Origin of the sequence: Sphingomonas sp. Root710 (assembly GCF_001429065.1) — a bacterium.
GTDB lineage: Bacteria > Pseudomonadota > Alphaproteobacteria > Sphingomonadales > Sphingomonadaceae > Rhizorhabdus.
The window spans coordinates 1-101599 of the sequence record NZ_LMIB01000019.1 but is presented as its reverse complement, the minus strand read 5'-3'; the positions used below and the strand labels follow the sequence as shown (position 1 = coordinate 101599).

The window sequence follows — 101599 nt, the reverse complement described above, 5'->3', positions numbered from 1 at the left end:
TCGGACATTATGACGCTTTTCACAACCATGTAGGCCTCACCTCAAGATTTGTTCGCCAGACAACGCTAAGCTGGAAATACTGAGAACATCCTAGGCGACGAGCCGAAGTCTGCCGTTCGGGTCGTGGAGTGCTCGGTACCCGCGGTTGCCGCTGAAAGATGCATCTTCCCAAAGGTAGTCACCTGTGAGGCCGATATGCGACCAACCCAGAGGTGAGACGTGCGCTAGCAGTGTTTCGTCGATCTCAATTCCCGAGTACCGCAGGTGATCGGCGGCCCGGCCGAGATAGAGGGCATTCCAGTATGCAATGGCGGCGATGAGCAAGTTGAGCCCAGATGCGCGGTATTGCTGGTTCTCAAGAGTTCGATCGGTGAACCGGCCCTGGCGGTTGGTGTAGACGGCGTCTACCAGAGCGTGCCGGGCCTCTCCCTTGTTCAATCCGGCTTGGCAGGCGCGGCGCAAATCCGGCTGTTCCAGCCAGTCGAGCGTGAACAACGTCCGCTCGATGCGGCCAAGTTCGCGAAGGGCAAGGTCAAGCTTGTTCTGCCGGCGATAGGCGGAAAGCTTGCGCAGGATGATAGATGGAGCAACAGTTCCTTCCCGAATTGAGGCGGCCATTCGGACGAGATCATCCCACTCTGCCTCAATGGTGCCGACCTTGATCGCCTGGCCGAACAGACATTCGATGCCTTTGTAGTTTGCACCGGATACGATGGTTCCGAGCCGCCGGTCTGCAAGATCACGCATTCGAGGGACGAAACGGAACCCGAGCAGGTGGCACAGGCCAAAGACGTGATCCGACGCACCGCCGGTATCGGTATACAGCTCCTTCAGTGGCAATTCGCGGGCCCCTAGCATCAGGCCGTCGAGCACGTATGGGGCTTCGTTTGCGGTGGCAGACATGACGCGCGAACTGAACGAGGCAAAATGGTCGGAAAGGTGCGAGTAAATTTTGATACCTGGCTCGTGACCGTATTTTGCGTTGATCTCGGCTGCGCCCGATCGGATCCGGCCGGTGCGGAAGAACTGGCCGTCGGATGATGCACTGACACCTTCGCCCCAGTTTCGCGCGAACGGGAGGCGGTGATGTTCGCGCACAATCTGGGCCAGAGCAGCCTCGTAGTTCTCGGGCGAGATATACCAGTTCTGGGTCCAGGCGAGCTGCGCATATGTGACGCCCTGGCTGGCGTTGGCCATGCGTTCGACGCCGAGATTCGTACCATCCGCCAGAATGGCGGCGAGCACGGCAGCGGGCTTATCGTGCTCCTTGCCCGAGCGGACATCCCGAAATGCAGAGAGAAATCCGGTACGTTCAGCGACTTCGAGCAGGAGTTCGGTAATTCGGACGCGCGGGAGTAGGGCATCGAGTTTGCGGTCAAGAGCTTCCGCTTCTGGTGGAGTCGCCGCTTGCAGCGGAACGACTTTCAGCTTTTCGCGAACGAGCGTCACGCCAGGCAAGCGGCCGGTCCGCAGCTGATGCGCGAAGTGACGCAATCGCCGATCAAGTTCGGCGCTCTTATGAGCCAGATATTCTCCGGAATTCACGTTGATCGGCAGTTCGGAGATTGCCGATTGTGCGGCCTTGCGGGGGAGCAGATAGGCGTCGAAACGCTGGTAAGCCCGCGTTCCTTCGACCCAGACATCGCCCGCTCGCAGTTTATCTCGAAGTGTCGCCAGCACGGCCGTCTCGTAGCGCGGACGGCTGACCTTTCCTCCCTCCATTATCAATTTGGACCAATGCCGATTGGAAAAGGGCATCGGCGGGTTTGCTGGCAACTGCGTACCCCAACTGCCGTTGGCCTGCTTGAGGAGATCGAGAGCGGAGAGCAGGTTGGTCCCGCTGCCCGAGGCCTTGAACGTGAATGTGTCGAGGAAGTTGCGGGAGAACCGGCGCAGTGTAGCGTATCGCTCGGTTGCAAGAACCAGAGTGTCCTCCTGAGCGAGATCCGCCAAGGCATCGACGTGCGGACGGGCTGCCATCAGGCGATGCCAGCCCACCATCTCATCGACCAGGACCAGCGGATCGCCGCCAGTTTCCTCTGCCATATCCAGCGCCGCGATCGTTGCACCAAACAGTCGCATGAGCTTGCCGACCGAAGGTGCTGTGTCCTGATAGCGGCGTTCCTGGCCACGCTTGGCTCGGGTGAACAGCCCGCCAATGAGGCGCTCGAACATCAGGATTGCGGCATCTGCAAGCTTGACCTCGAGATTGACGACCGCGGCTGCCAGCGTCGCTCTGCGGCGATTGTGGGAATAGTCGGCCAACAGAAACGGCGGAGCGACGCTGCCCTCGCGCACGAATTGGCCAAAGCGGAAGCCCGTGGTTGCTAGGCTGATTGCCGGTTCAATCCCGAGATCACGTATGAACCGCAGCCGCTTGAGAAGCGCATTCATGTTCTTGGTTGACGGAGATCCGGGCATATCCCGCAACCAAGCCAGCGGCGTCATACCAAGGGCTGGGTCATTGATCAGGAGTGCGTCGAGCAACTCCAATGTACTGCCGCCCAGTTCGGCGACGATTTCCGATGCTGCGCGCTTACGAGCGCGTGCTCTCCCGGCAAGCCCGGCCCGCTCGAGGGTGTCGGGCAGGGGCAGAATAAAGCGCTCCGCCTTCAGGTTATCCATCAAGGATCTGGCAATTGTTTCTCCGCGGTCACTGCGCATGGCTGCACGGGCTGCAAGTTCAATAGCGTGGGCAACATCCGCGCGTGTGAACGGCCTAAGACCGAGGTAATCAGCGGCAATTGAGCTGTGGTCGGTTCGCGTTTGCGGACGTTGGCCATAGGCACCGTATGTGCCCGGAGCGACGCCAAGCTGCGCAGACAGGTAGTTGAGTATAGCATCGGGGATGTCCGAGTTCGTGCGCAGCCCAAACCCAGGATGCCGCAGTAAGGCAAGGTGAGCAGCAATACCGAGCCGATTAACGGGGCCTCGTCGCTTTCCGATGATATCCAGGTCTTCGACCGTCAGCGTGTAGTTCCTGATGATCGAGAAGTGGTCGGTTCTTGGTAGGAATAGCCGCTCGCGCTCTTCCCGCGTCAGTAAATTGCGCCGCGCCATGTTGTACCCCGCCTGAGTCGGAATGACCCCCCAATCGGTCAGGCTAGACCCGCGCAATGGGGCAGGCATGCAAAAAGGTTATTGCAGAGTTTCAGAGACATCTCCGGCTTAGCGTTGTCTGGCGAACGAACCTTGAGGTGCCCCCTAGCCGCGCAATGGGGCAGGCATGCAAAAAGGTTATTGCAGAGTTTCAGAGACATCTCCGGCTTAGCGTTGTCTGGCGAACGAACCTTGAGGTGCCCCCTATAATGTATGGGCTATGAGGCCGCGCAGGTCATGCGGGGGCGAGTGCGTGCGAAAAACGGTCTTCTGGTCCTGGCAGAGCGATCTCGACGGCCGCGTTACGCGCGACGTGATCCGCACTGCGCTCGATGAAGCGATCACGATCCTTGCGGCCGAACTCGAGGAGGCCGATCGGCCGAGCCTGACGTCTGACACGCAAGGGGTTGCGGGCACGCCCGACATCGTGGCGACGATCCTCGCCAAGATCGACGAAGCGGCGGTGTTCGTCGGCGACGTGACGCCGATCGCGCTCTCCGACAGCGGCAAGGCGTGCGCCAATCCCAATGTGCTGCTCGAGATGGGCTATGCCAACAAGGCACTGACCTCGCACCGCGTGATCCAGGTTTGGAACACCGCCTTTGAAGGCGCGATCGTCGAGAAGCTCCCGTTCGACCTGCGTGGGCGGCGGGGGCCCCTGAGCTTTGACCTGCCGATCGGCGCCGACACCACGACCCTGCGTGCGGCCCGCACCAAGCTCGCCAAGGAGCTTGCTGGTGCGCTCAAGCTCGCGTTCGACACGCTTCCGCCTCCGTCGCCTGAGGCCGTACATTGGCAGCCGCCATTCTCGGGTGACACCGATATATGGTTTGACCCTGGCGCGGAGCAGACGGTCACCCACCCCACCCATGGTTCAAGCAAGATTCGCTGGAAACCCGGAGCCCATGGCTATGCCCGTCTTATTCCGTCGAAATGGGCGGCAAAGCCGGGCGCAAAAAGGTCTATTGCCGAACATCCGGGGCATCCAGCTCTGATCGGCAATGCGGGCTCGCTTGGCTACGGCGTCAGCCGCGGGGGCGCGATGATCTATCGACCCGATGCGGCGGAGGAAGGGGTCTATCCCACGGGCGCGCTCACCCAGTGGTTCGAGAAAACCGGCGAGTTCTGGGGGATTGCGAACGAATTTCTGTTCACGCCGAAGAGCGGCCGGCTCACGGTCGCCACGGGATACATCTTCAAGCAGTGGATGTCGTTCCTCGAACGCAACTGCGCCCTTGCGCTCGCCCATGGCGGTTCGCTGCCGATCCATGTGCGGCTTGGGATCACCGGCCTCGACGGCACCTGGTGGCCGGCGGGGCGGTACGATTTCGGGGATGAAGGCTTTGCGGCCGTCGAGCCGTCGTTCGAATATGATGCAACGCTGACCTCGGACGGCAAGGACAGCCTCCGCAACGTCGCTGTGGCGGCGTTCAATGCACTTGCCGAGATCTACGGCGTCGCGGCGCATACGCTTGATGAGATCGAGGCGCTGGGTCGGTAGGATGGCCGAGGTCATCCTGCCTGCCGTGATCGGGCCCCGCGCCACGGCTGAGGGGAAGGATCTCGCCTGGGAGATCACCAAGCTCCAGGCGGGTGCGACCATCACCGTCAACAGCGAGCTTGTTGCCGCCTACCAGGCCGCCTCCTCGCCCCACAGCATCCGTGCGCTCTCCAGCGATATCGAGGCGTTCGATCTCTGGTGCCGAAGGGCGGGCCGTACCACCCTGCCCGCCACGGCCGAAACGGTCGGGGACTATCTTGACGCCCGCGCGGAGAACGGGAGCAAACCGGCCTCGCTCGCGCGCTATAAGGCGTCGATCGGCAAGGTCCATCAGCTGCTCGAACTCAAGGATCCGACCCAGGCGCAGCTCGTGAAGCTCCGCCTTGCCGCCATCCGACGTCGCGTGGGCACCGCGCAGAAACAGGCGCGGCCGCTACGCTTCAAGGGGCCGGTCAAGGACGTCGAGCGCGACCAGGCCCGTGGCCTCAATATCCGGGCACTGCTGGAAAGCTGCGCCGACGATCTCCCCGGCCTGCGTGATCGGGCATTGCTATCGACGGCCTATGACACGGGTCTGCGTGCGTCCGAGCTCGTCGCGATCGGGATCGAGCACATCATCGAAGCGATCGATCCCGAGGCACGGTTGCTCGAAATTCCGCGGAGCAAGGGCGACCCGGACGGCGAGGGGGCTACCGCCTATCTGAGCCCGCGCAGCGTGCGCGCGATCCGCGCATGGTGTAAGGCCGCTCACATCGAACGAGGGCCGCTATTCCGGCGCGTACAGGTGCGGCGGTACAAGGCTCGACCGGCGGTGAAGGGCAGGCGGATCGAGACGATTTCAGGGCGCGAGACCTGGGATCTGCGCAAGACGCTGCCGAAACCGGCGGTGCCAGCTCGCGTTGAATACGATGTGGGCGAGGGCGCGCTCCATCCGGCCTCCATCGGGCCGATCTACCGCGTTATCATCCGGCGCGCTTATGATCGCGGTGCTCTGCCGGATCTGACCGCCGACGATCTTGCCCGGTTGCTAAAAGGCGTGAGCGCGCATTCGACGCGGGTCGGGCTCAACCAGGACCTGTTCGCCGCCGGCGAGGATTTGGCAGGCATCATGGATGCGCTGCGCTGGAAAAGTCCGCGCATGCCGCTCGCGTACAACCGCAACCTCGCCGCCGAGTCCGGCGCGGTTGGCCGGCTAGCAGCCAAGCTCAAGTGAGGCGTACTACGAGGGGGTGCCGCCGGCGAGCGGCACCCCTCTTCGTTATTGACGCGCGGCTTCAGCAGCCAGTGCGTCCTTCGCCGACGGTGTCGGCGTCTCTCGGCGTCCAAACCTGGCATAGAGCGTCGGTAACACGAACAGTGTGAGAAGCGTTGCGGAAAGCAGTCCGCCGATCACCACCGTGGCGAGCGGCTTCTGCACCTCCGCGCCAGGCCCTGTCGCGAGCGCCATAGGCACAAAACCCAGCGATGCGACGAGCGCGGTCATCACCACGGGCCGGAGGCGGGCGAGCGCCCCTTCGTGCGCGGCTCGCGCCCGAGCCATACCGCGCGCCATCAGATCCTGAATCGATGTCACCATCACCAGGCCGTTCAGCACCGCGATGCCGGAAAGAGCGATGAAGCCGACGGCAGCCGAGATGGAGAAGGGCATGCCGCGCAGCGCGAGCGCCAATACCCCGCCCACCAGTGCAAGTGGTACGCCGGTAAAGACGATCGCCGCCTCTCTAACGCTGCCAAGCGCGCCATAGAGCAGTAGCAGGATCAGCGCGAAACAGGCAGGGATCACGAGCAGAAGCCGATCGCGCGCTGAGGCCAAATTTTCGAACTGACCGCCCCATTCGAGATAGGTGCCTGCCGGCAGTCGAACATCGCTTGCGATTTTCTCCTGCGCGTCGGTCACCACGCTCGCAACATCCCGGCCGCGCACATTCGCTTGGACCACAATGCGTCGCTTGCCATTGTCGCGGCTGATCTGATTGGGACCATCAACAACCGCGATGGTCGCAACGCTGCCGAGCGGAACAAAGGCTCCCGTCGGCGTCGGCACCGGCACTTGGCCCAAGGTCTCGAGATTGGCGCGTGCCTCTTCTCCCAATCGGATCGTCACGGCAAAACGCCGGTCGCCCTCAAAGATCATACCTGCGTCGCGCCCACCAACGGCCGCTGCGAGCGTGTCTTGAAGCGCTCGCGCGGTGATGCCGAACCGCGCCATCGCGTCGCGATTGGGCGTGACGTCTAGCATGGGAAGCCCCTCGGTTTGTTCGACGCGGACATCGGTCGCTCCCTCGACTTTCCGCAGCACGGCGGCGATGCGGTTGGCCGTTTCTCCCATCTGTTCGAAGTCGTCACCGAACACTTTCACCGCAAGGTCACTGCGGACGCCTGCGATCAGCTCGTTGAACCGCATCTGGATCGGCTGAGTGATCTCGTAGGCATTGCCGGGAAGCTGCGAGAGCCGCTGCTCAAGACGTTCAACCAATTCGGACTTCGCAAGGTGCGGATCGGGCCAGTCGCTGCGGGGCTTCAGGATCACGAACGTGTCCGAAACGTTCGTTGGCATCGGGTCCGAGGCAAGTTCGGCAGTACCGGTCCTTGAAAATACGAACCGCACCTCCGGCTCGCGGGCTATTGCTCTCTCGATCTCGAGCTGCATTGCTTGGCTCTGGTCAACCGAAGTACCGGGCACGCGAAAGGCTTGGATCAGCACGTCGCCTTCGTCGAGTTGTGGCAGGAATTCCTGTCCAAGCGTCGCGAAGCTGCCGATCGCCACGACAAACGCCGCGATGCCGATTCCCAGCGTGCGACTGGGCCGCCGCATGGCTGCGTTAAGACCCGGCTCGTAGCGGGTCTTGAGCCAGCTCATGACACGCCCTTCCTTTTCCTCGACAGGCTTTGAAAGCCAGATACCGAGCATGGCAGGCACGAACGTGAGCGAGAGGATGAAGGCGAAGACGAGGGCTAGGATCACAGTCAGCGCCATCGGCGTGAAGGTTTTTCCCTCGACCCCGCTCAGCGTCAGCAGCGGCACATAGACCAGGATGATGATCGCCTGGCCATAGACCGAAGGCCGGATCATTTCTCGAGCAGAGGCGGCGACCGTCGAGAGCCGTTCCTCAATATCAAGGGTGCGCCCCTTGTGATGTTGGCGTTCAGCGATCCGTCGAAGGGTGTTTTCGACGATGATCACCGCGCCATCGACGATGAGGCCGAAGTCGAGCGCTCCGAGGCTCATGAGGTTGGCCGAAACACCGCCTCGCAGCATCCCGAAGCTGGTGAGCAGCATCGTGATGGGAATGACGAGTGCCGCGATCAATGCCGCACGAAAGTTTCCAAGCAGGACGAAGAGGACGACAATGACGAGGAGTGCACCCTCTGTGAGGTTTTTCACGACCGTCTTGATCGTTGAATTCACCAAGGCCGTTCGATCGAGAACCGGCTGTACGACGACGTCGTTCGGCAAGGAGGCATTGATCTCCTGAAGCCGGGCGTTGACGCTTGAGGCCACCGTCCGGCTGTTTTCACCGATGCGCATGACGGCGGTGCCGACCACCACTTCCCTGCCATTTTCGGACGCGGAACCCATCCGCAGAGCCTGCCCGGAACGAACGGTCGCGACCTGATTCAGGAGGATCGGTATCCCTTCCTTGGTGGCGATGACGGTTCGGCCGAGTTCGTCGGCATTGAGCAGACGGCCGTCGGAACGAACGGCCAGTCCCTCGCCGTTGCGGTTGATCACACCTGCGCCGACCGAGCTGTTATTCTCTTCGAGCGCAGTCGCGAGGTCGCTGAGGCTGAGGTCCAAGGCTGCCAAGCGCTGTAGGTCTGGGACAACCTGGTACTGTTTCACATAGCCGCCGATTGAGTCGATCCCGGCCAATCCTGGCGTGTTCTTCAGGAGCGGTGAGACGATCCAGTCCTGGACGGTCCGCAGATAGGTTGCCTGATCGGCCTGGCTGACAAGCCGCTCGCCCTCGGGCGTTATGTAGCTGCCGTCGGGTTGGATGCCGGGCTCACCGGGCGCGTGGCGATCCTCCTTGCGATGTGCGAGATGGACCGTCCACATCAGCACGTCACCGAGACCCGTGGCGATCGGCCCCATTTCCGGCGTGACCCCCTCGGGGAGGCTCTCCTCGGCGCTGCGCAGCCGTTCTGCCACCTGGGCCCGTGCGAAATATATGTCCGTGGAATCGGAAAAGACCGCCGTCACTTGTGCGAAACCGTTTCGACTCAGCGATCTCGTGTATTCAAGGCCGGGCACGCCGGCGAGCGCTGTCTCGATCGGGAACGCCACCTGTTTTTCGACGAGCTCGGGCGAGAGGGCAGGTGCCCGGACATTCACCTGCACCTGGTTGTTGGTGATATCGGGGACGGCATCGATCGGCAGGCGGGAGAGTGCCCAACCCCCGATGATCACGCCGATGAAGGTCACGAGCAGCACAAACCAGCGCCGCTCGACCGAAAAGGTCACAATGCGCTCGATCATGGCTTAATCCTCGTCGACCGCTTCGCTCTTTCCGAGCTCGGCCTTGAGAGTGAAGCTGTTGGCGACGGCGATCTGCTCGCGGCCCGAAAGACCTGACAGGATCGTCACGGCGTTGCCGCTGGGTTGCCCGAGGGCTACTGGAATTGCCTTGAAGCCCTGCGGAACACGAACAAAAACCGATGGTTTTCCTTCGACCGTCTGCACGGCGCCGGCGGGCACCATAATGCCCGAGGAGCTGCTTGCCACCGAGATTGCCGCCGTCACCGGCTCGCCGATCCGCCACTGGCCCGCCCGGTTGTCGATGAGGGCTATGACAGGCACGAGGCGGGTGCCTTCGTCGAGGATTGGCGAGACAAAGCTCACACGCGCAGTCGTTCGGCGCCCAGGCGCCGTGATCTCGACGGTTGAACCCGGTCGCACACGGCCGGCATCGGCCGGCGACAGCGACAGGTTGACCGAGACTTGGGAGAGATTGGCGACCCGATAAAGTTCGGCATCGGCTGCCACGGTCTGCCCCAGGGTCACGCTTCGTGCGATGACTTGGCCGCTAATGGGTGATCCGATGCCGAGACGGTTGAGACCGCCGCCGCCACCCCCCGCTGCAGAGACCTGCTGCTGGGCCAAGCGCAGAGCGATGTTGGCCTCCGTTGCTGCCGTACGTGCGGCGATCAGATCCTGTTCGGGCGACACGCGTTCGGCAAACAGGCGTTGCTCGCGTCTCAAGTTGGATTGTGCGAGCGCCAGACGGGCACGCGCAGCTTCCACCTCGGCCTTGAGCGAGGCGGCCTCACGGCTTTCGACGATGGCGAGCGTTTCGCCGCGTCGCACGTCTTGTCCGAGATTCCGGGTCAGCGCGACGACTTTCCCGCCGATGGCAGCGGAAACGACTTGCATACCCTGGGGATCGCCTTCGACGGTTGCAGGCAGCGTGATCGCGCCCGTGCCGCCGCGGGAGGGAAGCGCGACCTCAATTCGCGCCGCGGCGACCTGCTGGGGCGTGAGTCGGATCAGACCCTCTTCGCCCGCGTGGCCTTCTTCCTTTTCCGCCTTCTCCTGCTCGGCGGGCTGGCTACCGCATCCGGCCACGACCAGTGCGAGCACGAGGGGCGCGATGGCCCGCTGCGTGAAGTTCATCGATTGTCTCCCTGATCGGGCGCGCGGGCGGTCAGCCGCTCCAGCTGCGCTTGTGCGTTGTGATAGGCGAGCAGCGCATCGATGGCGGTTGCGCGCGTCTCGGATAGGACGCGCTCCGCATCGAGCAGATCGAGCTGGCTGAACTTCCCCTCCCTATAGCCAATCCGGGCGATGCGCGCTGCCTCCTCGGCAGCCTCAAGGGCAGGCCCGGTCGCGGTCGCGGCGCTCGTTGCAGCGTTAGCGGCATCCGCCTGTGCCTCGGCGATTGCTTGCGCAACGTCCTGTGCCGTCACCCGCTTTTGTGCTTCGGCGCGCAGTTGCTCTGCACCCGCTTGCTCGAGCGCTGCCTTGCCGCTGTTGAAGAAAGGAAGCGGCACCGACAGGCTGAAGACCGCTGCGGTGTCATTCGTCTCCTCGAGACGGCGAGCGCCTGCACCCAGCGTGAGATCTGGGACGCGCTGCGCGCGTGCAAGGCGCATTTGGGCGGTTGCCGTGGCAAGGTCGGCATTGGCCGCAGCCAGCGAGAGTGTACCGGCAGCATCAGGGGGCCGCAGCGGTCCATATCGGCTGTCGACGCTATTGAACCAGGAGCCGTCGAGTGGCGCCAGGATGGTTTGGCCTATCCGCTGGCTGAGCGTGAAGCGGGCGACCTCGGCAGACCGTTCCGAGCGCTCCAGGGCGGCCGCGGCATTGATCCGCGTGACATCGGCGCGCTGAACTTCAAGCGGTGACGCGCGTCCGGCGCGGACACGGACATCGGCGGCACGAAGACCCTCGTTCGCAATCCTGAACTGCTCGCGGGCGTTGACGAGGCGACGTTCCGAGGCAGCGGCCTCTGCATAGGCGCGCGTTACCGCGAATCGGAGATCCGCCTGAGCAATAGCGCGCTCAATTCCCGCACGATCGCGCTGGGCATCTGCGACTGCTACGCGCGCGGATCGTTTGCCGCCGAGTTCGATTGGCAGTTGGAGAGAGGTCGTTGCCTCCATGCTCTGGGTCCCCGAATAGGGCCCAGTCCCCGCGACATTCTCCGCCTCGATATTGATCGTGGGGTTTGGCCTGAGGCCGGCGATGGTTCGAGCCGCTTCAGCCGCTCGAAGGCCCGCCGATGCTGCCTCAAGCGCTGGCGCTGACGCGCCTGCAAGGTCGAGTGCGCGCGACAACGTCAAGGGCGGTTGTGTTTCTGCGGAAGGCGGCGTCTGCGCCTGGGCGCTGAAAGCGTACGGCGCTGCGACCACAAGGGCCGCTAACAGTCGATTCATGTCTTGGAACTCCTGTGATGGCTGAGGGGCGCGATAATCGGTGGCGCCCCAGCGGCTATCATCAGGCTTTCGGGGGTCTCAGCTCTGCGCTGCGTGGCGCAGCCGTGAGTGCCTTCGCCGTATGAATGAACATGTCTGGCGGGCTGGCCCGAGCGATTGGGAGATCGCGGGTCGCAGGAAGGGCGGCAAGATGGTGCCCATGACAGCCACAATGGTTGTGGTGGCAGGCCTTCTTTGGATCTGCCGGCAGCGATCTTCCCTCTTCGGCACCATCTTCAGCCGCGATGGTTGGAGAAGTCGCGGAGCAGTCGATCGACGCCACGGCGTGGGCAACGGATCCGGTCCCGAGGGACAGAATGAAGGCCAAGCAGGCGAGGACGATGAGCAGCCGGACCATTCTCGCCTTCACCCCTTGCTGGCCGCACGCGCAGTAAGGAGTTCGGTCCGGCTTGGCCCCTTTGAAACCCTTAACTCGGTGATGGACTGCTGCAAGATCTGCGCACCACCCCACAGCCCGAGCGCCGCCATAATTCCAGCCACGATTATATCGGGCAGCGCCGAGCCGGTGCCGAACACGCCCAAAGCGGCCAGCATCACCGCAATGTTGCCGATCGCGTCGTTTCGCGAGCAAATCCATACCGAGCGCATGTTCGCGTCGCCCTCACCGAAGCGATACAAGATGAGCGCGACACCGCCATTGGCGAGCAGAGCGACAAAACCGACCGCGCCCATCACCTCGGCATGGGGAACGGTGCCATGTGAGAGTGCCCAGATCGCGTTTAGCAGCACATAGAGGCCGAATGCGAAGATAGTCGCGCCCTTGACGAAAGCTGCGCGAGCGCGCCAGGCAAGAGCAAGGCCCGCTACGCCAAGGCTGATCGCATAGTTGGCGGCATCACCAAGAAAATCGAGGGCATCGGCTTGGAGTACTCTCGATCCTCCCATGATGCCGGCGGCCAGTTCGGCGGCAAACATGAGCCCATTGACGGCCAGCGCGATCCACAACGCGCGCCGCCAGGCGGGGCTGTTTGTGGGGCCGCCTTTGTCGGCGGCACAGCTGGAACATGCCATTGGTCGGGCTCTCGTATTCTTAGAACGGCTCGCTATATGCACCCTGTAGCAACTATAGGGTCAAGAGGATTTCTGATGCAGATAGGTGAGCTGGCCCGAACGACCTCGACGAAGGTCGAGACTATCCGCTTCTATGAAAAAATCGGCCTGCTTCCAGAGCCGGGCCGAACCTCGGCGAATTATCGCGACTATGGTGCCGCTCACCTGGCGCGGCTTTCCTTTATTCGCAGGGCACGCGATCTCGGTTTCACCCTCGACCAGGTGCGCGAGCTGCTCACCTTGTCTGACGATCGTAACCGGTCATGCGCCGCCGTCGATACCGTCGCCCGCGCCCATCTCGCGCACATCGACCAGAAGATCGCCGATCTTCGCGCGCTACGCCGGGAGCTCGACGAGTTGATCGGCCAGTGCAGCCAGGGTGCGATATCCGAATGCCGGATTATCGAGGCCCTCGGTCCGTCCGCTCAGCGCGGGCATTGACCCTGTAGCTACTAGAGGGTGCAGAATTCCGCTGCGACTCGCTGCGGAGACAATCGATGAGCGACTGTGGATGCGAAACGGACACCGCCCGCGCCGGAACAGATCCCGGCTACAAGCGTGCCTTGTGGATCGTCGTAATCCTCAATCTGGGATTTGGAATCTGCGAGCTTGTGGGCGGCTTTGTCGCAGGCTCCCAAGCTCTCAAGGCGGATTCGCTGGACTTCATCGGCGACGGATCCATCACCTTGGTGGGCCTTGTCGCGCTTGGCTGGTCTGCCGTGGCCAGGAGCCGGACCGCACTCATTCAGGGCCTGTTCCTCGCCACTCTTGGGCTCGGCGTGATCGCATCGGCGCTTTGGCGCATATTCAACGCCGTGCCGCCCGAGGCCGATCTGATGGGCGCGCTTGGCATTATTGCGCTCACCGTCAATGTGTCTGCCGCGCTGGTCCTCGCCCGTTTCCGCGATCAGGGCGATGCCACCTCGCGGGCAATCTGGCTGTTCTCGCGCAATGATGCACTGGCCAATGTCGCGGTCATCGCGGCGGCGGCGTTGGTGGCGTGGACCGGGCAGGCATGGCCCGATCTGCTCGTCGCGGGAGTTATCGCGCTGCTCTTCTTGCACTCCGCCTATGACATCATTCGCGATGCCCGCAAGGAGCTGACGGAGCATGGCAGGCGGGTCGTGCAGTGAACGCGCGTGCTTACACCCCGCCGCTCGGAAAGGGCAGCACTGCGGACTACGACCGCGCGATCCGGCTTTGGACGCGCGAGACGCTCTGGCGCCGGGCAATGCTCGAGGAATTGGCAGCCCGGCCGGGCGAGACAATTCTCGACGTCGGCTGCGGCACTGGCAGCTTCGCTGTCATGCTCAAGGCTTCCCAGCCCGCTGTGCGCGTGATCGGTATCGATCCCGATGAAGAGGCGCTGACCATTGCGCGCGCAAAGGCGGATGTTGCGGTCCTGAACGTTGAGTGGGAGCAGGGCTTCGCCCGCGATCTCGGCGTCAGAGGGGCCGATGCGATCGTGTCGAGCCTGATGTTCCACCAAGTCCCGATGACGGAGAAGCGGGCCGGCCTGAGCGCAATGTTTGCGGCAGTGCGACCCGGCGGACGGATCGTTATTGCCGATTATGGCCGGCAAAAAGGGTTGATGCGGGTGCTGTTCCGCCTGACTATTCAGCGGCTCGACGGTGTCGCCGATACCCAGCCCAATGCGGATGGGATCCTGCCCGAATTGGTCAAAGCTGCGGGCTTTCGCAAGGTGCGCGACGTCGCACGCTTCGACACGGTTACCGGCACCATCGGCCTTATCGTGGCGAGTCGGCCTGACTGAGGCGAGAACGATGGATTTGGCGGAAGAACAGCGGCAAATCCGGAAACGGTCGGCGCTGGCGCTCCTGCCTTGCGCGGCGGTTTCGACCGGGAGCGTGCTGCTTCTTCCAGAGGTTATGTCCTTTCCGGAAGCGCTTGCCGAGCGTCTCGCCTTCGCAATCCAAACCAGCAGCATCCATTTCCTGCTCGTGCTGGTGGCGGTGCGGCTTGTTTCGAGCGGACGCTATCGTTCGGAGGCCGATATTGGCGGGGCCGCCAAGAGCGCGCCCAGCCCGGCGCTCGCGATCAAGGTCGCATTCCTGCAAAATACGCTCGAGCAGTCATTCTTGGGCGTCGGTGCCCATTTGCTCCTTGGTTCGATCGCGGAGGGCCGATGGCTGGGACTGTTGATTGCCTCGCCTGTGCTTTTCGCCATCGGCCGCGTGAGTTTCTATCGCTGTTATTCCAGGGGCGCTGGCGCCCGCGCCTTCGGGATGGCGACGACCGCGCTGGCTACGCTCACCTGCTATTCGGTCGCCGCTGTGTTGATCGCCGCTCGGCTATTTGGCGGGTGATGCTTGCGATGCGGCCGCCGCCGAACTGCGACCGCTGAACCAGAAGCCGGCGGCAAGCACTACGATGGCGGTGACCTGCGCGAGCACGCTCTCCCTGGTCGGAAAGAGACCCAGAATCTCGATACGTGGCACGTCCACCAGCGGCCTCACGCCGAGGATACCGGCCTCCTGCAAACCGGCGATACCCTTGCCGGCGAGCACGACGGCCAGGATCGCGATCAGGACCGAGCTCCAGGAGAAGAACTGGGTGATCGGCAGGCGAGCGCTGTAACGCAACATTATCCACGCGACGAGCGCAAGCAGACCCGCTGCGGCGCCTGCGCCCGCGAGCATCGCTGCGCCATTTCCTTCGGCCCAGAGAGCCGCATAGAACAGGATCGTTTCGAAGACTTCCCGGTAGACGACGACGAACGATAGCAGGAACAAGAACCAGCCCGAGCGGCGGGAAAGGGCGGCGCTGACCTTCGCCTTCACATAGCGTTGCCATGCCTCGGCATTGCTCTTACCATGCATCCAGATACCGACGCTGAGCAGGATTATTGCAGCGAAGAGGGAACCGAAGCCCTCGGTAAGTTCCCGCGATGCGCCGCTCACGGTGATGAAGTAGGTTGCCGCGAACCAGGTCGCGACACCGGCTGCGAGGGCTACCGCCCATCCGCCGTGAACATAGCCGAGGACGTCCGGTCGATCAGTTTTCTTCAGAAAGGCGATCATCGCAACCACGATCAGAAGCGCTTCGAGCCCCTCGCGCAACAATACGCCGAACGCCCCCAGGAAGCTGGATGCTCCACTTGCCCGTTCCGGCGCCAGCGCGGCCTCGGCCTCAGCAAACAGGTTGGCCAGTGAACGGTTCGCCGCTTCCACCTCGGCCGTAGGGCGCCCTTGCCCGATGGCCGCACGAAGCTGCGCCATCCCTGTCTCGATCCGCGCCATGAGCGCAGCGTCGCGTGCGGACAACACCGGCTCAACCGGCTCGAAGCCGTCGAGATAGGCCGAAAGAGCCAATTCGGCTGCGGCTTTGCGATCGCCGGCCCGATAGGCGGTCAAGCTTTCGGCCAGGCGTTCACGCGTAAGCGCAAGCGAGCCGTCGGGACGAGCGGTGACGGCATCCGGATGTCGGCGCAGAAAGGCCGTGAGCATCGCAGCGTTTTTGGGGCCGAGGTCGCGGGCCAAGGCGGCCGGCGTCGTCCCGACCAGAGCCGCCAGATTGGGATACTTTGAACGCATATCGGCGCGCTCCCGCCAAAGACGCTCGCCTTCGCTGGCGGCAGCGTCAGGATAGGCGAAATGGCCGGCATAGAATGCCAGGGCCCAGCGGTCCGCTTCCGGTAGCGCCTCGAAGCTCTGCATGGCGGTGCCGTCCAGACCCTGGCTGATGACCTGGTAGAGACCGAAGAGGCTGCGCTGGTCGGCACGTTCCTTGTCGGTGAAGGCGATGGGTGGCGGGTCGAGCTTGGCCGCATCGCGCCCGCGCCCGTCGCCGTTCATGCCATGACAGCTCGCGCAATTTTCGGCGTACAGCTTAGCGGCCCGGTTTAGATCGGGGGGAGTGCCCGGTGCGAGCGGCACCGGATAGGCCGCCAGGAGTGCCGAGGCGAGAAGATGCGATTGCTCGGCGACGACCGCGGGTGCTGATTTCGCGGCGATCGCGCTTCGCAGTGTGGCCGATCGGCGGAGAAGGTCTTCCTTCGCCGGCTTTTCTGGCAGGGCCTTGAGTCGTGTCTCGACCTGTGCCGCGAACTCGGTCATCTCGCCATATTCGGCCGAGCTTGTCACTTTCCCGTCCGCGACAGCCCCGGCGTAATCCACCCCGATATAATCGAGCAGCCGCCAGCTGGTCTGAACGTCCGCATCGCTCGCCAAGGCTCGTCCTGGGAGCGAGATCATCATTAGGGTTGCGAACGCCAGCGCAATGAGATGCGCTGTCCGGCGCCATCTGAGGGGAAGAACGACGGAAATGGCGGCAGGCGAGCGAGGATACATTTGCGAGTCTCTGATAAGAATTGTTCGCAACTTGCACCCTGTAGTAGCTAGAGGGTCAAGTGGTATCAACGGGCGCGGCAGCGCGCCCAACACCCCGGCATGCTTGGTCGTTCATGAGCGTGATCCGACGGCGCGCGCAACGAAGCTCGAGGTTCCATCGGGGCAGCCAGCAAGGGCAACAAAGCTGGAATTGGTAAGGGGTAGCTGCGTCGCGCATGATCTTGGCTCTGTATGACGTGAGCTTACGTCGTTGGCTGAGTCTCGGCCCAATTATGGTCTTGGGAAACTTGACTCAATTCAGCATCAGGCAGAGAATGCGGACATGAGACGAGCGCACAAATTTGCGCTGATCTTAGGCGTCCTTCTCGGCCTGTTTGGACAGATAGCCACAGTTGCCGCAGATCCCGCTGTGGCAACCGCCATAAGCGCGAACGCGGCAGCAACGATGCCCATGGACTGTGTCGGGATGACGCAGGACGATGGCGAGAAACCACTCCCCTGTCAGCGGATGACGCTCGCTTGCCTGGCAGGCATGGGGTGTCTCCCTTTATATGCGCTCGAGAGCCGGGGACCCCTAGCGGCTGAAATAGTGAGCGCGGATGTTCTTGTCGTCTTTCCATCTTATCCGGCGCTACACGGACGGTCGGCTCCGCCGGAACAGCATCCACCCGACACCTTGGCCTGACAACTCGCCAGGCGAACCCTCCCAAGCGCTGGACGGCCATAGGCTGCCCAGCCCCTCGGAGCCAGTTTGCCCACGGCACCTTCAGTCCGAGGAGAGAAATCATGAAGACCTTGATATTCACCGCCGCCGCGGCCGCATTCACAGTGCTCGTCGCCGCCCCGGTTCCGGCATTGGCACAGGCTGATGTCGAGAAACCGGCCACCGTCAAATGCGAGTGGCAACCCCAAGCTCCTGGTCCGCGTGCACCGTTGAGTGCGAGGGTCTGCAAGAAGGTTGGCGACCAACGCGACCGGTGGACTGGCAAAGGCGGACCGGAATGCGATCCGGCCTATACCGGCAAGACCGGTCGCTACGTGTGGCGGATGCGGCCGCAATATGGTCCGCGCGCGCCGTTGCAGGGACCGGTCCGCGTTTGGGTCGACGGGAGCGATGTCTGCTGAGGCCGTGAAGTGATGGCGAGGGGCTAACTTGCCCTCGCCATCGATCATGGATCTGACGAAACATTTGCCTGTCCCAACTGTCGGACCTCTTCGGGAGGCGCTTCCACAGTGCCTCCCGAAGCCCTCATCGAATTACTTGTTGCTGATGCTGGTGACCTCGCCGGCATTGCCGTCGAGCTTCAGCTCGAAATTCACCTGATCGCCGACTTTCAGGCTGTCGATCATGGTCGCAGCGATGCCGCTCATGACCTCCACGCGGGGGCCGGAACCGAAGAGTATGGAGTTCGGCGTACAGAAGGCGTCGCCCAGGCGGAATTTAGCGAGCCGCAGACAATGTATTGATCAGTGGGCACCCGACATGATCGCCGGAACTGCAGGCCCGCACGGTGTCGGCAAGGACCCGCTCCATGCGCTTCAGATCCGCGATCCGCGCGCGAACCTGCGTCAGATGCAAGGTCGCGATTTCGCGGGCATCGTCACATGAGATGTCATTGGCGGTCGCAATGCCGAGCAGCGTGCGAACCTCGTCCAGCGTGAAGCCCAGTTCCCGCGCGCGCCGAACGAAATGCAGCCGCGCCACGTCCGCGGGGCCGAAGCTCCGATACCGGCCCCGCCGCGCCGCCTCGGGCAGGAGCCCGATCCGCTCATAATAGCGGATCGTCTCAATGTTGCAGCGTGTGCGCCGCGACAGTTCCCCGATTGCGATAATCTCCGATGTCGTCATCTTCTGCTCAAAATTGGGGGTTGAGTCTGTAGCGGCTACAGACGGTAGGATGCGATTCCGTTGATCACAAGGAGTCGCCCATCATGTCCGAACCGCCTGAACTGCGCCGTTCTTTGGGAGCGGAGGGCGCTGCTGTTCTCACGGTCGGCGGAATCGCGGCCGCCTTCGCCGTGGCATCCTGCTGCGCGCTGCCCATATTGCTCACCACCGCCGGCTTGGGTGCCGGATGGCTCGGCGGCATTGCCTTGGCGGCCAGCCCGTATCGGATGCTCCTGCTGTGCTTGAGCGCGCTCTTCCTGATCGGCGGCGCGATCATGCTCTGGCGGCAGCAGCGCGTGGCGATGACCTGCGCATCCGAGGGCGTCTGCACACCGCCTGCTGTGCGCGCGGTCCTTTTCATCGGCTTGCTGCTGGGCGTGACGTTGTTCTGGCTTGGCTATTCCTATGTCTGAGCGCGTTTTCGTTCCTCAATCGGTCCTCACCTGTCCGCTGTGCGGCACGACGAAGACGGAGACGATGCCGACGAACGCCTGCCAGTTTTTCTATGATTGCACCGGTTGCGGAGCGGTCTTGCGGCCGAAGACCGGCGATTGCTGCGTATTCTGTTCCTACGGGACCGTGCCGTGCCCACCGATTCAACTCGCCGGGCCGGACGCCTCCTGCTGCACCTGACGATCGTAGGCCATGGTGGGCCGCCCATATTCCGGCGGCCCGCCCGGAGCAGATATGGAATCGACTACTGCTTTGTGATCGCGGTTACCTCGCCGGCATTGCCATCGAGCTTCAACTCGAAATTCACCTCATCGCCCACTTTCACGCTGTCGATGAGCGCCGGCGCGGCCTTGAACGCCATCGTCATAGCCGGCCAGTTGGCCTCGGCGATCGGGCCATGGTCGAGCGTGATCGTTCCGGCGGCCTTGTCGACGGCCGTCACCTTGCCGGTGCCCTTGGCCATCTTGGCGGTGGGGGACATCGCCATATTGTCCATGTCGCCAGCCATCGCGTTGGTTTCGGTAGCCGCCGGTGCCGCCGTATTCGTCGCTGCCGCCTCATTGGTCTCGGTCTTCGAGCCACAGGCAGCAAGGGCAGCGGTCAGGGCCAGGATGGACAGAGCGTGAACTTTCATTGCAGGTTCCTTTCGTGGTGCTTCATTGGGATAGAGGGTTGAGAAGACCGCCGCCTCAGAAGCAGATAGGCGGCGGGGATGACGAACATGGAGAGAAGCGGCGCGGTCAGCATGCCGCCGACCATGGGTGCGGCAATCCGGCTCATGACTTCCGAGCCGGCGCCGGAGCCGACGAGGATCGGCAAAAGCCCCGCGATAATGACGGCGACGGTCATCGCCTTGGGCCGGACCCTGAGCAGCGCGCCTTCGCGCACCGCTTCTGCAATATCTTCGTGCGACGGCCTCTCGCCCCGCGCCTCGAGGGCATCCCTGAGATAGATCAGCATCACGACGCCGAACTCCGCGGCCACGCCGGCAAGCGCAATGAACCCGACGCCAGTCGCGACCGACTGGTGATAGCCGAGCAGGTAGAGGATCCAGAAACCGCCGGTGAGCGCGAAGGGGAGCGTGCCCATGATGAGCACTGCCTCGTCGAGCCGCCGGAAGATGAGGTACAGCAGCAAGAAGATGATCGCGAGCGTCGCCGGCACGACGATCTTCAGCCGGTCGATCGCGCGCGCGAGATATTCGAACTGGCCCGAATAGGCGAGGCTGACACCCGACGAGAGCTTGACCTCGCGGGCCACCGCAGTCTGCAGATCATCGACCACCGAGGCGAGATCGCGTCCCCGGACGTCGACATAGACCCAGGTCGATGGCCGTCCGTTCTCGGTCTTCAGCATCGGCGGTCCGTCGCTGATCGCGATCTGCGCGACGCTGCCCAGCGTGATCTGCTGGCCCGATGGCGTGAGCACCGGAAGAGCGCGCAGTGCGTCCGGACTGTCGCGCAACTCGCGCGGGTAGCGGACATTGATGGGATAGCGCGCCAGCCCCTCGACGGTTTGGCCGACATTCTCACCGCCGATCGCGCCCGCGACGATCGCCTGGACATCGGAGATGTTGAGGCCATATCGCGCGGCGGCGATCCGATCGATCTGCACATCGACATAACGCCCGCCTGTCAGCCGCTCGGCGAGTGCGGAGCTCACTCCGGGCACTCCCTTCGCGACCCGTTCCACCTCGCGCGCGATATGGTCGATGGCGGCAAGATCCGACCCAGAGACCTTGACCCCGATCGGGCTCTTGATGCCGGTCGCCAGCATGTCGATCCGGTTGCGGATGGGCGGCACCCAGATGTTGGCGAGGCCGGGTACTTTCACGGTGCGGTCGAGCTCCTCGACCAGCTTCTCCGGAGTCATGCCGGGCCGCCATTGCTCGCGCGGCTTGAAGCGGATCGTCGTCTCGAACATCTCGAGCGGGGCGGGGTCGGTCGCGCTCTCCGCACGCCCCGCTTTCCCGAACACGCTCTGGACCTCAGGCACCGACTTGATCATGCGATCGGTCTGCTGGAGCAGCTCCGAGGCCTTGGCGGCAGAGAGCCCCGGCAGCGCCGAGGGCATGTAGAGAAGATCGCCCTCGTTCATCGCCGGCAGGAATTCGCCGCCGAGCCGGGACAGCGGCCAAGCGGTCGTCAGGAAGACCAGCCCCGCGAGGACGAGGGTCGCCTTGGGTTTCTTCAACACCCAGTCGATGGCGGGACGATAGGCCCGCGTCAGCGCGCGGTTGACCGGATTGGCCTGCTCGGAAGGAATCTTGCCCCGGATGAGCCAGCCCATCAGCACCGGAACCAGCGTCACGGACAGGATCGCCGCGGCCGCCATGGTGTAGGTCTTGGTGAACGCGAGCGGCGCGAAGAGACGCCCTTCCTGTGCTTCCAAAGTGAAGACGGGCACGAAGGACAGGGTGATGATGAGGAGCGAGAAGAAGAGCGCGGGACCCACCTCGCGCGCCGCGTCGGTGATCACCGTCCAGCGCGCCGCCCCGGCCAGCTCTTCACCGGGATGATCATGCTCCCATTGCTCGATCCGCTTGTGGGCGTTCTCGATCATCACGATCGCGGCGTCGACCATGGCGCCGATCGCGATCGCGATCCCGCCCAAGGACATGATGTTGGCGTTGACGCCCTGGAAATGCATCACGATGAAGGCGGCGAGGACGCCAAGCGGCAGCGTGACGATCGCGACAAGCGCCGAGCGCACGTGCCAGAGGAACAGCGCGCAGACGATCGCCACAACCACGAACTCTTCGGCAAGTTTGTGTGTGAGGTTCTCAATCGCGGCATCGATGAGGTGCGAGCGGTCATAGGTCGGCACGATCGCGACGCCGCGCGGCAGGCTCTTCTTTAAGAGCTCGAGCTTGTCCTGCACCGCCTGGATAGTGGCACGTGCGTCTGATCCCGAACGCAGGATGACGACTCCGCCCGCCACTTCGCCGTCGCCGTCGAGCTCGGCGATACCGCGGCGCATTTCGGGGCCAAGCTGGATGGTCGCGACGTCGCCGAGCGTTACCGGCACGCCGCCGGCCGCAGTGCGCAGCGGTATGGCGCGGAAGTCGTCGAGCGTCTGAAGATAGCCCGAAGCGCGCACCATATATTCGGCCTCGCCCAGCTCGAGGACCGAGCCTCCGGTTTCCTGGTTGGCCTGCCCGATCGCCGCGACGGCCTGCGCGTGGGTGATGCCGTAACCGGCAAGCTTCACCGGATCGAGCACGACCTGATATTGCTTGACCATGCCGCCGATGCTGGCGACTTCGGCCACCCCAGGCAGGCTCTTGAGCTCGTAGCGGAGGAACCAGTCCTGGAGCGACCGCAGCTGCGCGAGGTCGTGTCCGCCGGTCCGATCGACCAGCGCATATTGATAGACCCACCCCACCCCGGTGGCGTCGGGGCCGATCGCGCTGCGTGCGGTGTCAGGCAAGCGGCCCTGGACCTGGTTGAGATATTCAAGGACGCGCGAGCGCGCCCAATAGAGGTCGGTCCCATCGGCGAAAATGACATAGACGAAGCTGTCGCCGAAGAAGGAATAGCCGCGCACGGTCTTCGCCCCGGGCACCGACAGCATCGTCGTCGCGAGCGGGTAGGTGATCTGATTTTCGACGATCTGGGGGGCTTGGCCCGGATAGCTCGTGCGGATGATGACCTGGGTGTCGCTGAGGTCGGGCAGCGCGTCGATCGGCGTGCTGCGCAAGGCAAGGAGTCCGCCGAGGACGAGCGCCAGGGCGCCGAGCACTACGAACAGGCGGTTGTTAGCCGACCAGTCGATGAGACGGCCGATCATCGCGCCGCCTCGCGGCTCAGCGTGCGAACAACTGGACCTTCCGCCGCTTGGTCGAAGCCGAAGACGACGCGGTCGCCCTTCTTGAGCCCGCGCGCGAGCGCCGGGCTCCCCAGCTTGAACGTCATCGTCATGGCGGGCCATTTGAGCGCGGGGACAGGGGCGTGACTGAGGGTAATCCGGTCGCCCGCGATGCTTTCGATCCGGCCGCTCGCGCGATAGGCGCCGTTGGATGTCGTTTCCGGTCGCGGAGTTGGGGCTGCCCCGCCGATCGGGCGCGCCTCGATTCCCGAGAGGCTGGCCTCGGAGTCGATCAGGAACTGGCCGGAAGCGACGATCTTCTCCCCCTCGGCGAGGCCGGCAAGGATTTCGGTCTGGCCTCCTGACTCGGCGCCGGTCTGCACCTCGGCGGGCCGATAGCGCCCTTGCGCCAGCGCCAGCATGACGAGCGAACGCTTGCCGGTCCGAATGACCGCCTCCGAGGGGACGAGCAGTGCCGGCCGCGCAGCGTCGCCGAGATCGACCGAGGCGAACATGCCAGGGCGCAGGCGCCCGGCTCGGTTGGAAAGTTCGATCCGCACGGTGAGCGTCCGGCTTTCGGCGGCGACGCTTGGGAGGATCGCGGCGATGCGGCCGGTAAAGCGCTCGCCCGGATAGGCGGCGAGGGTCGCGGTCGCGCTCTGGCCCGGGCGAAGCCTGCCGGCCATCGCCTCCGGCACCGCGGCATTGAGCCACACCGTACCGAGCCCATTCACCTCGGCGAGTGTCTGACCGCTCGCGACCGTCATCCCGGCCCGGACGCCGAGCGTCTTGATCGTGCCGCCGGTCGGCGCCGAGATCGTCACCACATTATGCGGTCGCCCGCTCCGCTCGACTGCGGCGACCGTTCCGGTGGGCATGCCCAGCAAGAGCAGGCGCTGACGGGCCGCGCGAGCGAGGCCCACATCACCGATCCGCCGGACGGCCAGATATTCCGCCTGTGCGCCCGCCCATTCCGGCACCAGTATGTCGGCGAGCGGGGCGCCTGCCCCGATCACATCGCCCGGCGCGCGCGCATAGACCCGTTGGACGAAGCCGCCAGTTCGCGCCTGGACGATGGCGATGTCGCGCTCGTTGAACTCGATCGTACCGGTCGCCGCGAGGCTCGATCCCAGCGTGCCCGTTCGCGCCTCCGCGATGCGCAGGCCAAGCGATTGCGTGCGGCTTGGGTCGATCGCCACGCCGGTCTCGCCGCTCGCCGCTTCGTCGGCATATTTGGGGACAAGCTCCATATCCATGAAAGGCGATTTGCCCGGCTTGTCGAAATGCTGGCTCGGGACCATCGGATCGTACCAGTAGAGGATCTTGCGTCCGCTTTGCGCTGTTGCTCCAGGCGGAGACTCATGGCGCCAATTCGCGAGGCCATAGCCGAGGCCACCCGCCGCGAGTGCGAGCGCCGCGGCGGCCATGCCCAGCTGCGCGCGCGAGCTTGTGTCGAATTTCATTGGCTGTTCCCCCCAAAGGTGAAGACGAGCCGCACAGCATCGCGCGCGACTTCGGCCTCCCTGTCGAGCAATTGCAGTTCGATGTCGGCAAGCATGGTCTGGGCCTCGATCACGTCGAGCAGCCCGGCGCGACCCGCCGCATAGCTGGCCGTCTCGAGCTCAGCGCGATTGCGCGCGAGCGGCAGCAGCGTGTCGCGTGCGCGCATCCATTGCTCATGGTGCATGTCATGGTCGGCAAGGCCGGCTTCGAGATCGGCGAGCAGCGACCGGCGCATGTCCTCCTGCTCAGCCATCGCCGCGGCGGCGTTCGCGGTACTGGCGGCGATCATCGGGTCCTGCCGCCGTTTGGCAAAAAGGGGCAGGCTGACGGTGACGCCGGCCGAGACCATGTCGCCGTAGCGGTCGGCCCGGCGCTGGTAGGCGACATCGAAACCCCAGTCGGGACGCTTGTCGGCCCGGGCGACGGCGACGTCTGCCTCGGCCTGGGCGACACGGGCACTGGCGGCGCCGAGATCGGGATGCGTTGCTAAGGCGGCTCGCAAGGTCGTTGCATCGACCGTGAGCGCTGGGGCGTCGCCAACGGTTTCAGGCGCCGGCTCGCCGGTCCAGCGCGAAAGGAGCGCGCGCTGACGTCCCACTTCGGCGGCGAGCTCGCTCCGGCGGTCTTCCAGCACCGCGAGCGACTGCCGAACCTGCAGCGTCTGTGCGGGGCGGGCCGCGCCTGAGGCAACACCCGACTTTGCCGCGGAGGGAAGGGGGGCGAGCCGGGAAACTATGCCGTCGAGGGCGGCAAGACGACGCTCCGCATAGGCGAGATCGATCCAGGCCAGCGCCGTCGCCACCTTGACCCGCCTGCTCTCGGACAGAAAGGTTGCTTCCGCCGCCTGGACATCAGTCCGCGCTCTGCTTGAGCGCGCATGTCGCTTGGCGGCGTTGGGGACCTCCTGCGAGATCCCGACCCGCGCCATCGTCATGCTGTCTTCGACGAAGCTGCCCGCTGGCGGACCCGACACCGGGAAATTGTCGATTCCGAGTCCAAGCTTGGGATCAGGAAGCTGCCCTGCGGCGGGCAGCGCAGAACGACGCGCATCAGCCTCCAGCGCCTTGGCGCGAAGCGAGGGAGCCTGTGCCTCGGCTCGGGCGAGCGCTTCCTCAAAGCGAAGCTGCCCGGCGAGCGCGGGATTCGTGGTCAGAGCGAGCACAGGGACGGCTAAGAAGAAGGTACGCATGGAGGACTCCCATTGCAGAGGATCCCGGGCCGTGAAGGACAAATTATGAGTGCCAACGCGCGCCGACGCGGTATCTTCCGCGCCGGCGCGACGCGCCTGGCCTCATTGTTCTATCTTATCGGCCGGGATCCGTGGTTCAGCCGGCCGAAGACGACATGTGACCACCATGCATGGATTTCATGCAATCGGCCGCGCTCGTCTTCATCATGTCGCAGGCGCAGTTCGCCATCTGCGCGCTGTCGGGCACCCACACGCGCTTCTGCGCCGGGCCGGTTGCTCGCGGCCCATATTGCGGCACCGACTTCCATTCCCAGTGCCCTTGCGGCGCCCTGTTCTGGTCGGCAGCCCATGCGGGCGCGGCGAGGCTGAAGACCGCCAGCAGGGCGGCCAAAATCGACTTCTTGATCATCACGAATATCCTTGACTGTATGGAGAGGCATCGCGGGCGTCTGGACGCGACAAAAAGCCGCGCGCCTGACGGGCGCGATTGTTCAATCAGCCAAGGAGGGTGGGGGGCTCCGGCTCGGGTGCGTACTCGTGCCCCTGCAGGACGCTGACGGTGGTCCAGAAAATAGCCTGGTTGTGAATCCATGGCGATGCGGGCGCGGGCACTGCATTACCCAGCACGATTGGCACAACGCATCCCATCGCCCCGATACAATCGAGCGTAAGCCCCTTACACGGTGTTCCTTTTGGGGCGGGCTGCTGCTTGGCCATCATTGCCATGCAATCGGCGTCCATCGCCATCGCTGTGGGCGCACGCACCGCGACAGGCACGCCGTGCGCATAGGCCAGCTGCGCCCCGAAGAGGCCAAAGAGCGCTCCGACAAGGAGCAGAGAGGCGAGCAGGCGTTTCAAGACGTTTCTATCTATCGCAGGCGAATCTTTCCGACAATCACCATCTATCCTTGATGGCGCGCAAATATTCGTGTGCCTGACGGACCGAATGCGACGACGACATAGGGATCGCCGCGACGACCCGGCACCTCCATGCCCGGCGATCCCACCGGCATGCCGGCCACGGCAAGGCCAGTGACGCCCTTCGGGCGCTGGGCGAGCACCCGCTTCATGTCTGCGATGGGAACGTGACCTTCGAAGACCAGGCCGTCGATGACTGCGGTATGGCAGGAGGACAGCGAGGCCGGAACGCCGCGCGTGCCTTGGAAAGTGGCGCGAGACTGATCGTCTACCATCCTGATCTGCCGCCCGAACTGTGCGCGGACTTGTGCGGCCCATTGCTCGCAGCACCTACATCCCGGGTCGCGGTGAACCACGACCGGGCCCGCCGCATTTGCGGCGGTTGCCAAAAGCATCAATGCGGCTCCAAGCAGGTGGCGCTTCAGCATGTTCGGTCCTCTTTCCTTCATCTGCCTATACGCGGTCGGGAGAAGAACCCCTCGAAATATGTCGAGCGTCAATTGAGGCGCGCAAGGATGACCTTCATCTGTTCGATCTCGCGGCGCTGAGAGTTTCGGATTTCGCCGCACAGGCGCTTGACCTCTGCATCCCGGAGATTCGCTTCGCGGCACATCAGGATGGCGCCTGAATGATGTGGGATCATCGAACGCAGGAAGGCGACGTCGTCGATTGTCGTTTGGGATCGGATCAGCGCGAATGACCCAAAGAAAACGGCCACCGATACGACGATGATCGCAAGATTGGCGGAGCGCGACGCAAACATGTGCTTCATCGCCAGAATCATCAGCACCACCATGGGTGCTACCATCATCAGCGTCATGTAGAGCATGTTGAGATTGTTGTAGAAGCTGTCGAGGCTGTCGATCATGACGAACATCACGAGGTACATGATGACGGCGCCGATCAAGGTCTGCACGGCAAGACTCAAATAGCCATTCATCTTGCTGCCTGCGTTCTGCGAATGGTCCATCTCACTCTCCTATCGGTCCCGCCCGGATATCAGTCCGCCTCACGTCCTCGGTGAGCGCTCAGAACCAGATTCGGACGCCAGCGACAAAACTCGTCGTTGTCGGATCTTCCCCGTCGTCGCGCGCGTAACGGGCGGTCTGGCCGCTTTTCGCGTCGTAGGACACACCCACATAGGGCGCGAGCTTGCGCGTGATTTCATAGCGCAGCCGCAAGCCCAGCTCGGCATTGGAAAGACCGGCCCCGATGCGATTTTCCGGTACGTCTTGCGCAGCGAAGTTCAGTTCGACCCTAGGCTGCAAGACCAGGCGCTGGGTTAGGCGCTGATCATAATAGCCCTCGACGCGCCCGAGCAGGTCGCCCTTGTCCGAGAGGAAGACAGCGCCCTCGACCTCAAACCAATAAGGGGCAAGCCCTTCGAAGCCAAGCACGGCATAGGCGCGTGAGGGATTGGGCTTGAAATCGTAGCGCACACCTGCCTGGAGATTGAAATAGGGTCCTATCGCGCGGCTGTAGAGCGCCTGGATCTCTGCGGCTTCTACGCCGTCGCGGAAAGCGCCTTCTCCTTCGGTTTTAAGCGTCAGCCGGTTGATGTCGCCGCCGAACCAAGCCTCGCCGTCCCACCGATAGCCGTCACGGCCTTTGCGGGCCTGATATTCGGCAAGGTTGAACATCACCTGCGACAGCGTCTGGCCGCCTTCTTCTGCCATCATTTTCCGGCGCGCCAGCGCCATTTCGGCCGGGGGAAACTGGCGATCGGCATAATGGTCCATTGGTGGCCTTGGAGCCGGCACGCTGCCGGCAGGCAGTGCCGTACCGGTCGGCTGCATGGTCGGCATCGCGCTCATGTCGTGGCCGGCATGCTCGTTTTGCATGTCCATGCCCGGCATGGCGTCATCACCCATGGTCTTTGAGGGGTCTTCGGACATGCCCGGCATGTTGGAGTGATCCATGCCCTGCATATCATGACCCTGATGCGCCGCCGGTAGCTGGGCAGGCTTGGGAGGCTCGCGCCTCACCGGGCGCGCCGCAGGCGCTGGTCGACGGGGTGCCGGTTTTCGCACCTTGGGCTTGGGCTTTGCAGCCTGTGGCTGTGCCGTCGGCATCGACATCCCCGGCATGTTGTGCATCGAATGATCCTGCGCCAACGCGGGTGCTGTGAGGACCATGGCGGACGATGCGGCGAGGAGAGCAGCGAGCCGCGTCATGCTGCCTCTCCTTTGGGACGGACGCTGACGATCCGCATCATGCCGGCATGCATGTGATAAAGTAGGTGGCAGTGGAAGGCCCAGTCGCCGACGGCGTCTGCAGTGAAATCCCAGGTCACCTTCCCGCCCGGCTGAACGATCACAGTATGCTTGCGCGGCCCATGATCGCCATGGCCGGTCACCAGCTCGAAGAAATGGCCATGAATATGGATAGGATGTCCCATCATGCTATCGTTGATCAGGTTCACCCGCACACGCTCGCCCTCGATGAACGGAATGGGCTCATGCACGTCGGACATCTTCTCGCCATCGAAGGACCACATAAAGCGCTCCATGTTGCCGGTGAGATGGATGTCGATACTGCGAGACGGCGCGCGCACGTCGGGATTGCGGTCGAGCGCCATCAGGTCCTTGTAGACGAGGACCTTGTGACCGACGTCCTCGAGACCCTGGCCGGGTTCGCCAGTCCGATCCATTGGCATCGGTGAGATCGTCTGGACACCCGGGCCGCGCTTGACCTGAGGTGCGTTGGAGAAGTCGCGCATGTTCATCGCGCCCATATCCGTCGATCCCATGTCATGGCCCGCCATGGGCTGACTGCCGGCCATCGCACCATGGCCCATCGCCGCGTGATCCATGCCCGCCATCTGCGGCTTGGTGCTTTGGATGGCCGCTCCGGCAGCGACGCCCGAAGCAAGTCGCCCCGACGCATTTTTCTCCGCTGTCGGATCGACCCCGCGAGACGAGTTCATGCCACCCGACATGTCCATGCCTTCCATGCCCTGCATGCCGGACATATCCATCCCCATGTCCTTCATCGTCGTGATGGGACGCTTTCGAAGAGGTGGAACCGGCGCGGTCATGCCGGCCCGAGGTGCTAGGGTTGCCCGCGCCATACCGGAGCGGTCGATCGCCTCGCCGACGAGCGTGAAGGCCTTGTCTTCGGACGGCGTGACGATTGCATCATAGGTCTCTGCAACGCCGATCTGGAACTCGTCGACCTCGATCGGCATGACATTTTGGCCGTCAGCCTGGACGATGGTGAGGCGTAGCCCCGGAATGCGGACGTTGAACGTCGTCATCGCGGAGGCATTGATAAACCGCAGACGGACCCGCTGGCCTGGCGTGAAAAGCGCAGTCCAGTTGTCAAACGGCCCATGGCCATTGACGAGATAGGTATAAGCGGCGCCTGTGGCGTCGGAGACGTCGGTCGGATCCATCCGCATCGCTCCCCAATCGACCCTATCCTTGAGCCGTTGGTCTTTGCCTGCGAGCAGACCGGCAAGTGTCTGCCGCTGGAAATTGAAATGGCCTGGATCAACCTTCATGCGCCGAAAGATCGCCTCTGGCGAAAGCTGGCTATGGTCGGACAGAACGATGACATGCTCGCGGTCGGACTGGACGGGGTCGGCGCCTGCAGGATCGATCACGATCGGGCCGTAATGTCCAAGCTGCTCCTGGAGGCCGGAATGGCTGTGGTACCAATAGGTGCCGTTCTGACGGACGGGAAACTCGTAGAGATAGCTCGATCGCGGCTTAATTCCCGGAAACGACACGCCAGGAACGCCGTCATGTTGGGGTGGCACGAGAAGGCCATGCCAGTGAATCGAGCTGTCTTCGTCGAGATCGTTGATCACGTTGAGCCGCACTGTCTGGCCTTCACGAAGGCGGATCAGCGGGGCCGGCACGGTGCCGTTGATGCCGATCGCGGCTGACCGGCGCCCATCGATCGTCATCGTTTGTCGTGCGATCTTCAGCGTTATATCGGTGCCCGATACGGTTGGAATCGGCACGGTGAGCCCCTCGGAAACCGGTTGGGCCCATGCCGGCAGCCACGCCGCCAGCGCGGCCGTCCCGCCTGCAAACCCGGCGCCTCGCAAAAAGCTCCGCCGGTCGAGGGTTGAAAGGTCCATTGCGCTTGATCCCTGTCCTGAACTCTCAGGGGTTACGCAGGGTCGGCATCAAACCCTCAAAATTTCTGCCAGTTTTGCACGGGCGCGATAGAGCCTGGTTTCCACCGCCTTCTCGCTGATTTCGAGTACGCCCGCACTTTCGACTTGGCTCATGCCTTCGATCGTTCGCAGGACGAGCACATCCCTGAGGCTTGCAGGCAGCATAGCAATCGCGGCCATTGCTCGTTCAAGTTCGCGACGATCGTCGAACCGGACGTCGGCCGAGATCCCGGGATCGGCGACGTCGATCGCTTCCTCGAGGGGCCGTGCAAAGGTAAAGAGACGGCGGACGGCGCGGCGGCGAGCCCAGTCGCGCGCTTTGTTGATTGCGATCCGCGAGATCCAGAGCCGAAACGGCCGTTCGCCGTCATAGCTGCGCAGCGCGGCGAAGGCCGCGATGAAGCTCTGCTGGGTAAGGTCTAGAGCGGCATCCGCGTCTCCGGTATGACCGCGCAGCAGGCGAAAGATGCTCTCCCGGTGGCGCCGCATCAACTCGCTATAGGCCGGCTGTCGCCCACCCAGCGCAAGCGCAGCGAGCTCGCCGTCCGAGCAGGCGGCGAGATCAAGGCTCACGGTTCCTTGGCCGTGAGCGCCTTTACGACGGCCGCATCAAATTTGGCGGCTTGGTCGGGTTTCAGGACCGCTCGCATGGCGAAGATGTGCTCGAGCGTTTCCTTCTGAAGCTGACCCATCGCCTGATGCGACCGATCGACTGCTGCGCCCACCGCGGGACCATAGCCATGTTCGGCCTGGATGGCGTCGGCGAGCCGCGCATTGTCCGCCCGCAGTTCGAGCTCCAGCGCCTGTTTGCGGACTGCGAAACGGCGTTCGATTTCGTCCATGCGCGCTTGTTGCGCACTATCGAGGTCGAGCTCGTGGTGGAGCAGTGCATGCAGTTCAGTTTCGACCGGGGTTGGCGGCACGATGAACGCCCGACCAAGGAAGGCGCCGACAATCGCGGCCAGGAAGGCGATCACAGCAATCAGCAGGAGGCGACGGCGATCGGTCATTCGCTCGTCCCGAGCAGCGTCGAGGGCGCCAGGGCCGGCGGCGCGCCGAAAGGCGCGATCGATGCCACCCGAGTCTCGCGCGCCGGTATGACGGAGCCCAGAAGTCCGACGGAAAGGGCCACACCGGCGGCGATCCCGAAGACGGCTCCCGACAAAGGCGCGCCATGCCGGCGCTGGTAGGCAAGCGCGTCGATCACAGCGCCGTCGATTGTCTCCAAACGCGGATCGACCGGAAGCTCTCTTAAGCAGCTCAGTGCTGTATCAACGTCCATCATCTCGCTACTCCCACCCCTGCGACTGGATTTACGCATCGTAGCGAAAAATCCCTCATCGCCAATCGAGCGGGCATCGATGAGGGGTCGGCACCTGATCTGCGTAATGCTCATCGAACGCGAAGGAGATGTTCGATGAAGACCAAGACCCTACTCGCCGCCGCGCTCGCGGCCCTTTCACTCGGTGTGTCGGCGCCGGCACTGGCGCATCCCAAGCTCGTGAGCTCATCGCCTGCCGCGACCGCGACCGTGGCCGCGACAAACCGGCTCACCTTGACGTTCAGCGAGCGTTTGATGCCGCAATTGTCCGGCATCGACCTTGCGATGACTGGCATGCCCGGAATGGCCAATCATGCCCCGATGAAGATTGGCGGTGTGCAGACCACCGTTGGGGAAGATGGCAAGACGCTGATCGCAGCTTTGCCGCGTCCGCTCGCCGCCGGCACTTACAAGCTGGATTGGCACGTCGTCTCGGTCGACACCCACCGCATCGCGGGTAGCCTGACCTTCACGGTTCGTTAAATGGCGGACTGGCCGCTCATTGCGATCCGTTGGGCGCTCTATGCGGATCTCGGGCTGCTGTTCGGATTGCTCCTCTTCACGCTCTACGCCCTGGCTGGCGACGAGCGTGAGAGGTTGCTGCGCCTCCGCGGGTGGACGATGGCGCTGGCGGTGCTGGGCGTGCTGCTGAGCGCTTATGGTTTCCTGCAGTCCGCTGCTGCCATGCTTGGGACGGGTATCGAGGGTGTCGATCGTGTCAGCGCGCTGATGCTGCTCACGGAGACAAATGTTGGATGGGCGCTGCTCGCGCGCCTAGTGGTCCTGACCATCTTAGGCATTGCTGCCTTGACCCCTGTGTTGCGCCGGATGGCTGGGCTCGTGCTCCTGACCTTTCTTGCCGCCATAGCTGTCGCGAGCCTCGTCTGGTCAGGCCACGGCGCTGCCACCGAGGGACCAGCGGGAATGGTCCATTTGGTCAGCGACATTATTCATCTGCTGGCTGCTGCGGCCTGGATCGGCGCCTTGGGCGCCTTCGTCCTTATCGTATCGCGGCGGCCTCAAACACCCGAGACCCTCAACGCGGCGCATCGCGCGCTCGCCAGCTTTGCGACAGTCGGAGCGATCATTGTGGGCTTGATCGTAGCGACCGGGCTGGTGAACAGCTATCTTCTGGTCGGCCCACGAAATGTGTTGAGGCTTGCAGAGAGCGACTACGGCCGCCTCCTCCTCATCAAGCTCACCTTGTTTGCCATTATGCTGGGGTTGGCGGCGGGCAATCGGTTTCGGCTAACACCGGCGCTTGGCAAAGCGATTGGTAGAGATAGCACCGCGGCGAGCGTTGCGCGCTTGAAACGCAGTCTGTGGATCGAAACCTGCGCCGGCATCCTGATCCTCGGACTGGTTGCCTGGCTAGGAACGCTGCCGCCGCCAGCTTCAGGAGGATCGTAGAAACGGGTCTTGACCCTGACATAATGTCAGACCCTATATCGGCATGCGTCGGAAAGGAGACGGTTTATGACCGATTTGAAGAACGCGGCGCATGGAGGTCATGGTTGTTGTGGAGGCCATGCGCGTCACGCGCACGGCGAAGGCATGAAGACAGAGGTCAAGGATCCGGTCTGCGGGATGACCGTTGATCCGGCAAAGACGCCGCACCACGCTGTCCACCAACACCACGATTATCATTTCTGTAGTGCCGGTTGCCTCGCAAAATTCGAGGCGGATCCGGCGCACTATCTCGCTGCCGAACCGCCCGCGCCAGTCGAGGCCGCCCCGGGAACGATCTGGACCTGCCCGATGCATCCGGAGATCCGGCAGGATCATCCGGGCGCCTGTCCGATCTGCGGCATGGCGCTCGAGCCGGAGATCGCCACCGCCGAGGCCGGGCCGAGTGCCGAACTTGTCGATATGACGCGCCGCTTCTGGATCGGCTTGGCGCTTACGATCCCGGTGCTCGTGCTCGAGATGGGCGGCCATCTCTTTCCGGCCCTCCATCACGTCGTCTCCGAACGCGCCTCCACGTGGATTCAGCTCCTTTTGGCGACGCCCGTCGTGCTGTGGGGCGGTTGGCCCTTCTTCGAGCGCGGCTGGATGTCGCTCAAGACGCGCCATCTCAACATGTTCACCTTGATCGCGATGGGAACGGGCGTCGCCTGGGCCTACAGCCTGGTGGCGACCCTCGCGCCCGGCATTTTCCCGGCCGCCTTCCGCGAGAACGGCACGGTCGCGGTCTACTTTGAGGCCGCCGCCGTCATCACGGTGCTGGTACTGCTCGGCCAGGTCCTCGAACTCAGGGCGCGTGAGCGCACCTCCGGCGCCATCAAGGCGCTGCTCAATCTCGCGCCCAAGACCGCTCGGCGGCTCGCAGCGGACGGGCATGAGGAAGAAGTTTCCCTTGACCTGATTGCCGTCGGTGACCGGCTGCGCGTGCGGCCGGGCGAGAAGGTCCCGGTCGACGGCGTGATCGAGGAGGGTCGTTCGGCCATCGACGAGTCCATGGTGACGGGTGAATCCATGCCCGTCGCCAAGGAGGTGGACGCCGCCGTTATTGGCGGCACGCTCAACCAGAGCGGCGCTCTCGTGATCCGCGCCGAACGAATCGGCCGCGACACCATGCTCGCGCGGATAGTCCAGATGGTCGCGGAAGCGCAGCGCTCGCGTGCGCCGATCCAGCGGCTAGCCGACCAGGTCGCAGGGTGGTTCGTACCGGCGGTGCTTGGCGTCGCGGTGCTGGCTTTTGTCGCGTGGGGCGTCTGGGGACCCGAGCCGCGGCTCGCCCATGGGCTGATCGCCGCAGTCGCAGTGCTCATCATCGCCTGCCCGTGTGCGCTTGGACTTGCGACGCCGATGTCGATCATGGTTGGCGTTGGGCGGGGTGCTGGACTTGGTGTGCTGATCAAGAACGCCGAGGCGCTGGAACGCCTTGAGAAGGTCGAGACGCTGATCGTCGACAAGACCGGAACGCTGACGGAAGGAAAGCCGTCGGTCACCCGGATCGTTACCGCGGAAGGCGTCGAGGAGGGAGAAGTGTTGCGCCTGGCGGCGGCGGTCGAGCGCGCCTCGGAGCATCCGCTGGCGCTGGCGGTGGTAGCGGCGGCGACGGGGCGAGGGATCAGCATTCCAGCGGTCTCGGATTTCGACGCACCGACCGGCAGAGGCGCGATAGGAACGGTCGAAAACCGGCGCGTGACGCTCGGCAACGCGCGTATCATGCGCGAAAGCGGCATTGATCTGGCCGCGATGGAAGCGGCGGCCGACGAGCTACGCCGCGACGGCGCCACCGCCATTTTCGTGGGCTTCGACGATCGCGTCGCGGGCGTGCTCGCAATCGCTGATCCGATCAAGGCGACGACACCCGAAGCGCTTGCAGGGCTGCGTGCGGCCGGGATCAAGGTGGTCATGCTAACTGGCGACAACCGCACGACCGCCGAAGCCGTCGCGCGCAAGCTCGGCATCGACGCGGTCGAGGCTGAAGTGCTGCCCGACCAGAAGAGCGCGGTGATCGAAAAGCTGAAGCGGGAAGGTCAGATAGTCGCGATGGCAGGCGACGGCGTCAATGACGCCCCGGCGCTCGCCGCCGCCGATGTCGGCATCGCCATGGGTTCGGGGACCGATGTCGCGATCGAGAGCGCTGGCGTGACGCTCTTGAAGGGTGATCTCACCGGCATCGTGCGGGCGCGAAGGCTGAGCGAAGCGACTATGTCCAACATTCGCCAAAATCTGTTTTTCGCTTTCATCTACAACGCGGCTGGCGTGCCGGTCGCAGCGGGCGTGCTCTATCCTGTCTTTGGAATTTTGCTCTCGCCGATCATCGCAGCCGCCGCGATGGCCTTGTCGTCAGTCAGCGTGGTCGGCAATGCGCTTCGCCTCAATAGGGTGAAACTATGAACATCGGCCAAGCCTCGGAGGCGAGCGGCGTGTCTCAGCGCATGATCCGTCACTATGAAAAGATTGGCCTGATTCCGCCGCCGCCCCGTCGCGACAGCGGGTATCGCGACTACGCGCCGGACGATGTGCATCGGCTCTCCTTCATCTCTCATGCGCGTGACCTGGGTTTCCCGATCAACGAGATCGAGGAACTTTTGTCCTTGTGGTCGGATAGGAGCAGGGCCAGCGCCGATGTGAAGACGTTGGCTCTTGCCCGCGCCGAAGAACTTGGACGAAAGGCCCGCGCGCTTGAGGCGATGCGTGCTTCGCTCCTCGACCTAGCGTCACGATGTCGGGGTGATAGCCGGCCCGAATGCCCGATCATCGACAGGCTACAAGCCGTCTAAGAGTGGCCAAGCACCAATACCCTCACCCAGTCAGGGCAAGCTCGCCTTGTACGGGCAGATTCGGCGTGGAGCTGATTCCCGGCACTAGACGCAGAGCATCGCCGACAAGCGTATAGACGGCGTGGCGTTGCGCGCCGCGGTTTCGATGGTCGACGCGGTAGCCTTGGTAATGCCGGCGCAGCAGACCGGCGTTCACAAGTTCGGAAACGGCGCGGCTGAGGTTGCTCTTCCCGGCTGTGCGGACACGCGCGCGCATCTCCTCCGCGATCACGCCGCGCCTTTTCTCCGGATCGCCGGGGAGCAGTCCGTTTCTAGCGAGGTCGCTCTCGACCCGCTCGGCCAGCGTGATGCTGCGCGGACCACGCTGGGCCATCGGCGTCAATGCGTCGCATAGCCAATCGCGCAGGGAAACGAGCCCATCGTTCCGCCTGACCCAGGGACCGGCGCTGCCATCTGGCCCAGCCACCTGGGCGATCAGGTTGAGCAGCATGAAGGCATAACGGGGCCGGCTCGATACGGTCGCCAGCGTCTCGAGCACGGCCGCGACATCACAGCGAATGGAGGGTTCAAGAGGCTTGCCTGCATGAAACATAACATGATGGAATCAAGCACAAAGCAGGATCAATGTGAATCCCAAATCGGCGGCCGCAGACGGGTTGTCAGCTATGACACTTTGCCGGCAGATAAAGTGTCATAGGCGATCCATTCTGATCGTAGATTATTGCGAATCGTTCTCAACTCGTCCTGATAATCGCGGCGCTCGCCGCTTAGGTCTGGACGAGGAGTCGTCTCGCGGACGAGCTTCTACCCTCTATGGCGAACAAGATAAAAGACTGCGGCCGCCTCGATGATCTCACGCGCTTCGCGACCGAATGTGGGCGCGCTGAAAATCTCGGCGAACTGCATGGAACGATCGACGCGGCCGCGCGGGAATTCGGCTTCCGCTGGTTCACGCTGCTGCATAACGTCGATCTTCGGCGCGGAGGCGAGCAGGCTCTATTCCTCACGACCTATCCCTCGGCCTGGCTCGAGGAAGTGCTCGAAGAGCGCCATTATCTCGAAGATCCCATCCATGCGGCCTGCGCACGCACCCCTTCAGGGCTCGCCTGGGACCGGATCGGCGATGTGCTGGAGCTCACGCCGCGGCAGCGAAGCATCCTCGAACGCGCCAGGGACCATGACCTTGCGTCCGGCTATAGCTTGCCGATCCGGACCCCGGGCGAGCCCGAGGCGATCTTTACCGCCGCCCGATCGCGCGACGAGCCGCTCAGCGCAGAGGAGATACTGACCGCGCGTCTGCTCGGCTCGGTCGCTTATGATCGTGCCCGCGAGCTGCTGGGCGCGGCAGCGAAGACATTGACCTGCGTCCCGCTCAGCCCACGACAGGTCGAATGCATCGCACTCGTCGCGCAAGGCAAAAGCGACTGGGAGATCGGCCAGATCCTCGGCCTCAGCCGCGACACCGTGCACGAATATGTTGAATCGGCCCGCAGGCGTTATGGCGTGCGACGACGCACGCAGCTGGTGCTGCGCGCGGTTCGCGATGGTCATCTCAACATGGAAGCGCTGCTCTGATCTCGCCGGCCATGTGATGATCGGGCTTGGGCAAGTTCAGGATTTTTGCGCTGTCGCTGGCGCGATCAAGGACGCTGCGGCCTTGTCGGACCTGATGGCCGAAATCACGAAGGCCATGGGCTTTCGGCACTATGCCCTGGTCCATCACGTCGACCTGAAGCCTGCGGTTCGCTCGGTCCACATCGTCGACTATCCACAAGACTGGGTGGAGCGCTTCCAGGCGAGACGTCTCTATGCGAGCGACCCGAGCTCGAATATCTCGTCAACGTGATGTGGCCGATTTCGCCGTTCAAGGCTGAAAATGGGGCAACGCTGATCTGGCCGGGGAGCCACAATGGCGGGCAGGGTGACGACAACACGGAGCCGGTCGCCATCGAAGCCGATCCGGGATCGGCGATCATATTTCTGGGATCGACCCTCCATGGCGCCGGCTCGAATCAATCAAACGCGGTGCGCCGAGGCATCATCGTCAGCTACTGCCTCGGCTGGCTGAAGCCCTATGAGAACCAGTGGCTGACCTATCCGCCCGAGGTGGCCAGCGCATTCGATCCCGAGCTTGCCGCGCTGGTCGGCTACCAGCAGCACCGCCCCAATCTCGGCAATTATGACGGGCAGTGCCCGTCCATCCTGCTCGGCGGCGAACCGCCGGACCATCTCGCCGCAATCGATGCTCTCCGACCCGACCAGGAAGGCGCTCTGTCCGAATTCCTGCGACAGCAAACCGATCAACTCCCCCCGGCTGGGGGGATTGCCGAAATCGAGCGCGGTCGGAACAAAAGAGAGGTGAAATCCAACGGATAGCTGACGGCATTTCCCGACGCGGGAGCTGTCTCTCGCGGGGGAAGACCCGATGCAACGTGCGATATTCGGCATGGCGATGCTCGCCCTCGCCACAGCCCTTCCAAGCGCACCGGCAGCGGCGAATGACCTGGGCTGCCAGGTTCTCCTCTGTCTTTCCAATCCCGGTGGCGCGACCCAATACGCGCAATGCGTGGCGCCGATGACCAAGCTCTGGCAACGCTTGGCCACCGGCGGCGCCTTTCCCGGCTGTAGCGGCGGCGGCGTCGCCCGCACGAAGGTCTATGATCGCGATTCCACAGCTCGCCGGCGGGTGGTCATCACGTTCAACGATGGCCGCCGCCAGACCTTCTCGCTGGCCGGCATCGAGCGCCTGGACGGCGGCGACCAATGATCCTCGATGTCGCCACCCTTCTTTCGCTTGCAGGAGCTTGCGCACCGACGGTGGCGCCTGAGACGCTCATTTCGATCGTCCACACCGAGAGCCGGTTCAACAGTCTCGCAATCGGGGTCAATAGTCCCGGCGTGCGCGCGCCAAAGCCCGCGACCAAGGCGCAGGCAATCGCAGCGGCGCGCAGCCTGATTGGTCGAGGCTACAACATCGATCTCGGCCTGGGACAGATTAACAGCGCCAATCTCGGCTGGCTGGGGCTTTCGGTCGAAAATGCGTTCGAACCCTGCTCCAATTTGGCCGCCGCCGCCCGCGTCATCGCGACCAACTACCAGGCGGTCGCGCGCCTTGCCCCGAGCCGGGATCATGCGATCGCGACCGCCCTTTCGCTGTACAATACCGGCGACCGGCGGCGCGGCTTTCGCAACGGCTATGTCGCCAGGGTCTATGCCAGTGCGTCAGCCGTCATTCCGTTGATCCGGAGTACGGCGCCGGCGACCAGAAACTCGGTCGTTGCCCCAGCGGCTCCGGCCTTCGCTCCGCCACCCGACACCCCTGTTTCGCCACCGGCCGCAGCCGGGTGGAACACAGCGGCGAGGGCGAGCCAGGCCTCGCTCATGGTGTTTGGCGACGGGGCCGCATCTCAGAAAGGACAGCATCCATGACAGCAATCACCGCCCATCAGGGCGGACGGCGCCAATGGGCGCGACTTCTTCTGCGCGTCATCGGCGTGATGGCATTGGCGCTGCTTGTCTCGATGCTGCTGAGCGATCCTGCACACGCGCAGGGGGCTGACGGCATCACGTCGATGGCGGAGAACATCAAGACCTGGCTCACCGGGACTTTCGCCAAGACCATCGCGGTGATCGCGGTCGTGATCGTCGGGTTCATGTTTTTCACCGGGCGCGCCAGCCTCGGCCTTCTGGTGACGGTCATCGTTGGCATCTTCATCGTCTTCAGTGCGCAGTGGATCGTCGACACCATCACGGGTGGCGCGTGAAGGAGAGCGCCGCCCTGGACGAGCGGCTGCGCGAGGAGACGTTGTTTCTGGCGGTCACGCGCCCGACGATGTGGCTCGGCGTGCCGCTCGAAGCCTCGTTGCCGATCGCGCTTGCCGCCTGTCTCACTTTGATCGTCAGCGGCAACCCGCTCTATGCCGGCGCCATCGGAGGCGCCTGTCTCGCCGTCGCACGGCTCATCGTGCGGCACGATGCCAACGCCTTCCGGCTGCTGTGGCTCTGGACCATGACCAAGGCGCGAAGCCGGAACCGCGTCTGGTGGGGCGGCAGTTCCTATTCGCCGCTCCCGGTCGCGGGGCTGAAACGCAAGGGCTTTGCGCGTGGCTAGCGCGGCTGCCCAGCTCCCGCCGCGCAAGACGCCGTGGCGCATATTGCGGCAAGAGGCCGAGCCGGGTCGCTATCTGCCCTATGCGCGCCACGTGACATCGGAGGTGATCGCGCTCGATAGCGGCGACCTCATGATGATGTTCCGCCTTGAAGGGCTTGCGTTCGAGACCGCGGATCCGATCCACCTCAATGACTGGCACGAGAAGCTCAACGGCACCTGGCGCAACATTGCCGACGATCGGCTCGCGCTCTGGACCCACATCGTTCGCCGCCCGGTCGATGACTATCCCGAAGGCCAATTCCGCTCGGACTTCGCGGCCGATCTGGACGAAAAATATCGCGCGCGGGTGACTGCCAAGCGCATGTTCGTCAACGAGCATTATCTGACGCTGATCATGCGACCGGCGGTCGGCTCGGCCGATCGGACCGGGCTTCTCCTCAAGCGCATCGCCAAAGCCAGGGCGGCCGATGAGGAGGTCGACCCCGACGAGTTGGCCCGCTTCGAGGAGAAGGCGCGCGATATCGAAAAGCTCCTCCGGCGGTGCAGCCCCGCGCGGCTCGCTCTTTATGAGCAAAATGGCCTCCTATTCTCCAGGCCGCTCGAAGTGCTCGAGCAGGTCATGATGGGTGCCAAGGCCAAGGTGCCGCTGGTCCGAGGCCATCTTGGATCAGCACTCTACGGCGAGCGGGTGATCTTCGGACGCGAGACGGTCGAGATCCGCGCCCATGATGCGAGCCGCTGGCTGGGCATTTTCGGCATCCGGGAATATCCCGCGCTCACCCGTCCCGGTCAGATGAACGCTCTGCTCGGCCAGGATTTCTCGTTCGTCGTCTCACAGTCCTTCACCTTCATGGGGAAGGCGCGCGCGGCCGAAAGGCTGCGGCGCCGGCAGAACCAGATGGCTTCGACCGAGGACGCGGCAGCAAGCCAGGCGCTCGACCTTGAAGACGCCGCCGACGATCTTCAAAGCAATCGGTTCGTCCTTGGCGAACATCACTTCTCGCTTGGGGTGTTTGCCGAGAGCCAGAGGCGACTCGCCGATAATCTGTCGGCCGCGCGGGCCGCGCTCGCGGATGCTGGCCTGGTATCAGCGAGGGAAGGGCCGGCGCTCGAGGCGGCCTTCTGGGCTCAGCTTCCCGGAAATTTCGCGTGGCGGGCGCGGCCGGCGGCAATCACATCGCGGAATTTCGCCGCATTGGCGCCTTTTCATACCTACCCCGCAGGCCGGCCGAGCGGAAATCATTGGGGTCCGGCGATCGCGCTGATGAAAACGGCCGCGCAATCGCCCTACTATTTCAACTTCCATGTCGGGGATCTCGGCCACACGCTCATCATCGGTCCCTCGGGCGCGGGCAAAACGGTCGTTCAGAACTTCCTGATGGCGCAGCTCGAGAAGACGGGCGCGCAGCAGATTTTCATCGACAAGGATCGCGGCGCCGAGATCTACGTGCGGTCTGCTGGCGGGATCTATCTGACGCTGAAGAACGGGGAGCCAACCGGCTTCGCGCCGCTGCGGGCGCTCGAATATGGGCCGCGCAACCTCGTCTTTCTCGGTCGTCTGATCCGGCAGCTGGTGACGCCGCCCGGCAGCACGCTGGGCGTCACCCAGGAGCGCATGATCGACGAAGGCTTGGCGTCGCTCGGGCGGCTCGCGCCGGAGAACCGATCCATTCTGGCCCTGCGCCAGCTGCTCGGCCAGCGCGATCCGGAAGGCATCGGCGCTCGGCTTGAGAAATGGTCGCGAGGCGGATCGCTGGGTTGGGTGTTCGACAACGAGATCGATGCTTTGTCGCTCGATGCGCCGTTCCTCGGCTTCGACATGACCGACTTCCTCGACAATCCGGAAGTTCGCACGCCGATCATGATGTACATGTTCCATCGCATCGACGGCCTTCTGGATGGCCGCCGACTGGTGATCGACATCGATGAGTTCTGGAAGGCGCTGGGCGATGACGCTTTCCGCGCCTTTGCCCAGGATGGCCTGAAGACCTACCGCAAGCAGAACGCCTTCCTGGTTTTCGGCACGCAGAGCCCGGCCGATGCGCTGCGCTCGGATATCTCGCACAGTATCATAGAGCAGGTCGCGACCAAGATCCTGCTGCCAAACCCCTATGGGCGTGAAACGGATTATATCGACGGGCTGGGCCTGACCCAGGCGGAATTCAAGCTCGTCCGTCACGACCTGAACCCGGAATCTCGCCGCTTCCTCATCAAGCAGGGTCATGACTCGATCGTGGTGGAACTGGACCTGGGCGGCCTCTCCGACGAGCTCGCGGTGCTCTCGGGCACCACGGAAACCGTGACACTCCTCGATGCCATTCGCGCTGATGTCGGCGACGACCCGGCGAAATGGCTGCCTCTTTTTCACCAGCAGCGTCGGTCTGCATCGATCAGGAAAGGATGAGCTATGGGTAAGGGCATATACGCAGCACTTGGCGCCATCGCCCTTGGAATGGCGGGGCCTGCAGTCGCGCAAGGTATCCCCGTCTACGACAGCTCCGGCTATCTGCAGGCGCTGGCCACGGTGAAGAACACCCTGTCGATGATCGATCAGGGGAAGGAGCAGATCGCAGAAGCGAAGCAGCTCTATGGCAGCTTCAACCAGGTCACCGACGTCAACGGCATCGCATCATCTCTTTCCACCGATGCCATGCGCCACCTTCTGCCGCGGGAGGCCCGTGACATCAGCCGGCTGATGTCGTCGGACAATGCCAGCCTGGGCTCGCTCGGGAGCTCCGCGACCCGTATCCGGGACGCCAACCGTATCGCTTTGCCGGAATTGCGACCAGGTGCGTCGGCGTATGAGCGCGCTTCCCGCGACAACCTCTTGCGGAACGGCGACCTCGCAGCGCGCGATGCCGCGATCGCGGAGGCGGCCTATGGCGTGTCGGCCCAGCGTACCGCCGGGCTCGAAGAACTGAGAACCTCGCTGGATACGGCTTCGGACGCCAAGCAGGTCATGGATATCCAGGCGAGGGTAGGGGTCGAGAATGCCCATATCCAGAACGACGCCTTGCAATTGCAGGCGCTGCGAATGCGGCAAGAAGCAGACGTCCAGTTGCGATCACAGCGCGAAAGCGAAGCGATACTGGCGACGAAGCTAGAAAGCTTGTCGCAATGACCGCGAGAGCTTTGCTGCTTGGGTTTGCCGCAGCGGGAATGCTCGCAGGATGCGAGCGGGCACCGCGCGGGAAGGACTATCTAACCTCTCACCCGGAAGAGCTCAGAGGACTCGTCAAGGCCTGTGCCGACGGATCACATCCCAACGAACAGGAGTGTTCCAACGCTGAAAGCCTCCGGATTCTCGACAACAAGATGCGGTCGCTTTCGAAATAATCCAGCGCCTTGGAGCTTCGCATGGCCACGGACATGTTCAATTCACTTTACGCGAACGTTGATGGGAAGCTTGATCTTTTCCTCAACGAGCGTCTCCAAAACGTCGTAGAGGTTGTCCGTGGTCCGCTCGCTGTCGGGCTGGTTATCTACATCGCCCTGTTCGGCTACATGGTGATGCGGGGCATCATCAGCGAACCATGGGGTGAGCTATTCTATCGGATGGTGAAGCTCTGTCTGCTGTATGTTGCTGCGACGACGGTCGCCTATTCCGATTGGATCACGACGCCGCTCTTCCACGGAATGCCCGATGCGATCTCCCAAGCTCTCGCCGGTAAGACGATCGACACAGTAGGAGAGGCCTTCGACGACTATTACACTCAAAGTGATGCTATAGTTGCACGGATAGAGACTGAAGCCGCAACGTACAGCGACATTAACCCATATAAACTGGTCCTCTATGCGCTGAGCCTGGGGCTGAAGGCATTAGCTGGGCTCTCGGCAGCGGTTGGATTTGCTATTACTATATTTGCCAAAGTTGCGTTGGCGATCATTATCGCACTTGGCCCCATCTTCATCGCCCTAGCTCTCTTCGAGCCAACGAGGCGTTTTTTCCACGGCTGGCTGGGGCAAGTATTCAACTATATCGTTCTCCTTGCTGTAATCATAGCCATCACGACCCTGATCACAGACCTCGGAGCGGCTGCAACAGCAGCATCTGAAGGCGTCGTGGATACGGCTTTCGGTGCTGTCCTGTTTGCAGCGTACATATTTTTGGGCACGATCTTCTTCTTCCAGGCTCCAGCCATTGCAACGGGAATAGCCGGGGGAGCCGCTGCCGGCGTGGGTGCCTTCGCCGGAACGGCCTGGGGCACAATGGCATCTCCCTTCCGACAGCGTCGCGTCATGCGCAACAGCCGCAACTTGGAGCGCGCCGCTCACCGCGGCGGCACCATCGAAGCGGCGTAGCGAGGCATCTCATGGCTTTTTCTTCACCAATATTCGCGCCTAGCTTCCGCCGTAGCGTCACCTGCCTGGGCGTTGTTCTGGCTGCGCTCGGCGTCGTCGGCTGTGCATCCGGTCCAAAGAAGCTCGCGGTTTGCAATGGCCATCACCTGCGCGACGTGAACATCTATGGAAGCGTCTTACCGGGCTCACCTGTGCCTGCGACCACGGCGCCGAGAGCTGCGCCGCCCATACCGCCGCTATCGCATCCAAGAGACGGCGATCCACCCCCACCGCCCGCCGTGCCTTCCGCGTCATCTTCCGGAGACAAAGTATCGTTCGCACCAAGGGGACCGCATTATGCGAGCTGCTGATGACCGCTCGGAGGCGGTGCCGGCATCGGGGCTGCAGCGCTATTTCCGGGACGCACGAAGCTGGGATCAGGACAGGATCCGGAACGCGCTGCGCTCGACCCGCATCGCTTGGAGCATCGCGGCCATCGCCTCACTCCTAGCCGCGGCCTCGATCTTCGCAGTTGCGGCTCTGACGCCTCTCAAGACTGTCGTGCCCTATGTTATTCGCGTCAACCAGACCACCGGCGCGGTGGATGTCCAGACCGCGCTCACGCAGCGGCCGATGCGCTACGATGAGGCGGTCACCAAATACTTCCTCGCCCAGTATGTGAGAACCCGCGAAAGCTGGATCCCGGCAGCGGCCGAAGAAAATTTTCGGTTCGTGACGATCCTCTCGCAGCCGACCGAACAGCAGCGCTGGGCGCGCTTCTACAGTAGCAACAATGGTGCCAGTCCCCAAAATGTCTGGGGCAAGAACGCAGTTGTGCAGGCGCGCGTGCGCAACATCGCCTTCATCAACGATCGCGTCGCCAATGTCCGGTTCACGCGGACAGTCCAGACCGAGACCGACATCCAGAACAGCGATTGGATCGCCACGATCACGTTCGCCTACGCCAACGCGCCCATGGCGGAAGGCGATCGCTACCGGAACCCGCTGGGATTCCAGGTCGAAAACTATCGTGCCGATCCGGAGGTGATCCGATGAGGGCGCTCTCCGCCGCCATCATTTGCGCGCTGGTGCCTGTAACGGCGGCGCACGCGGTCGAAGTTCCGCGAGGTGGTCCGTCCGACCCGCGCGTCAAGTTCGTCGAATATGAAGAGACCGAGGTCTATCGGATCGTCGGCACGTTCCGGACCGCAACACAGATTGTCCTGAGCGACGATGAGACGATCCAGCACGTCGCGCTGGGCGACACCGTATCTTGGGAGGTCGCCGTCGCCGGGCACATCCTGTTCCTCAAGCCGCGTGAGCGTGCCGGACCGACCAATCTCATCGTCACCACGTCGCGCGGAGGCGAATTGCGCAGCTATGCGTTCGAGTTGACCGCTCGCAGCGGTCCGATCACGGGCCGCAACGGCCAAGCCTATTTTCAGGTGCGGTTCCGATATCCCAGGGACGATGCAGACCGCGCCGCGCGTCTCAGGGCCGCGCAGATTGCCATGCAGGCGGCTGCCCTGGAGAGCCGGGCCGTTCGCGGCGCTCTCGATCATGGGGTCGTCGAAGGGCCTCGCAACATGAACTACAAGGTGCAGGGCTCCAGCGAGCTTCAGCCGTCGGAGGTCTCCGATAACGGGCAGTTCACGGTGTTGCGTTTCCCAGCGAACCGCGAGGTGCCGGCTATATATCTGGTGCGACCAGACGGGTCTGAGACGCTGGTTCCCTTCGACGTCCGTGACGAATTCGTCGTCGTCCATCTGGTGGCGCGTCAGCTGCGCCTTCGGCGGGGCGGCGAGGTGCTGTGCATCTATAATCAGGCGCCAGAACCCTATGGGGTCGATCATGGGACGAACACCGGGTCGCCCCATGTCGAGCGCACCATCACACATCCGCAGGAATGAGCCATGGTTGAAGATCCATCCTCCGTTTCGCGCCCTCTGCCGAGCGCCGATCTCACGCCAGAAAAAGACGAGATCCTGCACGAGCGCGGTATCGAGCCGATCGGGGGGATGACGCCTTCCAAGCGTAATACCGCCCTCATCTTTGCCGGCACGGCGATGGTACTCGGCATCCTGTGGGTTAATTCCGGAACGAGCCAACAGGCCTCCAATCGTGACCTCACTGCACCGGGCGGGGCGGCCCAAGAGCGGCGCGATATCGTGGCCCGGGAAACCGTCGATTACGCGGCGGTCGCGCCGCAGCCGAGACCGCTCGGCGCAGGCGGGAACGATCCCAACGCACCGGTGCTCAATCCCGCAGCCGGGGTTCCTGGCCCCGACGGTCAGATCGTCCCTGCCATGCAGCCCGGTGCAGCGCCCGGCCCGTCAGGCGCCCGGCCGAACCTGGCCGACCAGGCGCGACGGTCGACACTCATCGCCTATGGCGGGCGCGATCTCGGTGGAGAGACCTCGCAAGGCCCGGCGGCGGCCTCGAGCGCGCAACCGACCGAAAATTCAGGAACGCCAGGGAGTACGGAGGGCGGTGCGCCCAATGCGCTGGACTTGCTGCGACAAAGCTCAGCCGTAGGCGAAGCGCGAGCCTCGATGCTCCCCAATCGCAATTTTCTGATCACTGCGGGGACATTGATTCCCTGCACCCTTCAGACGGCCATCAATTCCGCACAGCCTGGATACACGTCCTGCCTGATTCCACGGGACGTGTATTCCGAGAATGGCCGGGTCGTGCTCATGGAAAAGGGCACGCGCGTACTCGGCGAGTATCGCGGGGGCATCCAACAGGGGCAGAACCGCCTCTTTGTGCTTTGGACCCGGGCGGTGACGCCACAAGGCGTCCGCATCGACCTTGCCTCGCCTGGGTCAGACGCGCTCGGCCGCGCCGGGCTCGCCGGAGCGGTCGACAGCTTCTTCTGGGCACGGTTCGGCGGCGCGCTCCTACTCTCGCTCGTCGATGACGCCGCCTATATTGCCGGGCAGGCCGCATCGAGCGGCAACGGCAATTTCAACAATGTCACGCGTGCGCCGAGCGAAGGGGCCGCGATCGCGCTCCAGAACAACATCAACATCCGGCCGGTGCTGAAAAAGAACCAGGGCGAGGAGGTCGGTATCTTCGTCGCCAAGGACTTCAACTTCGCCGATGTCTACAATCTGGAGCTGCGGCGGTAAGCCATGCGCGATACCGCCGTCCTCCGCCATTATCTCGAACCGCTTCTTCCGTTGCTGGAGCCGGATGATGTAACCGAGCTCGTCATCAACCGCCCGGGCGAGGCGGGGATCGAGGACCGGCAGGGGTGGCGATGGCATGAGTTGCCTGAACTGGACAGCGAGTGGCTTGGAACGCTCGCCGTCGCCGCGGCAAGCTTCACGCACCAGGACATCGATGGGCAGACGCCGATCTGTTCGACCGTCCTCCCAGGCGGCGAGCGCTGCCAGATCGTGATCCCGTCGGTGACGCCGAGCGGCTGCCCGTCCTTTACGATACGCAAGCCCTCGACCGTAACCCTGCCGATCGACCAGCTCGCACGCGCTGGCCTCTTTGACACGACGCGCGCGAGCGCCCGGGGCCTTACCGAAACCGACGCCGAGTTGGTGGCACTTCGCGACGCGGGCGACTGGCCAGCCTTTTTCAAGGTCGCGGTCGCCGCGCGCAAGAATATCCTGGTCAGCGGGGCGACCGGGTCCGGCAAGACGACCTTGGCGAAAGCGCTTATCCAGCTCATCCCGCCCGACGAGCGGCTGCTTACGATCGAGGACACGCGCGAACTCATCGTGCCCCATCGCAATGTCGTTCACATGGTCTATTCGGGCGAAGGGCAGGGCCGTGCGAAGGTCGGTCCCAAGCAGCTGCTCGAGAGCGCGCTGCGCATGCGTCCGGACCGGATCCTGCTGCAGGAGCTGCGCGACGGCACCGCCTTCTTCTACCTGCGCAACGTCAACTCGGGGCACCCTGGGTCGATCACCACCGTCCATGCTGGCTCTGCGGCGGGCGCCTTCGAGCAGCTGACATTGCTCGTCAAGGAATCCGAGGGCGGCCGCGATCTCGCGCGCGATGATATCCGCGGACTTTTGCGAATGCTCATCGATGTGGTCGTCCAGACCCGGCGCCATGGCGGTCGCTTTGAGGTCGAAGAGGTCTACTTCCACCCGAAGGTGGGCGATGCCGGTGCAGCGTAACTTCTGGATCATCGGCCTGTCCGTTGCCGGCGGCACCTTATTGTGCTGCGCCATCGCCGTGCCAGTTGCCCTCTTTGGGATGGGCCAGATCGGCCCGAACACCGACATCACGGCCTTGCCCGCATGGTTGTGGTACTATCGGGCGGACCCGCTGCTTATTCTTTGGCTAAAGCGCGGGGCTCTGGCGGGCGCTGTTGTGGTCGGGCTCCTCGCAATCGGGATTCTGCGCCGCGGGCCGGCATTGCACGGCACCGCCCGGTTTGCGCGCGAAGGCGAGATCCGGCGGGAGGGCCTTCGCGACGCTGCCGGCATCGTTGTCGGCCGCAAGGCTGGACGTTTCCTGATATTCGGCGGGAGCGAGCATGTTCTGCTCGAGGCGCCCACGCGAGCGGGCAAGGGCGTGGGCGTCGTCATTCCCAATCTGCTGACCTGGCCAGATTCGGTGATCGTGCTCGACGTGAAGCGGGAGAACTGGGGCGCAAGCGCCGGCTATCGGGCACGGGCCGGCCAAGCCGTGCATCTGTTCGATCCGCTCGACGCGGAGGGGCGGACGGCGCGGTACAACCCCCTGGCGCACATCAGGCGGACTGATGACACCGAAGTCATCAACGAGCTGCAGAAGATCGCGGGCATGCTGTTCCCCGCGCCCGAGCGATCCGATCCCTTCTGGGCGGAGGCCGCGCGAGCGGCCTTTGTCGGCGTCGGCGCCCTGGTCGCATCCAACCCGGGCCTGCCCTTCACCATCGGCGAGATATACCGCCGCCTCACGAGCGGGGATCCCAAGAGCGACCTTCCCGCAGCGCTTCAGGAAGCTCGCAGGGTGGGCCAGCGCCTCAGCCAAGCTTGCGTGTCCGCGATCCAAGATTTCACCTCGGCCTCGGACAACACCTTTTCCGGGATCAAGCAGACCATCACCGCACGGCTCAATCTCTGGCTCAACCCCATGGTGGATACCGCCACCTCGGAGAGCGACTTCGACCTGCGCGAGGTGCGGCGTCGGCGCATGTCGATTTACCTTGGCGTGTCGCCTGACAATATCGACCGCATCGCGCCGATCTACAGTCTGTTCCTGCAGCAACTCGTGGATCTCAACACCCGCGACCTTCCTGAGGGCGCTAGCAATGTCCCGGTCCTGGTCCTGCTCGACGAGTTCGCCAGGCTCGGCAAAGCCTCGGTGATTGCGAGCGGCTTCTCCTACGTCGCCGGCTATGGCCTGCGCCTGGTTCCGGTCATTCAGAGCCGATCCCAGCTTCGCGCAATCTACGGTCCCGATGTCACCGACGAGATCATCGCCAATTGCGGCCTCGAGGTTGTCTTCACGCCTAAGGAGCTGAAGGTCGCGAACGAACTTTCCGAACGGCTCGGCTTTTTCACGATGAACGTGAAATCCCGCAGCCGTACCATCCACGGGCTACTGGCGAACCGGAGCATCTCGGAATCTGATCAGCGCCGCGCGCTCCTGCTGCCGCAAGAGCTCATGCAGCTGCCGAAGAACGAGCTCCTGCTCCTTCGCGCCGGCATCCCCCCAATTCGAGGGCGCAAGATCGCCTATTACCGGATGCCGCGCTTCACTCGGCGGGTGGTTGCTCCGCCTGTGCCGTCCGCCCGTCCAATCGCGGCAATGCTTTCCCCACCTACGCCGGCTTCAGCGCGGCAGGGCGCTGGTACACCCGGTCTGAGCGGCGCCCCACAGCAGCCGGCGACAAGCTCGGGCGAGACCATACAGGAGGAAATTGTGATGCGGGAAATGACCGACGCCGAGCTGGCAGGTGCGGCCAAGATCACGGATGACATGCTGGTTCTGGGCGACCTGGCCGAACTGCCGCCCCCGGGCGACGAGGCCGCCGCGATCGCGTTCGTGTCGGCGATGGTCGAGCGGGCACTTTTGCCATCGGTCGGGCAGCCATCCACATCCATTATCCAGGAAAGGACAGCCCATGTCCGCTGAGAAGTCCGAGAATTCGCGGGGCGCCAGGAAGCGCGCCAATGCCATTTCAATCGGTGAAGGTCAGTCCGCACCGCGTTCTGGGAAAGACACGCGGGACGACATTCCCAAGGATCCCGGCACCCCTAACAAAGGCAAGGAGGGGGCAGGGGTCGAGCCCCGATCAATTTCTGCCGGCGACATACCGGAGCCCCTGCGAAAGCGCTACTTTTCGTCGACCGGCAAATGGTCGGGCGAACCGGCCTACTTCACGACGGCGCAGGCAAAAGAGCCTGCATTTCGGGACCAAGGGCGGCGTCTTGTCACCTCGAGCGAGAGTGAGGAGGTCGTGCGTGATCTCGTCGCCATCGCCCGGCATCGCGGATGGTCGAATGTTCATCTTACTGGCAGCGAAGCCTTCCGCCGGGCAGCATGGCTCGAGGCCAGTCGCCAAGGATTGGAAGTACGAGGATATCGGCCGAACGAACGCGACCTACAAGAATTGGATCGGCTACGGCGAGACAAGAGCCGCAACAGTATTGCGCCGGCTGCCGTTCCATCAATCAGCCTGGAGTCCGGCCGAGGTCAGTCACAGGCTCGCGAGCGACCGACGCGATCCCGACCTGAGGCGCCCGGAGACAGAAACGAGCGAGCCGCGCAAAGTCAGTTGCGAGTGATCGAGGCGGTCGTGCGAACCGCATTGTTCGACAATCCCGAAGCGATCTCGCGTGTTATGAAGGTCGCGACCACGAAACTGCGAAACCACGTCGAACAGGGTCATCAAATTCGTCCTGCCACGGTCAGGGATACACGGGAACGGGGGCCTGTCAAAGTCGCGTCCGGCCGACAGGAATCGTCTAAGGTTCACCCACCTATCCAGCGATCTCGCAGTCGATAGGCGCGACTGAAACCGCTCGCACGGAATAGCTTGATCCTCATCGTCCTGAGCCCCAAAAGACTCAGAGCAAGGGGGGCCTGTGGACGTCGAAGATTTTATTGCGAAGTGGGCACCCGCAGGTGGCAACGAGCGAGCCAACACACAATTGTTTCTAACCGATCTGTGTCAACTGCTCGGCGTAGAGGCCCCGCGGCCAACGCTAAGTGACACAGCGCAGAATGATTACGTCTTCGAACGTCATGTCATCAAAACCGAGATTGATGGCGCTACATCCAACGGCTGGATTGATTGCTATAAGCGTGGCAGTTTCATCTTAGAGGCTAAGCAAGGTAGCAGTGCCGACCTGGCGGCAGTCGACGCTGGTCAAGGTTACTCGCTTCGCGACTTCTTTGGCCAGACTGCGGAGGACCGCTTCAAGCGCGGCATGGCTCGTCGAGACACCGCTGCATGGACCGGCGCTATGCAGCGAGCTGCAAGTCAAGCGGAGGGCTACGCTAAGAATTTGCCCCGCTCACATGGCTGGCCACCTTTCCTGCTGGTCAGCGACGTTGGATATTGCATCGACGTCTATGCGGACTTTCAACGCAACGGGAAAGGCTATGCGCCATTTCCCGACCGTCGTCGGTATCGAATTACCCTCGATGAACTGCGCGACAAGACAGTCCGGGAGCGCCTGGCGGCAATTTGGACCATGCCAATGTCGCTCGACCCCTCGGCCGAGGCGGCACGGGTTACGCGAAAAATTGCGGATCATCTGGCTGTTCTAGCCCAGGGTATCGAAGCTCGAGAGCAGGACCCGGATCGCGTGGCGGCCTTCCTTATGCGTCTCCTCTTTACCATGTTCGCGGAGGACACTGGTCTTATTCCGAAGGCGAGTTTCAGCGCGCTCTTGAAAAAAGTCCGCGATCGCCCCGAACTCCTGGCCCCCCAACTCAGTCAGCTATGGGAGGCGATGGATACCGGTGGCCTTGCGTTTGGCCTTGGTGAGGCAGGGGAGGTTGTGCGTCAGTTCAATGGATACCTCTTTAAGGATGCCAGTGCGCTGGCGCTTGATCAGCGTGAGATCAACGTCCTCATCGACGCAGCGGCATCGGACTGGCGCCAGGTCGAGCCAGCAATTTTCGGAACCTTGCTTGAGCGTGCGCTGAATGCCAAAGAACGCGCCAAGCTTGGCGCGCATTTCACTCCGCGCGCCTATGTAGAGCGACTGGTCGGCCCCACCGTAATGGAACCCCTGCGCGCTGATTGGGAAGGTGCGCGAACCGCAGCAACCTTGGCTGCGGAAGCAGGCGACAAGGAGACCGCGCGTCTTGAGGTCGAACGCTTTCACACCAAGCTCGCAAACATCGTCATTCTAGACCCGGCCTGCGGAACGGGCAATTTCCTTTATGTCGCGCTTGCGCGACTTAAGGAGTTGGAAGGAGAGGTGCTCGAATTGCTCGAAGCACTCGGCGATGAGCGCTATCTTCTTGAGCTCGGCAGCCACACGATTACTCCTGCCAACTTCCATGGCCTCGAAATCAATCCTCGGGCTGCACAGATCGCTCAACTCGTGCTCTGGATTGGCTATCTTCAATGGCATTTTCGTGTGAACGGAGAAGATCGGATGCCCGAGCCCCCCGTTTTGCGTGATGTCAGAACGATCATCCCAGCCGATGCCCTGCTTGATTGGGACGAGAAGCTTCCTGAGATGGAGAACGGCGAGCCAAAGACGATCTGGGATGGTACGTCGATGAAGCCGCATCCAGTGACCGGGCGACCCGTTCCCGATCACTCCGGTCGGCTAACGGTATATCGGTACGTCAATCCGCGGCGGCAAGTCTGGCCGGAGGCAGACTTCATCATCGGGAACCCGCCCTTCATCGGATGCCGCCGAATGCGCAAGCGCCTCGGGTCGCCCTACGTCGATACGCTCCGGAGCGTGTACGGCGACCTTTCTGGCGAGATCGATTTCGTGACCTATTGGTGGGCACGAAGTGCCGAGCAGGTAGCGAATGGCTCTGTTCGAGGATTTGGTCTCATCACGACGAAGACTATTGCCCAATCGAGTAATCGCTCGGTGCTTAGCCGCTATCTCGATCCTGAGCGCGGTGGCAAACTCTACCTGACCTTCGCGATTCCGAACCATCCGTGGCACGATCAGGAAACAACCGCTGCGGTGCGGATCGCGATGACTGCGGCTGCTGCCGGACAAGGCGCAGGACGGCTGTCGAGCGTTTCACTGGAGAAGCGCAAAAAAGGTGAAACACTGCTCGAGTTTGAGGAGCAAGTTGCGCCGATTAACATCGATCTGACTACCGGCGCCAACGTCGCCGGCGCCACCTCACTCAGAGCCAACGGCAACATCTGTCGTATGGGTGTGAAAATGTCCGGTGACGGATTCAAAATCAATACCGAGCAGCGAGCCCGCTTCATCGCCGATGGCGTGCCGCCGGAACGAATGCCGCTGGTTGTGGCCGGCACGGATGTGACTGAGTCTCAAAGTAACACTTACGCTCTCGACTTCTTCGACATCGAGACTGAGGACGAGTTGCATGATCGCTTCCCTGGCGTGCACCGCTACCTGTTCGATCATGTGAAGCCAGAGCGCGATGAAAACGACAGGGAGCAGTACCGCCTCAATTGGTGGCGCTTCGCAGAACCTCGACCGAGGCTTCGTGCAGCCATCAGCGGTCTCCGGCGCTACATCGTCACCAGCGAAACAGCTACGGAGAGGTTCTTCAAGTTTATTCCCAGTGCGGGCCGTCTCGTGGATGGCTCAGTTATAGCGATTGCGTCCGACGACCCCTATGTTCTCGGCGTGGTCTCGAGCACAGCGCACACCGTGTGGGCGCTTCGTGCGGGCGGGCGGATGGGGTCGGGCGACGATCCGCGTTATCAAAATGAAACCTGTTTTGATCCGTTTCCCTTTCCGCCGAGCGTGCCGGAACTGGAGCAGAGGATTCGGATTGCAGCGCGCAAATTGGACAGGTTGCGCCGGAAGGTTCTAGCGCGCCATTCGGATCTGACCCTGACAGCACTTTATACCACGCTCGCCCGTATGCGAGATGCCAAGGGTGGAGTTCTTGATCCCAAATACCGGTCCGTCGCCGAACGCGGCGAAGTCTCGCTCATCCGCCATTATCACCAACAGATAGATGAGGCTGTCGCTGAAGCATACGGTTGGCCGCGCGACTTGGAACATGAGGAAATGCTGGTCAGGCTTGTTGCTTTGAATGACGAGCGAGCCGAGGAGGAGCGTGCGGGGCAGATCCGGTGGGTTCGGCCCTCTTTCCAGGCGAAATCCCTCCGAAAGAAGCCGGCCCAAGTCGTCCTGCAACTTCGCAGAGGCACCAAGGCAAAGAAGGTGGAGCGGGATTGGCCAAGCGCCCTTCCAGAACAAGTGGTTGCCGTCGCAAGCGTCGTGGCGCGGTCCGCCAAACCATTGGCGCCCAAAGATGTTGCCCGTGCATTCAAAGGGAAACGCGCCTCTACAGTCGCGCCAGTGCTTGATGCGCTTGCAGGAATGGGGATGGTACGAAAGCTTGAGGACGGCCGCTATGCGGCCTGAGAAGCTGCGCTTCGGCAAATGGCCAACGTCTCCATTTGCCGCTCTTATCTTCATAAACGGTAGGCACTGACTGCCAGGGGGGAACATCACCGTGTCGAGTTTCCGCTTCCTGCATGCTGCGGACATCCATTTGGACAGTCCATTGCATGGCCTATCGCGGTACGATGGACTTCCCGTCGAGGAGATCCGGTCGGCCACGCGATCCGCGTTTGACAACCTCATCCAATGCGCGATCGACGAGGCGGTGGACTTTGTCGTCATCGCCGGCGATCTATTCGATGGCGACTGGCGCGATATGGGGACGGGACTCTACTTTGCCCGGGCCATGGGCCGTCTCGATCAGGCCGGCATTCCAGCGTTCATTATTGCCGGCAACCACGACGCCGCCTCGGCGATCTCGCGGACGTTGACTTGGCCGCCAAACGTTCGCCAATTCGGACCGAGGCGTCCCGAAACCCACAGGCTGCCGAACCTCGCTGTGGCGCTGCACGGCCAGAGCTTTTCCACGCCGGCCGTCACCGACAACCTCGTCCTCTCCTATCCGGCCGCAGAAGCGAACTCGTTCAACATCGGCGTACTCCACACCGCCTTGGCGGGGCGGCCGGGGCACGCCAAATACGCGCCCTGTGGCGTCGAAGATTTACGCGGGAAGGGCTACGACTACTGGGCACTCGGCCATGTGCACGAGTTCGAAATCGTCAACGACAACCCCTATGTCGTCTTTCCAGGCAACGTGCAGGGCCGCACTATACGCGAGGCGGGCGCAAAGGGTGCAGTCATCGTGACGGTGGTGGATGGCGAGGTTTCGTCCATTGATCGCATCGATCTGGACGTTGTGCGCTGGATCCGCCTCGACATCGATTGCGCCGGCTCATCGCCGGGCGGCCTCCCGGACCTGATCCGCGCCGAACTGACGCGCATCCACGGCGCCGATGGCTCCGGTCGGCCAATGATCGTCCGCGTGAGCCTGAGGGGCGAGCTCGCAGGCGCAGGCGCGCTCATCGACAAGGCTGGGGCCATTCGGGACGACGTGCGCGCCATCGCCACGTCGATCTCGCCAGACCTTCATGTCGAGAAGGTGAAGGTACTGGTGTCGGAGCCGACCACGGAACAACACGCCGTGCTCGGCGAGGATCTCGATGAATTGATCGGCGAGGGCTCCTCGGACCTCGGACTAGCGGCGGCGATTGAGGCGGATCTGGAGCGCTTCATGGTTCTGGCGAAGAGCGCGCTCGGTGAGTCGGAGGACGGTGAATTGCGTCTGTTAGCGGCACAGGGCGACTGGGCAGGAATCCTCGGCACCGCATCAACGGCGTTGCGGTCGCGCCTGACGCCGGAAGCCTGACAATGCGTTTCTCCCGCCTTTCCCTCGAACGTTACGGCCGCTTCGCGGACTGCGAGCTAAACTTTCGGTCCGGCGACCCCGACCTCCACATCATCTATGGGGCGAACGAAGCCGGCAAGACGACCTCGCTGGCGGCGGTGTCAGACCTCCTTTTCGGATTCCCCCAGCGGTCGCCGTACAACTTCATGTTCGATTACATCCTCCTCAGGGTCGGTGCGGTACTGGAGGACGGTAGTCGGACGTTCGCGTGCCGCCGGAAAAAGGGTACGGCCGGCACGCTGCTTGACACGAATGACGCAGCGATCGACGAGGCTCCCCTTGCCTCGATGCTGAAAGGGCAGACCCGCGAAACCTTCAGCCTCTCCTTCAGTCTCGACCAGGATGCCCTGCGCTCGGGAGGCAAGGCAATGGTAGAAGCCAAGAACGACCTCGGCCGCACGTTGTTCGCCGCGGGTTCTGGCCTCACCGGCGTCGCCGACGAGCTCAAGAAGCTCGAAGGCGAGGCCGATGCCATCTGGGCGCCTACGACGTCCCAGCGACGCAGCTTTACCTTCGCGCACCGCCAGCTCGCCGAAGCCACCAAGACGATCCGAGACGCAGCTCTCAAGCCCAAGTCCTGGTCTGACGCACGGAACGCGATGCTGGAGGCACAGGCCGCACTCAATCTGGCTCGAGACGCCCGCGACGTGGTCCAAACGGAGCTGAGGGCTGCAGACCGCGTAAGGCGGCTCGCCCCGCTCGTACGGCTGCGCGACGAGCAGACCGAGACCCTGCTCGGCTACGAAACCATCGTTGATCTCAGTGTGCAACGCGAGGACGAGGCGGAACGCGTGATCCGCGAGGCCGAGGAGGCCCAGCGCCAGAGGTCGACCGCAGAGCAGCTAAAGGCTGACGCGGAAAACCGTCGGGACAAAATCGAGGCCGATCCGACCCTTTTGGAAAAGGCGGACGAGATCGACCAGCTCATCGCGGACGGGGGCGCCGTCGCGAAGGCCGCGCAGGATCTAGTCCGGCGCGAGGCGGAGCTCGTCGTCGCGGAGGCGCTGACTCGCCGTTTGAGGGCCGAAGCGGGACCCAACGCGGACGCCACACCTTCACGCGCTTTGGCGGCAAAGTTGCGCGACCTCTCCCGGACTCACGGCGAGAACGCCGCCGCGAGAAGGCAGATCGCCGAGAGCCGGAACGATCTCGACGACCGAAGGAAGCGCGCGCAGGACCGGCTCGATGGTGCATCGGCCGCCGCGGCTTCCGAGGCGCTCATTGATGCGGTCGACGCCGCACGCGCGCTCGGATCGGATGCCGACGCTCGTTGCGAAGGAGCCGGCCTTAGGGTCGAAGCGTTGGCATCGTCGCTGCCCGCCCTGCTCACCCGCCTTTCGCCGTGGACGGGCGGAATCGACGAGCTGCTGGTGCTACCCGAGGTGGGCGACGAGGAGATCGAGTCCGCACGTAGCGAACTGGCCGAAATTCTCGGCCAAGTTCGCCGTGAAGAGGAGCAGCTCCGGCACTGGACCGAAGAGGCCGAGAAGGTTGCGCTGGAGATTGGCCAACTCGCGACCGGCACCGTCGTGTCCGAGGACGAGATCGCATCGGTCCGTTTGAGCCGCCAGGACTGCTGGCAACCCATCCGTGAGAATGTCCTTGCGGGGACCCCACTCGGGTCTCCAGAAGCGGCCGTAGCCGACTACGAGACAAGCGTGTCCCGTGTGGACGAGAAGATGGTCCTCCGTTTTTCGCTGGCCGAGGAGTCGAGCCGCCTCTCCGTGCTCGAGCGGTCCAAGGCGTCGCACGATCTTCAGGCCAAACAAGCGCAGGGCCGGATTGAAGATGCCCGCAAGCGTTATGGAGAAGCAGCGGAGGCATGGGCGGCGCGATTGACCGCGGCCGGCCTGCCAGCCCTCGAGCCCACCCGTTTCCTAACCTGGCGGTCGGCGCGGGACGCGGCGGTCGAGGCCCATCGCGATGGCTTGACGTTGCGGGCCGATCTCGCTTCCATTGTCGGACGGCGTGACCGGTGCCGGGCCGCGCTGGCGCAGGCGTTGGAGGTTGCGGACGCCGGCGGACCGTTAACGCCGGTACTCGCGGCAGCCGAGCGGAAGCGGGCTGAATACGAGGATTTTACGCAACAGCGCCGTCTTGCCGCAGAACAGTTGGACCAGATCGCCGCGGAGGCCTCCGCCCTCGACCGGCGGCACCAGCGCCTCGACGATGAGGACGCGTCGAACGTCACGTCCTGGCGAGAAGTAATGGACGAAGCCGGTCTGCAGCTGGACATCGTCACTTGCGGTGCGGTTCTGGAACTACTCGATGATCTTCGTGGCGCCATCGCGGCAGAGGCAGACCTGCGCAGGAGGGTCGAGACGATCCGCAGGGACGCCAGCAATCACATGGAGCGGGTAGAGAAGTTGTCCGATGGCTCCAACGTTCCCGCGGGCGACACGGCGACGCGGCTTGGCGCTCTAAGGAATTGCCTCACGGCGGCCAGGTCGGCCGCCACGCTGATCGATTCGCTGGATGAGGAAGCGCGCCGCCGCGCGGATCAGTTCGAGGAGGCTTCGGCGAAGCTCGCCACGGCCGACGCGGCGCTGGCCCCCGCGCTCGCTGAAACCAAATCGACGGATCGCGCGGAATTATCGGAAGCGATCGAACGGTCGCGCGCGAAGCGCCGGCTGACGGTGGAGCGGGCCGCCATAGAACGCAGGATCGTCGAGGAAGGGGACGGCTTCACGCTGGACGAACTCGTCGCCGCAGTCGCCGCTTCTAATCCTGACCAAATCGCGAGCCACGTCTCGTCGCTGGATGCACGGTTGGGGGAATTGAACGACGAGGTGGCCGCAGCGGCTACGGCGCATGGCCACGCCAGATCTGCTTTCACCGCCCTCGACGCGGGCGGGACAGCCGCGGTGGACGCGGCATCGGACGCGGAACAGGCGAAGGCCGAGCTTGAAGTCCTTGCCGAACAGTACATCCTGAAGCGTGCTCAGGCGCTGACGTTGAAGTGGGCGATCGAGAAATACCGCGAAAGACATCAAGATCCGTTGCTGTTGCGCGCCGGCGATTTGTTCTCGATTCTGACCGCCGGCCGCTATGCCGCGCTACGAGTGGACGCCGACGGAAGCGTCCCGCGGCTGCTGGGCCTGAGGGACGATCGACGCACAATGGTGGAGGTGGGCGCCATGAGCGAGGGCACCACCGACCAGCTCTTCCTCGCCCTTAGGCTGGCGGCGCTGGAGCAATCGGTGAAGGCTGGGGTCAACCTGCCGTTTCTCGCCGATGACTTGTTCGTGAACTTCGACGACGAGCGCGCCGAAGCGGGGTTCAGGGTGCTCGCCGAGGTGGCCTGTTCCACGCAGGTCCTGTTCTTCACGCACCATCCCCACCTTGTCGAGATTGCCAAGTCCGTTGTCGGTGACGACCTCCACTCGAAGTGCGAGCTCGCTTGACGCGATGCGGCTAGAGGACAGCGCCATGATCATCTTCGGGACCGATCCTTGGTTCCGCCGTGCGGACGTCCAGGTGATCGGCGCCCAAGCCGATGGCGTCGGGCGCGCTGACGCTAGGGTTCATCGCCCGGGTTATATAGCGCCAAAATAGGGGGGAAAATGCGCATCAACCGAGCTAAGATTGAAAACTTCAGGCTCCTCCGCGACGTGGAGATCGGTTTCGAAGAACAGACGACGCTCATCGTTGGCCGCAACAACAGCGGCAAGACGTCGATCGCCGAGCTGTTCCGGCGCTTGCTGTCCGATCGCGCCCTGAGTTTCCGCCTCGAAGATTTTTCGCTCGGGTGTCACGAATGCTTTTGGACATCGCTTGTGTCTTTCCGCGCGCAGCAAGATTCGTCCGAGACGCTCGGACAGTTGCCAGCAATCAAGCTCGTGCTCGATATCGGCTATGACGTCGATGCGGCCGATCTTGGGCCGCTTAGCGAGTGCATCATCGACTTGAATCCCGATTGCCACGAGGCCCGGCTGGAGTTCCGGTTCGCGCCGAAGGCCAATGCGCTACAGGCGTTGTTCGTTGATTTAACGGAGCCGCTCGAAGATCCGGAGGCGGACCGCGCCCGGCTCTACCGCGAACTCGGAAATCGCATTGCCTCGGCCTATGCCGGATCGCTGGAAGCGGTCGATCCGAACGACCCGACCAACCGGAAGACACTGGAACCAAAGATCCTGTCCGCGCTCGTCGGCGGCGGCTTCATCAATGCCCAGCGCGGGCTGGATGACGATACATTCCGCGAGCGCGACGTGCTCGGCAAGGTGGTCGAGGTGCTCTTCCAATCGGCATTGACGGACGAACTGGATCCAACGCGACGCAGCACCGCCGAGCAGCTCAAGGAGGCGGTCGATCAGATCCAGGGCGATCTGCATATCGGTTTTAACGCCAAGCTGACCTCACTGCTGCCCACGTTCGACCTGTTTGGATATCCTGGCCTTGTAGACCCGGGATTGGTGACAGAGACCAGCTTCGACGTCGACAAGCTGCTCAGCAACCACACGCGCCTGCGCTACCGGGGCGTGAACGGCGTAACCCTGCCCGAAACCTACAATGGCCTCGGCGCGCGCAACCTCGTTTACATGCTACTACAGCTCCTGCGCTTCTTCCGCGAGTTCCAGGGAACGCCAACAGCGGCCGGCGTGCATCTAATCTTTATCGAGGAGCCCGAGGCGCATCTGCATCCCCAGATGCAGGAGGTGTTCATACGCCAGCTGGAGTACATCGCCAACGCGTTCGTCGCCCAATTGAACGCCGACCGTCCGTGGCCGGTCCAGTTCGTCGTCACCACCCACTCGCCCCACATGGCGAACGAAGCCCGCTTCGAGAGCCTCCGCTATTTTCTGTCGGTTACCGACGGCCCGGGCCTCCGGCGCTCAGTTGTGAAGGATCTCCGGCAGGGTATGGGCGGCGCGCCGGAAGAGGATCGCAATTTTCTTCATCAATATCTCACGCTATCCCGCTGCGACCTTTTCTTTGCGGACAAGGCGGTGCTGATCGAAGGAACCGCTGAACGCCTTCTCCTTCCGGCGATGATCCGCAAGACCGACGCTGCCGCGCAAGGCGAGCCGCAACTAAGCAGTCAGTACCTCACTGTCATGGAGGTCGGCGGCGCCTACGCCCATCGCTTCTTCGGCCTGCTGGCGTTCCTCGAGTTGCGCACGCTGATCATCACCGATATCGATTCCGTTGCGCCCGGGGCCAAGAACAAGCGCGTGGCGGTTCGTGTGGCCGAGGGCACATTCACCAGCAATGCCTGTATCAAAAGCTGGTACGAGCCCGACGTGAGCCCAGCCCAGCTGCTCGACAAGTCGACCGAGGAGAAGACCGACGGCGGACGACGGCTCGCCTATCAGATCCCCGAGCAGGATGGCGGTCCATGTGCTCGCAGCTTTGAGGATGCCTTCATCCTCGCCAATCCAGAACTCTTCGATCTCGGCGAGGGCGACCAGGCGACGCTCGCCTATGAGCATGCGGCCGAACAGAAAAAGTCCAGCTTTGCGCTTGAACATGCGATCGTAAACACCGAGTGGCGGACGCCGCGCTACATCGGCGAAGGGTTGCGGTGGCTTGCCCAAGGCAATCCAGCGCCGACCCTCGGGCCAGACGCGATCGCCGCCGAGTTGGTCGCCGAAGTGATTGACGCGGCTGATGGGGCCCAGGTCGATGGCTGACGAAGAGACCGCCGCCGACGCGGCCGGCCGCCTTGCACTTGAGCGTGTCTATGCGTGCTTCGATGCCGGACAAAGCTTCCGGCTCGAGGCAGGCGCGGGCGCAGGCAAGACATATTCCCTAGAAAAGGCGCTGCGCCGCCTGATCGAACTTCGCGGTACGGAACTTGTGCGTAAGCGCCAACAGATTGGTTGCATCACGTTCACGAACGTGGCGAAGGATGAGATTATCGCGCGCGTTCAGGCCCACCCGGCGGTTCGGCCGGAGACCATTCACGGATTTTGTTGGTCAGTATTGCAGGACTTTCAGCCCCAGCTCCGCGCGATCGTGCCTGACTTGCCGGGATGGGGAGAACGTCTCGCCGATGCCGGGGTGGGGGGGCTAGGCGCGAGGAAGGTCAATTACGACCTCGGCTATCCCCGGGTGACGCCAGACGAGGTGTCATTGAAGCACGAAGACGTGCTGACGCTGATGACGGAGCTGCTGGCACGGCCCAAGTTTCGCTTAGTGCTAGCGAAGCGCTATCCCGTGCTGCTGATTGACGAATATCAGGACACCGATGCGGGCTTCGTAGAGGCTCTAAAGCAGCATTTCCTAGGTACGGGTACGGGGCCTATCATTGGCCTGTTCGGCGACCATTGGCAGAAGATCTACGGTGAGGGATGCGGTGCGGTCGAGCACGCAGCACTCGAGGTGATCGACAAAAACGCCAATTTCCGATCCGCCGAACCCATCGTCGCGGTGCTCAATCGCATGCGACCCGATCTCGAACAGATCCCCAGCGACCCGGATGCGCCGGGTGAGGCTCGAATCTTTCACACGAATGCATGGCCGGGCCAGCGCCGAACGGGCCAGGGCGGTGGTCACTGGACTGGCGACACGAGCCCCGAGGCGGCACGCGCCTATCTCGATCACCTGAAGCAGCGATTGTCGGATGAGGGCTGGGACTTTGCCGTCGAACGCACCAAGATCCTGATGCTCAGCCACAGCGTGCTGGCGAAGGAACAGGGCTATCCGACCATCCAGAGCATTTATGGCCAGTTCAACGATGCCTGGCTCAAGAAAGAAGACCCCCACATCAAATTTCTGGCCGACCAGCTCGAGCCAGCATGCGCGGCCTTTCAGGCGAAGCGCTATGGCGAGATGTTTGAGAGCCTAGGCGCCGGCAGGCCGTGCATCCGTCGGCATCACGACAAGGTCGCATGGACGCAGTCTCTCGAACAGCTTATCCAATTGCGAGCGACCGGCACGATCGGCGCCGTCATCGACCTCATCAAAGGCCAGGCTCACATGCATCTGCCCGAGGCGGTGCTGGACCGCGAGCAACGCTTGGCCGACGCCGGACCCGAACCGGTCGAAGGCGAGTCTCGGAGGATCGCCCAGCTGCGAAGGCTACGGGACGTCGCCTACACCGAGCTGATGGCGGTGGATGCGTTCATCGATGGTCACACGCCCTTCGCCACCAAGCACGGCGTGAAGGGTGCGGAGTTCGAGAACGTGCTCGTCATCGTCGGCCGTGGCTGGAACAAGTATAATTTCGCGCAGATGCTGGAACGGCTCGACCCAGGCCCCCCGGCAGACAAGGTCGAATCCTTCGAGAGCAATCGCAACCTGTTCTACGTCGCGTGCTCCAGACCGAAGCGCCGATTGGCGCTGTTGTTCACCCAGATTCTAAGCGAGCTCGCGATGGCGAAGGTGACAGCTTTGTTCGGCGAGGCCAATGTGATCCCGCTTCCAGCAGATCCCGCGGGCGGGGCCGCGCCATGACCAAGGGAGAGGCACCACCGATGGTGACGATCGCTGCCTAAACGGACCACGATCTTAGCCAGATTTTCTCTTGGCTCGAAGCGGAGCCGCCGCGGGAGACAGCACCTCTCATCCCAACAACAGCATGATCGCGAAGAGACACAATGCCGGCGAGCTCATCGTCCTGAAGGCCGGCAACGACATCGCGGCTTTCGCGCTCGGCGCTTTCGATCTCATCGATATCTTTAAGACCAAGCCGCCGTTCAGACGGATCGGCATCGGCCGGACGCTGGCGCACTATTGAATCAGTCGAACTGCGGATACCGATAAGTAACCCCTTCCTATCCACTCATCACACGGGTGGGGTGATGTCGGCCCAGTAGATGACTTCTTCCAGGATATGCATGCTTTCGGGATTTTCCCAGCCCTCACGGTCGCTATCCCATCGCCCGATCACAGGGAGGTCAACCTCCCAGAGCAGCAAGCGACGGCCGTCTTTCCGGTCTTCCGGCAAAGTGCCGATCGGCTCCCAAGGGATGTGCTTGGCGGTGATCATGCAAGTTCCCTCGCTCGATTCCATTGGTCCCGCATTTAGCCCATCTTTGTGCAGGCACGAAACCCAGCTGGTTGCCAACCTGTCGGGTTTCGGCAGCCCGAGCAGCTTTTCGGTGCGCCTTCGGCTTTTGACGCCAGACTTCGGTGCGTGAGCCGCCACTCGCTTGTGCGATGCTGGCACTGATTTAACATAAGAAATATTATCAGTCTTTTATCGTTCTATTTCAAATACTTAGATTACTTGCTCATTCGCGGTCTCCGGCATCAACGCCCGTTGATCGTCCCCTCGATCGCCGCCAGACCCTTCATCAACGCCTCGAATTTCGGCGGCGCGGCCATGAACATCTCCGACATCGCGCCATAGTCCCGCTCAAGCTTCTCCCAAGTCGCGCCATCGGGCGACAGGCGCAGCGTTCCAACCACGGCGGTGTCATAGGAGGCCGACCTGTCCGCGAACATCAGGCTCTTGTTGTGCACGACCTGCTCGAGCAGATCGATCCGCCCCATCGCCTCGTTCGTGATGCCCGCCTGGTCGAGCATCAGCACGTCATAATAATGGCGCGACATGCCCTCGCGCAGCTTGCCGTTATGATGGAGCGCATGAAGGATCGTGACCTTTTCCCAGAAGGTCCGCGCAACGGCCAGCGTCGGCACCTCGGTCACCGGATCCGGCAGTTCCTCGGGAAAGTCTTCGGCCAGATAGGGCAAGATCGGTCGAAGCGCGAACGGTTCCGTGTCGCCGCGGGCGCCAAATTCCAGCTTGATGCGCGGCTTGATGTAACCGCTTTCATCCGCGCCGCCGTAATTCTCGCCATAGGCGAGCCCGTAACCCGAGGTGCGCGGATAGACGAAGAGCAGCGTCTGCTGGTCCTTGTCGTCGGGATCGAGCGCCAGGCTCCAGCCCTCGGCCGTGCCGAGAGCGACTTCGATTTCGCGCGCCAGGATCGGCATGGCGACCGTGGCGACATAAGCCTGTGCCGCCGCCTTGAGCGCCTTGGTCCGGCGCTCGCGCTCCTTGCCGGTAATGTCGCTGTCCATCGGCGAGGCGACTTCGCTGAGCAGCGGCGCCGCGCGGCTGATGGTGAGGTCGATATCTTCGGAGAAGCGCGCGATGATCCCATAGGCTTTCGACAGCGAGGTCCCGCCCTTGAAGGTCATGTGACCGGCGAGGTCGGGACACATGACGAGGCGGCGTAGCGTCCAGCAGACCCAGAAATCCTTCTCGATGATGATCGGCGTCAGATCCCGCCGCGCCGCCGCTTCATCGATAAAGGCGCGCCGATCCTCGGCTGGTCTGCGTGCGAACTCATCCATTGCGGGCGGCGCCGATCTTTAAGACGACGTCGCCCATCCATCCGGGCATCTCGGCCCTGGCCTGGGCGAGCATCCGCATGTCGCGATCATCGAGGCGGGCGGCGAAGTGCCGGATCTTGTCGCTATCGATATTGTCCTTCCCCAGATGCGCGAGCGCCTGCACGACCGCGTTGACCGAGTCCGGCGCATTGTCGAGCACCGGTGCGCGGCTGTGCTTGAGCGTCAGGCTGCGCCCGCCCGCTTGCCTGACCCGGGTGCGGCCGGTCGTGGCATAGCTGGCCCGGGCGGGAACCTGGGTCGATAGCCCGAGCCTGTTCGCCGCCGCCGCGCCCGACGGTGCGAGCTTGTCCCCGCTCTGCGTCGAGAGGGCCTTGGCGACATTGGCGGGATCGGGACTGAGCGCACCGAGCTTGTCATGCTGGCGCGGATAGTCATAAAGACCCCGGCCGATGCGCCGGATGTCGCCGGCGGTCACGAGGCGCGACAGCGCCATGTCGACCGACCCACGCGTCCCGAAGTCGACGAAGCTCTTGGGCGTGAACACCCAGCCGCGGCCCTTGCCGCGCACGCGCTTCATGATCCGATCGGCTACCGCAGACACTGGCTGTGCTCCTATCTGTTAGATAATAGCACGCTTTTTTCTAACAAGCTAGAAGCGCGTATCAGCGCCTAAATTCGCTATTTTCCAAGATATTTTGGCATCGCATCCAGATAGGATGCCAAGGCCACACAGGCAAGGTAGGCAAGCCGCCCGCGGGAGCGCCGGCCATCATCGTTCCCGATCCCGGTGAGGCGGTGGCCGCCCCTCGTCCGCACCTGTGGGCGGCGAAACGCCCTCCGGCTCGTTTCGGCGCTCCTGCGGCGGCCGTTCGGATTGCAGTATCTCCCGTGCGCGCGCGAGCCGCCGCGACACCGCCGGCGGCATCGCCGCCAGAAAGCCGGCGATTTCCTGCCCCAAGGCCCGATCTTCCGGTTTTCCGGTGGCGGCGAGCGCGACGGCGGCCTCGGCATAGGCGCCGCGGATCTGCTTCTGGCGCGCCAGCGCCATGACATCTTCCGGCCGGCGCTCCTGGTCGGCCGCACGCACGAAGCTTTGCGCCCGCAGTTCGTTGAGCTGCGCGAGATTGAGCCTGCGCCCCTCGGCCCCAAGCCGGGCATCGAGATGGAGCGCGGCTGACCGCACGCGCTTCTGGACATGACCGCGCGCCCGCCGGGGTGTCGCTTCCGCCGCGACACCGCGCGCGCGCAGCTCATGCGCGAAGGTCTCACGCATATGATGGAGATCCGCCTTGCGCGGATTGAAGCGGGTTCCGTCCGCCCCTTCGGTCGCCACCGTCAGATGGACGTGGGGATGATCGGTGTCGGTATGGAGCGCCAGCATATAGGCATGGTTCCCCTCGAACAGGATTCGCGCGAATGCCTGCGCCGCATCATGGAGCGTCTCGGCGTCGGTCGATCCCCCGGGCATCGACAGCACCAGCGACATCGACGTCGGCCGTTCCCGGCCATGTTCGTTCATGGCCTCGTCGAGCATCGCCCAGTCCTGAGCGATCGCCTTGAGCCGATCCGGCTCGGTGATAATCTCGCCCTCGCTCGATCGGACGGCGAGCTTCCCGTGGCGCGCCACATAGCCGAAATGCTCGGCGACATGATGAGCGCCATATTGCTTGCCGGAGACCTTCACCATCACCTCGGGCGCCTTGCGCACGATCCGCTCGAGCTTGGCGCGCGCCTCGGCCTGGCCCATCGACATCGGCCGGGCGGCCCCGCCCCCGCTTCCGCCCGGTTTGATCCGAACATAGGCGCCGCGCAGGGTCCGCTTGCCGCCTGCCGGCGGCCGCCAGGCCTCCATCAGGCTGGGAAGCGGGAGAACCCCCTCCTCCTCACGCATCGGCCATGTCCCAGTAGCGAAGATCGCCCTTGAGCGCGGCCCCGAGACCGGCGAGCGCATCGACGATCTCGGACCTAAAGCTTGCGACCCTGGCCGCTTCCCGCGCGACGTCGAGGCCGGATTCGACCATCACCGAGGCGTTGAGCGCGCGGGTCGCCTGGTTGAGGTTGATCCCGATCCGATTGAGCTCGCGCCACGCCTGCGCGACGGCCGCCCGCTCCTCGCGCGGCAAGGGCGCGTTTGCGCGCAAGCGCCGCGCCAGCAACGTGGTGATCCAGTCGGTACGCTTCATCCCCAGCACATCCGCCGCGCGGTCGAGCGCGGCGATCTCTTCCGGGATCAGCCGAACCTCGACCCGGCAGGTTGCGCGCTGGCGGGCGCGCGGCGCCTGATGCCCCTCCCCCGCCTCCATGGCCAAGGCGTCACCGATCAAGCGGCGCAGCAGCGCCGAGCGGCCGCCCGATACCGCCGCGAGCGCGGCGAAACGCTGGGCGACATCATCGTCGAGCCGAAAGGTGAGGACGGGCATGTCCCCAACGCTATTGTCATACATCCCCGGCGCCAAGCCTATCCGGCCCTCACCTTTACTCAACTCATCTTATAGTCTGCTTGGGCAGACTATTGTTCTTCGGCCAGCAAACCCCTCTCGAACATCGATCGTCCGCAGCAAGGGGCGGCGCCTTCGGCGCCGCCCCCGCCCATCGACACGAAAAGGGCCGCACCCCGAAGGGTACGGCCCAAACCATCGTGCAAGATAAACTACGAACGCGGAGGAGGCGGGTCAGTTGTTGGCAAGGCCTCGCTTCTCTCGCCGGTCGGACCGATCGACGAGGCAGCGACTTCACGCTCGCGGCCATCCTCGAAAATCACCGTGACCAAAGGCGCCAGCGGGAGCCACGCAGGGAAGCCGTCGACCAAGACCGGTAGTCTAGGAGATCGGATCGGCGCGGAGGGTTTGTCCGTGAGGCCCGATCGAACCGGATCGCGGTCGGTGGGGGCCAATGGCTGTGCCACAGGCGCCCGCGGAGGGACCGGCGCCGGGTGCGTCTGCTTGAGTTCGGCGATGAAGCGCGATCCTGCGGCGAGCGTTGCGCCGGCGTCGCCCCAGCTGGCGACATATGCCTCGACCTCGGCAGGGTAGTCCCTCGCCGTCCGGTGCAGATCATAGAGAAGGCGAATAGGCGCAAACGGCAGGGCCGCCTTGAGATAGGCCGGCATGTCGCCATAGGCGGCATAGAGCGAGACGAACTGCTTGGATCGGCCGAGTGCCGCCGCGATCTCGACCTGGTTCATCCCGCCCTTCAGCATCCGGGCGATCGCATGGGCGAGCTCGACCGACGACAGATTGGCGCGCTGGTCGTTCTCGACGATCTGGTCGGCCAGCAGTTGCACCCCCTCGCCGACCGGCACGACGATCGCGGGGATCGTGGCAAGGCCCGCCAGCTGCGATGCGCGGAAGCGGCGCTCGCCCAGACTTATCCGGTGCATGCCCTTCGCGTCGGGCGGCGTGACCGTGATCGGCTGCAGCACGCCGCGCGACGCGATCGAGGCGGCCAGCTCGGCGAGCGCGTCATCGTCGAAGCTGCGCCGGGGATTGCCGGGGTCGGGCAGGATGCGCGCAAGTTCGATATCCTCGACCCGGCGCGCCCGTTCATGGTCGCCGACAAGAAGTCCGAACTCCTCGATGCGCTCGTCGAACTTGCCCATCAGGCGGCCACGACCTCCTGGCTTGTCATGCGCCGCTCGATCTCGGCGAGCACCGCGCGGATCTCCTCGGCCGCCGCCTTGGCGCCGCTGCCGTTCTCCTGCCATACCGGACGATGATTTTCCGCGGCATGCTTGTAGGTCGGCCGCGCCTTGATGAAGGCCGGGAACATGAGCTTCTCGCCGACCGCATGCGCGAGCTTCACCGCATTCTCCATCTCGCGCCGGTCGAACGGATTGACCATCGAGGGGAGGAGCCCGAGGAAAGCGATCTTGCGGCCGGCGCGCGCGGCCTCGGCCTTGCGCAACGCGGTCAGCAGCATCTTGGCGCATTCGACCGAATCCTCGGCAACCTGCACCGGGGCGATCACGGCATCGGCGACCGCCATCGCGCTCAACGTGAGCTCGTCCCACTTGGGACCGGTGTCGATGACGCAATAGTCGAAATGCGGGCGGAGCGCCGGGAAGCGCCCGATGAAGTCGCGCACATCCTGCGCCGCCTTGACCATCTGCAGGCGGGGATCGGCGCCGAGCACGGTCAGCCCGGCCTGCCCGTCGGCGCTGAGCGCAGCGGCAGGATCGAACAGGTCGGCGGAAAACCCGCCCTGCCGCTCGCCGCCCAGGCGCCGCGTCGAGCTGCCCTGGGGATCGAGATCGACGAAGGCGACGCGGCGCTCAGGCGGTTCGGCGAGATACCAGGCGAGATGGGTGGCGAGGAAGGTCTTGCCGACCCCGCCCTTGAGCAGGCTGACCACGATCGTCTTCATGACCGCGGCACCTCAGCAATAGTCGTCCGGACCATCGCGCAGGTTGCGCTCATAATGATCGCGCGAGGACCAGTCGCCGCCACCGCCAATGCCGGGACCGACATAGCGGAACAGATAGACGGTGAGGGCGAAGCAGCCGAACGCGAAGAGAAACGCGTGATCGGGATGCGCGGCGAAATATGCGGCCATGATAGGTCTCCTTGGAGCCGGTGAAGGGCAAAGCGAACGGCGCCACTGGCGCCGGCCACGCGCAATCGCGCGGCATCTCGGACCCGCGCCCTCCCCTCCCACATTTGCGGACGCGGCGTCCGTTGCCCGCATAGTCTGCTCAAGCAGACTTGGGCGGGCCATCCCCCCGGTCGGGGGGATGGCTGCGCCGGATCAATATTCGTCGGCCAGCAGGATGGTGAGCACGCGCGTCGTGACCTCGGGGTTCGCGGCATCCGCCGAGCCATAGGCGAGCTCGAGGTCATAATAGTCGATCTTCCAGTAGAGGATCGCATCCTCGAACTCGAAGCGGCCGAAATCATGCTCGCCGATCGGATCGTTGTCGGGCGTGAAGCTGTCATAGTCGCGCACGATCCGGATAATCTCCGCGCGTCGGCGAAAGCCGCGGAACAGGGCGACCTCGCCGATCAGCGCCGCAACGCCGGCGGTCATCACGATCTGGTTGCGGCCCGGGCTATGGATGGACCGGCGAAGCGCGTCATTGAGTTCGGCGACGCGGGCGATCCGCTCGGCCTGGCTCATCGCATTCGGGGAGGATTGGGACATGAGAACGCTCCTGATCTGTCCAGCCCCGCCCGCCGGGGCCTTCCGACAGGCGTGCCAAGGGCCGGCGGCAGAGCGCGGCCGAGCACCCGCAGGGTCGCAACGGCAGTGGAGAAGCGCGCGGAGCGGGCTTGCACGGGCGCGCGCGCCGGCCAGGCGAGCCGACAGGAGGAAGGTCTTGGCGGGCGGGATCGCGAAGAGATGATCGCGGTGTCCCGATCCTCTGGCTCCGCGGAGAGCCCGGCGCTATCCTCCGCTCATTATGACGAGCAGCGCCACTCTCTTCCGCCTTGCCCCGGCCTGGACCGCGTCACTCCAGGCGATGCGGCTGCGCCAGATCCTCGTCCGATCGCAATGCCGCCGCTGCGGCGGGTTGATGCGCGAGGATGTCGATGCCCTGATCGGGCTCCATGGAGCAGGCGCCAGCCTCATCGACCGGCAGGCCCGATGCCGCATGGTCGGCTGCGACGGCGCGGCCTATTATCTCGCGGCGCGCGGCCATGACCGTCCCTGGCACATATTGCTGCACGATGAGCACCTGCGCGCAGGCCTGGCCAACTGCCCTCCAGCGCGCGGCGCGACCGGCCGGGCCATCGTTTGCGCGCAGGGTTGAGAAGTGCGAGCAGCCACGGCAGGGATCGTCACCCGAATGGGCTGAGACTTGGCACAAGGCTCAGGGCGAAGCCTAGAGCCCGGTCCGGCCGCGCCGGAGCCGCCATTCTCAGGGCATAGATGCAGAGAAATCCGACTTTCAGACGGCAACCGCCCGTCGCAGATTGCCAAGTGCAGAACACAATTTCTGCGATACCTTACGGAGCTGCTGAAGCCTCTCCGCCGCCTCGTTCTCTTCGATCACGAGCGTCGAACGATCAGCCTGCCGTGCCCGGATCGCGATCACACGAAAGATGGCGGCCCATCGACTGGTCCGTTCGACTGTCAGCTTCGCCTGGCCATGGGCGAGCATCGTGCGCAGCCCTTCCTGGTGCCGAAATTCCGCCAGCAGGCTCGCGACACCCTTTCCCTCCACGGAAAAGGGGCCGCCCTCATTGACGAGTGCAGCAAGGTCATCGAGCCGTTGCCCGACCAAATGCCGCAGCTTCACCGACTGTCCTCGTCCCGGCTGAGCGCTCAGATGCAGCAAAGTCTCGGTAACGGCCACCTCCACCGAGGCGAAGCATTGCAGACAGGCACCGCGCCAGGCGTTCACCTCCTGGGTGATACGCGCCCACAGGGCATCATCGCGGGCATTCGCTATCTCAGCCTCAATCGTCATTATCACAGCATAGTCGCGGCATCTGAACAATCGGTTCTCGTCGTCGGCGCAAGCCGCGAGCGAAGCGAGGGGAATAACCGGGAGCCGAGCGGCTCCCGGACGAGCCGTCAGGCAAAGGGATCGAATTCGGTGACGATGGCGACGCTGCCGTCGGCGTCTTCGGCGGTGATGACACCATAATGCTGCCCGATCGCGATGACGAAGGTGACCACCATGAGGCTGCGCGAGAGGCTGAAGGCATGGCGGCGTGCGATTGCGATGTCGGTGAACATGTCGAGGCTCCTTTGCGCGCCGGCGGGTTCGTCCCGCTCGACAGGCGCCCGATGTGTCCGGCCGGTGGCCGCGATCACTTTTTCGGCTGTAGGCCCAAAAAGCCGTAGCGAAGCGACCGGACCCCTTGCGGGTTGATCGCAAAAGGTCACCGGGTGGACCAAGGATCGCGCCGATTGAGAGCGGGCGAACCCGCCGGCCAGGAGGCCAGGTCCCCGCCGATGTCGCGCCCCACCCCTTGCCCTGCCTGCCGCTCCATCCAACGGGGTCCGGATGACAGGCCGCCGCTTGTCGGTTAGCCCCGCCGGATGCTGTTCCCGCTCCTGCTTGCCGCCGCCGTGGTCCCCAATGGTCAGACCTTCGCCTGCACACCGACGCGCGTCTGGGATGGCGATGGCCCGATCTGGTGCCGCGAGGGCGCCCATGTGCGGCTCGCCGGCATTGCCGCGCGCGAGATCGACAACAGCTGCCGCCCCGGCCAGCCCTGTCCGAGAGCAAGTGGCCCGGCCGCCCGCGATGCGTTGGTGCGCTTGCTTGGCGGACCGCGCGGCCAGACATCCACCGGGCATATCCGCGTGGCTGGCTCCACCATGCGCTGCGTCTCGACCGGCGAGGCCAAGGGCAACCGGACCGGCGCCTGGTGCAGCGCGCCCGGCATCGGCGATCTCAGCTGCGCGATGATCGCTACCGGCACCGTGCTGCGCTGGGAACGCTATGCCAAGGGGCGATGCCGATCCCGCTGATCCGCTTGGGACCATGCCGCGCCTGAACAGGATAAGAGGCCCGGCGGCGATGCCGCCGGGCCGCCCTGTCCGACCTCAGAACGGGATTTCATCGTCCTCGGGCTCGTTGCCGCCGCCGCTATTCTCGTTCGACTTGGCGCGGGTGAGGAAGGTAACCTCGTCGGCGATGATCTCGACGCCGTAGCGTTCGATATTCTCGCTGTCGGTCCAGCGGGTGTAGTGGATACGGCCCCGGACCATGACCTTCATGCCCTTGTCGACATATTGCTCGACCGTCTTGCCGACGCCGTTGAAGCAGGTGATCCGGTGCCATTCGGTGTCCTCGAGGCGGCGATTGTTGTCGTCGCGCAGGATCTTGCCGTTGCTGTCGCGCTTCGGGCGCGAGGTGGCGAGGCTGAAATGGGTGATGCGGGTGCCGCCCTGGGTGGTGCGGGTTTCCGGCATGCCACCGACATTGCCGGCGAGGATGACGAGGTTCTGCATGGCTTGGGTTCCTTCGATGTGGGTCCAAGGGACCGTCCCTTCGACTGATCCCCGGCCAAGGCGGACAGGACGGCCCATCCACCGGCAGCGCAGCGCCGGGGAACCCCGAGACAAGGGGTGGTGCGGGCAGCCGTGGCACACGGCAACTCGGCCCGATGGCTCGCGGGTTGGATGCGGCGGACGGCCGGCTTAGGGATCAGATGAGGAGAAGGACGGTGCGTCGCTTGGGCCATGACCGGAGCCCACCCAGCGAAACCGCCGATATTGCCGGCTTTGCCGAGCACGCCGGTCCGGCATCTCGCGGACCTTACGCCCGTGCCTTATCTGCCCGTCCCTTGAGCCGCAGGACGGGATTGTAGATCCTTCGCATGGCCACTCGCGGGCTCGACACGACGTCCGTTGCACGATCACGCGGAGGGGGAAGAGGAGGTACGCAAGGTGGCGGCGCCTGGCGTGGCTGGCCTCAGGCAGGCCGCCACGGCATCGAGGAGCTGCCCGGTCTCGCAAAGCACGGCGCCGATGTCGCAGGCATAGCCACCTGCCACCAGCGCGTCGATCCGATGCACGGCATAGGCCGGGCCGAGGCTCTTGATGAAATCGGCCAGCGGACGACCGGGCGCCGGCAGGCCTAGCTGCCGCGCCTCGTCGAGGGCGCGGACAAGGTCATGACGGATATCGCGGGCCAGCGCATCGTCCGTCCAGCCATGACCCAAAAGATGCGCCTTCAAACCCAGTTCGCAGGAGATCGCGAGCAAGTGCAGTGCCGGCGCAAGCGCAATAGGCGCGCCAATCTGCGCGCCGCGATGAAATTCGCGCGCACGATCAAGAAACACGGCTGCAAGCACCGGATCGCCGGGCGCCGCCAATCTTTCGATCGCGCGCCAGCGGCGCGGCGTCAGCTGGCGGAGCCAGGAGGGACCGGCCTGGTTGCGCAAATGCCGTAAGTAAGCGCCATCGGCTTCGTCCACATCGCTGCCCGTTGACCATAACGACAGCAGCTTCGCCTTCCAGTGGCGGCCATGCGCGGCGCGGAAGGCAAGGAGCGCGCACGCACTGGCGCGATCGGGCATGAACATGATGCGGAACCTCCGAAAGGGAACAAGGGACGCATCCACCCCGCCCCCTCCCCTCCGGCACCGGCATTCGTGAGATTGAGAAAAGCCGGCCGCCGAAGCGGCCGGCACGGCGGTCAGCCGCGGGATAAAGCCGCCGGCGGCGTTCCGAGCGGTCCGCGGCGATCGACGACATGGATGCCGCGCGCCTTGGCCTCGATCACCAGCCTTTCGGTGACGCCGTTGCCCTGGAAGGCGATGACGTAGCGCGGCTTGACCGAGAGCATCTGCTCGTTGCGCCGGAAGCCGGCACGATCGCCAAGCTTGCGATCAAGGCCGAACCGCAGCTGCTGGATGCCGTTCTGCTCGGCCCAGGATGCTGCAAGACGCTCGATGCCCTTCATGTCGCCGCCATGGACGAGATACATGTCGCCCACACGCTCGCGCACGGCCTTGAGGGTCCGCAGCAGATTGTCGGCAAACTGCTTGGCCTCGTCGTCGCTGGCGAAGCGAAGGCGCCCGCCGGCGAAGACCACGGGCGTGCCATGGACCATATTGGCATCGCGCACCCGCTCGCGCCGCGCCTGCAAATAGGCCCGGCCATCGACGATCGCAGCGGTCGTGCCGAGCGAGATGCGGTTGCCGGTCGCGGGCACCCAGGAGCGGCCGGTCTCGTGCAGATAGTGGCGCGCCGCGGTGTCGCGCATCCCCTCATAGGCCTGGGCGGACTGCTCGACCTTGCGGGCGAGATCGATCTTGTCCTCGAGATCGGCGGTCGCGATCTCCGACCCGTCCTGCTCGGCGAGCAGGAGCCGGATCTCGTCGGTCAGGCGGTCGATCAGCTGATGCTTCTTGGCGGCCGCGCGGTGGAAGAGATTGACGAAGCCCCAGCCCAGATCCTCGATGTCGCGTTCGAGCGCGGTGAAGGGGAAGAGCGCGAAGAGATCGCTCCAGATGGCGCTGACGGTCTGTTCGAGCGCCTCGGCCGGTGGCGGCGCTTCCATCGTGCGTTGGTCGCCCGTCAGGTCGAGATGGCCGAGTTCGAGTGCTTGGAGCACTGCTGAAAGGGAGCTGGTCATGAGGGATTGCCTTTCCGTGTCGCAGGGCCGGCGGCCTTCCCGCCGGATGCGCACCCTCCGGGCCATCGAAAAAGCGGCGGCGGCACCGCCGGGCAACGCCCAAGGGGAACCCGATAAGGTCCGGGTGGTGCGGGCCGGCGCGCCTCGGCGCGCCAACACGGCCGGAGCGTTCGGGTTGCCGCCGCCAGCGCGATGGCCCATGTGCCGCATCCTCTGGCGAAAGGCGCGAAGGCCCTGTCGCGTCAGGCATTCATGGCGCAGAGGACCTTAAGAAGGGCACCCGCAACCCGATCTCCCGATGCGCACAGGACGGCATGAAAGCGCGTCGCATCGCAAGCGCCGGGCCGTCAGGCCGTCGACCGTGAGGCCAGATCTTGTGCCGCGTCGCGCTTGGCGGCTGCCGCCTTGCGTTCCGAATAGCGGTCCACGAGTTGATCGGCATGGCGACGTGTCAGCACCGTGAAGCGCACCAGCTCCTCCATGACGTCGACGATCCGGTCATAATAGCTTGAGGCACTGAGACGGCCGTCCTCGTCGAACTCCTTGAACGCCATAGCAATGCTCGACTGGTTGGGGATGGTGAACATGCGCATCCACCGCCCGAGCAGCCGCAACGTGTTGACTGCGTTGAACGACTGCGATCCGCCCGAAACCTGCATGACGGCCAGGGTCCGGCCCTGGGTCGGACGCATGCCGCCGAATTCGAGCGGCAAATGGTCGATCTGCGCTTTCATGATGCCGGTGATCTGGCCGTGCCGTTCGGGGCTGCACCAGACCATGCCTTCGGACCAGAGCGCATGCTCGCGAAGCTCATGCACCGCCGGGTGATCATCGTCCTTGATCTGGTCGGGGAGCGGGAGATCGGCCGGATCGAAGATCCGCACTTCGGCGCCGAAGAGGATGAGCAGCCGGGCCGCTTCCTCGACCGCGAAGCGACTGAACGACCGCTCGCGCAGCGAGCCGTAGAGGAGGAGGATGCGAGGTTTCGGCTCAAGCGCGCCGAGCCCGGCGGCGAGATCGGGCCGGATCATTGCACGGTCCAGCGCGGGCATGTGATCGGGTTCGGGAAGGATACGAAGACGCGACATCAGGCAATCCATTTGTACAAAAGGGCGGCGCTCGCCGGGCATAGCGATCGGAACTCGGCCGATTGCGCGATGACGGCAGGAACGTCGGTCCGTTCGGCTGTTTCATAGCCGTGACGGCGAAAGAAAGGCTCGGCGGTCGTGGTGAGCAGGTACAGGCTAGTCGCGCCCTCATCAGCTGCAGCGCGTTCGACTGCCGTGAGAATGGCACCGCCCAATCCGCATCCGCGCCGATCGGCCTTCACGACCAGCGAGCGCAGCAGGCGGTCGGAGCCGTCGCCTTCGATCCCGCCATAGCCGACAATGCCCGCATCATCCTCGAACCGAAAGAAGCGGCGTCCCGCCTCGGCGAGATCACTGGCAGGCAGACCCGCCGCGCTCAGCTCCGCCATCAGGTCGGAAAGCGACCTGGGATCCAGCAGTGTAGCGATCATGCAGGAACGCGTTGCTCGTACCAGGGCCGCGTCTTCTTCACGATGCTGACGACAGACAGCATTACCGGCACCTCGACCAGCACGCCCACCACGGTCGCGAGCGCGGCCCCGGAATTGAGGCCGAACAGGCTGATCGCGGCTGCAACCGCGAGCTCGAAGAAATTGGACGCGCCGATCAGCGCGGCCGGAGCGGCGACGCACCAGGCCACGCCGAAGCGCCGACTGAGCCAATAGGCCAGGCCCGCATTGAAGTAGACCTGGATGAGGATGGGAATGGCAATCAGTGCGATGACCAGCGGATGAGCCAGGATCGCCGGGCCCTGGAAGCCGAACAAGAGGACGAGCGTCGTCAGCAGCGCAACCAGCGACACCGGCCCAAGCGTTGCCAGCAGCCGATCCAGCGCCGGCTGCCCGCCTGACGATAGCAACGCCCGACGAATGATCTGCGCGACGATGACGGGCACGACGATATAGAGCAGGACCGAGATGAGCAGCGTGTCCCAGGGCACTGTGATCGAGGCGACGCCCAGCAGCAGTCCGACCAGCGGTGCGAAGGCGAAGACCATGATCACGTCGTTGAGCGCCACCTGGCTCAGCGTATAGGTCGGCTCGCCGTCGCATAGGTTCGACCAGACGAACACCATCGCCGTGCAGGGGGCGGCGGCGAGCAGGATGAGCCCGGCGATATAGGCGTTGATCTCGCCCTGCGGCAGCAGCGGCCGGAAGAGCCATCCCAGGAACAGCGTGCCGAGCAGCGCCATTGAAAAGGGCTTCACCGCCCAGTTGATGAAGAGGGTGACGCCGACGCCCTTCCAGTGTTGGCGAACCGACCCCAACGCGCCGAGGTCGATCTTGAGCAGCATGGGGACGATCATCAGCCAGATCAGCACAGCCACGACCAGGTTCACGCGCGCGATCTCGGCCGATGCGATGGCTGCGAACAGATTCGGCAGCGAATAGCCGAGCGCGATGCCGACAGCGATGCAGAGCGCCACCCAGACGCTCAAATAGCGTTCGAAGCTGTTGATCGCCGGCTTGGGTTGTGCCGCAACGGTCGCGTTCACGCCCCGATCCTCTTGCCGGCGGCGTCGATGACCTGCTCGCCATCTTCCTTGGTGAAAGCCCCGCGCTGGGCGGACGGGAGAAGATCGAGCACCTCTTCCGATGGACGGCAGAGTTTCACGCCGAGCGGCGACACAACGATTGGCCGGTTGATGAGGATCGGATGCTCGATCATCGCATCAATGAGCTGGTCATCGCTGAACGTCGGATCGGCAAGACCCAGCTCGGCGAAGGGCGTGCCCTTCTCGCGGAGCAACTGGCGTGCGCTGATGCCCATGCGGGCGATGAGCGAAACCAGGCGCGGGCGGTTGGGCGGCGTCTTGAGATATTCGATCACATGCGGCTCGATCCCGGCGTTGCGGATCATCGCCAGCGTGTTGCGCGACGTCCCACACTCGGGATTGTGATAGATGACGATATCGATTGCGGCATTGCTCATGCACCAGGCACCTTTTCGCTTGGGAGGTCGGCGCGGCCCTGTTCCTTGCCGATCCGGTTCAGCCGGTTCTGTAGACTCATCTTGTCGAGGCCTTCGAACGGCAGGTTGGTGAACAGCGAGATGCGATTGAACAGCATCCTGTATGTATCGAAGAAGGCCGCGTGCTGCACCGTTTCGCTGTCCTCGATAGCGGCCGGATCGGGCACCCCCCCAATTGGCGGTCAGCGGCTGCCCCGGCCAAACCGGGCAAAGCTCGTTGGCGGCATTGTCGCAGACCGTAAACACGAAATCCAAGGACGGCGCATCGGGGCCGGAAAACTCTTCCCAACTCTTCGAGCGGAACCGGCTTGCGTCGTAGTTCAGCTTCTCCAAGAGATGAATGGTGAACGGATGGACCTCGCCCTTGGGCTGGCTTCCGGCGCTGAACGATTTGAAACGGCCTAGCCCTTCACGGCTGAGGATCGCCTCGGCCATGATGGAACGGGCGGAATTGCCCGTGCAAAGAAACAGCACGTTCAACAGGCGATCAGTCATGTTGATGTCCTTTCAGGCAGCACGACAGGCAAGCAGTTCATCCGCAAGTGGATGGCAGAGCTCGGCCCGGCCACCACAGCAGTCCTTGACGAGGAACAGCATCACGGAGCGGAGCGCATCGAGATCGGCGCGGTAGTTGATGATCCGGCTGCGCCGCTCGGATGTGACCAGGCCGGCACGCGCCAGGGTCGCCAAATGCACCGACATCGTGTTCTGCGGGACATCCAGCGCCTTGGCGACCTCGCCGGCAGGAAGGCCTTCGGGTTCGTGACGCACCAGAAGGCGGAAGGCGTCGAGGCGCGTGGCTTGGGCAAGCGCGCCCAACGCGACGATGACAGATTCGTTATCCATATATCCACGATAGCGGATATATGGATATGGTGCAATCGGCGACATGGCGAGATCAAGCAGCCGCCTGCTCGTCCAGATCATCCTCGCAAGCGAGATCGGTTGCCCGCAGCAGAAACCCGGCGGCTTCCTCCGCTCGCGCAGCCGCCGTCAGCAATGCGCGATTATCCTTGCGCAAAATGGCGAGCCAGGAGCCGATATAAGCCGCGTGATCGTCGAGATGGGTGGTTGGGAGACCCACATCGGCGCCAACCAGCGCTGCTGTCAGTTCGGCGACCAACTCCTCGAACGCATATGCCTGATCGCCGAAGCGCTTCCCGAACGATCGGGCAAGCCGGGCTGGATGGCCTGTCCAGTGGCCGGCCTCATGCGCGATGGTGGCTGCCCAGGCGGCGCGCGTGTCGAATTGCTCGATCGGCGGCATGGTGATGACGTCCTGGCGCAGATCGTAATAAGCACGATCGCCGCCACATCGCAGCCGCGCGGGCAGCCGGTCGACGAAGCGCTCCGCCCGCGGACCGAGCCGGTCGCCCGGCGGGACGAGGGAGAGGGCTTCGGGATAGAAATCGCCCGGGAGTGCGTCGATCTGGTCGGCATTGAAGACCGCATAGGACCGCATGACCCGGCGCTGCTCATCGACGAGCTCACCCGGACGTTCGTAGGAATCGACCTTCTTCGAATAGGCCTTGTAGAAGATCGCAAATTGCGACTGCTCACCGGCGCGGACGTGGCCGCCGAGGCTTTGTGCTTGCCGATAGGTCATCCAGTAGCGCGACCGATAGCCACACTGCTCGGCAGCCAGCCATAGCCAAAAGGTGTTCATGCCACGATAGGGCTCGCCATTGGCCCGCAGAGGGCGCCCTTGCGCGGCGCATGATCGCCAGGGCCTTACCCAGGGACGCACACCGGCCTCGAGCCGGTCGATGATGGCGCGCGTGATGGTCTCGGCCGGCGAGGGCCGGCCCGATGATTGGGTCATGGTGGATACTCCGCGAAAGAGCGGCTGTCTCAGCGCCGCCGATGAAGGGCGGCGGGCGACACGAAAGCGCCGCCCGCCGTTAGGCGTTGGCCTCAGGCGGCCTGTTCGAGGTCGCCAGCATCGCCATCGGGGGCGATCTCCCCTGATCCGCCGTCGCTGTCGTCTTCATCGCTGAGGAAAGCGGAATAGCTCCGGAAGCTTTCGGGCTTTTCGATCGCGCCGAACCGCATCTCGTCCGGCAGCCAGGAGAGCGCCTTTTCCCGGACTTCGGCCTCAACGATGCCCTGCCCCGAACAGAGCGCAGCGCAGGCATTGGCAAGGTCACCCTTCTTGGCGTCCTTGTATCGGCCGCGCAGCACCGGCCCGCCGATCTCGTCGAGCGCTTCGAGCATGACGTCCTTCTTCACCCGCCCGAAAAAGTTCTGGGCATCGGGCCGCCACCATTGCGCGACATCAATGTCGAGCAGCCGTCCGAGATGATCGTGGAAGCCGTTGCGGCGCCCGCCATCGTCGACGTTGAGTGTCGGCTCGAGCGTCTGCGCCAGGACATGGGCGAGCCAATCGGCGCGCGCCTGTTCATCCAGTTGCCGGAAGGCATCGAAGCGGGACGACAGCGTGTTCCCGCCTGCCCAGCTCACATCGAGCGCCTGGCGCTGTTCGGTCAGGACATTGCTCGCCGCGCTGCCTTCATCGCGGAAGCTGACGATCGGGAAGCTCGCGGCGGCCGCCTGCAGCGTCGAGTGGTCCCGGACATAGCTGCTGGCGAACACCGTCCGGTGCGCCATCAGGAATATCGTGAGATCGAGCGCGAACCCGGCATCCGAGGCGACATGGGCCGCCAGGATCTGCCGGCGCTGGGTCGCGAGTTCGTCAACCAGCGTCGCGCTGAGCCGGGAGGCCGCGACCTTGCCGGACGGTGCTTCGGGTTCTGCATCCTCGCCCGCCTGCCGGATGGCGCGCTCGCTGAACATGCGGCTGTGCACCCGCGGACTGCCATCGGGCGCCAGATAGATGAAGGTGCCCAGCTGGTCCTTGATCGCATCATCGACCATCGTGCGCGACGCCTCGATCGTATCGAGTTCCCGCTCGATGTCGGCGAGACGCGCCGAAGCCGCCTCGGCCTCGGGCGTGCCGTCCTCGAGTTCGGTCTCAAGTTCGCGGATGAGCGCGTCGCCCTCATCCGAGAGACTATCGACGCGCTCCTGCTCGTCCCCGCTCAATTCGCGCAGCGGCGGATGATATTCGTGGAGCTGGCACTCCGTATCATAGGGCACATGCGTCGCGAGAACCGGCGTCACGAACGCCAGCTTCTGTTCGGCAGCGAGCGCTTCCGCGGCCGCTTCAAGCTTCTGGGCGGCCAGCTGCTCGATGAGCTCCACGTCGATCCAGCTCTCATCCACATCTTCACCGAACAGGTCGCGCTCGATCCGGCCGCCCGCGCCGACATAGGCCTCGCGGCCGACGAACCGTGCCTTGGCGTCGGTCGCCTTGACCGTTCCGTTGAGGAGCGCACGGCGGATATTGTCGGGATTGTCGCCATAATAGGACCGGCTCATGCTCTCGAACACGCGCGCCTGGCGATCGACGTCGGGCGTGACGGCATAAGCCTGGGCGACCCCCAGCGTGATCTCGCCCGCCGCCAGCGCCGCGAATACGAGAGGAGCCAGTTCGGCAAGCCGTACCCGCTGCTCAACGAAGCGGGTCGTGACGCCGAAACGTTTCGCCACATCCTCGGCACTCGCGCCCTTGTCGAGGAAGTGCTTGAAAGCCGAGCACTCATCCGCCGGGTTCATCGCGACGCGGTGGAAATTCTCGGCAAGGCTCGCTTCGGCCGATCCGGCATCATCCTCGAGCACCAGCACCTGAACCTCATGGTCCCCGGCAAGCCGACCTGAATCGATCAGCCGCTGGAGCGCCCGCAAGCGGCGGCCACCCGCCTTGACGGTGAAATGTCCTGCCTTCTTGAGCGGCGTGACCACGAGATTCTGCAACAGGCCATGCGCGGCGATATTGTCGGCGAGGCTGTCGAGGTCGGCATCGCGATTGGATTTGCGGACATTGTCCTTCGAGAGCGAGAGGTTCTTGACCTTCACGGACTGGATCATCGGTTGTCTCCTTCGAGGGTTGCGCCGACCTCGTCGGCCGGCTTGAGCCACTCAGGCCCACCCGGCCGAAGGCCCCCTCCCCTCTCTTCGGTCGCTTGGCGCGGCCGCGGGTCAGTCCGTGATCCTGGCGAGGATCTCGAGGGCGCGGCTCGGGGGAACGAACAGCCGCGTGCGGTGCTGGATGATCTCGGTGAAGCAGCCCGCCGCCTTGAGATGCGGCAGCGCCTCGGGCTTCCAGTCCAGCAATTCGAGGCGTTGATCGCCGGCGACCAAGGCGCGCTTCAGCCGCAGCGCTCCGATCGGCATGATCTCGCCCGAGGTGCGGACGTGCTCGACCCGCGCGCCGAGGTCGATCTCGACATGGGCCGCGATGCCGAATGCGCTGGCAATCCGCTCAACCAGCGGCGCCGGAATAAGACGCCCGAGAAGCGACTGGCCGTCATCGCTCGTCAGCCGCCAGACCTGGACATGATCGTCGGGCAGCTTGCCCCACACCGGAAGCAGCAGGCCAGTGACCAGATAGATGATCTGCGTGCGCGTCTGCGCCGCCATTGCGTCGCATTCGGCCTGCCAGGCTTCGTCGAAGCTCGCCCGGTCCACGTCGGTCCAATGGGTTTCGGCGAAGAGGTCCTGCCGGTGCCGTTCGGTGCGCGTCGGCCGCACCAGCTCATAGCGGCGCACGGTCCGCCCCTCTTCGTCCGTCAGCGAGAAGGTCGGCCGGCAAATGGCGGCCTTGCCGGAACGCGGGTTGATCAACCCGCGCGCTTCCGGGTCGGCCAGAAGCCAATGCGCTCGCTCCAGGGTCAGCGGCCGATATCGCTCCTCGGTTTCGATACGCAGGATCTCGGTTTCGGCGCCGCTCACGGGATCGCGCCGGATCACCGTCCGGTCGAGGATCGAAATACGGTCGGCCGCGATCGTTTCGACGCCAAGATCGAGGGTGCCGGCCTCGCGTGCCTTTTCCACCCGTGCTTCGATCAAGCCGAGATATTCGTCGAAGATCGCGTTCTGCAGGTCGATGCGCAGCGCCAGGATGCGGTTCAACCACCGCTGGATCGTGGGCAAGGTCTCGGTGAGCCCCCCACCCTCCCCGGCCAGGTTCAAACCGGTGAGCGCCTGGAACTGATCGAAGTGGACCGATTGGAGTTTTGCCTGGAACAGCAGGCGAAACCACTGGTCGAGCGATTCCCGCGCGAAGTCGGACTCCAGATTGTCGCGGGGGTCGAAAAGTCCCTGCCCGCCGGTCTGGCGTTGGCCACGGGTCAGCGCGCCCAGGCTGTCGAGGCGCCGGGCGATGGTCGAGATGAACCGCCGTTCGCCACGGCAATCGGTGGAAACGGGCCGAAACAAGGGCGGGCAGGCTTGGTGGGTGCGGTGCGTGCGGCCCAGCCCCTGGATCGCCGCGTCCGCGCGCCAACCGGGCTCGAGGAGATAGTGAATGCGGCGGCTCTGATTGGGCGCGTCGAGGCTGGCGTGGTAACTCCGCCCCGTGCCGCCGGCGTCGGAGAAGATCAGGATGCGCTTTTCGCCGCGCATGAAGATGTCGGTCTCCGCGAGGTTCGTGCGCGCGCTGCGCCGTTCGATCCGCTGACGGCCGTCGGCATCGACGACGATCCGCCGGCTGCGGCCCGTCACCTCGGCCACAGCCTCCGTCCCGAAATGCCCGATTATGTGATCGAGCGCCGAGCCGACGACCGGCAGCGCACAGAGTTGCTCGAGGAGCTGGTCGCGCATGGCCATCGCTTCCCGGCACAGCACGGGCTGCCCGGCCTCGTCGATCATCGGTTCCGAGCGCACCGTGCCGCTATCGTCGGTATAGGTGCGCATCTGGCGCACGGGAAAGGCCGCGGTCAGATAATCGACCAGGAATTCGCGCGGGGACAGCTCGATATCGAGCCAGGCGCGCTCCTCGGGGGACAGGTCGGCAAGGGCACGATCGAGCATCGCTTCCGAGGTCGACACGAGCTGGACGACGGCGCAGTCGCCGCGCGCGAGATCGGCGGCGATCGCCGGGATCAGCGAGGGCAGCTTCATCGACAGCAGGATCTGGCCGAAGAAGCGTTGCTTGGTCGATTCGAAGATCGACAATGCCGCGGCCTTCGCGCCGCTATTATAGGTGGCACCGCTGAAGCCGTCGGTGACGCGCGTGGCGGCGAGCGCGGCCTGCAGATTGTTGTGAATGATCGCCCAGGCATCGGCATAGGCATTGTAGACGGCGATCTGTTCTTCGCTGAGCCGATGCTCGAGGATGTCATATTCGACGCCGGCGAAGCTGAGCGCCCGCGCGGCATAGAGGCCCTGCGCTTTGAGGTCGCGGGCGATCAACTCCATCGCCGCGATGCCGCCTCGGCGCAGGGATTCCACGAAGGCCCGCCGGTCGGCGAAGGCCGTCTGCGGTCCCCACAATCCGAGGCGTGTCGCATAGGCAAGATTGTTGACATCCGAGGCGCCCGTCGCCGAGGCGTAGAGAATCCGGGCGCGCGGAGCGAGATTTTGCAGGCGGACGCCGGCAATGCCCTGCTCGGACCCTTTCGTGGCGCCGAACCGGCCCTCGCCGCCGGCCACCCCGGCCATTTCATGCGCCTCGTCGAAAACGATGACGCCGCTGAAATCCTCACCCATCCATTCGATCAGCTGGCGCAGCCGCGTGCCCCTGTCGCCGCGGTTGGAGCGCAGGGTGGCATAGGTCAGGAAGAGGATCCCATCGCCCAGCGCGATCGGGGTGCCGAGCTTCCACTGGTTGAGATGCTGGATGTCGAGCGGCAAGCCGCCAAGCGCCGACCAGTCCCGGCGAGCGTCTTCGACCAGCGTCTCGCTCTTGGATATCCAGAGGTGGCGGCGGTTGCCACGCAACCACTGGTCGAGGATGACGCCTGCCACCTGCCGCCCCTTGCCGGCGCCCGTGCCATCGCCAAGGAAAAAGCCGGTCCGATAGGCGTTACCGGCCTCTGCCGGCGACAGCGAAAGACCCTCCTCGCTGGATATGAACCGCCCGGGAAGATCGCGCTCGAACGCCGCGCCAGCGTAGATCAGCGTTTCGAGCTGCGCGTCCGAGAGCAGGCCGTCGTCCAGGATCCTGGCCGGCAGCACGGGTTCATAAGCGACCGGGGGTGCGGCAATCGATCCCATTGCCTGCGATTCGACCAGCGCGCTTGGGTGCTCACGAGCATCGGCAATCAGCAGACGGCTCGGCCGATAGGGCAGGTAAATCCCTTGCGGTTCGCCCGCGGGTGCGGGCGCGTCGAGACGGTGATAGGCGACCGCGCGGGTCGTGGGCAGGGTCACCGCCGCACGCGAGCAGACGGGGCGGGTCCGCCGCGTGAGGCCCCGGAACAATCCGCTGGGGCGGGAGATCGGCTGCGGCTGCGGCGCGCATGGGGTCGCCATCGCATCGATGGCCGCAAGCGCAGCGCCGAGCGTCGTGCAGGTCTGGCGCGGGACCGAGCCCCCTGCCCCGTCCTTTTCGAGGAGTATGAGCTGGACTGCCTGGCCGGTGCCGTGCTTGGCATAGGCATCGGGCGGCAGGTCGAGATGCAGCCGGGCATGCGCGCCCGCAGTGGCGTGCAGCCAATCCGCGTCCTCCGTCTCGATGCGGTCGGGGAGAATAACGGCGCAGCGCCCGCCTGGAGCAAGCCGCAACAGCGCGGAGCGCAAATGGCGAAGCGCGGCATGGCGATCGCGCGCGCGCCCCTGGCTTCGCGAGAAGGGCGGATTGAGGAGCACGACGCTCGGCACCAGTTGCGGATCGAGCATATCGTCGATCAGTTCGCCATCATGCGTGCTCAGCCTGCCTTCGGGAAAGGCGTGACGCAGCAAACGCGTGCGCCAGGCATCGATATCATTGAGAAGGAGGCGCGCGCCGGCGAGATGGGCGTGTACGGCCAGGAGGCCGGTCCCGGCCGAGGGCTCGAGCACGATATCGTGTGCCGTGATCGCGGCTGCCTTGGCGGCAAGGAAGCCGATCGGCGCCGGTGTCGAGAATTGCTGGAACGCGATCTGCGTTTCGCTACGCACGCTTTGCGTGGGAAGCGCCGCCGTCATAGCGATCAGCTGGGCGAGCCGCGCATTCGCATCTGCCGGGAGCGTCGCGTTCTTCAGATGGAGGACCTGCGCGAGTTCGAGCACATCGTAGGCGTCGCGCAATGACCACAGGCCATCGGCGCTCGAGCCACCGAAAGCGGAGGTCATTTCGGCAAGGAGGTCGTTACGTGCAACCGGACATCCTTCGGACAGCCGGTCGGCTATGCCTTGAGCAGCGGTACGGGCGGGATCATCGAGCGGCAGCGTGAGCGCGAGGGGGTGTGTGGCCATGGGGCATCTCCAGGTCTGACACCTGGCATCAGCGCCAGGTCATCAGCCGGAAGGCTCCCTCCCCTTTCAGGCCGCCTCGGCGGCCCGGCGGACACGCCAAGCATCATTCCAGTCCGCGTGCCGTTCCGGCAGCCGGAGCACCAGTTCGCGTCCATTGGCTGTGAGATGGGGGCGGGCTTTTTTGAGCATGGCGGCAGCGGCGGCACCGCGATCGCCATAGACGATGATACGCTTGACCCGTTCGGGGATGGCGACAAGCCCAAGGCGTTCGACCCCGCCCAGCGCCCAGGTGGGCGTTCCGAACCAGGCCATTGCTGAAAGGGCGTCCTCGATGCCTTCGGCAAGGCCAAGCTCCTCGCCGGCCGGCGCCAGACGAATGGCCGCGTCGCCGAGAAGGCCAAGGGCAATCTTCGGCTTTGGCATGGGTTTGTGCAGGATGTCGGCGAGATCGAGGCAGGTCCGCTGGACGGCGACAACCCCCAGATCATTCTCGACCGCGGCGATCATCGCCGGAAAGAACCGGCGGCGCTCACCGGCCCCGACGATGGTGCGCGGGTTGTAGCGCAGGCAACGCGGATAGGGAGGCGGCAGACCGCGCGCCGCCAGATAATCGGCCGCTGGAGATCCGGCGATGGGCTGGCTCGCCTTCCATAGGCGAAGTGCAAGAGCGCGATGGTCCGCGGCCGCCTTCGGGCGCGGCATTGTGAGCGGCTCCGCATCGTGAAGTTTGCGCCGGCGCAAAGCAGCCAGAACATCGCGCGTGTCGCAGCCGGCAAAGCAGTGGAACAGGATCGCCCGCTCGCCCAGGCGTACCGACAGGCTGGGACCATGGTCGTCATGTGCCGGGCAACGGCATTCGCCGCGCGTACCGCGCCAGATCCCACCCAGGGCTTCGACAATGGCTTTGGCGCGATGGGGAGCAGCTATGGGCATCGACTAATCCTCGGAAGTGGTGGAGCGCCGCTGCTGATTGCGCCCTCCCCTCCCCGGTATTTCACCCCGGCATGCCTTTGGGTGCCAGGATCCCGAATTCCTCGACGATGCGATCGGTCGTGTAGTGCGTCGCGCCGTCGCGTTCATAGGAGTTGTCCTTGAGCCGTCCGGCTATGCGCACGAGATCCCCGACTTGAGCCCGGTCGGCGATATGTTTTCGCTGGCCTTCGCTGAAGACGCTCACGCGGTTCCAGTGGCTGTCTTCCTGCCATTCGTTATCGTCACCCTTGCGGCGATAATTCGCGCAGACCGACAGCAGGGTGACTTTCGGCCGCGCGTCGATTTCCCCGATCCGGCCGATGATCTCGAACTTGGCGAAGTTGATCATGCACCCTCCATGCGCAAGGTCATTTGGCCGGCAGCCTATCGTAGGCGGCTAACTTCGCGTATCCCTCCAGGCGGGGGGATTGAACGATTGCATCAGGCGCGACGCCGATCTCTTTCTCAAAATAAAAAGAATCAAAACGCCGCTGCTCGCAGCGGAAGCTTTTCCGATTCAAAAGGATTCAGATTCAGGAGGCCGAAAGCACAGCATTTCTGCGGGTTTGAGCAAGCTTATCCTGACCGGACGGGGGATTTTGCCTGCCCTTCCGGGGGCGCTTCCCTGACCGATCGGGGGATGCAACCTGACCTGCTGGGGCCTTCCTGACCGTATGGGGGACAGCTTCCTGCTGGAGTGATTCGCTCGCCATAGCGTTCGTCAGGGACTTTCTTCGGCGTCCGCGCTGCCGTTTGCGCGGGTCCGGGCGCTTGGAAACGCGACTCGCCGCACTTCCTCATGGTTTGCTGCTTCGGAGCGAAGTTCCATCCTGACCTCTTGGGGGCCGAATCCGGTGTCTATCCTGCCCTGACTTGACGCGTAAGGACAGGTCAGGCAGATTTTCTCCCACGCTGGACGAATCGGCGCAGACTTCATGGCATGGATGACGAGCAAGCCCTAGATCACGCTGTAACGCCCTCCCCCACCGGCGATGACGCTTCTCCGGGACGGGCGATGCGGGTGGCTGCCGCCCTGCAGGCAAAGGGCGGTGACGAGTTCGCCAAGCCCGGCAGCATCGTCGAGGTCAAGTTCGTCAAAGGCCAGTCGCTTAGCCTGACTGCTTCGCGTTTGCTTGCGCTGATGATTTTGACCGCGGGCGGTGATGCCTGGGAGGACCGCCCGCACAAGATGCGAAAGGCGGACATTCGCCGCGGCCACAAGGGCAATGAGCGCATCTCGGATATGCTTGAGGAATTGCACCGCACGCTTTTCGCGGTCGACGACAAGTCCTGGCGCGGCAAGAAGGCGACGCTGCGCTTTTCGCTTATCTCGTCGTCGCGCGAAGAAGCGGAAGACGAAGAGGGCGCGGACGCTGGGTGGATCGAGTGGGAGTTCACGCCCGAAGCCCGAAAGCTGATCCAGGAATCGGAGACCTATGCGGTCCTGAACCGCCAGGCGGTGCTCGGCTTCCGATCAACCTATGCGCTCAAGCTGTACGAGATCGGGGCGCTGAGGCTGCATAGGCGCCAGTCGCTCTGGAAGGGCGACATGACGGCGCTGCGTGCGCTGCTCGGCATCGCGCCGGACGTCTACAAGGATTTCGCGCAGCTGCGCCGCAAAGTTCTCGAAAAGGCGAAGGCCGAAATCGACCAGCTCGCCCATTTTCGCGTGGAGTGGCGGGAGATCCGCCAGGGCAGAACTGTCACCGAAATCGAATTCCGCTTTGAGCCCAAGGATGCTCCGGCCCAAATCGCGACCGTGGATGAGATCGGTCGGCACTCTGCGGGCAGAAAGGCGCGGCGCGAGGACGAGGTGGAGACCGTTGCCGTCGAGGCTGTCACACAGGCGGCGGTGGCGGCCTTGGTGTCAAAGGATAAGGCTGGGGCAGGGGAGGTCACCTTCCCGAACGGCACGATCCGCTTTGGCTCGGACACGCTCGCGGCCATCGGCCGTTCGGCTGGCGGCGGTTGGGACATCGATCTCATTGCCGATGCCTATCGCGCGCAGATGGGCGAAAGGCTGGCGAAGCTCAAGGGCGCCAAGCTGATCGCATCCTGGACCGGCTTCTGCGAGAGTTTCCTGGCACGACGCGGGCGCCCCTGAGCCGAAATTGCACCGGTGCAATTTCGGGGTGAACTGCCCCCAAGGGGTCAGGTTGCGAGGGGGCGCAAAAGGTCTGCGGCGCAGATTGGGCAAGTTTCGCCCTTCGGGCTGGGCCGACTTGCGAAAATCAGCCTTCGATTGACCTAAAAGTGCAAATTGAGCTATGCCCCCTCTAGTTTCGCAAGGGGGCCTCTCTTGGCTGCATCACTCGACATTGAGGGCACGCAGGACCTGCTGTCCGTCTCGACGCTCGCACAACGGACCAGCTCTGTCCTCGAGCGGCTCCGCGACTCCGCGCGGAGTGCCCGGGCGGACGAGCGGCGCGAGCCGACGTTCCCGATTGGCAAGGCCGCGGAACTGGTCGGCCGAACCGCGGCGGCCATTCGCGAGGCCGAGAAGGACGGCCGCTTGCCGCCGCCTCCGCGAACCGAGAATAATCGGCGTGTCGGCTATACCCTGGCGCAGCTCAACGACATGCGCGGACTGTTCGGCACCCGGCCCTGGCGGGCCGCAACCGATCCCTGCTGCGTTATCGCGGTGCAGAACTTCAAGGGCGGGGTGGGGAAATCGACTCTTTCGGTGCACCTGGCCCAATATCTCGCGATCAAGGGCTACCGGGTGGCTCTCATCGATTGCGACAGCCAAGCGTCGGCAACCACGCTATTCGGCTATGTGCCCGACCTCGACCTGACCGAGGAGGACACGCTCTATCCATTCCTGCGGCACGACGACATGGAGTCGCTCGACTATGCCCTGCGCAAGACCCACTTCGACGGCCTCGAGCTTGTTCCGGCCAATCTGCGGCTGTTCCAGTCGGAATATGAAATCGCAGCGCGCATGGCGCGGGGGCAGGGGAACCTGATCGACCGCATGGCGCAAGGCATCGCGAGCATTGCCGATCGGTTCGATGTGGTGGTTCTCGATCCGCCTCCGGCGCTCGGCGCGATCTCGCTTTCGGTGCTGCGCGCGGCCAATGCGCTGGTGGTGCCGGTTCCGCCGACGGTGATGGACTTCTCGTCGACGGCGGCCTTCCTCGCCATGCTCGATGAGACCATAGAGACGCTGGCCGATCGCGGCTTGGCGCCGTCGCTGCAGTTCCTGCGCTTTGTGGCGTCCAAGGTCGATGAGAACAAGTCGATGCAGAAGGAACTGCTGAACCTGATGCGGACCCTTTTCGGTCACGCGATCGTCCGTACGCCGCTCAAGGATTCGGCCGAAATCGACAATGCAACGGCGCGGCTGATGACCGTCTACGAGCTGGACGGCCCGGTCACCAGTTCGACGGTGCGCAACCGCTGCCTTGCCTATCTTGATGGCGTGAACAGTGAAATCGAGGTCGACATTCGGTCGATGTGGCCGAGCCATTTGACGCGGCTTCGCAAGGAGGGACTCGCCTGATGCGAGCAAAATTGCACCGGTGCAATTCCGGGTAGAAGGGGTGGATGATGAGCAAGAAGAACGCCAACTTCGCGGCTGATCTGGTCGCCGGAATCGACCCGGGGGCGCAAGCCCCAGCGGCGCGGCGCCCTGGCATCGGTGCGAGCGTGCTGGCGGGCCGGGAAAGCCGGCTTGCCGAATTGGCGACGGGCAGCGTCGTCTCGCGCACCCATGAGCTTGTCGATCCCGCGCGCTGCCGAATGTGGGCGGGGCATAACCGCGAATATGCGCTCCTCAATGAGGAGCGGTGCGCCGACCTCATCGAGAGCATCAAGGCGCAGGGCAAGCAAGAAATGCCCGCCATCGTTCGCCGCGTGAAGGACGATCCTGCCTTCGATTTCGAGGTGATTTGCGGCGCGCGCCGGCATTGGACGATCAGTTGGCTGCGCGCCCACAACTATCCGGATTTCCGCTTTCTCGTCGATATCCGTAGCCTTACCGACGAGGAGGCCTTCCGTCTCGCTGACCTCGAGAATCGGGCGCGCGACGATCTCACCGATCTGGAGCGCGCGCGCGACTATCTGCGCGCGCTCGACGCCTATTATGAGGGGCGCCAGAAGGTGATGGCCGAGCGGATCAATGTCACGGAAAGCTGGCTCAGCCGCTATCTCGACCTTGCCCGGCTGCCGGCGGAACTGATGGCGGCCTTCGCCCTTCCGCAGGATCTCAGGATCAAGCATGTCACCGCGATCAAGCCTCTCTTGAAACCGGAGGATCGGCGGCAGCGTGTGTTCGCCGAGGCGGGACGTCTCGCTCAGGTGCAGTCCGATCGCGCAGCACCGATGCCGGTCCCCGATATCATACGCGCGCTCGCTCTGGCCGCCGATCCCCCCAAGAGGTCAGGATCCCCCAAGAAGTCAGGAAAGCCGGAAACGATCGTGTCCGAAGGGGGGAAACCATTGCTGAAAGTGGAGGCGGTGGATCGTAAGGGTCTCAAACTTACCTTGCTCCCGCATGCCGGTGGTACGCGGGCTGAAGCGGAGGCCGCGTTGAAAGCGCTGCTCGATCAGCATTGGAGCTAGGACAATCTTCAGCGGTTCTGAGACGTGAGAGTTTTGTCTTCACATGTTGAATATGGACTGCCCTATGACTGCAGCCTTCCAGGATGACATTCGCGAGAATGAGATCATCTCGCCCCGTCGTCTGGCGGAGCGCCTGCGCTTCTCCATGGCGCATTTGGCTCGCGTTGCTCGCCTGGATCCTAAGGCCATGACTCTGTATCCCTCCGCCCCGACCGTGCAGATTAAACTGGAGGAAATAGCCCGAGTTATAACGCGAGCGGCAGAACTTGCAGGCGAAGAAGGCAAGGCGGTTATCTGGTTCAAGCATCAACCCATTTCTGGAGTTGGGAAAACGGCCGCGGAATTGGTTGCGAATGGCGATATCGATATCGTCATGGAAGATCTCGATCGTATGGCTGCCGGGGTCTATTCCTGACAGGCGTCACTCAAGGCCGAAAGGTTAGCTTGTCCGCAGGACCTTTAGGCGAATGTCTTCTTCTCGTAGACGGTGACAATCGCCCGGCCATCCCAAACGTAGCACAGGTGCCGCTCCTGTCGGCTGTTGGCGAGTAGGCGAGGGCGGAACACCGCGGCGCACTCGCCGTCGGCGTCGCGCACGCTTTGGTACACGATGCCATCCGAACCTTGCTCACGCAGGTGCCGGCCAAGCGCCTGGCCGGCGGCATAGCTGTCCGGGGCGTAGAGAGCAGGGCGTTCATCGCGCAGGCCGCGAATATCGTGGAGCATGGCGTCCAGGTCGACCGCGTAGACGCGCATGTCGAGTTCCTGCGCCGGTTCGTGGGTGTACGCCATGAAGCGGGTTCGGTGATGGCGCGTCTCGGCAACCGCAGTCTCGATGGTGCTGGCAGCGTAGAACAGCCCGAAACTGCCGTCACAGAACCGGCTGCCATCGGGATTTAGGTGGGTGAACGCTGCCATGATCGCCGATGTTCCGGGTCCCGATACGCGGTCCTCCGGTGGGACGAGGGCGAGGTCCCCGACCTCGTCGCGAAGCCGGTCGTTGGTCATCGCCTCGATCGCATAGACCGCTTCCAGGTCGGCCGGATCCGCGACATCCTCAAACAGCGATATGGGCGGGAACCGGCTTGCGACGATCCGGTAGCACGGTTGCCACCGCACTTGCGTCGTCGCAATGGCATCCATCAGCCGCGCTGCGCGTCGATATATTGACGCACCACGTAGAGATCGGCGACATTGCCCGAGGCCATCCGCTCGATCGCCGGGCGTCCGGCGAACAGCGGCGCCTCATTGGGTTTGCGTACCCATTCGTTGGCGGTACGGGGCAGGAGCATCTTCAGCCCCTTGTAGATCCCCATGACATAGGAGATGCGCTCCAGCGCATCCTTGGGAATCGCCGCGACCGCGCCGCGCTTCCAGGTCTGGAAGGTCGAGCGGCTGTCGAGCCCGAGAAGCTTCATCTGCTCGGCTTCCTTGAGGTCCCAGGCGTCGGCAATGCGGAAAAAGGTGCGCAGCGCCGGACCGCTCAGATCCTTGCGGCTGGGCGCTTTGGCGGGGACGCCGGAATGGGCAGTTGTGGCCATTGGCCATCTCCTTCTTTCTCTGTCTATGTATGATATCTGTACATAACGTCAAGAAGAGATCAGTTTTCATACACGCCGAATGCGCGCGATGCCGCGTCAGGGATGGCCAGAACTGCCGGCGAGCAGCCGGTCGATCTCACCCATCGCCGCGTCGAACTCGGCAAGAGCCGCATGGGGGAGGGCGGTAGCCTGGTCCAAAGACGCCGGCTGCCCATCCCTTCCCGGTTCTTCGACGACCAGCAGGGCCTTCCCCTTGACCGTCTCCCGCCGTGCCATGCGCGCCGCCACAAGGGCGTCGCCGATCGCATAGGTGCCGCGCCGACTGATCCCGAACGCCCAGGTGATCTGATCGAGCCCGAGTGGCGCAAAACCAGCGAGCAGGATCCACACCTGCGGTGCCCGCGCGCTCGAGCGCAGGTGCCCCAACTGCTCGCGCATCAGCGCCGCGCGCCGCCGCGCTTGCGCGACCAGCTCGGCAAGCCGGGTCACGCTGCGCTGGAGGCTGCGGGCCGCCAGCATGGCGCGTTCGCCCGGCCAGAGCTGCGGCTGCAGCGTTTGCGCCGTCACCGCGCCGGGGCAGGGGAGGGCGCGGGCCCACGCGCCGGACGCGGTCAGCAGCCGCCCCAGCGCGGCATCGACCGCCCAGAGCGGGGTGCGCGTGGCGGCCTGCTCGATCGCCACCGCGCGGTTCCCAAACGAACGGATTTGCACCGCGCGCTCCAGCGGCGCGAACCGCGGATCGGCGCGCAGCAGCGCGTGCAGGCGGGCCAGACCCGCGAAGGGCAGGGGGGTCTCGTCATCCGCGCCGGCCTGTTTCATTAGCGTGATCGCCCTGCCGATCGCTTCCTCCGCCAGCGCGTCTTCGGCTTGCATCGGGCGGTCGGCCCCGAAGCGAGCGGCCAGAGCGATGGTCTGCGCGGCATCGGCGAGCGGTTCCCACGGATGACGGCTGAGTTCGCCGAGCAGGGCGCGGACCACGGCATAGGCGGAGCAGCCGGTGAGGGGTGTCTCTTGGGGGCCGCGGTCGAGCCCGGCGAACCAGGCGTTGAACCGGTGTTCGGCGTCCGCAAATCCCGCTTGCGCCAGGGATGAAAGCAACACCTCCCGCAGCAGCCCTACGCAGAACAGCCGTTTTTCGATATCGGTGAGGCTGGCGAGGAGCCCGTCGAGCCGGCCGAGCGCCAGCGCGCATTCGCCTTGCGCGAGGGCGAGCTCCTCGGGTGGGACGTCGGTGTCGGCGGCGAGGGGATGGAAGCGCTCCATGCCGGATGTGTAGTGAATGCCAAAACACTGCACAACTACTCAGGTGGTTGGTGAACGAACATGTGATAATTGTAGTTATCATATAAGCGGATTTGACGCCTTTCTATAAGGTGGGTATGTGCATCCCGGCGGAGGGCAGGGCATTTGGACACTGAAAAGACGATATTCTGGTCATGGCAGAGCGATTTTGATGGGCGCGTGACGCGTGAGGCTATCTATGGCGTCGAACCGCACAGCTTCGACCAGATTGTCGCGCTGTCCAGATGAGCCTCCCAGCGCCCATCAGCAGCCGGCGAGGCCGACAGGCCGTCGACCTCGCCTGGGAGGTGACCAAGCTGAACTGCCGATCGCCAATCACGATCAACGCCGAGCTGATCGCCGCCTATCAGGCGGCATCCTCGCCGCATTCCCTGCGCGCGCTTGCCAGCGACATCGAGGCGTTCGACCATTGGTGCCGCCGAAACGGGCGCGTGACCTTGCCGGCGACTCCCGAGACGGTCGCCGACTATCTCGATGCCCGGGCAGGGCAGGGGGCGAAACCCGCCTCGCTCGGTCGCTACAAGGCGTCGATCGCCAAGATCCACCAGCTGCTCGACATCAAGGATCCCACCCAGGCCGAGCTGGTCAAGCTGCGGCTCCGCGCGATCCGCCGGGAGAAGGGCAGCACGCAAGCCCAGGCGCGGCCGCTGCGGTTCAAGGGGCCGGTGCGCAATGTCGAGCGGGACGCACCCCGGGGGCTTAATGTGCGGGGGCTGCTTGAGGCCTGCGCGGATGATTTGCCGGGGCTCAGGGATCGGGCTTTGCTGTCGGTCGCCTACGACACGGGCTTGCGCGCCTCCGAGCTGGTCGCGGTCGAGGTCGAGCACATTGTGGACGCCATCGATCCCGAGGCGCGGCTGCTGACGATTTCGCGCAGCAAGGGCGATCAGGAGGGAAAGGGCGCGACCGCGTTCCTCAGCCCGCGCTCGGTGCGGGCGATCGCCGCCTGGACTGCGGCTGCCGACATCGAGGAGGGACCGCTGTTTCGCCGGGTGCAGGTGCGCCGCTACAAGGCGCGGGCCGCGGTCAAGGGGCGGCGGATCGAGACGATTTCTGGCCGCGAAAGCTGGGATCTGCGCAAGACGTTGCCGAAGTCGGCGGTGCCGGCGCGCACCGAATATGATGTGGGAGAGGGGGCGTTGCACCCGGGTTCAATCGGGCCGATCTGGCGGGCAATGATCCGGCGCGCCTTCGACAAGGGCGCGCTGAGCGACCTCACCGCCGATGATCTGGCGCAGTTGCTCAAGGGCGTGAGCGCGCATTCGACGCGGGTGGGCTTGAACCAGGATCTGTTTGCGAGCGGCGAGGATCTGGCGGGGATCATGGATGCGCTACGCTGGAAGAGTCCCCGGATGCCGCTCGCCTATAATCGCAATCTGGCGGCAGAGCAGGGTGCCGCCGGCCGCTTGATCGCGAAAATCGGGTGATTAGATCTTGAGCTGCGCACAATTAGGTATTTGTGACGGTGTTTGAAAATTCCGAGTGCGCCAGATCACGCGGATTAGCGTTCCAGCGAATGTCCGGCGGAATCGGAAAAGAAAACCCGCCCGTCTTTTGACGGGCGGGCAAGGAAAGGTGTCTACGTCTTACCGAGACTCCTTCGGGTCGCTGGCTGATGCTATGCCTTCGTGTTTCGGATTCAAGGCTAAACTAGCGGGGGTCACTACACGAAAGTGCATTTTACGTACGCTAAGAGAGAACCTCTCGTGAACGCGGGCATGCGCCATCATGCGGCCAAGAGCGATGAAGGCGTGAGGGGTCACTACACGAAAGTGCATTTTACGTACGCTAAGAGAGAACCTCTCGTGAACGCGGGCATGCGCCATCATGCGGCCAAGAGCGATGAAGGCGTGCGCAACGGGCGGAGCTGGCCCGGATCGGGGCGGCTTTCGACATTCCAGCGATAGTCGCCGGTGAGCGAGATATGCTCCCATCCCAGCGGGGCGATGTGGCGCGCGACGTCGTCCGGGATCGCCAGCGCCCCGACCGCCCGTTCGAGATAGCGGGTGTTCCATAGGATGATGGCAGCCACGAGCAGATTGAGACCGGAGGCGCGATAGGTCTGGTTCTCGAACCGCCGGTCGCGCAGCTCGCCGAGCTGGTTGAAGAAGAGCGCGCGGGCGAGCGCGTTGCGAGCCTCGCCCTTGTTGAGCCCGGCCTGAGTGCGTCGGCGCAGGTCGAGGTCGCGCAGCCAGTCGAGCATGAAGATCGAACGCTCGATCCGCCCAACCTCGCGCAGGGCGAGCGCCAGTCCGTTCTGGCGAGGGTAGGCGGACAATCTGCGCAGCATTGCCGACGCTGTGGTGGTGCCGCTGCGGATCGAGGTGGTGAGGCGTAGCAGTTCGTTCCAATGGGCGGCGACATGCCCGATGGCGACCGGATCGCCGGTCATGCCGGCCAGCAGCGGCCCGGCTTCCTGGCCCGGTAGCAGATGCAGGCGCCGGTCCTTCAGGTCGCGCAGGCGCGGCGCAAAGCGATAGCCGAAGAACGGCATCAGGCCGAACACATGATCGGACGCGCCGCCGGTGTCGGTATAATGCTCTTCGATCGACAGGCCGGTGGCATGGTATAGAAGCCCGTCGAGGACATAGGGTGCCTCGCCGGCGGTCGCCGCGATCACTCGGCTCGCAAACGGATCATATTGGTCCGAGACGTGGGTGTAGAAGCTGACCCCGGGCTCGTTGCCGTTGCGCGCGTTGATGTCGCCAATCGCGGCGCCTCGTCCGCCCGCATGGAAGAGCTGGCCGTCGCTCGACGAGGTGGTGCCGTCGCCCCACAGCGCGGACAGCGGCACGGTGCGGTGAACGTCGATCAACCGTCCCAGCGCTTCGCCATAGGCTGCCTCGCTGATATGCCAGTCGTGCAGATGGGCGAGCTGGCGCAGCGTCGCGCCCTGACAGGTCTCGGCCATGCGCGTTAGCCCGAGATTGATGCCGTCTGCCAGGATTACGGTCAGCAGCGCGTTGCGGTCATCCGCCACGCGAGCGGAGCGCCGATGGGTGAAGCACTCGGAAAAGCCGGTCCAGCCATCGACCTCCAGAAGGAGATCGGTGATCTTCACGCGTGGTAGCCGCTCATAGGCGACGCGGCGCATATCCTCTGCGTCGGGCGGCGTGAGGGCCTTGAGTGGCGATATGACGAGGCCGTTGCCGTCGAGGCGCACCTGAGGCAACTCGCCTTGGCGGGCCAGGACCGTCACGCGTTCGATCGCGGCGTCGAGGCTGGCGCGGCGTCCGGCGATGAAGCTGTCGAAATCGGTGTCGATCGCCAGTGGCAGCGGTCCCCGCGCGCGCATCGCATCGAAGGTAGCAGGCGGCAACAGATAGCTGTCGAAGGCGCGATACTGACGGCTTGCCGCCACCGATATGTCGCCGGCGCGCAATCGGTCCCGCAACTGTGTCAGCACGCACAGTTCATAGGCAGCGCGGACGACCTCGCCATCGCGCAGCACGAACGGGCGCCATGACGGCGGCACGAAGCGGAGCGGCGGCTTGTCGGGCAGTCGCCGTCGACCCATGCGATAGATATCAGCGATCAGCCGAACCGCATCGAGCAAACCCTGCACCGCGCCGGTGCCGCGAAACTCGAAGGCGTTGAGGAACGGCCCGATCACGGAGCGCAGCGAGCGCTGCCGCTCGATCAGTTCGGCTGTGCGATCGATCGTTTCTGGCGCGATCAACAGCTCGGCGTCCACGACCGCCGTCCCCAGCCTTTCCCAATCGATCGAACCAATGGCGGCAAGGGAATCGACGCCCCGCGCCCGCGCGTCGAGCAGGGTCCGGCACGAGCCGGTAAGCAGGCGAAGCTGTGCCTGAAGCGATCGGATCGTGCCGATCGCCTTGTCCTTTGTGCGGTTTTCGGCCCGGCGCATCATGCTGCCAAGCAACTTGTCCATCATCGTCAGCACCGCATCTGTCAGGCTTTCCTCAAGCCGGATGCCGGCTGCGGCAAGGATCGCATGGCGGCGTCTGTCCGGTAGTTCCGCCAGATGCTGGGGTGTGATGCGCGCCGCCTCGTCCGCGATCCGGTCGAATGCAGCCTGCGGGATCGTCGTGGCGCGTGTCGCCGCGAAGCCCAAGGCACGAACGTGGTCGAGCCGTTCGATCAATCGCAGGACGTTGCGCGACGCGGGCGACAGGGGCGGGTTGCGCAACCATGAGAGCCAGGTCGCGCTTTTCTCATCCCTGCGCGACAGCAGGGCATCGAGCCGTGCGCGTTCAGGTTCGCCGAGATCTCCGGCGAGCACGTCATGGACCAGATCGCCGGCTTGCTGTCGGGCCCGCCGCACGATCGCCTCGACAATTGTCACGGGCGGTAGCAGCAATCGCCGGCGCCGCATCTCATCCATGACGATGCCGGCAAGCCGCGAGGGCTGGGTGACGGTCTGCGCGATAGGCATGGCAAACGCGACCAGCGCGTAGAAATCCGCGCGGCCGAAAACGACATGACCGAAGCGCCGCGACAGGTCGGCGAGGTGAGTTCGCCGCGTTTCGTCGCGCCTCGCATAGTCGCGCCATGACATAGGCGACACATTCAACTGGCGGGCAACGAACGCCAGGATCGGCATGGGCGGTGCTTCGCCGGCTTCCAGCACGCGCCCCGGCCAGCGGAGATAGAGGAGCAGCATGGCATAGCCGAGGCGGGTTGCGTCGCCGCGCCGGGACGCGATCAGATCGAGGTCATCCCTGGTAAGGGTGAAGTGGCGGGCGATCTCCCGTTCATCGAGCGAAGGATCATAATGACCAGCCAGCATCTCGCGGGTCAGCAGGTGTCTTCTTGCCAAGGTCGAACCCCTCCATGTCGCTGTCCGTCAGACGTCCGTTGGACGGCCACCGGGAATGTGTCCGTTAATTCTGGACCTTCGATGGCGATTCGGACAAGATCGCATGATGATGGGAAAACGGACACTTCGGGGCAGCACATGGCGCTGATCGGCTATGCGCGGGTCTCCACCCCCGACCAGAAGCTCTCGCTCCAGCATGACGCTCTGAAGCGGGCGGGATGCGAACGTGTTTTCGACGATCAGGCTTCGGGCGCCAGGACCGACAGACCCGGCCTCGCCGAAGCGCTGGCCTATCTGCGCGCCGGCGACACGCTGGTCGTGTGGAAGCTCGATCGGCTCGGCCGCTCGATGAGCCACCTCATCGACAAGATCGGCGAACTGGCATCCCGTGGCATCGGGTTCCGTTCGCTCACCGAGAACATCGACACCACCACGCCGGGGGGAATGCTGGTGTTCAACATCTTCGGCTCCCTCGCGCAGTTCGAGCGCGATCTGATCCGTGAGCGCACCCAGGCGGGTCTGCGAGCCGCGCGCGAGCGCGGCAGCAAGGGTGGCCGCCGCCCTGTCGTCACTCCCGACAAGCTGCGCAAGGCCCGGGCGCACATCGCAGCAGGCCTTACTGTGCGGGAGGCCGCCGCCCGCCTAAAAATCGGGAAAACCGCCCTTTATAAGGCGTTGGAAGGCGCAACGGCGGAATAGCTATGGCACCAAATATCGATCAGATCCGTCACCACGTTACACCAGCGCGATCCCGCGCAGACGCACGCATTCGGGTTATCATAGGAATCTACATAGCCTGCTTTGGGTTCGGTTTTTTCAATCATGCGCGAGACTTTGTAGCATACGGATGGAGGCCCTATGATTGGGGGCCGTTTCAACTCGAACTATTCTGGACATCACTGATATTCTTGGACGCGCTTGCTATTGTGCTACTTCTTTCGCGTTTCAAACGGGCAGGATTGGTTTTGGCCGCGTCTATTATGATCGGTGACGTCGCTGCAAACACCTACGCTCTGGTAGCCTTAGGCATTCCGGCATTTGGCTTTTCGGTGCCGCTTCAGGCAACGTTCTTGGGCTTTATCCTAGGCTCGCTACCGTTCGTTTGGCCCGCAAAACCTTCTGCGTTACGGTGAGCGCTGGCGCCTGCAGCAGCCTTCCCCCGCATCGTACTGCATTCGTTCGTATATCGCGTACGTAAAACTCACTTTCGTGTAGTCACCCCCACTTTCGTGTAGTCACCCC

The 101599-nt window shown here is 64.0% G+C and carries 95 protein-coding genes and 3 pseudogenes; 46 read left to right on the top strand and 52 right to left on the bottom strand.

Annotated elements, in window-relative coordinates:
* Positions 1-90 precede the first annotated feature (90 nt).
* The gene (locus tag ASE00_RS22180; RefSeq protein ID WP_056383967.1) at positions 91-3060 is read right to left on the bottom strand and encodes a Tn3 family transposase; all 2970 of its coding nucleotides are present in this window, start codon (positions 3058-3060) and stop codon (positions 91-93) included.
* 292 nt (positions 3061-3352) lie between these two features.
* Between ASE00_RS22180 and ASE00_RS22175 the strand changes: the two genes are divergently transcribed.
* On the top strand, positions 3353-4600 hold the full coding sequence (locus tag ASE00_RS22175; RefSeq protein WP_056383959.1) for a hypothetical protein: 1248 nt from the start codon (positions 3353-3355) through the stop codon (positions 4598-4600).
* A 1-nt stretch (position 4601) separates the two neighbouring features.
* The gene (locus tag ASE00_RS22170) at positions 4602-5813 is read left to right on the top strand and encodes a site-specific integrase (protein WP_235538790.1); all 1212 of its coding nucleotides are present in this window, start codon (positions 4602-4604) and stop codon (positions 5811-5813) included.
* A 45-nt stretch (positions 5814-5858) separates the two neighbouring features.
* Here ASE00_RS22170 and ASE00_RS22165 read toward each other — a convergent pair whose 3' ends face one another.
* From ASE00_RS22165 to ASE00_RS22150, 4 genes are all read right to left on the bottom strand, one after another.
* Positions 5859-9080, bottom strand: coding sequence for an efflux RND transporter permease subunit (locus ASE00_RS22165; RefSeq protein ID WP_056383955.1), 3222 nt, complete (start codon positions 9078-9080; stop codon positions 5859-5861).
* A 3-nt stretch (positions 9081-9083) separates the two neighbouring features.
* Entirely contained in the window at positions 9084-10214 is a 1131-nt protein-coding gene (locus ASE00_RS22160; RefSeq protein ID WP_056383953.1) for an efflux RND transporter periplasmic adaptor subunit, read from the bottom strand.
* A complete protein-coding gene (locus ASE00_RS22155) occupies positions 10211-11476 on the bottom strand; it encodes a TolC family protein (RefSeq protein WP_056383951.1) in 1266 nt (421 codons plus the stop codon). The genes ASE00_RS22160 and ASE00_RS22155 overlap by 4 nt, the downstream gene beginning before the upstream one ends.
* A gap of 405 nt (positions 11477-11881) precedes the next feature.
* Entirely contained in the window at positions 11882-12547 is a 666-nt protein-coding gene (locus ASE00_RS22150) for a cation transporter (RefSeq protein WP_056383949.1), read from the bottom strand.
* Positions 12548-12622: 75 nt separating this feature from the next.
* Between ASE00_RS22150 and ASE00_RS22145 the strand changes: the two genes are divergently transcribed.
* The 4 genes from ASE00_RS22145 to ASE00_RS22130 are packed head-to-tail and all read left to right on the top strand — an operon-like array spanning position 12623 to position 14913.
* Positions 12623-13027 carry a MerR family transcriptional regulator gene (locus tag ASE00_RS22145; RefSeq protein ID WP_056383946.1) on the top strand — a complete coding sequence of 135 codons (405 nt, stop codon included), beginning with the start codon at positions 12623-12625 and terminating at the stop codon, positions 13025-13027.
* A 56-nt stretch (positions 13028-13083) separates the two neighbouring features.
* Entirely contained in the window at positions 13084-13719 is a 636-nt protein-coding gene (locus ASE00_RS22140; protein ID WP_056383944.1) for a cation diffusion facilitator family transporter, read from the top strand.
* Positions 13716-14360 carry a class I SAM-dependent methyltransferase gene (locus ASE00_RS22135; RefSeq protein WP_056383942.1) on the top strand — a complete coding sequence of 215 codons (645 nt, stop codon included), beginning with the start codon at positions 13716-13718 and terminating at the stop codon, positions 14358-14360. The genes ASE00_RS22140 and ASE00_RS22135 overlap by 4 nt, the downstream gene beginning before the upstream one ends.
* Positions 14361-14370: 10 nt before the next feature.
* Positions 14371-14913, top strand: a complete 543-nt coding sequence (locus tag ASE00_RS22130) for an MAPEG family protein (protein WP_056383940.1) — start codon at positions 14371-14373, stop codon at positions 14911-14913.
* On the opposite strand, the gene ASE00_RS22125 is transcribed toward ASE00_RS22130, so the two are convergent.
* Positions 14899-16803 (bottom strand): cytochrome c/FTR1 family iron permease, encoded by a 1905-nt coding sequence (locus ASE00_RS22125; RefSeq protein ID WP_056383938.1) that lies wholly within the window; start codon positions 16801-16803, stop codon positions 14899-14901. The genes ASE00_RS22130 and ASE00_RS22125 overlap by 15 nt on opposite strands.
* 879 nt (positions 16804-17682) lie before the next feature.
* Here ASE00_RS22125 and ASE00_RS22120 point away from each other — a divergent pair.
* Entirely contained in the window at positions 17683-18021 is a 339-nt protein-coding gene (locus ASE00_RS22120; protein ID WP_056383937.1) for a hypothetical protein, read from the top strand.
* 132 nt (positions 18022-18153) lie between these two features.
* Here ASE00_RS22120 and ASE00_RS24180 read toward each other — a convergent pair whose 3' ends face one another.
* Both ASE00_RS24180 and ASE00_RS22115 read right to left on the bottom strand, forming a co-directional pair.
* The gene (locus ASE00_RS24180; protein ID WP_022684336.1) at positions 18154-18267 is read right to left on the bottom strand and encodes a copper-binding protein; all 114 of its coding nucleotides are present in this window, start codon (positions 18265-18267) and stop codon (positions 18154-18156) included.
* Positions 18268-18337: 70 nt separating this feature from the next.
* Positions 18338-18745: a MerR family transcriptional regulator gene (locus tag ASE00_RS22115; RefSeq protein WP_056383936.1), complete on the bottom strand. Its 408-nt coding sequence runs from the start codon at positions 18743-18745 to the stop codon at positions 18338-18340.
* Positions 18746-18828: 83 nt separating this feature from the next.
* Here ASE00_RS22115 and ASE00_RS22110 point away from each other — a divergent pair, with 83 nt between their 5' ends.
* Together ASE00_RS22110 and ASE00_RS24355 are read left to right on the top strand one after the other, a co-directional pair.
* On the top strand, positions 18829-19197 hold the full coding sequence (locus ASE00_RS22110) for a mercuric reductase (RefSeq protein ID WP_056383935.1): 369 nt from the start codon (positions 18829-18831) through the stop codon (positions 19195-19197).
* Positions 19190-19417: a GDCCVxC domain-containing (seleno)protein gene (locus tag ASE00_RS24355; protein ID WP_082594896.1), complete on the top strand. Its 228-nt coding sequence runs from the start codon at positions 19190-19192 to the stop codon at positions 19415-19417. The genes ASE00_RS22110 and ASE00_RS24355 overlap by 8 nt, the downstream gene beginning before the upstream one ends.
* Before the next feature lie 64 nt (positions 19418-19481).
* Here ASE00_RS24355 and ASE00_RS22105 read toward each other — a convergent pair whose 3' ends face one another.
* From ASE00_RS22105 to ASE00_RS22045, 13 genes are all read right to left on the bottom strand, one after another.
* On the bottom strand, positions 19482-19871 hold the full coding sequence (locus ASE00_RS22105; RefSeq protein WP_056383934.1) for a copper-binding protein: 390 nt from the start codon (positions 19869-19871) through the stop codon (positions 19482-19484).
* Positions 19868-23026 carry an efflux RND transporter permease subunit gene (locus tag ASE00_RS22100; RefSeq protein ID WP_056383932.1) on the bottom strand — a complete coding sequence of 1053 codons (3159 nt, stop codon included), beginning with the start codon at positions 23024-23026 and terminating at the stop codon, positions 19868-19870. Before ASE00_RS22100 ends, ASE00_RS22105 begins: the two co-directional genes overlap by 4 nt.
* Positions 23023-24507, bottom strand: coding sequence for an efflux RND transporter periplasmic adaptor subunit (locus ASE00_RS22095; protein WP_056383930.1), 1485 nt, complete (start codon positions 24505-24507; stop codon positions 23023-23025). The genes ASE00_RS22100 and ASE00_RS22095 overlap by 4 nt, the downstream gene beginning before the upstream one ends.
* The gene (locus tag ASE00_RS22090; protein WP_321164043.1) at positions 24504-25778 is read right to left on the bottom strand and encodes a TolC family protein; all 1275 of its coding nucleotides are present in this window, start codon (positions 25776-25778) and stop codon (positions 24504-24506) included. Before ASE00_RS22090 ends, ASE00_RS22095 begins: the two co-directional genes overlap by 4 nt.
* 94 nt (positions 25779-25872) lie before the next feature.
* Complete coding sequence (locus ASE00_RS22085; protein WP_232016589.1) at positions 25873-26145, bottom strand: hypothetical protein; 273 nt, start codon at positions 26143-26145, stop codon at positions 25873-25875.
* A gap of 86 nt (positions 26146-26231) precedes the next feature.
* Entirely contained in the window at positions 26232-26594 is a 363-nt protein-coding gene (locus ASE00_RS22080; protein WP_056383926.1) for a hypothetical protein, read from the bottom strand.
* A gap of 44 nt (positions 26595-26638) precedes the next feature.
* A complete protein-coding gene (locus tag ASE00_RS22075) occupies positions 26639-27082 on the bottom strand; it encodes a DUF411 domain-containing protein (protein WP_056383964.1) in 444 nt (147 codons plus the stop codon).
* A 68-nt stretch (positions 27083-27150) separates the two neighbouring features.
* Positions 27151-27624, bottom strand: coding sequence for a DUF305 domain-containing protein (locus ASE00_RS22070; RefSeq protein ID WP_056383924.1), 474 nt, complete (start codon positions 27622-27624; stop codon positions 27151-27153).
* 58 nt (positions 27625-27682) lie between these two features.
* Positions 27683-28828 carry a copper resistance protein B gene (locus tag ASE00_RS22065; RefSeq protein WP_056383923.1) on the bottom strand — a complete coding sequence of 382 codons (1146 nt, stop codon included), beginning with the start codon at positions 28826-28828 and terminating at the stop codon, positions 27683-27685.
* A complete protein-coding gene (locus ASE00_RS22060) occupies positions 28825-30741 on the bottom strand; it encodes a copper resistance system multicopper oxidase (protein ID WP_056383921.1) in 1917 nt (638 codons plus the stop codon). The genes ASE00_RS22065 and ASE00_RS22060 overlap by 4 nt, the downstream gene beginning before the upstream one ends.
* A gap of 48 nt (positions 30742-30789) precedes the next feature.
* On the bottom strand, positions 30790-31353 hold the full coding sequence (locus tag ASE00_RS22055) for an RNA polymerase sigma factor (protein WP_056383919.1): 564 nt from the start codon (positions 31351-31353) through the stop codon (positions 30790-30792).
* The gene (locus ASE00_RS22050) at positions 31350-31790 is read right to left on the bottom strand and encodes a periplasmic heavy metal sensor (protein ID WP_056383917.1); all 441 of its coding nucleotides are present in this window, start codon (positions 31788-31790) and stop codon (positions 31350-31352) included. The genes ASE00_RS22055 and ASE00_RS22050 overlap by 4 nt, the downstream gene beginning before the upstream one ends.
* Positions 31787-32065 (bottom strand): hypothetical protein, encoded by a 279-nt coding sequence (locus ASE00_RS22045; protein ID WP_145986286.1) that lies wholly within the window; start codon positions 32063-32065, stop codon positions 31787-31789. The genes ASE00_RS22050 and ASE00_RS22045 overlap by 4 nt, the downstream gene beginning before the upstream one ends.
* 132 nt (positions 32066-32197) lie before the next feature.
* On the opposite strand from ASE00_RS22045, the gene copC reads away from it, so the two are divergent.
* The 4 genes from copC to cueR all read left to right on the top strand — a co-directional run bounded on the left by copC (position 32198) and on the right by cueR (position 36336).
* Positions 32198-32584, top strand: coding sequence for a copper homeostasis periplasmic binding protein CopC (gene copC / locus ASE00_RS22040; protein WP_056383913.1), 387 nt, complete (start codon positions 32198-32200; stop codon positions 32582-32584).
* The gene (copD, locus tag ASE00_RS22035) at positions 32585-33511 is read left to right on the top strand and encodes a copper homeostasis membrane protein CopD (protein ID WP_056383911.1); all 927 of its coding nucleotides are present in this window, start codon (positions 32585-32587) and stop codon (positions 33509-33511) included.
* A 66-nt stretch (positions 33512-33577) separates the two neighbouring features.
* The gene (locus ASE00_RS22030) at positions 33578-35950 is read left to right on the top strand and encodes a heavy metal translocating P-type ATPase (protein WP_056383910.1); all 2373 of its coding nucleotides are present in this window, start codon (positions 33578-33580) and stop codon (positions 35948-35950) included.
* Complete coding sequence (cueR, locus tag ASE00_RS22025; RefSeq protein WP_056383908.1) at positions 35947-36336, top strand: Cu(I)-responsive transcriptional regulator; 390 nt, start codon at positions 35947-35949, stop codon at positions 36334-36336. The genes ASE00_RS22030 and cueR overlap by 4 nt, the downstream gene beginning before the upstream one ends.
* Before the next feature lie 22 nt (positions 36337-36358).
* Here cueR and ASE00_RS22020 read toward each other — a convergent pair whose 3' ends face one another.
* Positions 36359-36928: a hypothetical protein gene (locus ASE00_RS22020; RefSeq protein WP_056383906.1), complete on the bottom strand. Its 570-nt coding sequence runs from the start codon at positions 36926-36928 to the stop codon at positions 36359-36361.
* A 221-nt stretch (positions 36929-37149) separates the two neighbouring features.
* On the opposite strand from ASE00_RS22020, the gene ASE00_RS22015 reads away from it, so the two are divergent.
* From ASE00_RS22015 to ASE00_RS24170, 17 genes and pseudogenes are all read left to right on the top strand, one after another.
* Positions 37150-37911 (top strand): helix-turn-helix transcriptional regulator, encoded by a 762-nt coding sequence (locus ASE00_RS22015; protein ID WP_056383903.1) that lies wholly within the window; start codon positions 37150-37152, stop codon positions 37909-37911.
* Positions 37811-38182 (top strand): autoinducer binding domain-containing protein, encoded by a 372-nt coding sequence (locus ASE00_RS24350; protein ID WP_082594898.1) that lies wholly within the window; start codon positions 37811-37813, stop codon positions 38180-38182. The genes ASE00_RS22015 and ASE00_RS24350 overlap by 101 nt, the downstream gene beginning before the upstream one ends.
* Positions 38158-38698: pseudogene (locus ASE00_RS22010) on the top strand (phytanoyl-CoA dioxygenase family protein); the annotation flags it as partial. The gene ASE00_RS24350 and the pseudogene ASE00_RS22010, both read left to right, overlap by 25 nt.
* Before the next feature lie 63 nt (positions 38699-38761).
* Positions 38762-39103 carry a hypothetical protein gene (locus ASE00_RS22005; RefSeq protein ID WP_056383901.1) on the top strand — a complete coding sequence of 114 codons (342 nt, stop codon included), beginning with the start codon at positions 38762-38764 and terminating at the stop codon, positions 39101-39103.
* A complete protein-coding gene (locus ASE00_RS22000) occupies positions 39100-39765 on the top strand; it encodes a lytic transglycosylase domain-containing protein (protein ID WP_056383899.1) in 666 nt (221 codons plus the stop codon). Before ASE00_RS22005 ends, ASE00_RS22000 begins: the two co-directional genes overlap by 4 nt.
* Positions 39762-40100 carry a TrbC/VirB2 family protein gene (locus ASE00_RS21995; protein ID WP_009823963.1) on the top strand — a complete coding sequence of 113 codons (339 nt, stop codon included), beginning with the start codon at positions 39762-39764 and terminating at the stop codon, positions 40098-40100. The genes ASE00_RS22000 and ASE00_RS21995 overlap by 4 nt, the downstream gene beginning before the upstream one ends.
* Positions 40097-40447 (top strand): type IV secretion system protein VirB3, encoded by a 351-nt coding sequence (locus tag ASE00_RS21990; RefSeq protein ID WP_009823962.1) that lies wholly within the window; start codon positions 40097-40099, stop codon positions 40445-40447. Before ASE00_RS21995 ends, ASE00_RS21990 begins: the two co-directional genes overlap by 4 nt.
* The gene (locus tag ASE00_RS21985; protein WP_414819872.1) at positions 40440-42851 is read left to right on the top strand and encodes a VirB4 family type IV secretion/conjugal transfer ATPase; all 2412 of its coding nucleotides are present in this window, start codon (positions 40440-40442) and stop codon (positions 42849-42851) included. The genes ASE00_RS21990 and ASE00_RS21985 overlap by 8 nt, the downstream gene beginning before the upstream one ends.
* 3 nt (positions 42852-42854) lie before the next feature.
* On the top strand, positions 42855-43568 hold the full coding sequence (locus tag ASE00_RS21980; RefSeq protein WP_007683402.1) for a type IV secretion system protein: 714 nt from the start codon (positions 42855-42857) through the stop codon (positions 43566-43568).
* On the top strand, positions 43565-43783 hold the full coding sequence (locus ASE00_RS24535; RefSeq protein WP_150132838.1) for an EexN family lipoprotein: 219 nt from the start codon (positions 43565-43567) through the stop codon (positions 43781-43783). The genes ASE00_RS21980 and ASE00_RS24535 overlap by 4 nt, the downstream gene beginning before the upstream one ends.
* A 21-nt stretch (positions 43784-43804) precedes the next feature.
* Positions 43805-44749 (top strand): type IV secretion system protein, encoded by a 945-nt coding sequence (locus ASE00_RS21975; protein WP_007683405.1) that lies wholly within the window; start codon positions 43805-43807, stop codon positions 44747-44749.
* Positions 44750-45085: 336 nt separating this feature from the next.
* Entirely contained in the window at positions 45086-45784 is a 699-nt protein-coding gene (locus ASE00_RS21970; protein WP_007683408.1) for a virB8 family protein, read from the top strand.
* Entirely contained in the window at positions 45781-46638 is an 858-nt protein-coding gene (virB9, locus tag ASE00_RS21965; RefSeq protein WP_007683410.1) for a P-type conjugative transfer protein VirB9, read from the top strand. The genes ASE00_RS21970 and virB9 overlap by 4 nt, the downstream gene beginning before the upstream one ends.
* 3 nt (positions 46639-46641) lie before the next feature.
* Entirely contained in the window at positions 46642-47859 is a 1218-nt protein-coding gene (virB10, locus tag ASE00_RS21960; protein ID WP_014072617.1) for a type IV secretion system protein VirB10, read from the top strand.
* Positions 47860-47862: 3 nt separating this feature from the next.
* Positions 47863-48867 (top strand): P-type DNA transfer ATPase VirB11, encoded by a 1005-nt coding sequence (gene virB11 / locus ASE00_RS21955; RefSeq protein WP_056383895.1) that lies wholly within the window; start codon positions 47863-47865, stop codon positions 48865-48867.
* The gene (locus ASE00_RS21950; protein ID WP_007683415.1) at positions 48851-50815 is read left to right on the top strand and encodes a type IV secretory system conjugative DNA transfer family protein; all 1965 of its coding nucleotides are present in this window, start codon (positions 48851-48853) and stop codon (positions 50813-50815) included. The genes virB11 and ASE00_RS21950 overlap by 17 nt, the downstream gene beginning before the upstream one ends.
* Positions 50805-51248 (top strand): annotated as a pseudogene (locus ASE00_RS24170) (LPD7 domain-containing protein); the annotation flags it as partial. The gene ASE00_RS21950 and the pseudogene ASE00_RS24170, both read left to right, overlap by 11 nt.
* A 132-nt stretch (positions 51249-51380) precedes the next feature.
* Here ASE00_RS24170 and ASE00_RS24165 read toward each other — a convergent pair.
* On the bottom strand, positions 51381-51572 hold the full coding sequence (locus ASE00_RS24165; RefSeq protein WP_156405541.1) for a hypothetical protein: 192 nt from the start codon (positions 51570-51572) through the stop codon (positions 51381-51383).
* Positions 51573-51768: 196 nt separating this feature from the next.
* Here ASE00_RS24165 and ASE00_RS21940 point away from each other — a divergent pair, with 196 nt between their 5' ends.
* The 6 genes from ASE00_RS21940 to ASE00_RS23935 all read left to right on the top strand — a co-directional run bounded on the left by ASE00_RS21940 (position 51769) and on the right by ASE00_RS23935 (position 64301).
* Positions 51769-55239: a class I SAM-dependent DNA methyltransferase gene (locus ASE00_RS21940; protein WP_056383894.1), complete on the top strand. Its 3471-nt coding sequence runs from the start codon at positions 51769-51771 to the stop codon at positions 55237-55239.
* A 91-nt stretch (positions 55240-55330) separates the two neighbouring features.
* Positions 55331-56584 (top strand): metallophosphoesterase family protein, encoded by a 1254-nt coding sequence (locus tag ASE00_RS21935; protein ID WP_007683419.1) that lies wholly within the window; start codon positions 55331-55333, stop codon positions 56582-56584.
* A 2-nt stretch (positions 56585-56586) separates the two neighbouring features.
* The gene (locus ASE00_RS21930) at positions 56587-60027 is read left to right on the top strand and encodes an ATP-binding protein (RefSeq protein WP_056383892.1); all 3441 of its coding nucleotides are present in this window, start codon (positions 56587-56589) and stop codon (positions 60025-60027) included.
* Positions 60028-60186: 159 nt separating this feature from the next.
* Positions 60187-62253 carry an ATP-dependent nuclease gene (locus tag ASE00_RS21925; RefSeq protein ID WP_007683423.1) on the top strand — a complete coding sequence of 689 codons (2067 nt, stop codon included), beginning with the start codon at positions 60187-60189 and terminating at the stop codon, positions 62251-62253.
* A complete protein-coding gene (locus ASE00_RS21920) occupies positions 62246-64018 on the top strand; it encodes a UvrD-helicase domain-containing protein (protein ID WP_014072624.1) in 1773 nt (590 codons plus the stop codon). The genes ASE00_RS21925 and ASE00_RS21920 overlap by 8 nt, the downstream gene beginning before the upstream one ends.
* A gap of 124 nt (positions 64019-64142) precedes the next feature.
* Positions 64143-64301 (top strand): hypothetical protein, encoded by a 159-nt coding sequence (locus tag ASE00_RS23935; protein ID WP_007683426.1) that lies wholly within the window; start codon positions 64143-64145, stop codon positions 64299-64301.
* A 48-nt stretch (positions 64302-64349) separates the two neighbouring features.
* Here ASE00_RS23935 and ASE00_RS21915 read toward each other — a convergent pair whose 3' ends face one another.
* The 9 genes from ASE00_RS21915 to ASE00_RS21880 form a co-directional block, all read right to left on the bottom strand.
* A complete protein-coding gene (locus tag ASE00_RS21915; protein ID WP_007683427.1) occupies positions 64350-64553 on the bottom strand; it encodes a hypothetical protein in 204 nt (67 codons plus the stop codon).
* 263 nt (positions 64554-64816) lie between these two features.
* Entirely contained in the window at positions 64817-65866 is a 1050-nt protein-coding gene (locus tag ASE00_RS21910; protein ID WP_007688041.1) for a nucleotidyl transferase AbiEii/AbiGii toxin family protein, read from the bottom strand.
* Entirely contained in the window at positions 65859-66467 is a 609-nt protein-coding gene (locus ASE00_RS21905; RefSeq protein ID WP_007688042.1) for a DUF6088 family protein, read from the bottom strand. The genes ASE00_RS21910 and ASE00_RS21905 overlap by 8 nt, the downstream gene beginning before the upstream one ends.
* 168 nt (positions 66468-66635) lie before the next feature.
* On the bottom strand, positions 66636-67757 hold the full coding sequence (locus ASE00_RS21900; RefSeq protein WP_007688043.1) for a relaxase/mobilization nuclease domain-containing protein: 1122 nt from the start codon (positions 67755-67757) through the stop codon (positions 66636-66638).
* Positions 67750-68286, bottom strand: coding sequence for a plasmid mobilization protein (locus tag ASE00_RS21895; RefSeq protein ID WP_031295761.1), 537 nt, complete (start codon positions 68284-68286; stop codon positions 67750-67752). The genes ASE00_RS21900 and ASE00_RS21895 overlap by 8 nt, the downstream gene beginning before the upstream one ends.
* A 230-nt stretch (positions 68287-68516) precedes the next feature.
* Positions 68517-69464, bottom strand: coding sequence for a ParB/RepB/Spo0J family partition protein (locus ASE00_RS21890; protein WP_013849901.1), 948 nt, complete (start codon positions 69462-69464; stop codon positions 68517-68519).
* Positions 69464-70228, bottom strand: a complete 765-nt coding sequence (locus tag ASE00_RS21885; RefSeq protein WP_013849900.1) for a ParA family protein — start codon at positions 70226-70228, stop codon at positions 69464-69466. Before ASE00_RS21885 ends, ASE00_RS21890 begins: the two co-directional genes overlap by 1 nt.
* A gap of 12 nt (positions 70229-70240) precedes the next feature.
* Positions 70241-70417, bottom strand: a complete 177-nt coding sequence (locus tag ASE00_RS23930) for a hypothetical protein (RefSeq protein WP_013039042.1) — start codon at positions 70415-70417, stop codon at positions 70241-70243.
* 192 nt (positions 70418-70609) lie between these two features.
* Positions 70610-71002, bottom strand: coding sequence for a DUF3768 domain-containing protein (locus tag ASE00_RS21880; protein WP_013849899.1), 393 nt, complete (start codon positions 71000-71002; stop codon positions 70610-70612).
* 259 nt (positions 71003-71261) lie between these two features.
* Here ASE00_RS21880 and ASE00_RS23925 point away from each other — a divergent pair, with 259 nt between their 5' ends.
* Entirely contained in the window at positions 71262-71612 is a 351-nt protein-coding gene (locus tag ASE00_RS23925; protein ID WP_030091328.1) for a hypothetical protein, read from the top strand.
* A gap of 138 nt (positions 71613-71750) precedes the next feature.
* On the opposite strand, the gene ASE00_RS21870 is transcribed toward ASE00_RS23925, so the two are convergent.
* Positions 71751-72272, bottom strand: a complete 522-nt coding sequence (locus ASE00_RS21870; protein WP_013849897.1) for a hypothetical protein — start codon at positions 72270-72272, stop codon at positions 71751-71753.
* Between the two features lie 107 nt (positions 72273-72379).
* Positions 72380-72544 (bottom strand): hypothetical protein, encoded by a 165-nt coding sequence (locus tag ASE00_RS21865; RefSeq protein ID WP_013849896.1) that lies wholly within the window; start codon positions 72542-72544, stop codon positions 72380-72382.
* A 306-nt stretch (positions 72545-72850) separates the two neighbouring features.
* On the opposite strand from ASE00_RS21865, the gene ASE00_RS21860 reads away from it, so the two are divergent.
* Entirely contained in the window at positions 72851-73285 is a 435-nt protein-coding gene (locus ASE00_RS21860) for a thermonuclease family protein (RefSeq protein WP_013849895.1), read from the top strand.
* 75 nt (positions 73286-73360) lie between these two features.
* Here the strand turns inward: ASE00_RS21860 and ASE00_RS21855 are convergent, their stop codons facing one another.
* The 14 genes and pseudogenes from ASE00_RS21855 to ASE00_RS21790 all read right to left on the bottom strand — a co-directional run bounded on the left by ASE00_RS21855 (position 73361) and on the right by ASE00_RS21790 (position 88517).
* Positions 73361-73768 (bottom strand): single-stranded DNA-binding protein, encoded by a 408-nt coding sequence (locus ASE00_RS21855; protein WP_013849894.1) that lies wholly within the window; start codon positions 73766-73768, stop codon positions 73361-73363.
* A 407-nt stretch (positions 73769-74175) separates the two neighbouring features.
* Complete coding sequence (locus ASE00_RS21850) at positions 74176-74844, bottom strand: hypothetical protein (protein WP_056383889.1); 669 nt, start codon at positions 74842-74844, stop codon at positions 74176-74178.
* A 113-nt stretch (positions 74845-74957) separates the two neighbouring features.
* Positions 74958-75899 (bottom strand): DUF2493 domain-containing protein, encoded by a 942-nt coding sequence (locus ASE00_RS21845; protein WP_056383887.1) that lies wholly within the window; start codon positions 75897-75899, stop codon positions 74958-74960.
* A gap of 347 nt (positions 75900-76246) precedes the next feature.
* Positions 76247-76987, bottom strand: coding sequence for an arsenical resistance protein ArsH (arsH, locus tag ASE00_RS21840; protein WP_056383962.1), 741 nt, complete (start codon positions 76985-76987; stop codon positions 76247-76249).
* The gene (arsN2, locus tag ASE00_RS21835) at positions 76987-77418 is read right to left on the bottom strand and encodes an arsenic resistance N-acetyltransferase ArsN2 (RefSeq protein ID WP_056383886.1); all 432 of its coding nucleotides are present in this window, start codon (positions 77416-77418) and stop codon (positions 76987-76989) included. The genes arsH and arsN2 overlap by 1 nt, the downstream gene beginning before the upstream one ends.
* A complete protein-coding gene (arsB, locus tag ASE00_RS21830) occupies positions 77415-78482 on the bottom strand; it encodes an ACR3 family arsenite efflux transporter (RefSeq protein ID WP_056383883.1) in 1068 nt (355 codons plus the stop codon). Before arsB ends, arsN2 begins: the two co-directional genes overlap by 4 nt.
* Positions 78479-78919: an arsenate reductase (glutaredoxin) gene (gene arsC / locus ASE00_RS21825; protein ID WP_056383881.1), complete on the bottom strand. Its 441-nt coding sequence runs from the start codon at positions 78917-78919 to the stop codon at positions 78479-78481. Before arsC ends, arsB begins: the two co-directional genes overlap by 4 nt.
* Positions 78916-79453, bottom strand: a pseudogene (locus ASE00_RS21820) (arsenate reductase ArsC). The gene arsC and the pseudogene ASE00_RS21820 overlap by 4 nt, the downstream one beginning before the upstream one ends.
* 12 nt (positions 79454-79465) lie before the next feature.
* Positions 79466-79804 (bottom strand): ArsR/SmtB family transcription factor, encoded by a 339-nt coding sequence (locus ASE00_RS21815; protein WP_013849891.1) that lies wholly within the window; start codon positions 79802-79804, stop codon positions 79466-79468.
* A gap of 52 nt (positions 79805-79856) precedes the next feature.
* The gene (locus ASE00_RS21810) at positions 79857-80780 is read right to left on the bottom strand and encodes an ArdC family protein (protein ID WP_056383878.1); all 924 of its coding nucleotides are present in this window, start codon (positions 80778-80780) and stop codon (positions 79857-79859) included.
* 92 nt (positions 80781-80872) lie between these two features.
* On the bottom strand, positions 80873-82885 hold the full coding sequence (locus ASE00_RS21805) for a ParB/RepB/Spo0J family partition protein (RefSeq protein WP_056383876.1): 2013 nt from the start codon (positions 82883-82885) through the stop codon (positions 80873-80875).
* 111 nt (positions 82886-82996) lie between these two features.
* On the bottom strand, positions 82997-87196 hold the full coding sequence (locus ASE00_RS21800) for a strawberry notch-like NTP hydrolase domain-containing protein (RefSeq protein WP_013041753.1): 4200 nt from the start codon (positions 87194-87196) through the stop codon (positions 82997-82999).
* Positions 87197-87262: 66 nt separating this feature from the next.
* Complete coding sequence (locus ASE00_RS21795) at positions 87263-88129, bottom strand: toprim domain-containing protein (RefSeq protein WP_056383874.1); 867 nt, start codon at positions 88127-88129, stop codon at positions 87263-87265.
* A gap of 61 nt (positions 88130-88190) precedes the next feature.
* Positions 88191-88517 carry a single-stranded DNA-binding protein gene (locus tag ASE00_RS21790; RefSeq protein ID WP_007688082.1) on the bottom strand — a complete coding sequence of 109 codons (327 nt, stop codon included), beginning with the start codon at positions 88515-88517 and terminating at the stop codon, positions 88191-88193.
* A gap of 79 nt (positions 88518-88596) precedes the next feature.
* On the opposite strand from ASE00_RS21790, the gene ASE00_RS23160 reads away from it, so the two are divergent.
* The 5 genes from ASE00_RS23160 to ASE00_RS21770 all read left to right on the top strand — a co-directional run bounded on the left by ASE00_RS23160 (position 88597) and on the right by ASE00_RS21770 (position 93146).
* Positions 88597-88797 (top strand): hypothetical protein, encoded by a 201-nt coding sequence (locus tag ASE00_RS23160; protein ID WP_013041755.1) that lies wholly within the window; start codon positions 88597-88599, stop codon positions 88795-88797.
* Positions 88798-89183: 386 nt separating this feature from the next.
* A complete protein-coding gene (locus ASE00_RS21785) occupies positions 89184-90272 on the top strand; it encodes a replication initiation protein (protein WP_007688083.1) in 1089 nt (362 codons plus the stop codon).
* A gap of 195 nt (positions 90273-90467) precedes the next feature.
* Complete coding sequence (locus ASE00_RS21780; RefSeq protein WP_007688084.1) at positions 90468-91670, top strand: AAA family ATPase; 1203 nt, start codon at positions 90468-90470, stop codon at positions 91668-91670.
* 47 nt (positions 91671-91717) lie between these two features.
* Entirely contained in the window at positions 91718-92731 is a 1014-nt protein-coding gene (locus ASE00_RS21775; RefSeq protein ID WP_013849890.1) for a ParB/RepB/Spo0J family partition protein, read from the top strand.
* A 64-nt stretch (positions 92732-92795) separates the two neighbouring features.
* Positions 92796-93146 (top strand): hypothetical protein, encoded by a 351-nt coding sequence (locus ASE00_RS21770; protein WP_007688086.1) that lies wholly within the window; start codon positions 92796-92798, stop codon positions 93144-93146.
* Positions 93147-93190: 44 nt separating this feature from the next.
* Here ASE00_RS21770 and ASE00_RS21765 read toward each other — a convergent pair whose 3' ends face one another.
* From ASE00_RS21765 to ASE00_RS21755, 3 genes are all read right to left on the bottom strand, one after another.
* Positions 93191-93874: an RES family NAD+ phosphorylase gene (locus ASE00_RS21765; protein WP_013041559.1), complete on the bottom strand. Its 684-nt coding sequence runs from the start codon at positions 93872-93874 to the stop codon at positions 93191-93193.
* The gene (locus ASE00_RS21760) at positions 93874-94272 is read right to left on the bottom strand and encodes an antitoxin Xre-like helix-turn-helix domain-containing protein (RefSeq protein WP_007686501.1); all 399 of its coding nucleotides are present in this window, start codon (positions 94270-94272) and stop codon (positions 93874-93876) included. The genes ASE00_RS21765 and ASE00_RS21760 overlap by 1 nt, the downstream gene beginning before the upstream one ends.
* A gap of 96 nt (positions 94273-94368) precedes the next feature.
* Positions 94369-95535: a hypothetical protein gene (locus ASE00_RS21755; protein ID WP_013849889.1), complete on the bottom strand. Its 1167-nt coding sequence runs from the start codon at positions 95533-95535 to the stop codon at positions 94369-94371.
* Between the two features lie 144 nt (positions 95536-95679).
* On the opposite strand from ASE00_RS21755, the gene ASE00_RS24290 reads away from it, so the two are divergent.
* Together ASE00_RS24290 and ASE00_RS21750 are read left to right on the top strand one after the other, a co-directional pair.
* A complete protein-coding gene (locus tag ASE00_RS24290) occupies positions 95680-95802 on the top strand; it encodes a hypothetical protein (protein ID WP_017503292.1) in 123 nt (40 codons plus the stop codon).
* The gene (locus ASE00_RS21750) at positions 95799-97001 is read left to right on the top strand and encodes a tyrosine-type recombinase/integrase (protein ID WP_056383872.1); all 1203 of its coding nucleotides are present in this window, start codon (positions 95799-95801) and stop codon (positions 96999-97001) included. Before ASE00_RS24290 ends, ASE00_RS21750 begins: the two co-directional genes overlap by 4 nt.
* Positions 97002-97399: 398 nt before the next feature.
* Here ASE00_RS21750 and ASE00_RS21745 read toward each other — a convergent pair whose 3' ends face one another.
* Positions 97400-100357, bottom strand: coding sequence for a Tn3 family transposase (locus tag ASE00_RS21745; protein ID WP_056383870.1), 2958 nt, complete (start codon positions 100355-100357; stop codon positions 97400-97402).
* 138 nt (positions 100358-100495) lie between these two features.
* Here ASE00_RS21745 and ASE00_RS21740 point away from each other — a divergent pair, with 138 nt between their 5' ends.
* On the top strand, positions 100496-101056 hold the full coding sequence (locus ASE00_RS21740) for a recombinase family protein (protein WP_056383868.1): 561 nt from the start codon (positions 100496-100498) through the stop codon (positions 101054-101056).
* Positions 101057-101599: the final 543 nt, after the last annotated feature.

Coding starts and splice junctions, on each gene's coding strand:
- virB11 (WP_056383895.1), top strand. CDS start 47,863: ATGCGCGATACCGCCGTCCTCCGCCATTATCTCGAACCGCTTCTTCCG.
- ASE00_RS22180 (WP_056383967.1), bottom strand. CDS start 3,060: ATGGCGCGGCGCAATTTACTGACGCGGGAAGAGCGCGAGCGGCTATTC.
- arsH (WP_056383962.1), bottom strand. CDS start 76,987: ATGTCGCGTCTTCGTATCCTTCCCGAACCCGATCACATGCCCGCGCTG.
- ASE00_RS21855 (WP_013849894.1), bottom strand. CDS start 73,768: ATGCAGAACCTCGTCATCCTCGCCGGCAATGTCGGTGGCATGCCGGAA.
- ASE00_RS21815 (WP_013849891.1), bottom strand. CDS start 79,804: ATGGATAACGAATCTGTCATCGTCGCGTTGGGCGCGCTTGCCCAAGCC.
- ASE00_RS21970 (WP_007683408.1), top strand. CDS start 45,086: ATGCGAGCTGCTGATGACCGCTCGGAGGCGGTGCCGGCATCGGGGCTG.
- ASE00_RS21805 (WP_056383876.1), bottom strand. CDS start 82,885: ATGATCCAGTCCGTGAAGGTCAAGAACCTCTCGCTCTCGAAGGACAAT.
- ASE00_RS21770 (WP_007688086.1), top strand. CDS start 92,796: ATGACTGCAGCCTTCCAGGATGACATTCGCGAGAATGAGATCATCTCG.
- ASE00_RS22155 (WP_056383951.1), bottom strand. CDS start 11,476: ATGAATCGACTGTTAGCGGCCCTTGTGGTCGCAGCGCCGTACGCTTTC.
- ASE00_RS21915 (WP_007683427.1), bottom strand. CDS start 64,553: ATGATCACCGCCAAGCACATCCCTTGGGAGCCGATCGGCACTTTGCCG.
- ASE00_RS21765 (WP_013041559.1), bottom strand. CDS start 93,874: ATGGATGCCATTGCGACGACGCAAGTGCGGTGGCAACCGTGCTACCGG.
- ASE00_RS22145 (WP_056383946.1), top strand. CDS start 12,623: ATGCAGATAGGTGAGCTGGCCCGAACGACCTCGACGAAGGTCGAGACT.
- virB9 (WP_007683410.1), top strand. CDS start 45,781: ATGAGGGCGCTCTCCGCCGCCATCATTTGCGCGCTGGTGCCTGTAACG.
- ASE00_RS21975 (WP_007683405.1), top strand. CDS start 43,805: ATGGCCACGGACATGTTCAATTCACTTTACGCGAACGTTGATGGGAAG.
- ASE00_RS21790 (WP_007688082.1), bottom strand. CDS start 88,517: ATGATCAACTTCGCCAAGTTCGAGATCATCGGCCGGATCGGGGAAATC.
- arsC (WP_056383881.1), bottom strand. CDS start 78,919: ATGAGCAATGCCGCAATCGATATCGTCATCTATCACAATCCCGAGTGT.
- ASE00_RS22075 (WP_056383964.1), bottom strand. CDS start 27,082: ATGCTGAAGCGCCACCTGCTTGGAGCCGCATTGATGCTTTTGGCAACC.
- ASE00_RS22100 (WP_056383932.1), bottom strand. CDS start 23,026: ATGATCGGCCGTCTCATCGACTGGTCGGCTAACAACCGCCTGTTCGTA.
- ASE00_RS24355 (WP_082594896.1), top strand. CDS start 19,190: ATGTCTGAGCGCGTTTTCGTTCCTCAATCGGTCCTCACCTGTCCGCTG.
- ASE00_RS22120 (WP_056383937.1), top strand. CDS start 17,683: ATGAAGACCTTGATATTCACCGCCGCCGCGGCCGCATTCACAGTGCTC.
- ASE00_RS21995 (WP_009823963.1), top strand. CDS start 39,762: ATGACAGCAATCACCGCCCATCAGGGCGGACGGCGCCAATGGGCGCGA.
- ASE00_RS22060 (WP_056383921.1), bottom strand. CDS start 30,741: ATGGACCTTTCAACCCTCGACCGGCGGAGCTTTTTGCGAGGCGCCGGG.
- ASE00_RS21885 (WP_013849900.1), bottom strand. CDS start 70,228: ATGAAGACGATCGTGGTCAGCCTGCTCAAGGGCGGGGTCGGCAAGACC.
- ASE00_RS22110 (WP_056383935.1), top strand. CDS start 18,829: ATGTCCGAACCGCCTGAACTGCGCCGTTCTTTGGGAGCGGAGGGCGCT.
- ASE00_RS22070 (WP_056383924.1), bottom strand. CDS start 27,624: ATGGACCATTCGCAGAACGCAGGCAGCAAGATGAATGGCTATTTGAGT.
- ASE00_RS22105 (WP_056383934.1), bottom strand. CDS start 19,871: ATGAAAGTTCACGCTCTGTCCATCCTGGCCCTGACCGCTGCCCTTGCT.
- ASE00_RS22085 (WP_232016589.1), bottom strand. CDS start 26,145: ATGATCAAGAAGTCGATTTTGGCCGCCCTGCTGGCGGTCTTCAGCCTC.
- ASE00_RS21760 (WP_007686501.1), bottom strand. CDS start 94,272: ATGGCCACAACTGCCCATTCCGGCGTCCCCGCCAAAGCGCCCAGCCGC.
- ASE00_RS24350 (WP_082594898.1), top strand. CDS start 37,811: ATGTTGAATCGGCCCGCAGGCGTTATGGCGTGCGACGACGCACGCAGC.
- ASE00_RS22000 (WP_056383899.1), top strand. CDS start 39,100: ATGATCCTCGATGTCGCCACCCTTCTTTCGCTTGCAGGAGCTTGCGCA.
- cueR (WP_056383908.1), top strand. CDS start 35,947: ATGAACATCGGCCAAGCCTCGGAGGCGAGCGGCGTGTCTCAGCGCATG.
- ASE00_RS21865 (WP_013849896.1), bottom strand. CDS start 72,544: ATGTTCACCGACATCGCAATCGCACGCCGCCATGCCTTCAGCCTCTCG.
- ASE00_RS22015 (WP_056383903.1), top strand. CDS start 37,150: ATGGCGAACAAGATAAAAGACTGCGGCCGCCTCGATGATCTCACGCGC.
- virB10 (WP_014072617.1), top strand. CDS start 46,642: ATGGTTGAAGATCCATCCTCCGTTTCGCGCCCTCTGCCGAGCGCCGAT.
- ASE00_RS21920 (WP_014072624.1), top strand. CDS start 62,246: ATGGCTGACGAAGAGACCGCCGCCGACGCGGCCGGCCGCCTTGCACTT.
- ASE00_RS21890 (WP_013849901.1), bottom strand. CDS start 69,464: ATGGGCAAGTTCGACGAGCGCATCGAGGAGTTCGGACTTCTTGTCGGC.
- ASE00_RS21810 (WP_056383878.1), bottom strand. CDS start 80,780: ATGACCCAATCATCGGGCCGGCCCTCGCCGGCCGAGACCATCACGCGC.
- ASE00_RS22170 (WP_235538790.1), top strand. CDS start 4,602: ATGGCCGAGGTCATCCTGCCTGCCGTGATCGGGCCCCGCGCCACGGCT.
- ASE00_RS22020 (WP_056383906.1), bottom strand. CDS start 36,928: ATGTTTCATGCAGGCAAGCCTCTTGAACCCTCCATTCGCTGTGATGTC.
- ASE00_RS21980 (WP_007683402.1), top strand. CDS start 42,855: ATGGGTAAGGGCATATACGCAGCACTTGGCGCCATCGCCCTTGGAATG.
- copC (WP_056383913.1), top strand. CDS start 32,198: ATGAAGACCAAGACCCTACTCGCCGCCGCGCTCGCGGCCCTTTCACTC.
- ASE00_RS22160 (WP_056383953.1), bottom strand. CDS start 10,214: ATGAACTTCACGCAGCGGGCCATCGCGCCCCTCGTGCTCGCACTGGTC.
- ASE00_RS24180 (WP_022684336.1), bottom strand. CDS start 18,267: ATGAGCGGCATCGCTGCGACCATGATCGACAGCCTGAAAGTCGGCGAT.
- ASE00_RS21930 (WP_056383892.1), top strand. CDS start 56,587: ATGCGTTTCTCCCGCCTTTCCCTCGAACGTTACGGCCGCTTCGCGGAC.
- ASE00_RS22050 (WP_056383917.1), bottom strand. CDS start 31,790: ATGACCGATCGCCGTCGCCTCCTGCTGATTGCTGTGATCGCCTTCCTG.
- ASE00_RS21925 (WP_007683423.1), top strand. CDS start 60,187: ATGCGCATCAACCGAGCTAAGATTGAAAACTTCAGGCTCCTCCGCGAC.
- ASE00_RS21860 (WP_013849895.1), top strand. CDS start 72,851: ATGCTGTTCCCGCTCCTGCTTGCCGCCGCCGTGGTCCCCAATGGTCAG.
- ASE00_RS21800 (WP_013041753.1), bottom strand. CDS start 87,196: ATGGCCACACACCCCCTCGCGCTCACGCTGCCGCTCGATGATCCCGCC.
- ASE00_RS22165 (WP_056383955.1), bottom strand. CDS start 9,080: ATGATCGAGCGCATTGTGACCTTTTCGGTCGAGCGGCGCTGGTTTGTG.
- ASE00_RS21755 (WP_013849889.1), bottom strand. CDS start 95,535: ATGGAGCGCTTCCATCCCCTCGCCGCCGACACCGACGTCCCACCCGAG.
- ASE00_RS22140 (WP_056383944.1), top strand. CDS start 13,084: ATGAGCGACTGTGGATGCGAAACGGACACCGCCCGCGCCGGAACAGAT.
- ASE00_RS22045 (WP_145986286.1), bottom strand. CDS start 32,065: ATGATGGACGTTGATACAGCACTGAGCTGCTTAAGAGAGCTTCCGGTC.
- ASE00_RS22130 (WP_056383940.1), top strand. CDS start 14,371: ATGGATTTGGCGGAAGAACAGCGGCAAATCCGGAAACGGTCGGCGCTG.
- ASE00_RS21740 (WP_056383868.1), top strand. CDS start 100,496: ATGGCGCTGATCGGCTATGCGCGGGTCTCCACCCCCGACCAGAAGCTC.
- ASE00_RS23935 (WP_007683426.1), top strand. CDS start 64,143: ATGATCGCGAAGAGACACAATGCCGGCGAGCTCATCGTCCTGAAGGCC.
- ASE00_RS21910 (WP_007688041.1), bottom strand. CDS start 65,866: ATGGATGAGTTCGCACGCAGACCAGCCGAGGATCGGCGCGCCTTTATC.
- ASE00_RS21750 (WP_056383872.1), top strand. CDS start 95,799: ATGAGCCTCCCAGCGCCCATCAGCAGCCGGCGAGGCCGACAGGCCGTC.
- ASE00_RS22030 (WP_056383910.1), top strand. CDS start 33,578: ATGACCGATTTGAAGAACGCGGCGCATGGAGGTCATGGTTGTTGTGGA.
- ASE00_RS21880 (WP_013849899.1), bottom strand. CDS start 71,002: ATGTCCCAATCCTCCCCGAATGCGATGAGCCAGGCCGAGCGGATCGCC.
- ASE00_RS21870 (WP_013849897.1), bottom strand. CDS start 72,272: ATGACGATTGAGGCTGAGATAGCGAATGCCCGCGATGATGCCCTGTGG.
- ASE00_RS21850 (WP_056383889.1), bottom strand. CDS start 74,844: ATGTTCATGCCCGATCGCGCCAGTGCGTGCGCGCTCCTTGCCTTCCGC.
- arsN2 (WP_056383886.1), bottom strand. CDS start 77,418: ATGATCGCTACACTGCTGGATCCCAGGTCGCTTTCCGACCTGATGGCG.
- ASE00_RS21795 (WP_056383874.1), bottom strand. CDS start 88,129: ATGCCCATAGCTGCTCCCCATCGCGCCAAAGCCATTGTCGAAGCCCTG.
- ASE00_RS23925 (WP_030091328.1), top strand. CDS start 71,262: ATGACGAGCAGCGCCACTCTCTTCCGCCTTGCCCCGGCCTGGACCGCG.
- ASE00_RS21950 (WP_007683415.1), top strand. CDS start 48,851: ATGCCGGTGCAGCGTAACTTCTGGATCATCGGCCTGTCCGTTGCCGGC.
- ASE00_RS21900 (WP_007688043.1), bottom strand. CDS start 67,757: ATGCGTGAGGAGGAGGGGGTTCTCCCGCTTCCCAGCCTGATGGAGGCC.
- ASE00_RS21845 (WP_056383887.1), bottom strand. CDS start 75,899: ATGACCAGCTCCCTTTCAGCAGTGCTCCAAGCACTCGAACTCGGCCAT.
- ASE00_RS22150 (WP_056383949.1), bottom strand. CDS start 12,547: ATGGCATGTTCCAGCTGTGCCGCCGACAAAGGCGGCCCCACAAACAGC.
- ASE00_RS22065 (WP_056383923.1), bottom strand. CDS start 28,828: ATGACGCGGCTCGCTGCTCTCCTCGCCGCATCGTCCGCCATGGTCCTC.
- ASE00_RS21785 (WP_007688083.1), top strand. CDS start 89,184: ATGCGGGTGGCTGCCGCCCTGCAGGCAAAGGGCGGTGACGAGTTCGCC.
- ASE00_RS24535 (WP_150132838.1), top strand. CDS start 43,565: ATGACCGCGAGAGCTTTGCTGCTTGGGTTTGCCGCAGCGGGAATGCTC.
- ASE00_RS22115 (WP_056383936.1), bottom strand. CDS start 18,745: ATGACGACATCGGAGATTATCGCAATCGGGGAACTGTCGCGGCGCACA.
- ASE00_RS24165 (WP_156405541.1), bottom strand. CDS start 51,572: ATGACCCTGTTCGACGTGGTTTCGCAGTTTCGTGGTCGCGACCTTCAT.
- copD (WP_056383911.1), top strand. CDS start 32,585: ATGGCGGACTGGCCGCTCATTGCGATCCGTTGGGCGCTCTATGCGGAT.
- ASE00_RS21775 (WP_013849890.1), top strand. CDS start 91,718: ATGAGCAAGAAGAACGCCAACTTCGCGGCTGATCTGGTCGCCGGAATC.
- ASE00_RS22125 (WP_056383938.1), bottom strand. CDS start 16,803: ATGATGATCTCGCTCCCAGGACGAGCCTTGGCGAGCGATGCGGACGTT.
- ASE00_RS21895 (WP_031295761.1), bottom strand. CDS start 68,286: ATGCCCGTCCTCACCTTTCGGCTCGACGATGATGTCGCCCAGCGTTTC.
- ASE00_RS23930 (WP_013039042.1), bottom strand. CDS start 70,417: ATGGCCGCATATTTCGCCGCGCATCCCGATCACGCGTTTCTCTTCGCG.
- ASE00_RS22095 (WP_056383930.1), bottom strand. CDS start 24,507: ATGAAATTCGACACAAGCTCGCGCGCGCAGCTGGGCATGGCCGCCGCG.
- ASE00_RS22005 (WP_056383901.1), top strand. CDS start 38,762: ATGCAACGTGCGATATTCGGCATGGCGATGCTCGCCCTCGCCACAGCC.